Annotated in this window: 97 protein-coding genes and 2 pseudogenes (1 of these 99 only partly in view); 42 read left to right on the top strand and 57 right to left on the bottom strand. The window is 71.6% G+C overall.

The window, feature by feature from the left end; all coding sequences use genetic code 11:
• The 6 genes from AB0C96_RS16400 to AB0C96_RS16375 all read right to left on the bottom strand — a co-directional run.
• On the bottom strand, positions 1–227 hold the 5' end (the start) of the coding sequence (locus AB0C96_RS16400) for an ABC transporter ATP-binding protein (protein WP_362917891.1). Its footprint begins 811 nt before the window's first position; only the first 227 of its 1,038 coding nucleotides appear in the window; it begins with the start codon at positions 225–227; its stop codon lies beyond the left edge, outside the window.
• Positions 228–238: 11 nt separating this feature from the next.
• Positions 239–1,231 (bottom strand): ABC transporter permease, encoded by a 993-nt coding sequence (locus tag AB0C96_RS16395; RefSeq protein WP_362917889.1) that lies wholly within the window; start codon positions 1,229–1,231, stop codon positions 239–241.
• Positions 1,224–2,147, bottom strand: coding sequence for an ABC transporter permease (locus tag AB0C96_RS16390; RefSeq protein WP_362917887.1), 924 nt, complete (start codon positions 2,145–2,147; stop codon positions 1,224–1,226). Before AB0C96_RS16390 ends, AB0C96_RS16395 begins: the two co-directional genes overlap by 8 nt.
• 27 nt (positions 2,148–2,174) lie before the next feature.
• Positions 2,175–3,791: an ABC transporter substrate-binding protein gene (locus AB0C96_RS16385; protein ID WP_362917885.1), complete on the bottom strand. Its 1,617-nt coding sequence runs from the start codon at positions 3,789–3,791 to the stop codon at positions 2,175–2,177.
• A gap of 233 nt (positions 3,792–4,024) precedes the next feature.
• The gene (typA, locus tag AB0C96_RS16380) at positions 4,025–5,929 is read right to left on the bottom strand and encodes a translational GTPase TypA (protein WP_362917883.1); all 1,905 of its coding nucleotides are present in this window, start codon (positions 5,927–5,929) and stop codon (positions 4,025–4,027) included.
• A 200-nt stretch (positions 5,930–6,129) separates the two neighbouring features.
• Complete coding sequence (locus AB0C96_RS16375) at positions 6,130–8,538, bottom strand: ABC transporter family substrate-binding protein (RefSeq protein WP_362917881.1); 2,409 nt, start codon at positions 8,536–8,538, stop codon at positions 6,130–6,132.
• Positions 8,539–8,929: 391 nt separating this feature from the next.
• Between AB0C96_RS16375 and AB0C96_RS16370 the strand changes: the two genes are divergently transcribed.
• The 5 genes from AB0C96_RS16370 to AB0C96_RS16350 all read left to right on the top strand — a co-directional run bounded on the left by AB0C96_RS16370 (position 8,930) and on the right by AB0C96_RS16350 (position 14,543).
• Positions 8,930–9,235 (top strand): hypothetical protein, encoded by a 306-nt coding sequence (locus AB0C96_RS16370; protein ID WP_362917879.1) that lies wholly within the window; start codon positions 8,930–8,932, stop codon positions 9,233–9,235.
• Positions 9,236–9,402: 167 nt separating this feature from the next.
• The gene (locus tag AB0C96_RS16365) at positions 9,403–10,230 is read left to right on the top strand and encodes a hypothetical protein (protein WP_362917877.1); all 828 of its coding nucleotides are present in this window, start codon (positions 9,403–9,405) and stop codon (positions 10,228–10,230) included.
• A 33-nt stretch (positions 10,231–10,263) separates the two neighbouring features.
• Positions 10,264–12,204, top strand: a complete 1,941-nt coding sequence (locus AB0C96_RS16360; RefSeq protein WP_362917875.1) for a fumarate reductase/succinate dehydrogenase flavoprotein subunit — start codon at positions 10,264–10,266, stop codon at positions 12,202–12,204.
• Positions 12,205–12,227: 23 nt separating this feature from the next.
• Positions 12,228–13,028, top strand: coding sequence for a succinate dehydrogenase/fumarate reductase iron-sulfur subunit (locus tag AB0C96_RS16355; protein ID WP_362917987.1), 801 nt, complete (start codon positions 12,228–12,230; stop codon positions 13,026–13,028).
• Positions 13,029–13,133: 105 nt separating this feature from the next.
• Positions 13,134–14,543, top strand: a complete 1,410-nt coding sequence (locus tag AB0C96_RS16350) for an amidohydrolase family protein (protein WP_362917874.1) — start codon at positions 13,134–13,136, stop codon at positions 14,541–14,543.
• Between the two features lie 42 nt (positions 14,544–14,585).
• On the opposite strand, the gene AB0C96_RS16345 is transcribed toward AB0C96_RS16350, so the two are convergent.
• From AB0C96_RS16345 to AB0C96_RS16320, 6 genes are all read right to left on the bottom strand, one after another.
• Positions 14,586–17,249: a SpoIIE family protein phosphatase gene (locus AB0C96_RS16345; protein ID WP_362917985.1), complete on the bottom strand. Its 2,664-nt coding sequence runs from the start codon at positions 17,247–17,249 to the stop codon at positions 14,586–14,588.
• Positions 17,250–17,420: 171 nt separating this feature from the next.
• Positions 17,421–17,810, bottom strand: a complete 390-nt coding sequence (locus tag AB0C96_RS16340) for an ATP-binding protein (RefSeq protein WP_362917983.1) — start codon at positions 17,808–17,810, stop codon at positions 17,421–17,423.
• A gap of 402 nt (positions 17,811–18,212) precedes the next feature.
• The gene (locus tag AB0C96_RS16335) at positions 18,213–18,656 is read right to left on the bottom strand and encodes a (deoxy)nucleoside triphosphate pyrophosphohydrolase (RefSeq protein ID WP_362917872.1); all 444 of its coding nucleotides are present in this window, start codon (positions 18,654–18,656) and stop codon (positions 18,213–18,215) included.
• 51 nt (positions 18,657–18,707) lie between these two features.
• Positions 18,708–18,887: an SPOR domain-containing protein gene (locus AB0C96_RS16330; RefSeq protein ID WP_362917870.1), complete on the bottom strand. Its 180-nt coding sequence runs from the start codon at positions 18,885–18,887 to the stop codon at positions 18,708–18,710.
• A gap of 244 nt (positions 18,888–19,131) precedes the next feature.
• On the bottom strand, positions 19,132–20,832 hold the full coding sequence (locus AB0C96_RS16325; RefSeq protein WP_362917868.1) for an APC family permease: 1,701 nt from the start codon (positions 20,830–20,832) through the stop codon (positions 19,132–19,134).
• Positions 20,833–21,168: 336 nt separating this feature from the next.
• Entirely contained in the window at positions 21,169–21,921 is a 753-nt protein-coding gene (locus AB0C96_RS16320; RefSeq protein ID WP_362917866.1) for a GntR family transcriptional regulator, read from the bottom strand.
• Positions 21,922–22,183: 262 nt separating this feature from the next.
• Between AB0C96_RS16320 and AB0C96_RS16315 the strand changes: the two genes are divergently transcribed.
• Complete coding sequence (locus tag AB0C96_RS16315) at positions 22,184–22,933, top strand: PIG-L deacetylase family protein (protein ID WP_362917865.1); 750 nt, start codon at positions 22,184–22,186, stop codon at positions 22,931–22,933.
• A gap of 188 nt (positions 22,934–23,121) precedes the next feature.
• On the opposite strand, the gene AB0C96_RS16310 is transcribed toward AB0C96_RS16315, so the two are convergent.
• On the bottom strand, positions 23,122–24,798 hold the full coding sequence (locus tag AB0C96_RS16310; RefSeq protein WP_362917863.1) for a hypothetical protein: 1,677 nt from the start codon (positions 24,796–24,798) through the stop codon (positions 23,122–23,124).
• Between the two features lie 480 nt (positions 24,799–25,278).
• Here AB0C96_RS16310 and AB0C96_RS16305 point away from each other — a divergent pair, with 480 nt between their 5' ends.
• On the top strand, positions 25,279–25,860 hold the full coding sequence (locus tag AB0C96_RS16305) for a Uma2 family endonuclease (protein WP_362917861.1): 582 nt from the start codon (positions 25,279–25,281) through the stop codon (positions 25,858–25,860).
• 122 nt (positions 25,861–25,982) lie between these two features.
• Here AB0C96_RS16305 and ychF read toward each other — a convergent pair whose 3' ends face one another.
• Positions 25,983–27,071 (bottom strand): redox-regulated ATPase YchF, encoded by a 1,089-nt coding sequence (ychF, locus tag AB0C96_RS16300; protein ID WP_362917859.1) that lies wholly within the window; start codon positions 27,069–27,071, stop codon positions 25,983–25,985.
• A 383-nt stretch (positions 27,072–27,454) separates the two neighbouring features.
• Here ychF and AB0C96_RS16295 point away from each other — a divergent pair.
• Positions 27,455–27,979: pseudogene (locus tag AB0C96_RS16295) on the top strand (DUF6542 domain-containing protein); the annotation flags it as partial.
• 64 nt (positions 27,980–28,043) lie between these two features.
• Here the strand turns inward: AB0C96_RS16295 and ppgK are convergent.
• Together ppgK and AB0C96_RS16285 are read right to left on the bottom strand one after the other, a co-directional pair.
• On the bottom strand, positions 28,044–28,937 hold the full coding sequence (gene ppgK / locus AB0C96_RS16290; protein ID WP_362917857.1) for a polyphosphate--glucose phosphotransferase: 894 nt from the start codon (positions 28,935–28,937) through the stop codon (positions 28,044–28,046).
• A 58-nt stretch (positions 28,938–28,995) separates the two neighbouring features.
• Complete coding sequence (locus tag AB0C96_RS16285) at positions 28,996–30,036, bottom strand: 4-hydroxy-3-methylbut-2-enyl diphosphate reductase (protein WP_362917855.1); 1,041 nt, start codon at positions 30,034–30,036, stop codon at positions 28,996–28,998.
• Between the two features lie 91 nt (positions 30,037–30,127).
• On the opposite strand from AB0C96_RS16285, the gene AB0C96_RS16280 reads away from it, so the two are divergent.
• The 4 genes from AB0C96_RS16280 (at position 30,128) to AB0C96_RS16265 (ending at position 34,182) form a co-directional block, all read left to right on the top strand.
• Positions 30,128–31,468, top strand: a complete 1,341-nt coding sequence (locus AB0C96_RS16280) for an APC family permease (RefSeq protein ID WP_362917853.1) — start codon at positions 30,128–30,130, stop codon at positions 31,466–31,468.
• A 192-nt stretch (positions 31,469–31,660) separates the two neighbouring features.
• Positions 31,661–32,905: an exodeoxyribonuclease VII large subunit gene (xseA, locus tag AB0C96_RS16275; protein WP_362917851.1), complete on the top strand. Its 1,245-nt coding sequence runs from the start codon at positions 31,661–31,663 to the stop codon at positions 32,903–32,905.
• Positions 32,906–32,915: 10 nt separating this feature from the next.
• Complete coding sequence (locus AB0C96_RS16270; protein WP_362917849.1) at positions 32,916–33,215, top strand: exodeoxyribonuclease VII small subunit; 300 nt, start codon at positions 32,916–32,918, stop codon at positions 33,213–33,215.
• 373 nt (positions 33,216–33,588) lie between these two features.
• On the top strand, positions 33,589–34,182 hold the full coding sequence (locus tag AB0C96_RS16265; protein WP_362917847.1) for a malonic semialdehyde reductase: 594 nt from the start codon (positions 33,589–33,591) through the stop codon (positions 34,180–34,182).
• 140 nt (positions 34,183–34,322) lie between these two features.
• Here AB0C96_RS16265 and AB0C96_RS16260 read toward each other — a convergent pair whose 3' ends face one another.
• On the bottom strand, positions 34,323–34,859 hold the full coding sequence (locus tag AB0C96_RS16260; protein ID WP_362917981.1) for a DUF4245 domain-containing protein: 537 nt from the start codon (positions 34,857–34,859) through the stop codon (positions 34,323–34,325).
• Positions 34,860–35,064: 205 nt separating this feature from the next.
• Between AB0C96_RS16260 and glpX the strand changes: the two genes are divergently transcribed.
• Positions 35,065–36,096 carry a class II fructose-bisphosphatase gene (gene glpX, locus AB0C96_RS16255; protein ID WP_362917845.1) on the top strand — a complete coding sequence of 344 codons (1,032 nt, stop codon included), beginning with the start codon at positions 35,065–35,067 and terminating at the stop codon, positions 36,094–36,096.
• A gap of 96 nt (positions 36,097–36,192) precedes the next feature.
• Here the strand turns inward: glpX and AB0C96_RS16250 are convergent, their stop codons facing one another.
• Positions 36,193–36,552, bottom strand: coding sequence for a WhiB family transcriptional regulator (locus tag AB0C96_RS16250; RefSeq protein WP_362917843.1), 360 nt, complete (start codon positions 36,550–36,552; stop codon positions 36,193–36,195).
• A gap of 187 nt (positions 36,553–36,739) precedes the next feature.
• Positions 36,740–37,624 (bottom strand): DUF1707 domain-containing protein, encoded by an 885-nt coding sequence (locus tag AB0C96_RS16245; protein WP_362917841.1) that lies wholly within the window; start codon positions 37,622–37,624, stop codon positions 36,740–36,742.
• 168 nt (positions 37,625–37,792) lie between these two features.
• Between AB0C96_RS16245 and AB0C96_RS16240 the strand changes: the two genes are divergently transcribed.
• From AB0C96_RS16240 to AB0C96_RS16215, 6 genes are all read left to right on the top strand, one after another.
• A complete protein-coding gene (locus tag AB0C96_RS16240; protein WP_362917839.1) occupies positions 37,793–39,481 on the top strand; it encodes a fumarate hydratase in 1,689 nt (562 codons plus the stop codon).
• A 257-nt stretch (positions 39,482–39,738) separates the two neighbouring features.
• A complete protein-coding gene (locus AB0C96_RS16235) occupies positions 39,739–41,151 on the top strand; it encodes a class II fumarate hydratase (RefSeq protein ID WP_362917838.1) in 1,413 nt (470 codons plus the stop codon).
• A 115-nt stretch (positions 41,152–41,266) separates the two neighbouring features.
• Positions 41,267–42,052 (top strand): DUF402 domain-containing protein, encoded by a 786-nt coding sequence (locus AB0C96_RS16230; protein ID WP_362917837.1) that lies wholly within the window; start codon positions 41,267–41,269, stop codon positions 42,050–42,052.
• Between the two features lie 211 nt (positions 42,053–42,263).
• Complete coding sequence (locus tag AB0C96_RS16225; RefSeq protein ID WP_362917835.1) at positions 42,264–42,947, top strand: class I SAM-dependent methyltransferase; 684 nt, start codon at positions 42,264–42,266, stop codon at positions 42,945–42,947.
• Between the two features lie 90 nt (positions 42,948–43,037).
• Positions 43,038–45,497, top strand: a complete 2,460-nt coding sequence (locus tag AB0C96_RS16220) for a SpoIIE family protein phosphatase (RefSeq protein ID WP_362917833.1) — start codon at positions 43,038–43,040, stop codon at positions 45,495–45,497.
• Positions 45,498–45,662: 165 nt separating this feature from the next.
• Positions 45,663–47,126, top strand: coding sequence for a catalase (locus AB0C96_RS16215; RefSeq protein ID WP_362917831.1), 1,464 nt, complete (start codon positions 45,663–45,665; stop codon positions 47,124–47,126).
• A gap of 61 nt (positions 47,127–47,187) precedes the next feature.
• Here the strand turns inward: AB0C96_RS16215 and AB0C96_RS16210 are convergent, their stop codons facing one another.
• Positions 47,188–49,476, bottom strand: a complete 2,289-nt coding sequence (locus AB0C96_RS16210) for a transglycosylase domain-containing protein (protein ID WP_362917829.1) — start codon at positions 49,474–49,476, stop codon at positions 47,188–47,190.
• A 307-nt stretch (positions 49,477–49,783) separates the two neighbouring features.
• Between AB0C96_RS16210 and AB0C96_RS16205 the strand changes: the two genes are divergently transcribed.
• The 8 genes from AB0C96_RS16205 (at position 49,784) to AB0C96_RS16170 (ending at position 58,827) form a co-directional block, all read left to right on the top strand.
• On the top strand, positions 49,784–50,779 hold the full coding sequence (locus AB0C96_RS16205) for an SPFH domain-containing protein (RefSeq protein ID WP_362917827.1): 996 nt from the start codon (positions 49,784–49,786) through the stop codon (positions 50,777–50,779).
• A 73-nt stretch (positions 50,780–50,852) separates the two neighbouring features.
• The gene (locus tag AB0C96_RS16200) at positions 50,853–51,131 is read left to right on the top strand and encodes a hypothetical protein (RefSeq protein ID WP_362917825.1); all 279 of its coding nucleotides are present in this window, start codon (positions 50,853–50,855) and stop codon (positions 51,129–51,131) included.
• Positions 51,132–51,328: 197 nt separating this feature from the next.
• Positions 51,329–52,015 (top strand): ABC transporter ATP-binding protein, encoded by a 687-nt coding sequence (locus AB0C96_RS16195; RefSeq protein WP_362917823.1) that lies wholly within the window; start codon positions 51,329–51,331, stop codon positions 52,013–52,015.
• Positions 52,012–54,348, top strand: coding sequence for an FtsX-like permease family protein (locus AB0C96_RS16190; protein ID WP_362917821.1), 2,337 nt, complete (start codon positions 52,012–52,014; stop codon positions 54,346–54,348). Before AB0C96_RS16195 ends, AB0C96_RS16190 begins: the two co-directional genes overlap by 4 nt.
• Before the next feature lie 107 nt (positions 54,349–54,455).
• Positions 54,456–54,980, top strand: a complete 525-nt coding sequence (locus AB0C96_RS16185; protein WP_362917819.1) for a PadR family transcriptional regulator — start codon at positions 54,456–54,458, stop codon at positions 54,978–54,980.
• Positions 54,977–55,666, top strand: a complete 690-nt coding sequence (locus AB0C96_RS16180) for an ABC transporter ATP-binding protein (protein WP_362917817.1) — start codon at positions 54,977–54,979, stop codon at positions 55,664–55,666. Before AB0C96_RS16185 ends, AB0C96_RS16180 begins: the two co-directional genes overlap by 4 nt.
• Entirely contained in the window at positions 55,663–58,086 is a 2,424-nt protein-coding gene (locus AB0C96_RS16175; protein WP_362917815.1) for an FtsX-like permease family protein, read from the top strand. The genes AB0C96_RS16180 and AB0C96_RS16175 overlap by 4 nt, the downstream gene beginning before the upstream one ends.
• Positions 58,087–58,197: 111 nt before the next feature.
• On the top strand, positions 58,198–58,827 hold the full coding sequence (locus AB0C96_RS16170; RefSeq protein WP_362917813.1) for a Uma2 family endonuclease: 630 nt from the start codon (positions 58,198–58,200) through the stop codon (positions 58,825–58,827).
• Positions 58,828–58,833: 6 nt separating this feature from the next.
• On the opposite strand, the gene AB0C96_RS16165 is transcribed toward AB0C96_RS16170, so the two are convergent.
• Positions 58,834–59,790, bottom strand: coding sequence for a hydrogen peroxide-inducible genes activator (locus tag AB0C96_RS16165; protein ID WP_362917811.1), 957 nt, complete (start codon positions 59,788–59,790; stop codon positions 58,834–58,836).
• A gap of 141 nt (positions 59,791–59,931) precedes the next feature.
• Between AB0C96_RS16165 and AB0C96_RS16160 the strand changes: the two genes are divergently transcribed.
• Positions 59,932–60,486, top strand: coding sequence for a peroxiredoxin (locus AB0C96_RS16160; RefSeq protein ID WP_362917809.1), 555 nt, complete (start codon positions 59,932–59,934; stop codon positions 60,484–60,486).
• A gap of 5 nt (positions 60,487–60,491) precedes the next feature.
• Entirely contained in the window at positions 60,492–61,025 is a 534-nt protein-coding gene (locus tag AB0C96_RS16155; protein WP_362917807.1) for an alkyl hydroperoxide reductase, read from the top strand.
• Between the two features lie 78 nt (positions 61,026–61,103).
• On the opposite strand, the gene AB0C96_RS16150 is transcribed toward AB0C96_RS16155, so the two are convergent.
• The 4 genes from AB0C96_RS16150 to AB0C96_RS16135 form a co-directional block, all read right to left on the bottom strand.
• Positions 61,104–62,642 carry an AI-2E family transporter gene (locus tag AB0C96_RS16150; protein WP_362917805.1) on the bottom strand — a complete coding sequence of 513 codons (1,539 nt, stop codon included), beginning with the start codon at positions 62,640–62,642 and terminating at the stop codon, positions 61,104–61,106.
• A gap of 126 nt (positions 62,643–62,768) precedes the next feature.
• On the bottom strand, positions 62,769–63,464 hold the full coding sequence (locus AB0C96_RS16145) for a transglycosylase SLT domain-containing protein (protein ID WP_362917803.1): 696 nt from the start codon (positions 63,462–63,464) through the stop codon (positions 62,769–62,771).
• A gap of 463 nt (positions 63,465–63,927) precedes the next feature.
• A complete protein-coding gene (locus AB0C96_RS16140) occupies positions 63,928–65,250 on the bottom strand; it encodes a PhoH family protein (RefSeq protein WP_362917801.1) in 1,323 nt (440 codons plus the stop codon).
• A 512-nt stretch (positions 65,251–65,762) separates the two neighbouring features.
• Complete coding sequence (locus AB0C96_RS16135; RefSeq protein WP_362917979.1) at positions 65,763–66,542, bottom strand: isoprenyl transferase; 780 nt, start codon at positions 66,540–66,542, stop codon at positions 65,763–65,765.
• A gap of 141 nt (positions 66,543–66,683) precedes the next feature.
• Between AB0C96_RS16135 and mgrA the strand changes: the two genes are divergently transcribed.
• A complete protein-coding gene (gene mgrA, locus AB0C96_RS16130) occupies positions 66,684–67,715 on the top strand; it encodes an L-glyceraldehyde 3-phosphate reductase (RefSeq protein WP_362917799.1) in 1,032 nt (343 codons plus the stop codon).
• A gap of 238 nt (positions 67,716–67,953) precedes the next feature.
• Here mgrA and AB0C96_RS16125 read toward each other — a convergent pair whose 3' ends face one another.
• Positions 67,954–68,688: an A24 family peptidase gene (locus AB0C96_RS16125; protein ID WP_362917797.1), complete on the bottom strand. Its 735-nt coding sequence runs from the start codon at positions 68,686–68,688 to the stop codon at positions 67,954–67,956.
• A gap of 70 nt (positions 68,689–68,758) precedes the next feature.
• Between AB0C96_RS16125 and AB0C96_RS16120 the strand changes: the two genes are divergently transcribed.
• A complete protein-coding gene (locus AB0C96_RS16120) occupies positions 68,759–69,121 on the top strand; it encodes a DUF192 domain-containing protein (protein WP_362917795.1) in 363 nt (120 codons plus the stop codon).
• Between the two features lie 42 nt (positions 69,122–69,163).
• Here the strand turns inward: AB0C96_RS16120 and AB0C96_RS16115 are convergent, their stop codons facing one another.
• Positions 69,164–69,598 (bottom strand): ArsR family transcriptional regulator, encoded by a 435-nt coding sequence (locus tag AB0C96_RS16115; RefSeq protein ID WP_362917793.1) that lies wholly within the window; start codon positions 69,596–69,598, stop codon positions 69,164–69,166.
• Between the two features lie 129 nt (positions 69,599–69,727).
• Here AB0C96_RS16115 and AB0C96_RS16110 point away from each other — a divergent pair, with 129 nt between their 5' ends.
• Positions 69,728–71,050 carry an MFS transporter gene (locus tag AB0C96_RS16110; RefSeq protein WP_362917791.1) on the top strand — a complete coding sequence of 441 codons (1,323 nt, stop codon included), beginning with the start codon at positions 69,728–69,730 and terminating at the stop codon, positions 71,048–71,050.
• 79 nt (positions 71,051–71,129) lie between these two features.
• On the opposite strand, the gene AB0C96_RS16105 is transcribed toward AB0C96_RS16110, so the two are convergent.
• The 13 genes from AB0C96_RS16105 to AB0C96_RS16045 form a co-directional block, all read right to left on the bottom strand.
• Complete coding sequence (locus tag AB0C96_RS16105) at positions 71,130–71,711, bottom strand: TetR/AcrR family transcriptional regulator (protein WP_362917790.1); 582 nt, start codon at positions 71,709–71,711, stop codon at positions 71,130–71,132.
• 208 nt (positions 71,712–71,919) lie between these two features.
• Positions 71,920–72,546: an OmpA family protein gene (locus AB0C96_RS16100; protein ID WP_362917788.1), complete on the bottom strand. Its 627-nt coding sequence runs from the start codon at positions 72,544–72,546 to the stop codon at positions 71,920–71,922.
• A 12-nt stretch (positions 72,547–72,558) separates the two neighbouring features.
• Entirely contained in the window at positions 72,559–73,143 is a 585-nt protein-coding gene (locus AB0C96_RS16095) for a hypothetical protein (protein ID WP_362917786.1), read from the bottom strand.
• Positions 73,144–73,209: 66 nt separating this feature from the next.
• Positions 73,210–73,950, bottom strand: coding sequence for a pilus assembly protein TadG-related protein (locus tag AB0C96_RS16090; RefSeq protein ID WP_362917784.1), 741 nt, complete (start codon positions 73,948–73,950; stop codon positions 73,210–73,212).
• Positions 73,951–73,970: 20 nt separating this feature from the next.
• A complete protein-coding gene (locus AB0C96_RS16085; protein WP_018089307.1) occupies positions 73,971–74,135 on the bottom strand; it encodes a membrane protein in 165 nt (54 codons plus the stop codon).
• Between the two features lie 430 nt (positions 74,136–74,565).
• Positions 74,566–75,459, bottom strand: a complete 894-nt coding sequence (locus AB0C96_RS16080; protein ID WP_362917782.1) for a DUF5936 domain-containing protein — start codon at positions 75,457–75,459, stop codon at positions 74,566–74,568.
• A 68-nt stretch (positions 75,460–75,527) separates the two neighbouring features.
• Positions 75,528–76,475 carry a type II secretion system F family protein gene (locus tag AB0C96_RS16075; protein ID WP_362917780.1) on the bottom strand — a complete coding sequence of 316 codons (948 nt, stop codon included), beginning with the start codon at positions 76,473–76,475 and terminating at the stop codon, positions 75,528–75,530.
• The gene (locus AB0C96_RS16070) at positions 76,472–77,812 is read right to left on the bottom strand and encodes a CpaF family protein (RefSeq protein ID WP_362917778.1); all 1,341 of its coding nucleotides are present in this window, start codon (positions 77,810–77,812) and stop codon (positions 76,472–76,474) included. The genes AB0C96_RS16075 and AB0C96_RS16070 overlap by 4 nt, the downstream gene beginning before the upstream one ends.
• The gene (locus AB0C96_RS16065) at positions 77,809–78,330 is read right to left on the bottom strand and encodes a TadE family protein (protein ID WP_362917776.1); all 522 of its coding nucleotides are present in this window, start codon (positions 78,328–78,330) and stop codon (positions 77,809–77,811) included. The genes AB0C96_RS16070 and AB0C96_RS16065 overlap by 4 nt, the downstream gene beginning before the upstream one ends.
• Entirely contained in the window at positions 78,327–78,710 is a 384-nt protein-coding gene (locus tag AB0C96_RS16060; RefSeq protein ID WP_362917774.1) for a TadE/TadG family type IV pilus assembly protein, read from the bottom strand. Before AB0C96_RS16060 ends, AB0C96_RS16065 begins: the two co-directional genes overlap by 4 nt.
• A 3-nt stretch (positions 78,711–78,713) precedes the next feature.
• Entirely contained in the window at positions 78,714–80,168 is a 1,455-nt protein-coding gene (locus AB0C96_RS16055; protein WP_362917773.1) for an AAA family ATPase, read from the bottom strand.
• A gap of 13 nt (positions 80,169–80,181) precedes the next feature.
• Complete coding sequence (gene cpaB / locus AB0C96_RS16050) at positions 80,182–80,898, bottom strand: Flp pilus assembly protein CpaB (RefSeq protein ID WP_362917771.1); 717 nt, start codon at positions 80,896–80,898, stop codon at positions 80,182–80,184.
• 75 nt (positions 80,899–80,973) lie between these two features.
• On the bottom strand, positions 80,974–82,512 hold the full coding sequence (locus AB0C96_RS16045; RefSeq protein WP_362917769.1) for a hypothetical protein: 1,539 nt from the start codon (positions 82,510–82,512) through the stop codon (positions 80,974–80,976).
• Positions 82,513–82,789: 277 nt separating this feature from the next.
• Here AB0C96_RS16045 and AB0C96_RS16040 point away from each other — a divergent pair.
• Positions 82,790–83,035 (top strand): annotated as a pseudogene (locus tag AB0C96_RS16040) (zinc ribbon domain-containing protein); the annotation flags it as partial.
• 127 nt (positions 83,036–83,162) lie between these two features.
• Here AB0C96_RS16040 and AB0C96_RS16035 read toward each other — a convergent pair.
• Complete coding sequence (locus tag AB0C96_RS16035) at positions 83,163–84,038, bottom strand: serine protease (RefSeq protein ID WP_362917767.1); 876 nt, start codon at positions 84,036–84,038, stop codon at positions 83,163–83,165.
• Between the two features lie 247 nt (positions 84,039–84,285).
• Between AB0C96_RS16035 and AB0C96_RS16030 the strand changes: the two genes are divergently transcribed.
• Complete coding sequence (locus tag AB0C96_RS16030) at positions 84,286–85,641, top strand: M14 family metallopeptidase (RefSeq protein WP_362917765.1); 1,356 nt, start codon at positions 84,286–84,288, stop codon at positions 85,639–85,641.
• A 184-nt stretch (positions 85,642–85,825) separates the two neighbouring features.
• On the opposite strand, the gene AB0C96_RS16025 is transcribed toward AB0C96_RS16030, so the two are convergent.
• From AB0C96_RS16025 to AB0C96_RS16000, 6 genes are all read right to left on the bottom strand, one after another.
• Positions 85,826–86,545, bottom strand: coding sequence for a hypothetical protein (locus tag AB0C96_RS16025; RefSeq protein ID WP_362917763.1), 720 nt, complete (start codon positions 86,543–86,545; stop codon positions 85,826–85,828).
• A 5-nt stretch (positions 86,546–86,550) separates the two neighbouring features.
• Complete coding sequence (locus AB0C96_RS16020; protein WP_362917761.1) at positions 86,551–87,159, bottom strand: hypothetical protein; 609 nt, start codon at positions 87,157–87,159, stop codon at positions 86,551–86,553.
• A gap of 11 nt (positions 87,160–87,170) precedes the next feature.
• Positions 87,171–88,421 (bottom strand): putative T7SS-secreted protein, encoded by a 1,251-nt coding sequence (locus AB0C96_RS16015; RefSeq protein WP_362917759.1) that lies wholly within the window; start codon positions 88,419–88,421, stop codon positions 87,171–87,173.
• Between the two features lie 56 nt (positions 88,422–88,477).
• Positions 88,478–88,831, bottom strand: a complete 354-nt coding sequence (locus tag AB0C96_RS16010; RefSeq protein WP_362917757.1) for a hypothetical protein — start codon at positions 88,829–88,831, stop codon at positions 88,478–88,480.
• 194 nt (positions 88,832–89,025) lie between these two features.
• Complete coding sequence (locus tag AB0C96_RS16005) at positions 89,026–89,217, bottom strand: hypothetical protein (protein ID WP_362917755.1); 192 nt, start codon at positions 89,215–89,217, stop codon at positions 89,026–89,028.
• A 10-nt stretch (positions 89,218–89,227) separates the two neighbouring features.
• Positions 89,228–90,079 carry a helix-turn-helix transcriptional regulator gene (locus tag AB0C96_RS16000; protein WP_362917754.1) on the bottom strand — a complete coding sequence of 284 codons (852 nt, stop codon included), beginning with the start codon at positions 90,077–90,079 and terminating at the stop codon, positions 89,228–89,230.
• A 271-nt stretch (positions 90,080–90,350) separates the two neighbouring features.
• Here AB0C96_RS16000 and AB0C96_RS15995 point away from each other — a divergent pair, with 271 nt between their 5' ends.
• Complete coding sequence (locus AB0C96_RS15995) at positions 90,351–90,845, top strand: ATP-binding protein (protein WP_362917752.1); 495 nt, start codon at positions 90,351–90,353, stop codon at positions 90,843–90,845.
• Here the strand turns inward: AB0C96_RS15995 and AB0C96_RS15990 are convergent.
• The 4 genes from AB0C96_RS15990 to AB0C96_RS15975 all read right to left on the bottom strand — a co-directional run bounded on the left by AB0C96_RS15990 (position 90,842) and on the right by AB0C96_RS15975 (position 94,785).
• Complete coding sequence (locus tag AB0C96_RS15990) at positions 90,842–92,314, bottom strand: gluconate:H+ symporter (RefSeq protein ID WP_362917750.1); 1,473 nt, start codon at positions 92,312–92,314, stop codon at positions 90,842–90,844. The genes AB0C96_RS15995 and AB0C96_RS15990 overlap by 4 nt on opposite strands.
• A gap of 146 nt (positions 92,315–92,460) precedes the next feature.
• Positions 92,461–92,871 (bottom strand): RidA family protein, encoded by a 411-nt coding sequence (locus AB0C96_RS15985; RefSeq protein WP_362917749.1) that lies wholly within the window; start codon positions 92,869–92,871, stop codon positions 92,461–92,463.
• Complete coding sequence (locus tag AB0C96_RS15980; protein ID WP_362917747.1) at positions 92,868–93,629, bottom strand: IclR family transcriptional regulator; 762 nt, start codon at positions 93,627–93,629, stop codon at positions 92,868–92,870. Before AB0C96_RS15980 ends, AB0C96_RS15985 begins: the two co-directional genes overlap by 4 nt.
• 73 nt (positions 93,630–93,702) lie before the next feature.
• The gene (locus AB0C96_RS15975) at positions 93,703–94,785 is read right to left on the bottom strand and encodes a sugar kinase (protein WP_362917745.1); all 1,083 of its coding nucleotides are present in this window, start codon (positions 94,783–94,785) and stop codon (positions 93,703–93,705) included.
• A gap of 190 nt (positions 94,786–94,975) precedes the next feature.
• On the opposite strand from AB0C96_RS15975, the gene AB0C96_RS15970 reads away from it, so the two are divergent.
• Both AB0C96_RS15970 and AB0C96_RS15965 read left to right on the top strand, forming a co-directional pair.
• A complete protein-coding gene (locus AB0C96_RS15970; RefSeq protein ID WP_362917743.1) occupies positions 94,976–96,265 on the top strand; it encodes an amino acid deaminase in 1,290 nt (429 codons plus the stop codon).
• A 10-nt stretch (positions 96,266–96,275) separates the two neighbouring features.
• A complete protein-coding gene (locus AB0C96_RS15965; RefSeq protein WP_362917741.1) occupies positions 96,276–97,952 on the top strand; it encodes a D-aminoacylase in 1,677 nt (558 codons plus the stop codon).
• Here AB0C96_RS15965 and AB0C96_RS15960 read toward each other — a convergent pair.
• Positions 97,949–100,060, bottom strand: a complete 2,112-nt coding sequence (locus AB0C96_RS15960; RefSeq protein WP_362917739.1) for a P-loop NTPase fold protein — start codon at positions 100,058–100,060, stop codon at positions 97,949–97,951. The genes AB0C96_RS15965 and AB0C96_RS15960 overlap by 4 nt on opposite strands.
• Before the next feature lie 156 nt (positions 100,061–100,216).
• On the opposite strand from AB0C96_RS15960, the gene AB0C96_RS15955 reads away from it, so the two are divergent.
• Entirely contained in the window at positions 100,217–101,428 is a 1,212-nt protein-coding gene (locus tag AB0C96_RS15955) for a pyridoxal phosphate-dependent aminotransferase (RefSeq protein WP_362917737.1), read from the top strand.
• 85 nt (positions 101,429–101,513) lie between these two features.
• Complete coding sequence (locus AB0C96_RS15950) at positions 101,514–101,957, top strand: hypothetical protein (RefSeq protein ID WP_362917735.1); 444 nt, start codon at positions 101,514–101,516, stop codon at positions 101,955–101,957.
• A 136-nt stretch (positions 101,958–102,093) separates the two neighbouring features.
• On the opposite strand, the gene AB0C96_RS15945 is transcribed toward AB0C96_RS15950, so the two are convergent.
• Positions 102,094–103,914: a phosphoenolpyruvate carboxykinase (GTP) gene (locus tag AB0C96_RS15945; RefSeq protein WP_362917733.1), complete on the bottom strand. Its 1,821-nt coding sequence runs from the start codon at positions 103,912–103,914 to the stop codon at positions 102,094–102,096.
• A gap of 240 nt (positions 103,915–104,154) precedes the next feature.
• Between AB0C96_RS15945 and AB0C96_RS15940 the strand changes: the two genes are divergently transcribed.
• Both AB0C96_RS15940 and AB0C96_RS15935 read left to right on the top strand, forming a co-directional pair.
• Positions 104,155–104,871: a hemolysin III family protein gene (locus tag AB0C96_RS15940; RefSeq protein WP_362917731.1), complete on the top strand. Its 717-nt coding sequence runs from the start codon at positions 104,155–104,157 to the stop codon at positions 104,869–104,871.
• 336 nt (positions 104,872–105,207) lie between these two features.
• On the top strand, positions 105,208–105,843 hold the full coding sequence (locus AB0C96_RS15935; RefSeq protein WP_362917729.1) for a TetR family transcriptional regulator: 636 nt from the start codon (positions 105,208–105,210) through the stop codon (positions 105,841–105,843).
• Between the two features lie 10 nt (positions 105,844–105,853).
• Here the strand turns inward: AB0C96_RS15935 and AB0C96_RS15930 are convergent, their stop codons facing one another.
• From AB0C96_RS15930 to AB0C96_RS15915, 4 genes are all read right to left on the bottom strand, one after another.
• On the bottom strand, positions 105,854–106,267 hold the full coding sequence (locus AB0C96_RS15930; RefSeq protein ID WP_362917728.1) for a MerR family transcriptional regulator: 414 nt from the start codon (positions 106,265–106,267) through the stop codon (positions 105,854–105,856).
• Positions 106,268–106,293: 26 nt separating this feature from the next.
• Entirely contained in the window at positions 106,294–107,613 is a 1,320-nt protein-coding gene (locus AB0C96_RS15925) for an amidase (RefSeq protein ID WP_362917727.1), read from the bottom strand.
• A gap of 73 nt (positions 107,614–107,686) precedes the next feature.
• Complete coding sequence (locus tag AB0C96_RS15920) at positions 107,687–108,691, bottom strand: NADP-dependent oxidoreductase (RefSeq protein ID WP_362917725.1); 1,005 nt, start codon at positions 108,689–108,691, stop codon at positions 107,687–107,689.
• Between the two features lie 243 nt (positions 108,692–108,934).
• A complete protein-coding gene (locus AB0C96_RS15915) occupies positions 108,935–111,031 on the bottom strand; it encodes a thioredoxin domain-containing protein (protein ID WP_362917723.1) in 2,097 nt (698 codons plus the stop codon).
• Between the two features lie 203 nt (positions 111,032–111,234).
• Here AB0C96_RS15915 and AB0C96_RS15910 point away from each other — a divergent pair, with 203 nt between their 5' ends.
• Positions 111,235–114,552 (top strand): tetratricopeptide repeat protein, encoded by a 3,318-nt coding sequence (locus AB0C96_RS15910; RefSeq protein WP_362917721.1) that lies wholly within the window; start codon positions 111,235–111,237, stop codon positions 114,550–114,552.
• Positions 114,553–114,711: the final 159 nt, after the last annotated feature.

Below are 114,711 nucleotides of genomic sequence, written 5' to 3'. Positions count from 1 at the left end.
TCCAGGATGCCCATCACGGCCTGTGCGGTGACGGACTTGCCGGAGCCGGACTCGCCGAGCACCGCCAGCGTCTGTCCCGGCGCCACGGTGTAGCTGACGCCGTTGACGGCCTTGGCGATGCCGTCCCTGGTGCGGAACTCCACCCTGAGGTCGCGCACGTCGAGCAGGGCGGTGTCCGTGCGGACGGCCACCGCGCCGCTCCCGGGCTCGCCGGCACCGTTCGTCATCTGCCGCCTCCTCAGCGCAACTTGGGGTCGAGGGCGTCGCGCACCGCGTCGCCGAGCATGATGAACGCCAGCACCGTGATGCTCAGCGCGCCCGCCGGCCACAGCAGCATGTGGGGGGCGCTGCGGATGTAGGCGGAGGCCGTGGAGATGTCGATGCCCCAGGAGACCGTGGGCGGCTTCAGGCCGGCGCCCAGGTAGGACAGGGTGGCCTCCAGCGCGATGTACGTACCGAGCGCGATGGTGGCGACGACGATGACCGGGGCGACGGCGTTGGGGGCGATGTGCCGCAGCAGCAGCCGGCCGTTGCCGGCGCCCAGGGCCCGCGCGGCCTGGACGTAGTCGTTCTGTTTGGCGGTGACGACCGAGCCGCGGGCGATCCGGGAGATCTGCGGCCAGCCGAGCAGCACGATGAAGCCGACCACCGGCCAGACCGTGGTGCTGGTGACGACGGAGAGGAAGACCAGGCCGCCGAGGATCACCGGGATGCCGAAGAAGATGTCGGCGAGCCGGGAGAGCAGGGTGTCCGACCAGTTGCCGAAGAAGCCGGCCCATCCGCCGAGCAGACTGCCGAGCAGCGCCGCCCCGGCCGTGGCGCAGACGCCGACGGTGATGGAGGCGCGGGCTCCGTAGACCACCCGGGTGTAGACGTCCCGGCCCTGGGTGTCGAAGCCGAAGGGGTGGCCTGGCTGGGAGCCCTGCTGCGCCTTGGCCAGGTCGGCGCGGTACGGGTTGCCGGTGGCGATCAGCTGCGGCCAGATCGCGATGACCACCAGGAAGACGATGACCAGCGCGGAGAGCACGAAGACCGGGTTGCGCCGCAGATCGTGCCAGGCGTCGCTCCACAGGCTGCGCGGTTTGCCGAGCGGCACGCCGGCCGGCGGTACACCGCCGGGTGGTGCCGCACCGGGCGCCCGCTCCAGCGACTCCGCCTCGCCGATGGCCAGCGCGGCGGTACCGCCGTCGCCGTGGCCGATGGCTTCCTTGGGGACATAGGAATCAGGCATAGCGGATCCTCGGGTCGAGGACGGCGTACAGCAGGTCGACGAGCAGGTTCGCGAGCAGGAAGACCAGCACCAGGATGGTCACGAAGCCGACCACGGTCGGCGAATTCTGCCGGAGGATGCCCTGGTAGAGCTGGTATCCGACGCCATGGATGTTGAAGATGCGCTCGGTGACGATCGCGCCGCCCATCAGGGCGCCGATGTCGGTACCGATGAAGGTGACCACCGGGATCAGCGAATTGCGCAGCAGGTGGCGGCTGATGACACGGCGTCGGGGCAGGCCCTTGGCGACGGCCGTGCGGACGTAGTCGGCGCGGGCGTTCTCGGCGATCGAGGTACGGGTCAACCGGGTCACATACGCCAGCGAGACCAGCGCCAACACCAGGCCCGGCAGCAGGAGTTCGTTGAGCGGCGCCTCCGGGGCGACGGACGGCGCGGCCCACCCCCACCGCACACCGAACACGAACTGCAACAGATAGCCGCTGACGAACGTCGGGATGGACACCACGACGAGGGAGAGGATCAGCACCGTGGTGTCGATGTCCCGGCCGCGCCGGAGTCCGCTGAACACGCCCAGCACGACGCCCACCACCATCTCGATGGCGACGGCGACGATCGTGAGCCGGAGCGTGACCGGGAAGGCGGACGCCATCAGTTCGGTGACGGACTGGCCGTTGAACGCGGTGCCGAAGTCCCCTCGGAAGATCTGCCCCATGTAGTGCAGGTACTGCTTCCACAGCGGCTGGTCGAGGTAGAGGTCGCGGCGGATCTGCGCCGCGGTGGCGGGGTCCGGTGCCCGGTCGCCGAACATCGCGGAGACGGGGTCGCCCAGCGCGTACACCATGAAGAAGATCAGAAAGGTGCTGCCGATGAACACCGGGGCCATCTGTAGCAGCCGCCGGACCACATACCGCCCCATGGGCCTCCAACCTCCTTCGCGCTCGGCTCAGTTGACCTTGATCGCGTTGTAGACGGGCACGCCGAACACATTCAGCGACACATTGCCGATCCGCTCGGAGTAGCCGCCGCTGCCGTTCTGGTACCAGAGCGGAATGGCCGGCATCTGCTGGGCGAGGATCCGCTCGGCGTCCTGGAACGACCTGACGGCCGCCTTGGTGTCCGTCGCCGCGTTGGCCTGGTTCACCAACCGGTCGAAGCCGGCGTTGCTGAACTTTCCGTCGTTGGACGAGCCGTTGGTGTAGTACAGCGGCTGGAGGAAGTTCTGGATCAGCGGGTAGTCCATCTGCCAGCCGGCACGGAACGGCCCGGTCATCGTCTGGGCCGCGATCTTGTTGCGGAAGTCGGCGAAGGTGCCGACCGGGTCGCCCACGCAGGCCTTGTCGTTCCCCAGCGTCCTGTTGATGCTGTTGCAGATCGCGTCGATCCAGTCCTTGTGCGAGCCGGTGTCCGCGTTGTACGTGATCGCCATCCGCCCGCCGGGCAGCCCACCGCCCTCCTTGATCAGCCGTCGGGCCTGGGCCGCGTCGAACACACAGGCGTCCCCGCAGAGGCCCGCCAGATATCCGCCGGACGCCCCCAGCACCGGCGAGGTCCAGTCCGTCGCTGGCGTCCGCGTCTTCTGGAAGATCTCCTGAGTGATCTGCTCGCGGTCGATCGCCATCGAGATTCCGCGCCGGACCTTCTCCGTTCCCGGCCGCGACCACTGCTTGTCGTAGAAGGGGAAGGTGATGGTCTGGATGATCCCCGCCGGCTGGTTGAGGTACCGCCCGCCCAGATCGGTCTTCACATGCTTCAGCTGGGACGCCGGCACGTCGTCCACCAGATCGAGGTTCCCGGCCTGGAGATCCGTGTAGGCGGTGTTGTTGTCCGTGTAGACCCGGAGATCGATCCCCCCGTTGTGCGCCGGATCCTTCCCCGGGTACTTCGCCCACTTCCGCAACCGCAGCACGGACCCCTTGTCGTACGAGTCCACGAGGTACGGCCCGTTCCCGACGGGCCGGGACAGCCAACCGGCATGGTCCGTGTAGAACGCCCGCGGCAGCGGCATGAACGCGCTGTAGCCCAGCGTGTCCGGCCAGCTGGAGAACTTCTGGTTCAGCGTGACGGTGAAGGTCCGGTCGTTCTTCACCACCAGCCCCGACAGGGTCTTCGCGGTGGGACGGCCATGAGCCGGGTGCACCCGGTCGAACCCCTCGACGTACTGGAAGAACGGCGCGTTCTTCTGCTTGTTGTCCAGCAGCGCCCCGTAGTTCCAGGCGTCCACGAACGACCGCGCCGTGACCTTCTCGCCGTTGCTGAAGGTCCACCCGGGCCGCAACGTCACGGTGAAGTGCCGGGCATCCGTCGTCTCGATCCGGTCCGCGATCACGTTCTCCGCGGCACCGGTCCTCGGGTTGTACCGCTTCAGCCCCCGGAACACCATGTCCAGGACCTTGCCGCCCTGGACCTCGTTGGTGTTCGCCGGCTCCAGCGGGTTCTGCGGATCCCCCCACGAGGCACTCACCACCCCGGAACGCCCGGCACTCCCCCCACCGCACCCCGCCACCACCAGAGCGACACCGACCGCGCACACCCCCCACCTCACGCGTGCCGCTCCACGCATGACGCCTCCTCAGATCCGGGGCCTCATCCCTCTCCACATAAGATCGCAAACCGGGGTGTACCGCATGCGATGCTGCGCTGAATGGCCCACGTTTTCGTCTGCGGCGCCGTGCTTGTTGCTCGCCGTGGCCAGGCCACGGCGCCGCAGACGACAACGTGGGGGAAGCAAAACAGGGCGCCCCCCCGCCAAGGGAGAGGCGCCCCGTGAAGAGCCGGGCCAAGCCCAGCGCAGCGCTACCGCTTGGCGCGCGACGCCGCGCGGGCACGCTCGCGGGCGTCCAGGTTGACCTTGCGGATCCGGACGGCCTCGGGGGTGACCTCGACGCACTCGTCGTCGCGGCAGAACTCCAGGGACTGCTCCAGGGAGAGCTTCCGCGGCGGAACGATCGCCTCGAACGAGTCGGCCGAGGACGACCGCATGTTGGTGAGCTTCTTCTCCTTGGTGATGTTGACGTCCATGTCGTCGGAGCGGGAGTTCTCGCCGACGATCATGCCCTCGTACACCTCGGTGCCGGGCTCGACGAAGAGCACGCCGCGCTCCTGGAGGTTGGTCATCGCGAAGGCGGTGACCGCGCCGGAGCGGTCGGCGACCAGCGAACCGTTGTTACGGGTCTGGAGCGCGCCGAACCAGGGCTCGTGGCCCTCGTGGATGGAGTGGGCGATACCGGTGCCGCGGGTGTTCGTCAGGAACTCGGTGCGGAAGCCGATCAGACCCCGGGAGGGGACGACGAACTCCATGCGGACCCAGCCGGAGCCGTGGTTGGACATGTTGTCCATCCGGCCCTTGCGAGTGCCCATCAGCTGGGTGACGGCGCCCATGTGCTCCTCGGGCACGTCGATGGTCATGCGCTCGACGGGCTCGTGCGTCTTGCCGTCGACCTCCTTGGTGACCACCTGCGGCTTGCCGATGGTCATCTCGAAGCCCTCGCGGCGCATCTGCTCGACCAGGATGGCGAGCGCCAGCTCACCGCGGCCCTGCACCTCCCAGGCGTCGGGGCGCTCGGTCTCCAGGACGCGGAGGCTGACGTTACCGATCAGCTCGCGCTCCAGGCGGTCCTTGACCTGGCGGGCGGTGACCTTGCGGTCCTTGACCGCGGACTTGGCGTCCGCGCCCTTGCCGGTGCCGCCGCGGCCGACCAGCGGGGAGGTGTTGGTGCCGATCGTCATGGAGATCGCCGGCTCGTCGACCGTGATCAGCGGCAGCGCGATCGGGTTCTCCGGGTCGGCGAGGGTCTCACCGATCATGATCTCGGGGATGCCCGCGACGGCGCAGATGTCGCCCGGGCCGGCGACCTCGGCCGGCTTGCGGGTGAGCGCCTCGGTCATCATCAGCTCACTGATGCGGACGTTCGCGACGGAGCCGTCGCGCTTGATCCAGGCGACGGTCTGGCCCTTGCGCAGCTCGCCCTGCTCGACGCGGAGCAGCGCGATACGGCCGAGGAAGTTGTCCGCGTCGAGGTTGGTGACGTGCGCCTGGAGCGGCGCGTCCTCCTCGTACGTGGGGGCCGGGACGTGCTCCAGGATCGTGGAGAAGAACGGCTCCAGGCTGGTGGAGTCGGCCGGGACCGTACCGTCCTCGGGCTTGGTCAGCGACGCGATGCCGTCACGACCGCAGGCGTAGACGATCGGGAACTCGATCTGGTCCTCGTCCGCGTCGAGGTCGAGGAAGAGGTCGTAGGTCTCGTTGACGACCTCGTCGATGCGGGAGTCCGGGCGGTCGGTCTTGTTGATGCACAGGATGACCGGCATCCGGGCCTGGAGCGCCTTGCGCAGCACGAAGCGGGTCTGCGGCAGCGGACCCTCCGAGGCGTCGACGAGGAGGACGACCGCGTCGACCATCGACAGACCACGCTCGACCTCGCCGCCGAAGTCGGCGTGGCCGGGGGTGTCGATGATGTTGATCGTGATCGGGGCCCCGCCGTCCTTGGGGTGATACTTCACCGCCGTGTTCTTGGCGAGGATCGTGATGCCCTTCTCACGCTCCAGGTCGTTGGAGTCCATGACCCGGTCGTCGACGGAGTCGAGCTGGTGCGCGGCGAAGGCGCCGGCCTGCTTGAGCATGGCGTCGACGATGGTCGTCTTGCCGTGGTCGACGTGGGCGACGATGGCGACGTTGCGAATGTCGTGGCGCGTGGGCATACTGCGGCGCTTCTCCCGGAATCGTGGATGGCGGCGCGTACGGTCTGGCACGCGCGCCCGCCGGGCATGAAGACGCCACGGCCTCACCCCATGGTACGGGGCTGGGACGACAATGGCCGCCCCAGCCCGCGTACAACACCTCTGACCTGCGGTTTCTTACCGATTGTTGGCCTCTGCTCGACCGCCGCTTCGGGTGCCGGCTACTTCGTGTAACCGATGTCCTGGAAGCGCGGCGTGGCGAAGCCGAAGGCGCCGACGTTCGCCAGCGACTTCCGGGTGGCGACCAGCTCGGGCCGCTGGTAGAGCGGGATCGACCCGGCGGCCGCCCAGATGCGGGCGTCGGCCTGCTCCACCAGCGTGCGCGCGGAGTGCTCGTCCAGTTCCGAGGCGGCCTGGTCGAAGAGCTGGTCGATGTGGTCGCTGCCGACCCGGGTGTAGTTCTGCTCCACGGTCAGCGACCCGTCGGGCGCGGGCTGCGGCTTGGCGTAGATCGGGCGGGCGTCGGTCGCCGGGTAGGCGGTACCGGGCCAGGAGTACAGCGCCAGGTCGTAGTCACCGGAAGCGATGTGGTCCTGGAAGTAGCTGGCGTCGGAGACCCGCTGGACGGAGGTCTGCACGCCGATCTCGGCGAGCATGGTGGAGATCCGCCGGCCGACGGTGCGCAGCTGCTCGGAGGCGGCGCCGTCGGGCAGCACGAAGCGCAGCGTGAGCGGCTTGCCGTGCTTCTTGACGGTGGTCTGGGCCGCCTTGCCGTCGAACGGCGGCCGGCCGGCGTGCCCGGCGGCCGCGCCCCGGGCCCGCTCGGCGGCGGCGTGCCGGGAGCCGGGGTGGCCGCCGGATCCGGGCAGGTCCGGTGCCTGTCCGGTCTCGATCCGCTCGGCCGCGCCCAGCGCCTGTGCCGCGCGCTTCTTGTACCGGTGGTACTTCGCATACGCGGCGGACTCCGTGTCGCCGTCCGCCTCCTCCTTCACCCGGGCGGCCGCGTCCTTGTAGAACGACGCGCTCTGCCGCAGCAGGGCGGCCTGCTGGACCTCTGAGCCGACCGCGCCGGTGAAGGACAGCGGGGCCTCGGCGGCGGCGGGCCGCATACCGTCGTTCCGGCCGCCCTCGGCGGGCGCGCCGGCGTGTGCGGGGACGGGGCGTCCGGGGTTGCGGCCGTCCTTGTCGTCGGCGTCGTCGGCGTCGTGGCCGTCGCCGGAGGAGTCGCCCCCGTACCGGCCGCCGTCCGGCTCGTCGCCGTCCTCGTCCCCGAAGTCGTCGACGCCGCGCCAGGCGCCCGGCGCCGGTGCGCCGGCCTTCTCCCCGGACTTCTCCCCGGCCTGCTGGTGACCGGCGTGGTCGGGCTTCCAGCCGGCGTCCGCGAGGAGCGCCTTGGCCGCCCCGGTGTCCTGCTCGCCGAGCGCGTCGCTGTGATCCTCGTAGCCGGGCTGCCCGGCCATCAGCAGATGGCTGCCGAGGGCCTTGGAGGGCAGGTCGAGCGGTTTCAGGACGGTGTCGGCCAGGGCCTGCCGGTCGATGGCGCGGGCCACCGCCCGGCGCACCCGGTCGTCGGCGAGCGGGCCGCTGCTGCCGTTGAGGGCGAGCTGGGTGTAGGCGGGCTCCAGGGCCTTGCGGATGGTGTAGTCGTGCAGGCCGGCGTGCTCCTCGGCGGCGCCCCGGGCGTCGGCGCCCCGCGGTCCCGCGTTGCCGGAGCCGGCCTTACGGGCCGGGCCGGGCGGGCCGGCGGCGGAGTCGTCGACCCGTTTCGCGGCGGTCTGGTGGACCGCGGCGACGTCGAGGGACCCGGCGGCCAGCGCCGCGCCCCGCTTGTCGGCGGGCACCGCCTCCAGCACGACCTTGGAGAGCTTGGCGGGCGCGCCCCACCACGTCGGGTTCCGTACCAGCACGACCCGGCCCCGCTCGGCGTCCCGCTTCTGGACGAGGAACGGGCCCGCGCCGACCGCGAGGTGCTCGCGCGCGCCGTCGTTGAAGGCGTTGGCGTCGCCCATCACGCTCTTGGGGTACAGCGGGGTGAACAGGGACCGCCAGTCGGCGTAGGGCCGGGCGAAGGTCACCTTCACCTCGCGCGGGCCGGCGCCCTGCTCGACCTTGCCGATCCGGTCGTAGCCGGCGTTCCGGGCCGTCCAGAAGGCGTCGTCCCTGCCGCGCAGGGCGGTCCACTGGGCGATGAAGTCCGCGGCGGTGATCGGCGTCCCGTCGCTCCACCGCGCCTTGGGATTGATCTTGTAGGTGACGACCTGCCGGGGGTCGCGGGCGCTGGTGTCCGCGGAGTCGAGGTAGTCGGCGTTGCGCTGCGGCGTGCCGTTGGCGTCGACGACGAACATGCTGGGCAGCACCGCGCCGGCGATCCGGGTGGTGGTGGCGTCGGCGTCGGCCTGGAAGGCGTTGAGGGTGGCGGGCATCGCGTCGACGGCCCAGCGCAGCGTGCCGCCGTCACGGAGTTCGCTGCGGGGCGCCGGGGCGATGTCCTGGGACGCGGCGGCGGAGGATCCCCGGTCGTCGCCGCTGCATCCGGACAGGACCGGCAGGGGGAGCAGGACGCCGGCGGCGACCAGCACGGCGATGCGGCGTCTACGGGCCGCGCGGGCGGGGTTGTCGTGGTCGGTCATGACTGTTACCTCCGGGCTCGCCCGCGTCGTGCCGCTGGCCGGTCCCTCTCCGGCGCACCACGTTCGGCCGACTTTGCGGCTCATCACATCTATGGGCCCCTACTGAAGGCGACCGTTCGACGCCCGGCCGCCCGACACGTCGGAGGCGTCACCAAGGCCACCCGCCCGGCCCAATCCGCGGCCCCTGCGGGCGGCTTCGCGCGCTCGCAGACGTACGTACATCCGCCCGGTCCCGTACCGGCGTTCGAAGTCCGGCGTCGCGCGCCGTTGCCGAAACGCACCGGTTCGAGTCGTAATCGCGCCGGACCCCTTCCCAACGCCTACTGTGACGCGCGACACTCTCGGGCGCATGAGATCGCCCACCACCTCTTCAAAAGTGAGGGCACGTTATATGTCCCTTCAGGACGAACTGACGGCGGTTGAACGCAGCCTGGACGACCTGGTCCGGTCGGTGGGCAAGCTGGAGGCGCGGCTCGGCGCCGGCCTGGACATCCGCCGGGTGCGCACGGACGCGGACCATCTGCGCGAGGACCTCGCCCTGTTGAGGCAGAGCGCGGCCGCCGGGCCGCCGGGCCGTCCTGCGGCCGGCAAGGGGCCCGACGAGATGGTGCAGATCTCCGACGCCCCCTACGACTCCAAGCTGTGGACCGACGCCGAGGACGAGGGACTCGGCTCCCGCAACGGTCACGCGCCCTAGGGAGAGCCCCTGGGGCCCTGGGGGAAACCCCTGGTGGCGGCCCCTAGGGGGTGCCCTCGCCCCACTCAGACCCCTACCCCGCTGGCGTTCTGGCCAGCCGCTTCGGTGTGGTGTTGCTGTGCACCGGTGCGGTGTTCCGGCGTGAACGCCCTTCACGGAGACCGACGTTGGCCACTGGTACCGAACCCTCATCGCCCCCGGGCGCGACCGGTGTGCACACCGCCTCGCGCGCCGCCATCCCCGCCCGTCACCTGCGGACCGACCGCTGGTGGTTGGCGCCGGCCGGCACCGCGGCCGGACTGCTCGCATTCGTCGTCTACTCGACCTGGCGGGCGTTCGCGAACACCGACTACTACCACGCCCCCTACGTCTCGCCGTTCTACTCGCCGTGTCTGGCGGAGAACTGCCACACCATGCGCGGCGGGCCCAACTGGGAGGTCTTCGGCAGCTGGTGGGGCCTGTCCCCCGCCCTGCTGATCCTGATCTTCCCGCTGGGCTTCCGGCTGACCTGCTACTACTACCGCAAGGCCTACTACCGGGGCTTCTGGGCCTCGCCGCCGGCCTGCGCGGTCGCCGAGCCGCACAAGAAGTACACCGGTGAGACCCGCTTCCCGCTGATCCTTCAGAACATCCACCGCTACTTCTTCTACTTCGCGGTGCTGGTCGCCGGCGTGCTGACCTACGACACCGCACTCACCTTCCGCGACGAGCAGTACCACTGGGGCCACATGGGCCTGGGCACCGTGGTGTTCCTCGTCAACATCGCGCTGATCTGGGCGTACACCCTCTCCTGCCACTCCTGCCGGCACATCATCGGCGGCCGGCTGCGGAACTTCTCCAAGCACCCGGTGCGCTACCGGCTGTGGGGCTGGGTCAGCAAGCTCAACGAGCGGCACATGCTGCTCGCCTGGTCCTCGCTGATCAGCGTGGCGCTGGCGGACTTCTACGTCTTCCTGCTCTCCAGCGGGGCCTTCGACGACCCCCGTTTCTTCTGACGACAGCTTCTTCTAGGAAAGGTGTGCCCTCCGATGGCGCATGTGGACCGGCAGGCATGGGACGTGGTCGTGGTGGGCGCGGGCGGCGCGGGTCTGCGCGCCGCCATCGAGGCCCGCGAGGCCGGCATGCGGACCGCCGTGATCTGCAAGTCCCTGTTCGGCAAGGCCCATACGGTGATGGCCGAGGGCGGTATCGCGGCCAGCATGGGCAACGCCAACGAGCACGACAACTGGCAGGTGCACTTCCGGGACACCATGCGCGGCGGGAAGTTCCTCAACCACTGGCGGATGGCCGAGCTGCACGCCCGTGAAGCACCGGACCGGGTATGGGAGTTGGAGACCTGGGGCGCGCTCTTCGACCGCACCCCGGACGGCCGGATCTCCCAGCGCAACTTCGGCGGCCACGAGTACCCGCGGCTCGCGCACGTCGGCGACCGCACCGGCCTGGAGCTGATCCGCACCCTCCAGCAGAAGATCGTCTCGCTCCAGCAGGAGGACGAGCGGGAGTTCGGCGCGCACGACGCCCGGCTGAAGGTCTTCCAGGAGTGCACGGTCACCCGGGTCCTCACGGCGGACGGCGCGGTCTGTGGCGCCTTCTGCTACGAGCGGGAGTCCGGGCGGTTCTTCGTGCTGGAGGCGCCGGCGGTGGTGCTGGCCACCGGCGGCATCGGCAAGTCCTTCAAGGTGACCTCGAACTCCTGGGAGTACACCGGTGACGGCCATGCGCTGGCGCTGCTGGCCGGGGCGTCGCTGATCAACATGGAGTTCGTGCAGTTCCACCCCACCGGGATGGTCTGGCCGCCGTCGGTGAAGGGCATCCTCGTCACCGAGTCGGTACGCGGCGACGGCGGGGTGCTGCGCAACAGCGACGGCCAGCGCTTCATGTTCGACTACGTCCCGGACGTCTTCAAGGAGAAGTACGCGGAGAGCGAGGCCGAGGGCGACCGCTGGTACGAGGACCCGGACAACAACCGTCGGCCACCGGAGCTGCTGCCCCGCGACGAGGTGGCCCGCGCCATCAACGCCGAGGTCAAGGCGGGCCGCGGCTCCCCGCACGGCGGGGTGTACCTGGACGTCTCCACCCGGATGCCGGCCGAAGTGATCATCCGCCGGCTGCCGTCCATGCACCACCAGTTCAAGGAGCTGGCGGACGTGGACATCACCGCCGAGCCGATGGAGGTCGGGCCGACCTGCCACTACGTGATGGGCGGGGTGGACGTGGACCCGGACACCGCGGCGGCGAACGGCGTGCCGGGCCTGTTCGCGGCCGGTGAGGTGGCCGGCGGGATGCACGGCTCCAACCGGCTGGGCGGCAACTCCCTCTCCGACCTGCTGGTCTTCGGCCGCCGGGCGGGTCTGCACGCGGCCGAGTACGCGGCGTCGCTGACCGAGCGGCCGGCGGCCGACCCGTTGCAGATCGACGCGGCGGAGGCGGAGGCGCTGCGCCCGTTCAGCGCCGAGGTGACCGCGGGCGGCGCCGGTGACGAGGGGCCGGCCGAGAATCCGTACACCCTGCACCAGGAGCTCCAGCAGGCGATGAACGACCTGGTCGGCATCATCCGCCGGGAGAGCGAGATGTACGAGGCGCTCAAACGCCTGGCGGATCTGCGGGTGCGGGCCCGGCGGGCCGGTGTCGAGGGCCACCGCCAGTACAACCCGGGCTGGCACCTCTCCCTGGACCTGCGGAACATGCTGCTGGTCAGCGAGTGCGTGGCGCGGGCGGCGCTGGAGCGGGAGGAGAGCCGGGGCGGGCACACCCGCGACGACCATCCGGCGATGGACCGCGGCTGGCGCAACATCAATCTGGTCTGCCGGCTGGCCGACCTTCAGGGCGACTCCCGGGCCGCGGACCCGGCGCTGGGACAGATCCGGCTGGCCCGCCGGGAGACCCCGCCGATCCGGCCCGACCTGCTGGAACTGTTCGAGAAGGACGAGCTGGCGAAGTATCTGACGGACGAGGAGCTGAGCCGGTGAGCGAGGCGCAGACGGCACGCGACCTGGACGGTCGGGCCACGCAGGGCAAGCAGGCCGGGGCCTACCAGGCCCGTTTCCGGGTGTGGCGGGGTGATCCGGCGTCCGGGGGCCTTGAGGACTTCACGGTGGAGGTGCACGAGGGCGAGGTGGTGCTGGACATCATCCACCGCCTCCAGGCGACCCAGGCGCCGGATCTCGCCGTGCGGTGGAACTGCAAGGCGGGCAAGTGCGGTTCGTGCAGTGCGGAGATCAACGGGCGGCCGCGGCTGATGTGCATGACCCGGATGTCGGTGTTCGACCGGGCGGAGACGATCACGGTCACACCGATGCGGGCGTTCCCGGTCATCCGGGACCTGGTCACCGATGTGTCGTTCAACTACACCAAGGCGCGGGAGATCCCGTCGTTCGTCCCGCCGGCGGAGCTGGCGCCCGGTGAGTACCGGATGCAGCAGGAGGACGTGGGCCGCTCGCAGGAGTTCCGCAAGTGCATCGAGTGCTTCCTGTGCCAGGACACCTGCCATGTGGTGCGTGACCACGAGGAGAACAAGGCGGCGTTCGCCGGTCCGCGGTTCCTGATGCGGATCGCCGAGCTGGACATGCATCCGCTGGACGCGGCGCCGGAGTCCGGGATCGACCGCAAGGCCACCGCGCAGGACGAGCACGGGCTGGGCTACTGCAACATCACCAAGTGCTGCACGGAGGTCTGCCCCGAGCACATCAAGATCACCGACAATGCGCTGATCCCGCTGAAGGAGCGCGCCGCGGACCGGAAGTACGACCCGCTGGTGTGGCTCGGGAACAAGATCCGGCGGCGCACCGAATGACCCGGTTGGCCGCCGGGTGGGGCCGTTTCAGCGGTTTCCGACATCACCTCGGTTGACCGGAAAACGCCTCGCGGCGGGCTCTCGGGGACGCGGTATAAGAACGGAATGAATTTTCCGAAACTGAGCCGGCGCAGTGTGCTCGCGGGGATCGGCAGTGTGCCGCTGACCGCCGCCGGCGTACCCGAGGGCCGCCGCGGCCGGCCCGCCGAACCGGCCCGCGGCCCGGGCGGCAGACGGACCACCCTGCTGCGCGGCGCGGACCTGGTGCTGACCATGGACCCGGCTCTCGGCGCGGGAGAGCTGGGCACGTTGGAGGACGGCGTCGACCTCCTGCTGCGCGACGGCGCCGTCGCGGCCGTCGGCCGGCGTCTGGACGCCCCGCGCGGCGCCCGGATCGTCGACGTCGGCGGCAAGATCGTCCTGCCCGGGTTCGTGGACCTGCACAACCACCTGTGGCAGTCCAGCATCCGCGGGGGCTGCTCCGACCAGGACCTCAACGGCTGGCTGGGCGGCTGCAACCGCGTCGTCCTGCCGAAGATCGACGCCCGGGACATGTACCGCTTCGTCCACCTGGCCGCCCTCGACGCCCTCCGGACGGGCGTCACCACCGTCGTCGACTGGGTGCACCCCATCCCGTACGACACCAGCGAGCGCTACGTCCGGGCGCTGGACGACGCCGGCCTGCGGTTCGTCTACGCGGCGACCCAGAGCGCCGCCGACCTCGCCCTCGTCCCCAAGGTCAAGAAGGAGCTCCTGGACCCGCTGCCGCTGGCCTCCGCGCAGGTGTCGGTGCACGCCGGGATGTCGGTCGGCAGGGAGCTCCGGCAGTTCCACGAACTCGCCCGCGACCTGGGCGTGATGCTCAACTCCCATGTGCTCGAACACCGCGACGACCGCAAGGACGACCCGATCCGCGCGTTGCGCGAGGCCGGCGCCTTCGGACCGGAACTGCTGATGAACCACGCGATCCACCTCACCGACGAGGAGATCGCGCTGACCGGCGCACACGACGTCCGGGTCGCCCACTGCCCGCTCAGCAACATGCGGCTGGCCTCCGGCATCGCGCCGCTGCCCGCACTGCACCGGCACGGTGTACGGGCCGGGCTCGGCCACGACGGCGGGACCAACGACACCTCGGACATGTTCAACCTGATGAAGGCCGCGGTCGGGTTGCAGCGGGCCCGGCACGAGGACGCCGGTATCCACCCCACCATCCCGGCCGTGCTGCGGATGGCGACCCTGGGCGGTGCGGAGTGCATCGGGATGGCGGACCGGATCGGATCGCTGACACCGGGCAAGCGCGCCGACGTCGTCGTTCTGGACCCCGGCACGCTCAACTTCGCGCCGCGCTTCGACTGGACCAGCCAGATCGTCCTCAACGGGCAGCCGCCGAACGTCAGCGAGGTGTTCGTCGACGGCCATCTGCGCGTGTCCGGCGGCGAGCTGCTGCACGTGGACACCGCGCGGGTGGTCCGCGAGGCGGAGCGGGCCGCGGCGAACGTCCGGGCGGCCTGAGCGCGCGGGACACGGGGTGGACCTCCGTGTCCCGCCCGGCGCTCAGAACAGGCTCAGCAACGCCTCCGTGGGGTCCGCCGCCGTCGACTCCCCGTCCGGCAGGGCGAGTTCGAACCAGACGGTCTTGCCGCGCGGCGTACGGCGACTGCCCCAGCCCTGACTCAGCAGGCCGACCAGCTGGAGTCCGCGGCCGCCCTCGTCGGTGTCGCGGGCGCGGCGGCGGCGCGGCTGGGCGAGGTCGGCGTCCCAGACCTCGCAGACCAGGGTGCGGTCCAGCAGCAGCCGCAACCGGATGTCGCCGTGGCCGTGCCGGAGGGCGTTGGTGACCAACTCACTGACCAGCAGCTCCGTGGTGTCGACCAGGTCCTGAAGGCCCCAGTCCGTCAGCTGGTCGCGGGCCAGCTCACGCGCCCGGGCCACCGAACGGGCCTCCGGCGCCAGGCTCCAGTCGCCCACCGCGTCCTTGGGCAGCCCGTGCACCCGCGCCATCAGCAGGGCGATGTCGTCCTCGCCGTGCGAGGTGTCCAGGGCGCTCAGGACGTGGTCGCAGGCGTCCTCCAGCTGGCGGTCGGCGGACGAGAGGGCCGCCCGGAAGGCCTGAAGCCCCTCGTCGAGGGGGTGGTCCCGGGACTCGACCAGGCCGTCGGTGTACAGCGCGAGCAGCGCACCGTCCGGCAGGTCGACCTCGATCTCCTCGAAGGGCTCGCCGCCGACGCCCAACGGCATCCCCGGCGGTACGTCGAGCAGCAGTGCGTCCTCGCCCTCCTCGACCAGCACCGGCGGCAGGTGCCCGGCGTTGGCGAAGGTGGCGCGCCGGGTCACCGGGTCGTAGACGGCGTACACGCAGGTGGCGAGGTAGACCTCGGAGAGGTCGGCGGTGCGGGCGGAGCGGCCGGGCTCCAGCGCGCCCCGGGCGGGTCCGGACCGGGTGCGGGCGGTGGACCGGCCGTCGCCGGTGCCGCCGAGCCCGCGGGCGATCTCGTCCAGCGCCGAGAGCACCTCGGCCGGTTCCAGGTCCAGCAGCGCCAGCGTCCGCACCGCGGTGCGCAGTTCGCCCATCGCCACGGCGGCGCGCAGTCCGCGGCCCATGACGTCGCCGACGACCAACGCCGTGCGGTGGCCGGGGAGTTCGATGACGTCGAACCAGTCGCCGCCGACCTCGGTGGCGGTGGTGCCGGGCAGGTAGCGGCAGGCGATGTCCAGGCCGGCCGCCTCCGGGTCGCCGGGCGGCAGCAGGCTGCGCTGGAGGATCAGGGCGCGTTCGTGCTCGCGGCGGTAGAGGCGGGCGTTGTCGATGCAGACCGCGGCGCGGGCGGCCAGCTCCACGGCGAGGGCGGTGTCGCGTTCGCCGAACGGCTCGCTGCCCTTCGTCCGGGAGAACTGCACCAGCCCGACGACGGTGTCCCGGGCGACCATCGGGACGGCCAGGGTGGAGTGCACCACGGCGCCCAGCTCCGGCCGGTCGTCGCTCTCCCGGTTCGGGATGATCTGCGCCTGGGCGGTGCGCAGGGCGCCCGCACAGGGGGAGTTGAAGGGGTAGCGGTGGACCGCGCCGACCGCGACCGGGCCCGGTGCGCCCTCGGGGACGCAGCAGGCCGCGCTGGCGAGCGGGGCGTCGGAGACGGCGCTGGCGAAGGCGACCCGGCGCAGCTCCGCGCTGCCGTCGCTCATCCCGGGCGGGGCCTCGTCGCCGGAGAGCAGGCCCTGGTACAGGTCCACCGACGCCAGGTCGCAGAACTGCGGTACGGCGACGTCCAGGAGGGTGCGGGCGGTGGTCTCCAGGTCGAGGGAGTTGCCTATGCGGGCGCCGGCCTCGTTGAGCAGCGCCAGGTTGCGGCGGGCGTTGGCGGCCTCACGTTCGGCCCGGCGCCGGCCGGTGACGTCGGCGGCGAGCGCCGCGACGCCGATGGGGCGGCCGCTGGCGCCGTGCAGCCGGTAGAGCGACACCGACCAGCGACGGCGCTCCTCCTCGCCGGGCACCGAGCCGACCAGCTGCATCTCGGTGACCGGCTCGCCGGTCTCCAGGACGCCGGCCAGGGCGGCGGTCATCCGCTCGGCCTCGGGACGGGGCAGGAAGTCGTGCGGGGTGCAGCCGCGGTACTTGCTCGCCGGGCCGCCGAAGACCGTGGCGAAGCGTTCGTTGACGCGCAGCAGCTTCAGGTCCGTGCCGAACAGGGTGAAGCCCATGGGAGATTGACCGAAAACGGCCTGCGAGGCGGCGAGGTCGGTTTCGATACCGCGCAGCGCCCGGACGTCGACGACGACGCAGACCGCGGCGCGTTCGCCCTCCTCGTCGTGCGAGGGCATCACATAGATCTCGGCGAGGCCGTCGGCCGGTCCGCCCTCTTCCCTGCGGTAGGGCACCAGGCCGGTCCACTCCCGGCCGTCGAGGATCTCGGACACCTTGCGGCGGCCGGTCTCGCGCAACTCGCTGGGGACGAAGGCCTCTACGGGGTCCTTGCCGATGGCGTAACGGGCCGGGATGCCGAGCATCTGCTCGGCCCGCTCGCTCCACTGGTCGATGCGTCCGTCGGGGCCGAGCGAGAAGGAGGCCACCCGGATGTAGTCGTAGATCGAACCGGGGCGGCTGCTCTGCCATACCGGCGAGCCGTGCAGGACGTGCGACTGCGGACGGCCACCTGGGTCACCGGGGCCGTCCGCACCCTGACCACCGGCCTGTGCGGGTTCTGCCCCGCCAGATGACATCTCGCTCACGAGCCCCGTCCCCTCCAGCTCATCGTGCCCGGACCGGACCAGCATGAGTATCCAGCACCTCGGCTATCCGGAACACGGTCTTCACGATCACAGCACAGTCTCGATCGCAGGCCATCTACGAAATGTCGATGAAATGGCAACGATCAGGACTCCACCTGTCTCCTAACCAGCCACCGACAGCTCGAACCACACTGTCTTGCCACTCTTTCCGCGCCGGGTCCCCCAACGGCGCGAACTGCACGCGACCAGCTGCAATCCGCGACCCCCCTCGTCGTCCGGGGCGGCGGCGCGCTCCTGTGGCGGGTCGGGCAGCGGATCGGAGACCTCGACGAGCAGACCGCCGGAGCTCAGCAGCACCATGCGGACGCCGATCGGCCCACTGGCATAGCGCAGGGAGTTGGTGACGAGCTCGCTGACGAGGAGCACCGCCACGTCGGCCGCGCCGTTCAGTCCCCAGTCGTCCAGGACGCGGCGGACCGCGGTGCGCGCGGTGCGTACCGCGCCGGGATCCGCCGGGAAACTCCATTCGGCGGTCGGTGAACCGGTGGCCATGCCGCGCCTGCGGACGGTGTGGGAGCCGGACTCCGGGACCCCTGCCGCTGCGCTGTCGCTCACGCCGATCACATCCCAGCCCGAGAGCATCCCCTGACGGATTGCCCGTATTGAGGGGGTCAATCAGGACATACCCGATATCGAGGCCGAAGTACCGCCTTCAACGGTGCACTGTGGCATAAATGGCGCGCGTGTGGATAGTGGGGCGAGTGCGCGAGGAGGGCGGACATCCGTGCGCGACGGAGGGGCCGGGACACGCGGGTCCCGGCCAACGGCGCACGCCCGCCCGCGCGCCCTCGCCGGCTCTGTCGACGCGCCTCGCGGAACGGGCGGAACGGCATGCCAGCCGGGCAGAGCCGCCTACGAGCCGGGCAGGCCGGCCTACGAGCCGGGTGGAACGGCCTACGAGCCGGGTGGAACGGCCTGCGGCAGCACGCCCGGCACCCCGGCCGTGGCGGCCAGCCGGCGCATCGCCTCGGCGACCGCCGGGCGGTCCTGGTCCAGCCAGTCGACCTGATCCTCCTCACCGGGCAGCAGCCAGCGCAGCTCGTCATGGTCCTGCAACGGCTTCGGCACCCCGGACACCAGCCGGGCGGACCACACCTGGAGCACAAAGCCGGGGCGCAGGACCCACTCCCCCGGGATCCGTTCCACCACCGCCGCCTCGACGCCCAGCTCCTCGCGCAGCTCGCGCTCCAGCGCCTGTTGCGGCGTCTCGTCGTCCTCCACCTTGCCGCCGGGCAACTCCCAGCGGCCGGCCAGCGCGGGCGGCGCGCTGCGCCGGGCGGCCAGCAGCCGCCCGCCGTCGCACACCGCTCCGCCGACCACTACGCGCACGGTCGTCATGCGCGGCAGCCTACGTGCCCCGCCCTCGTCCCGCTTCTCGCCCGCCGCCTCTCAGGTCGCCGCGCGGTCGACCTTCTCGACGACGTAGAGCTGCTGGTTGCCCCGTGTATCGAGCCCGTCGGCCACCCGCTCCGCCTCCGCTCGGGTGGCGTAGCGACCGACGCGATACCGGTCGCCGCCTTCGTCCTGGCGGATGACGAGCCAGGGGAGCACCGCTCCACTGTCGGTCATTGCACCCCTCCGTCTGCCGCGCAGCGCGCCGCTGCGCGCCCCTCGTCTGCTGATGCCGAAATCGCAATCCGCATATGCCCGAGCGTACGCCCGACCTTTACGCACCGGATATGGATTTACACAAAGAGATACCAAACCGGCCACTCGCGGACCCCGGCGAACCGGAATCGACCTGCGAGTGGCCGGTGGTGCCCGACGGTCTCGGGCATGTTTACGGAATGGTCCGGGGCGACGCCGGGCTGACTCAGGCCCCTACGGGCGCCTTGGCCCCTTCGGCCTCCCCTGCCGCGTCCGCCACACGGGCCTCGTCGGCAGCGTGGAGCTCGGCCTCGACCTGGACCAGCGACGGGTTGCGCCACGCACTGCGCACGCCCCAGTAGTAGAAGGCCAGCCCGATCACCACGACCAGGGCGAGGTCCCAGCCCTCCGGCAGGTAGCCCTTGCCGCCGAACTCCTTGCCGCCCATGTACGACACCGCCGCCATGACCAGCAGGTACGCCACCATCCAGGCACCGGCCTTCAGGTGCGGGAGCAGGTCGGCCCACGGCTTGCGGCCCTGGCTCAGCGGCTTGCCGATCTCGTACCAGGCCCAGACCGGCAGTCCGACGGCCATGATCAGGATGACCTTGCCGGTCAGCGGCCAACGGCCCCAGTACAGGACCAGCGAGCCGAAGACCATCGCGATCGGCGCGATGACCGGCATCGCCCGCAGCTTGACCGGGCGCGTGAGGTCCGGCGACAGCCGACGCAGCGCCATCACCGCGACCGGGCCGGTGATGTACGAGATGACCGTGGCGACCGAGACGATCTCGGCGAGCGAGCCCCAGCCGCGGAAGACCGCGAGGAAGAGGAAGGCGATCGCCAGGTTGAGCAGCAGCGCCGGGCGCGGCACGCCGGTCTTCTTGTCCACCTTGCCGAAGACGCCGGGCAGATGGCCGTTCTCCTGCACGCCGTGGATCATGCGCGAGGTGGTGGCGGCGTAGATCATGCCGGTGCCGGACGGCGAGACGAAGGCGTCCGCGTACAGCAGCAGCGCCAGCCAGTTCAGGCCCCAGGTCACCGCGAGGTCGGCGAGCGGCGAGTTGTAGCCGAGGCCGGCCCAGCCGCTGGCACCCAGCTTGTCGCCGGGGACCGCCATCAGGAACGCGACCTGGAGCGCGACGTAGATGACCAGCGCGATGATGATCGACGAGACGACGGCCTTGGGCAGCGACTTGCCGGGGTTGCGGGCCTCGGCGGCGAGGTTCAGCGGCGACTGGAAGCCGTTGTAGGCCCAGACGATGCCGGAGACCGCGACGGCGGTGAAGACCGAGCTCCAGCCGTTGGGGGTGAAGCCACCGCGGTGGGCGATGTTGGAGGTGTCGAAGTGCGCCAGCATCAGCGCGCTGGCGGTCAGCACCGGCACCACGACCTTGAACACCGTGATCGCGGTGTTGGTCTTGGCGAACAGCGAGATCGCGAACCAGTTGAGGAAGAAGTAGAAGACCAGCAGGATGCTGGCGAGACCGACGCCGGTGCCGGTCAGCTCCTTGCCGTCGTAGAGCGCATGGGCCCAGCCGTAGTCCCAGGAGCTCATGTACTGGACCGAGGCGGTGGCCTCGCCGGGGATGACCGAGACGATCGCGATCCAGTTCGCCCAGGCCGCGAGGTAGCCGGCCAGCGAGCCGTGCGAGTACTGGCCGTAGCGGACCATGCCGCCGGCCTTCGGGAACATCGCGCCGAGCTCGGAGTAGGTGAGCGCGATGGTGAGCGCCACCAGGGCGCCGATGATCCAGGCGATGATCGCGGCCGGGCCGGCGATGGCGGCGGCCCGTTCGGCTCCGAAGAGCCAGCCGGACCCGATGATCGACCCGAGACCAGTGGCGGTCAGGGCGATGGTCCCGAGGGACCGACGGTAATTCGAATGCGAACCCTGCTCCGCACCCGGTGTTTTCGTCGTGCTCACGTGCTGGTCTCCTGGTCTTCCCCCGTGCCGTGCACAAACTTCGCCATCGTAAGAGCGAATCCGAAGATCGGCTTCCCGTAGCTGGCCAAAAATCCCTCCCATTTGAGGGTGTGTGAGGTTTCCAACACCAAGATCCGGCCAACATTTAGCTAGATATCGACACAAACCAGACATCGAGCTTGAGTCCGAAAGCGACTACGGATCTCGCACGGGGCGTCGAGACGGCGCGCACGGAGAGTCGGAGCGACGGGCCCGGGACGGCGCGGGCCCGGGACGGCGGGCCGGCGGAGTCGGGGTCCGCGGTGGTGCGGCCGGGCGGCCCCACGGGCCGCCCGTTCACTTCACGGGCAGGTGGTACGCCACGCGATGGCGGTCCGCGAGCGTGATGACGTCGGCGGTCTCCACCGGCCGGCCGCCCGCGAAGTACGTCCGCGAGATGACCAGCACGGCATGCCCCGGCACCCCGCCCAGCGCCATCGCCTCCTCGGCGAGCGCGGGCCGCGCCCCGACCTCCTCGATGACGTTGTCCACCACCACGTCGATGGCCGCCATCCGCTCGACCACCCCGCGCCCCGCCAGCGGCCCCTCCTCGGGCAGCATCACCGGCGTCCGCCCGGTCACCTCCAAAGGCTCCCAGGACGTCGAGAGCATCGCCGGCTCGCCCTCCGCCCGGAAGACGTAGCGGGTCCGCATCACCCTGCCCCCCGGCGGAATGCGCAGCCGGGCGGCGACCGCCGAACTGGCCGGCTCCTGCTCGCTGTTGGACTCCCAGGTGCCGCGCACCCGCTCGTCCGTCTGCTCCTGCCGGAAGGGCGTACAGCCGCCGACCGCATGGAACCCGACCCGGGCGATCCGGCGCGGCACCGGCCGCTCGCGCACATACGTGCCCGACCCGGACCGACCCTCGACGAGCCCCTCCGCCATCAGCACCTTGCGCGCCTCCAGGGCGACGGTGTCCGAGACGCCGTACTCCTCGCGGATACGGGCCTGGGAGGGGAGGCGGGTGTGCGGCGGCAACACCCCTTCGACGATCTTCTGGCGCAGGTCGCCGGCGACGCGGAGGTACGCGGGCTGTTCACCGAAAGGCACGTGCCCCTCCCAACAGCTTGACAGTCAGCAACAGCGTGGCAACCGCGTGTTGCCATCCGCAACCTTGGGCCAGATATTCACCTGATGTGATGAACCCAGTTCAGCCACCTGGCGAGCGCGCTCAGACCCCACCGACCCCACGTCCCCCATCCCACCCGGACCCCACACTTCCCCCGCTCCCTCTCCGCCTCCCGCGCCACACCACCCCCGCGTGTCACGATCAACAGGAAGCGGCCCGCCAGAGGAACGGAAGCCAGGCCCCATGCCCGCCGAACCCCAGCTCTCCCCCATGCCCAAGGACTGGCAGCGGGCACTCGCCGTCGTCGCCCACCCCGACGACCTCGAGTACGGCGCCGCGGCCGCCATCGCCGAGTGGACCGCCGCCGGACGGGAGGTCAGCTACCTCCTGGTGACCCGCGGCGAGGCCGGTATCGACGGGCTGGCGCCGACGGAGTGCGCCGGCATCCGCGAGGCCGAACAGCGGGCCGGTGCCGCGCTCGTCGGCGTCCGCAGCGTCGCGTTCCTCGACGGCCACCACGACGGCACCATCGAGCCCGGCACCGCGCTGCGCCGCGACCTCTCCGCGGCCATCCGCCGGCACCGCCCCGAGCTGCTGATCACCCTCAACCACCACGACACCTGGGGTGGCGTGCAGTGGAACACCCCGGACCACCGGGTGGTCGGCCGCGCCGTGCTGGACGCGGCGGGCGACGCCGGCAACCGCTGGATCTTCCCCGACCTCGTCGACGTGCACGGCCTGGCCCCCTGGAACGGCGTCCGCTGGGTGGCGGTGGCCGGTTCCCCCCACCCCACCCACGCCGCCGAGGTCGGCCCCGGCATCGACCGCGCGGTCGCCTCGTTGGCGGCCCACACCACGTACATCAGGGGCCTGCGCGGCGCCGACGCGGACCCGCACGGCTACGCCCGCGCCTTCGTCGAGCAGCACCTCCGCACCGGCGGCGAACGCTACCGGGGCCGCCCGGCCACGCTCTTCCAGCTGTTTCCCCGGTAGGCAGACCCAGGGTGGGCGAACCCTGGTAGACGGACCCCGGTGGGCGGACCCCGATCGGCGGGCTCCGGTCGGCGGGCTCCGGTAGACGTACCCCGGTGGATCACGGCGGGGACGGCTCCGCGTTGCCGTTGCTGCCATCCGGCGGCAGCGGCGTACGGCGCGGGGTGCCCTCCGAGGCGTCGCCCGGCTCACAGTTCGAGCTCGTCCATCAAGCGCATCAGGTTCCGCTTGCGTTTCTGGGCGGTGCGCAGGGCGGTGACGTACTCGGTGAACTCCTCCGGCGAGCCCAGGCGGCGGTGGCAGTCCCGGATGCTCAGCAGCAGGCTGACGAGTTGCTCGTAGACCGCGTTGCCGGTCTGCTCGGTCAGCGGCTCCACCAGGCGCAGGTAGACGCCGAGCGCGTCGCCGGGGCGGGTGGCACGGGCCTGGTCTGCGAGGGTGAGCCACTGCCGGTCATGGGCGCCGGACTCGGTGGCGGCCTGCCAGGCGGTGTCGACGTCCTTGTCGTCGAGCAGCGCGTCGACCAGGACGGGGCCGCCGTACCGGCCTTTCTGCCGCTGCTCCGCGTCGGTCCACAGCAGGACCAACGCGGCCTCGCGCTCGGTCGGCCAGCGGTCCGCGGCCCGGGCAGCGGACCGCAGCTGCTGGTATGTGAGCAGGGTGCGACGGGCGCCGAAGTGGTCACGGCGCAGGGCAACGGCATCGACGAGCCGATCGGCCTGCGCGTAGCGGTCGCAGAGGTGGTCGACGAGGGCGGTGTCGACGGCCGCGAGGTCCTGGGCCTCTTGGACGCCGCGTTCCGCCCAGCGCAGAGCCTCGTCGGGGCGCCGGGCGGCATCCAGCTCCCGGGCGATGACCAGGTGCGTGCGGCCGTCCGGTGCGAGGTCGGCGGCGTGCACCGCGATCACCGCGTCGACGTCCCCTCCCGCCTTGGCCAGCCGCTCCATCAGGTACTTCTCCGCCCAGCCGCGGCGGTTGCCCTGCCATGCCTCGACCGCCAGCTTCCGCAGGTCGGCCATGCCCGCTTCGCCGAGAACGTCCTCGTAGTCGAGTGGATCGATGTCGGTGAGGCCGTCGTCCAACTCGCCGAGCGCATGGCCGACCAGCCAGCGCGCGAGCTCGCCCGAGTCGGGGCGCGCCGCACGGCACGCGTCGAGGTGGGCGTCGGCGAGGCCGGCGCCCACCTGGCCGAGCCAGCCATCGGAGTCGTCGACGCTCTCCACCACCTGGGCCAGCAGCTTCATCGCCTCCCGCGCCAGGACGATCGCGTCGGCTGCCCGTCCTTGGCAGATGAGCGCGCCGATCGCGGACACCGCCTGCCCGGCCTGGTCCGCGTAGGCACGGGCATCGGCGTACTCGACGTACCCGTACTGTGCGAACGGGCCGATGTCGAGCAGTTCACTGATACGGGCCCGGACCGAGGCGATATCCCCACGGGCGCTCGCGGCCCGCAGCTCCAGGCGGCGCCGCAACTGCCGGTCTTCGCCGATCTGTTCCCGCACCAGAGCGTGCAACTCGTCCTTGGACAGGGCGGACAACCACCCGTCGAGGTCCTGTGCCCGGTCCCGCGCCGCCTTCCGCTGCCGCGGCAGGCCCTCCGGCTGGGCGAGCACCGTCAGGCCGAGGGCGACCAGGTGCTTGCAGAAGTTGCCCTCAAGGCCGTACGGGCAGTCGCACTCGCCGGACAGCCCGCCGGGCCCGTCCAGGGACAGCTCCACCTCGTACCGTTCCGTGCCGTGGACGCTCGCGGTGATCCATCCGTCACCGACCTCGACCCCGGACACCGCGTCCAGGTATCCACGCCCGCGCTCGAAGGAACGGGCACCGGCCAACATCTTGAGGTTCGCCTCGGTGAGGCCGCGCATGATCTCTTCCGCCCTGCCACTGGTCCTGTCCCTACAGTCGCCAGCCTATGACTGTCAGTCAGGTCGGTCAGGCGGTCCACGGAAATGCGGTCCATGGAAATTCCGCACGGATCCAGCAAGCGGCACGACGACGGGGTCGGCCCCGGATGGGGCCGACCCCGTTTGACCTGTGTGTTCGCCGGGTCACCAGGTCGATGCCGCGGCGGAGGTCAGACGTTGAAGCGGAACGTACACGACAACGTTCCCACCTGCGGAAACGTGGTTCTGAAGGGCCCAAGTCAGCACAGAATCAGCACGGGAAACCGGCCAGGTTCCTGGTCAGCCGGTGATCTGGTCGCGCTGGTCGTCGCTGATCTCCCTATTCACCCTGAGCAAGACTGTGCAGGTGTCGATCAGGTCGCCTGCGGCAAGCCGACGCGTGGAAATCGAGACACCCAAGAGCACCCCACCCGACACGGCCGTAGCCGCTACCGTGAAGCCATGACCGCACTGCCCGACTGGATGCGCCCGCCGCGCGCGGAAGGCTGGTTCGCGGAGGACCTCGACCGCCTCCCCGAGGCACCCCGCCACACCGAGCTGATCGACGGAGCACTCGTCTTCATGATGTCCCCGCAGCGGTCGTGGCACGGCCGCCTCGTCACTGGTCTCACGGTGGAACTCATGGCTCAGGCCCCCGATGGCATTGAAGTCGAGCGGGAGATGACCATCCGCCTCGATGCCCGCAACCGCCCGGAGCCAGACCTGCTTCTGGCCACCGTCCCGTACGACGCAGACCGCACATGGTTCGCCCCGGAGGACGTCCAGCTCGTCATCGAGGTCGTCTCCCCCGAGTCCGCCCACCGCGACCGGACGGTAAAGCTGCGCAAGTACGCCGAGGCGGGAATCCAGCACTACTGGTGCATCGAGGACGAGGACACCATCCCCGCCGTGCACGTCTACGAGCTCGACGAGCCGACCCACTCGTACGCGCCGGCAGGGATCTTCCGTCATGCGCTCCAACGGTCCCTGCCGTTCGAGATCAGCCTCGATCTCGACAAGCTGACGCCCGGCCGGTCGGGCTGACACGACGATTCCACGTCAGCACCAAGTCAGCACGGGAATGCAGAAGCGGCCGGACTCGCCAGAGTCCGACCCCTTCTGAACTGCGCATTTGACCAATCAGTCAACGCACAGTACGTAGGCGGCTACACATTGAACCGGAACTCCACCACGTCCCCGTCCTGCATCACATACTCCTTGCCCTCCATGCGGGCCTTGCCGGCCGCGCGGGCCTCGGTGACGGAGCCCGTCTCGACCAGGTCGTGGAAGGAGATGACCTCGGCCTTGATGAAGCCCTTCTGGAAGTCGGTGTGGATGACACCGGCGGCCTCGGGGGCGGTGGCGCCCTTCTTGATGGTCCAGGCGCGGGTCTCCTTGGGACCGGCGGTCAGGTAGGTCTGGAGGCCGAGGGTGTTGAAGCCGACGTGGGCGAGGGTGGCGAGGCCGGGCTCGTCCTGGCCCACGGACTGGAGGAGCTCCAGGGCCTCGTCCTCGTCGAGCTCGGCGAGGTCGGCCTCCAGCTTGGCGTTGAGGAAGATCGCCTCGGCGGGGGCGACCAGGGCGCGCTGCTCGTTCTTGAAGTCCTCGTCGACCAGCTCGTCCTCGTCCACGTTGAAGACGTAGAGGAACGGCTTGGTGGTGAGGAGGTGGAGGTCGTGGAGGAGCTCGGACTTCTCCGTGCCCTGGACGATGCCCTGGGAGAAGAGCGTGTCGCCGCGCTCCAGGATCTCCTTGGCCTCCTCGACGGCCTTCACCTTCGGGGCGACGTCCTTCTTGATCCGAGACTCCTTCACCAGGCGCGGCAGGACCTTCTCGATGGTCTGGAGGTCGGCGAGGATCAGCTCGGTGTTGATGGTCTCGATGTCGTTCTTGGGCGAGATCTTGCCGTCGACGTGGACGACGTTCTCGTCCTTGAAGGCGCGGATGACCTGGCAGATCGCGTCGGACTCGCGGATGTTCGCGAGGAACTTGTTGCCCAGGCCCTCGCCCTCGGAGGCGCCGCGGACGATACCGGCGATGTCGACGAAGTCGACGGTGGCGGGGAGGATCCGCTGGGAGCCGAAGATCTCGGCGAGCCTGCCGAGGCGGGGGTCGGGGACGCCGACGACGCCGACGTTCGGCTCGATGGTGGCGAACGGGTAGTTGGCCGCCAGCACGTCGTTCTTGGTCAGGGCGTTGAACAGGGTCGACTTGCCGACATTCGGCAGACCGACGATTCCGATCGTGAGCGACACGGTGGCGACTCGACTTCCGAAGCGAGGTGGTGGGTGGGCGACCGCTCCGGGACCGGGTCCGGGGAGCGGATACGGACCCTGGGAGGGCCGATCCACCAGTCTACGGGGCGGGCCGCGGCAACCGGCCGCCGCCGGGAGCGGCCGCACCCGCCCGGTGCACCGGGCGGGCCGCGCGCGGAGCCCAACCTCGGGCCAAAAGCGCGTGTCCCGCAACCGTTTAATCCCACTTAGCGGCCTACCGTTGGCGAGTGGAGCAACACGAAGCGCACACGCGTCAGCACAGTCCGCCACCGTCCGGACGTCCGGGCGCGGACACCGGAACCCGCCTCCCGCGCCCCGCGGAGGCCCCGGCCCCCGACCCCGACGACGCCTTCCTCTCCGCGATGCGGGCCTCCGGGTTCACCTCGGTACCGGCGTCCGCCCCCGCTGCCGTACGGGCCTCGGCGCCCGGCTCGGCGCAGGCGGGGGCCGCCCGCGGGCCCAACCGGGGCTCCGCCCTTCCGCCCGGGGCACCCCGGCGCGCGCCCGCTCCACCGGGCGGTGTGCAACCCCCCGCCGCCGGCCGGGGCCGCTCCCGGCGCCGCCCCGTGGCGGCCCCACCGGCCGGCCCGCCGCACCGTATGCCCGCGGCCAAGCTCACCGGACTCGGGTGCTGGCTGCTGGCGACGGTGGCGCTGCTGGCCTTCGCGTTCCTCGACCGGCTGCTGTGCGGCGGCGCGCTGCCCGTCTACGGCGGCTTCTTCCTACTGGTCAGCGTCGGTGCGGGGATCTGGGTCCGGCCGTACGACCTGATCTGTGCGCCGGTGATGCTGCCGATCGCCTTCGCCCTCGGGGCGCTGCCGATCCAGCGCGGCGGGGGCGGGTTCGGCGGGGCCGCGGTGGGTGTCTTCACCGTCCTGGCGCTGGACGCCGGCTGGCTCTACGCCGGCACGCTGGTCTGTGCGCTGATCGCGTTCGTCCGCCGGGCCTCGGTCATCGCGCGGCGTCGGGCCAGCCGACCGGCGAATCGACCGCGGAGCGGGCCGTACGGGCCGCCGGACCGGCCGGGCGCGCGGGAGACCGGACCGGAGCGAGGGCAGCCCGGGAACCGTCCGCAGCAGGTGGCTCGCCAGCCCGAGCGGCATACGCCGCCATCGCGGCCCCGACGATCCCCGCGTTGTTCTGGAGCTGAGCCGGCACGATCTCGGCCTTGACGCCCTCGATCAGCGGCAGGAACTTCTCGGCCTTGCGGCTCACCCCGCCGCCGATCACGAACAGCCTGGGCGAGAAGAGCATCTCGACATGGGCCAGGTACTTCTGGACCCGGTGCGCCCAGCGCTGCCAGCTCAGCTCCTCGTCCTCCTTGGCCTTGGTGGAGGCGCGCTTCTCGGCGTCGTGGCCGTGCAGCTCCAGATGGCCGAGCTCGGTGTTGGGGACGAGGCGGCCGTCAGTGAAGACGGCGCTGCCGATGCCGGTGCCGAAGGTGAGGACGATGACGGTGCCGGACCGTCCGCGGCCCGCGCCGTAGCGCATCTCGGCCAGGCCGGCCGCATCCGCGTCGTTGAGGAGGGTGACCGCACAGCCGCCGGCCTCGCCGCCCAGCCGGCCGGTGAGCAGCGCGCCGGCGTCGGTGCCGATCCAGCGCTTGTCGACATTGGCGGCGGTACGGGTGATGCCGCCCGTGACCACGCCGGGGAAGGTCGCGCCGACCGGACCGGACCACCCGAAGTGCTGGACGACCTGTCGGACGCAGTCCGCCACCGCGTCCGGGGTCGCCGGGTGAGGGGTCAGTACCTTGTAGCGCTCCTCCGCGAGGTCGCCGCGCTCCAGATCCACCGGGGCGCCCTTGATGCCCGATCCGCCGATGTCCACACCGAAGACCCTCATGGGGAAAGGCTAGGCGGCCCCGGGCCCGGCCGCCCGGGGGAGCGCGAAACCGGTGGGATCAGTCGTCGGTGGCCTCGGCGGCCGCCTTCGCCTCGGCGCGCAGGTCGCGGCGGAGCTCCTTGGGGAGGGAGAAGGCGATGGACTCCTCGGCGGCGGTGACGGTCTCGACGTCGTCGTAGCCGCGCTGGGCGAGCCAGTCCAGGACGCCGTGCACCAGGATCTCGGGGACCGAGGCGCCCGAGGTGACACCGACCGTGCCGACGCCCTCCAGCCAGGCCTCGTCGATCTCCTCGGCGTAGTCGACCAGGTGGGCGTCGCGGGCGCCGGCGCCCAGCGCGACCTCGACCAGCCGGACCGAGTTCGAGGAGTTCTTGGAGCCGACGACGATGACCAGATCGGCCTCGGCGCCCATCTGCTTCACCGCGGTCTGGCGGTTCTGGGTGGCGTAGCAGATGTCGTCGCTGGGCGGCGAGAGGAGGTTGGGGAAGCGGCCCTTGAGGGCGTCCACGGTCTCCATGGTCTCGTCGACCGAGAGGGTGGTCTGGGAGAGCCAGACGACCTTGTCCGGGTCGCGGACCTCGACGTTCTGCACGTCGTCGGGACCGTCGACGAGGGTGATGTGGTCGGGTGCCTCACCGCTGGTGCCGATGACCTCTTCGTGGCCCTCGTGGCCGATCAGGAGGATGTCGTAGTCCTCCTTGGCGAACCGCACGGCCTCCTTGTGCACCTTGGTGACCAGCGGGCAGGTGGCGTCGATGGTGGCGAGCTTGCCGCGCTTGGCCTCTTCGTGGACGACGGGCGCGACACCGTGGGCCGAGAAGATGACGATGTTGCCCTCGGGCACCTCTTCGGTCTCGTCGACGAAGATCGCGCCCTTCTTCTCCAGGGTCTTCACGACGTACTTGTTGTGCACGATCTCGTGGCGTACGTAGACGGGGGCGCCGTACTGCTCCAGGGCCTTCTCCACGGCGATCACGGCGCGGTCCACGCCCGCGCAGTAGCCACGGGGGGCGGCGAGCAGGACCTTGCGGCCGGCACGGCGACGCGAAGGGTCTCCGCTCGGGGCGGTGGCGGGCGACGGGCTGGGCGTAGCAGTCATGCGGTCCATCGTAAGGCCGGGCTCCCTCCCCGGAAGATCCCGCCGTTGGCCCAGACTGGGGTCCGTACATCGCACGAGGTGGGAGGCGCGGATGGGGTCGCTGCGGCGGACGCTGACGTTCCGGGACCTGATCGTCTACGGACTGCTCTTCATCGCCCCCATGGCGCCGGTCGGCATCTTCGGCACGCTTGAGGCCAGGTCGCACGGTGCGGTGACGCTGGTCTACCTCGTCGCGACGGTCGCGATGGCGTTCACCGCGTACTCGTACGCCCAGATGGTGCGGGTCGCCCCGCAGGCCGGGTCGGTCTACACCTACGCCCGGGTGGGGCTGGGCGAGGGCCCGGGGTTCGTCGCCGGCTGGATGGCGATGCTGGACTACCTGCTGATTCCGGCGGTGGCGTACCTGTTCTGCGGGATCGCGCTGCATGCGCTGGTGCCGTCGGTGCCCGCGTGGGTGTGGACGGCGCTCGCGGTGGTGGTGACGACGCTGCTGAACCTGTGGGGCGTACGGACCGCGGCCCGGGTGGGGTTCGCGGTGCTGGCGATGGAGATCGCGGTGCTGGTGGTCTTCGTCGTGGCGGCGGTGTGGGCGCTCGCCGCGCACGGGGCCGTGCGGGGCTGGGCCGAGCCGTTCACCGGTGAGGGCGGCTTCTCCATGGGCGCGGTGCTGTCGGCGGTGTCGGTCGCGGTGCTGTCGTACCTGGGCTTCGATGCGATCGCGTCGTTCGCCGAGGAGGCGGCCGGCGGGGCGCGGCGGGTGGCGCGGGCGGTGCTCGCCTGCCTGGTGGTGGCGGGGGTGCTGTTCGCCGTCCAGACGTACCTGGCGGCACTGCTCGCGCCGATGTCGGCGGCCGAGCTGGCGGTGCGGCCGGGCGAACAGGGCAACGCTTTCTACGCGACGGCGGACGCCGCGGTGGGCGGGTGGCTCCAGAAGCTGGTGGCGGCCGGCAAGGCGATCGGGGCGGCGTTCGCGGCGCTGGCGGGGCAGGCGGCGGCCGGGCGGTTGCTGTTCGCGATGGCCCGGGACCGGCGGCTGCCGGGGGCGATGGCGGAGGTGGACGAGGGCAGCGGGGTGCCGCGCCGGGCGCTGCTGGGTGCGGCGCTGGTGACGCTGGTGGCCGCGGTGTGGGCGGCGCGCCGGGACGACGGGCTCGACCAGCTGTCGTCGATCGTGAACGTGGGCGCGCTGACCGCGTTCGCACTGCTGCACGCCTCGGTGATCGGCTGGTTCCTGGTACGCCGGCGGGGAGGGAAGCCGGGTGTGCTGCGGCACGGGGTGGTGCCACTGCTGGGGCTCGTGGTGGTGGTCGCGGTGGTCGTCTCGGCGTCCCCGACGGCGCAGGTCGTGGGCGCGGTCTGGTGCGCGGTGGGCCTGGCGGTGCTGGCGGTGCAGTACGGGGCACGGGCGCGGGCCGGCGGCACTGGGGCCTGAGGAGGGCGTCCCGCAGCGGGCGGACACGGGACCGGCGGCATGGGAACGAGCGGGACTCCGGCACGGGACCGAGTCGGACCGCGGCACAGGACCGAGGGCAGGACCGCGGCACGGGACCGAGGGCAGGACCGCGGCACGGGACCGAGGGCGTAGCGGCGGCCACTGTCAGTGGCCGCCGCTACGCTCGCTCGTATGGCTGTCTCAACGTCCCCGGAAACGCCGATCCCGGTCGGCGAGGTGTCCCGGCTCATCGGCGGGTGGATCGACCGGCTCGGCGCGGTGTGGGTCGAGGGGCAGATCACCCAGCTCTCGCGGCGGCCGGGCGCGGGGGTGGTCTTCCTGACGCTGCGCGACCCGTCGTACGACATCTCGCTGAGCGTGACGTGCTTCCGCCAGGTCTTCGACAAGGTCGCCGATGTGATCAGCGAGGGCGCCCGGGTGGTGGTGCACGCCAAGCCGGAGTGGTACGCCCCGCGGGGTCAGCTGTCGCTGCGGGCCGCCGAGATCAGGCCGGTCGGGGTCGGGGAACTCCTCGCCAGGCTGGAGCAGTTGAAGAAGTCACTGGCGGCCGAGGGGCTCTTCGCGGCGGAGCGCAAGCGGCCGCTGCCGTTCCTGCCGCAGCTGATCGGACTGGTCTGCGGCCGGGCGAGCGCCGCCGAGCGGGACGTGCTGGAGAACGCCAGGCACCGCTGGCCGGCCGTCCGCTTCGAGGTGCGCAACGTACCGGTGCAGGGCGTGCACGCGGTGCCGCAGGTGATCGGGGCGGTCCAGGAGCTGGACGCGCTGCCCGAGGTGGACGTGATCATCGTGGCGCGCGGCGGCGGCAGCGTGGAGGATCTGCTGCCGTTCTCCGACGAGCAGTTGGTGCGGGCGGTGGCCGCGGCGACCACGCCGGTGGTCTCGGCGATCGGCCATGAGCCGGACACCCCGCTGCTGGACCTGGTGGCCGATCTGCGCGCCTCGACGCCCACGGACGCCGCGAAGAAGGTGGTGCCGGACGTGGGCGAGGAGCAGGCCCGGATCCGGCAGCTGCGGGAGCGCGCGCTGCGTGCCGTGGACGGCTTCCTCCAGCGGGAGGAGCGCGGGCTGGCCGCGGCGCTGCAACGGCCGTGCATACAGCGGCCGCAGCGGATGGTGGCGGAGCGCGAGGAGCAGGTCACGGCGCTGCTGGAGCGCGGCCGGCGGACGCTGGGGCATCTGCTGGACCGGGCCGACTCGGAGCTGGCGCACACCCTGGCCCGGGTGGTCGCGCTCTCGCCCAAGGCGACGCTGGAGCGCGGGTACGCGGTGCTCCAGAAGCCGGACGGGGCGGCGGTGCGGGCGCCGCAGGAGGTCCGTACGGACGAGGTGTTGCGGGCCCGGGTGGCCGAAGGCGAGTTCATGGTGCGGGTGGACGGCGCGACCGGGGCGACCGGCGCCGTCACACCCCCTGCATAGGGTGGGAGACATGGCGAAGGCGAAGACGGACGGCGTGGCGGACGCGGAGCAGGGTGCGGCGGCCGGCGCGGCGGCGCAGGTGGCGGCCGTGGACTCCACACTCGGCTACGAGCAGGCGCGGGACGAGTTGATCGAGGTCGTCCGCAGTCTGGAGGCGGGCGGCACGACGCTGGAGGAGTCGCTGGCGCTGTGGGAGCGCGGCGAGGCGCTGGCGAAGGTCTGCCGGCGCTGGTTGGACGGTGCGCGGGCCCGGCTGGATGCGGCGCTGGCGGAGTCCGACGGCCCGGAAGCGGACGCGGAGCGCGGCTAGCAGGGCACGGCCAGCGGCGCGGAGCGCGGCTAGCGGGGGCACGGCCGGCGACGGGGAGCGCGGCTAGCGGGGCAGGGCCGGCGGCGGGCAGTACAGCTGGCCCGGGGTACGGCCGGCGGGGAGTACGGCCGGCGCGAAGTGCGGCCGGCGGGGAGTACGACCGCCGGCGGGGAGCGGCCGGAGCGGCGCCCCGCGGGGACGCCCTCGCGGGGCCGACTTCTGCCCGAAAGGGCGTACAGGTTCCGAATCTCGGAAGTAGAATCCCATTTCCTTGTGAAACGCCTCACAACGAGCATCGATTTAGTTGAAAGTTAACACAACTCGCTTACAGTGGTGTCACAACCGACCCCACCCGACTCCCCGAGGTGCCTCTATGACTCTCGCCCTTGACGCCGCCGCTCAGGACCTCCTCTTCCGCGGGGCCCAGACCGCCAACACGTTCACGGACGAGCCGGTCACCGACGAGCAGGTGCAGGCGATCTACGACCTGGTGAAGTTCGCCCCGACCGCCTTCAACCAGTCCCCGCTGCGGATCACCCTGGTCCGCTCCACCGAGGCCCGCCAGCGCCTGGTCAAGTACGCCATGGGCGCCAACGGCGACAAGACGCTGACCGCCCCGCTGACCGTCATACTCTCCGTGGACCTGGACTTCCACGAGAAGCTGCCGACGCTCTTCCCGCACGCCCCGAACGTCAAGGACGCCTTCTTCTCGCAGCTCGCCGTCCGCGAGGTCGCCGGCACCCAGAACGCCACCCTTCAGGCGGGCTACTTCATCCTGGGCATCCGCGCCGCCGGCCTGGCCGCCGGCCCGATGACCGGTTTCGACTTCGACGGCATCACCAAGGAGTTCCACGCCGACGGCAAGCAGAAGGCCTTCATGGTCATCAACGTCGGCAAGCCGGGCCCGGACGCCTTCTTCCCGCGTTCGCCGCGCCTCTCCTTCGACGACGCCGCCACCACCGTCTGAGGCACCCCGTACGCACGACGAGGCCGCCGCACCCAGCCCGGGTGCGGCGGCCTCGTCGCGTCTGCCGTGCGGGCGGCCTACGGCCCCCGCCGCACCGTCGAGCGCCACACCGTCGAGCCGCTTTCGCGGCCCGTCGGTCGTCAGCCCTTCTTCGCCACCAGCGCGGCGGCCAGGTCCGCGAGCCGCCCGTAGGGCGCGGTGCCCGTGATGACCGTGGTCACCCCCGGCTCCTCACGGACCAGCGCGTTGTACTTGTCGCCCTTGTAGCGGTCCCACTTCTTGCTGCCGACGGCCTGCTTGCCCTCGGCCTTCGCGGCGCCGAGCGTGACTTCCCGGATGAACGCCTTCGCCGGGGCGTCGCTCTGCTCGATCGACGCGTACTGCTGCTCGGGGTCGAGCATGCCCAGGTGCCAGGCGCCGCCCTTGCCGTCGTCGGTCGCCTTGTACGAGACCGAGGTGGCCCGCCAGGTCTTGGGCAGCCCCTCGGGCGCGGCGACCGGGTACGGCGCCGCCCGCCGGGCCGTGATCAGCTCGACGCGGTAGTCGACCGCCTTGACCGCGCTCCGCTCTGCGTCGGCGCTGTCGTCGTGCGGAATGAAGAAGTAGATCGCCCCGACCAGGACGCCGATCACCGCCAGCGACAGGACCATGTCCCGCACCGTTTGCCTGCCTCGCATACCTGCCACGCCCCTATCGTCCCCCATGGCCGCGGCGACTCCGACAGGCCCCCTGGTGACGGCCGTCACCTGCACGGACGTCCCGTCGTCTGCCCCGCTCGGCGCCGCTCATGCGTAGGGCCCCCTGCTCATTTTGGTGGCCGCCGGATAAGGTCGTACCTACCCTCATCGTTCACGGCCGTCGCCGTACAGAAAGGTGCGCTCGATGACCGAGCATCATCTCCCGTCCCAACTCGAGGTCAGTCCGGAGGCCCCGGACCGCAACCTCGCCCTGGAACTCGTCCGGGTCACCGAGGCCGGTGCCATGGCCTCGGGCCGCTGGGTGGGGCGAGGTGACAAGAACGGTGCGGACGGCGCCGCGGTCAAGGCCATGCGCGCCCTGATCCACACCGTCTCGATGAACGGCGTCGTGGTCATCGGGGAGGGCGAGAAGGACAACGCCCCGATGCTCTACAACGGAGAACGCGTCGGAGACGGCACCGGCCCCGAGTGCGACGTGGCCGTGGACCCGGTGGACGGTACGACGCTGACCGCCAAGGGCATGGCGAACGCGGTCTCCGTGATGGCGGTCGCCGAGCGCGGCTCGATGTTCGACCCGTCCGCGGTCTTCTACATGGACAAGCTCGCCACCGGCCCGGAGGCGGCGGACTTCGTCGACATCACGGCACCGGTGGCCGTGAACATCAAGCGGATCGCCAAGGCGAAGAGGTCCGCGGTCGAGGACGTCACCGTGGTCATCCTGGACCGGCCCCGCCACGACGGCCTGGTCAAGGAGGTCCGGGAGGCCGGTGCGCGGATCAAGTTCATCTCCGACGGCGACGTCGCCGGCGCGATCATGGCGGCCCGCGAGGGCACCGGTGTCGACCTGCTGCTGGGCATCGGCGGTACGCCCGAGGGGATCATCGCGGCCTGTGCGCTGAAGTGCCTGGGCGGCACCTTCCAGGGCAAGCTGTGGCCCAAGGACGACGACGAGCGGCAGCGCGCCCTGGACGCCGGCCACGACCTCGACAAGGTCCTTCAGATCGAGGACCTGGTCAGCGGCGACAACGTCTTCTTCGTCGCCACCGGCATCACCGACGGCGACCTGCTGCGCGGCGTCCGCTACCGCGCCGAGACCGCCTACACCCAGTCCCTGGTGATGCGCTCCAAGTCCGGCACCATCCGCCAGATCGACTCCCAGCACCGGTTGTCCAAGCTGCGCGCATACAGCTCGGTCGACTTCGAGCGCCCCAGCTAGCGGTACGGCCCGCCGGCCCCCTGCACGCACTTCGCCCCCGTCGGAGAGACTCCGGCGGGGGCGAAGTGGCCCACAGGGCCGCGGGGTCAGGCGTGGTCAGCCTGCCGCGGGCATATGGGCGGCGCGCTGGAGCTCGGCCTCCCGGCGCCGTCGACGGGTCAGCACGACCCGCCGCTCGGCTGCGGTCAGGCCGCCCCAGACGCCGTACGGCTCCGGTTGGAGCAGCGCGTGCTCCCGGCACTCGACCATCACGGGGCAGCGGGCACAGACCCGCTTTGCGGCTTCCTCCCTGGCCAGCCGCGCAGCGGTCGGCTCCTTGGACGGGGCGAAGAACAGCCCGGCTTCGTCCCGGCGGCACACCGCCTCCGAATGCCAGGGGCCGGTCTCGTCGCGCGCAGGTACTCGCGGGGACGGAACGACAGCGGCATCCTTCAGGGGCTGATGCGGTAGCAGCACGGTCTACTCCTGACGACGGCTTCGGCGAGAGAAATCACCCTTGACCGTCTCGCTGCGCACGGCCTTTTTTCGCACCCCGCAGCCGTACGAGAGACGATGCACCAGCCCTACCCGCTGTGCGCACGCTTATGCACACCGTGTCGATCGTGCGGAAACGCGACATCGCGACAAGGCGAAAATCGCGCGCTCAGCCGCCCAGGTCCTTGCGGAAGCGGTCCCGGCGCTCGCGCCGGGAGGCGCGCATCCGGTCGTGCCACTCCCGCTGCTCCTCGCGCCGCCGCTGATGCCACTCCCACTGCTCCTCCCGCAGCTGCTGATGCCGCTCGCGGCGCTCCTCGCGCAGCTGGTGGCGCAGCTCCCGGTGCCCCTCGCGGAGCCGGTCGCGCAGGTCGCGGACCCAGGCGCCGCGCTTGGGCCGGGCCTCCACGCTGCCCAGTACGGCGTAGCCGTTGACCAGGATCTGCGGTGCGTCGCCGTCCTCGGCCTCGTGGGTCTCGATCTCGAAGCTGCCCAGGACGCCGGAGCCGCTGCTGCGCAGTGTGATGTTCTCCGGGACCCGGATGTCGACGCTGCCGAAGAGCGAGGTGACGTTGATCTGGACCTGTTGCTGAGGGAAGACCGCCTCGGTCAGGTCGATCTCCACGGAGCCGAAGATCGCCACGGCGTTGATCCGCGCCGGGACCTGCCAGCGGCCCTTGCGGACCGAGGCGCTGAAGACCGCGACGAGGTTCTGGTCGGGCTGCGGGGAGCCGGACCCGTACGCGTAGGCCTCCGATGCGGGGCGGCTGGCGCCGGCGACGGGCAGGTCCCGTATGACGGGCTCCAGCTCGCCCATGGTCTTGGCGCGGTAGACCGCGTCGATCCGCTCGGCGTGCTCCTCCGGGTCCAGCCGGCCCTCGGCCAGCGCCTCCCGGAGGATCTCGGCGATCCGGTCGCGGTCCGCGTCGGACGCCCGGATGTCGGCCTCGGCCACCGTCTTGGTCAGCTTCACCGCCTGCGGGGCAGGCTCCTGCTTCCGCAGCGGCCCGGGCGGGGTCTCGGGGCCCGGTCGTCCCCCGTTGTCAGCATTCACGTCCCCAGCGTACCGAAACGCGATAGATCGCGACTAGTGTCAACGGAGGTCCGTCGCCCACCCCACTGAGCCTTACCTCACAACCACGGTCGTGCGCCAGGGTTCTACGCTGTTGAGGCGCTGCCGTAGACGCCAGCCACACCCCTCCGAGTAAGGATCAGTCGACACATGCCCGCCGCTTCCCGCCCAGCATTTGCCTACACCGACCTTCTCCCCACCGGCGCGGACCACACCCCGTACCGCCTGGTCACCGCGGAGGGCGTGAGCACCTTCGAGGCCGACGGCCGGACGTTCCTCAAGGTCGAGCCGGAGGCGCTGCGCAAACTGGCCGCCGAGGCGATGCACGACATCTCGCACTACCTGCGCCCGGCCCACCTCGCCCAGCTCCGCAAGATCCTGGACGACCCCGAGGCCAGCGCCAACGACCGCTTCGTCGCGCTCGACCTGCTCAAGAACGCCAACATCGCCGCGGCGGGCGTGCTGCCCATGTGCCAGGACACCGGCACCGCGATCGTGATGGGCAAGCGCGGGCAGAACGTCCTCACCGAGGGCGGCGACGAGGAAGCGCTCTCCCGCGGCATCTTCGACGCCTACACCGAGCTGAACCTGCGCTACTCGCAGATGGCCCCGCTGACGATGTGGGAGGAGAAGAACACCGGCTCCAACCTCCCGGCGCAGATCGAGCTGTACGCGACCGACGGTGGCGCCTACAAGTTCCTCTTCATGGCCAAGGGCGGCGGCAGCGCCAACAAGTCGTTCCTCTTCCAGGAGACCAAGGCGGTCCTCAACGAGGCCTCCATGATGACGTTCCTGGAGCAGAAGATCCGCTCTCTCGGCACGGCCGCCTGTCCTCCGTACCACCTGGCCATCGTCGTCGGCGGCACCTCCGCCGAGTACGCCCTCAAGACCGCCAAGTACGCCTCCGCGCACTACCTGGACGAGCTCCCGACCGAAGGCTCCCCCACGGGCCACGGCTTCCGCGACAAGGAGCTGGAGGAGAAGGTCTTCGAGCTGACGCAGAAGATCGGCATCGGCGCCCAGTTCGGCGGCAAGTACTTCTGCCACGACGTCCGCGTGGTCCGCCTGCCCCGGCACGGCGCGTCCTGCCCGGTCGCCATCGCCGTCTCCTGCTCCGCGGACCGCCAGGCCGTCGCGAAGATCACCGCCGAGGGCGTCTTCCTGGAGCAGCTGGAGACCGACCCGGCGCGCTACCTCCCCGACACCACCGACGCCGAACTGACCGAGGGCGCCGGCCCGGACCTCGACGCCGTCGCGATCGACCTCAACCGCCCCATGGACGAGGTCCTCGCCGAGCTGACCAGGCACCCGGTCAAGACCCGCCTCTCGCTCACCGGCACGCTGGTCGTCGCCCGCGACATCGCCCACGCGAAGATCAAGGAGCGGCTGGACGCCGGCGAGGAGATGCCGGAGTACCTGAAGAACCACCCGGTCTACTACGCGGGCCCGGCCAAGACGCCCGAGGGCTACGCCTCCGGCTCCTTCGGCCCGACGACCGCGGGCCGCATGGACGCCTACGTCGAGCAGTTCCAGGCCGCCGGCGGCTCCAAGGTCATGCTCGCCAAGGGCAACCGCTCCCAGCAGGTCACCGACGCCTGCGCCGCGCACGGCGGCTTCTACCTCGGCTCCATCGGCGGCCCGGCCGCCCGCCTGGCCCAGGACTGCATCAAGAAGGTCGAGGTCCTGGAGTACGAGGAGCTGGGCATGGAAGCCGTCTGGAAGATCGAGGTCGAGGACTTCCCCGCCTTCATCGTCGTCGACGACAAGGGCAACGACTTCTTCCAGGACCCGGCCCCGGCCCCGACGTTCACCAGCATCCCGGTGCGCCGGGGCGCCTAGGGTCCGGACCGGCCCCTCCCCCCGGCACCCGGCACCCGGCACCCGCAGCGCACCGGCGCCCGGCCCGCGGCCGTCGTCCTCGCCATGAGGGCGGCGGCCGCGGGCCGTCCGCCAACTCGCCGCCCTTCCGGGCCACTCCGGGCCACTCCGGGCCACTCCGGGCCACTCCGAGCCACTTTGCCGGCCCGCCCCCGCACCCAGGTGACTTCGTCCCGCCGCCCGGGAACAGATCGGCGCTCCCGGGCACTGTCATAGACATGAGCGACAACAGCGCAGGCGGCGCCTCCGGCGGGTTCAGGACCGAGCACGACTCCATGGGGGAGGTGCGGGTCCCCGCGCACGCCAAGTGGCGGGCGCAGACGCAGCGGGCGGTGGAGAACTTCCCGATCTCCGGACAGCGGCTGGAGCGGGCGCACATCGAGGCGCTGGCCCGTATCAAGGGGGCGGCCGCCAAGGTCAACGGCGAGCTCGGGGTGCTGGACAAGGACATCGCCCGGGCCGTGCAGGAGGCGGCCGCGGAGGTGGCGGACGGGCGGTGGGACGAACACTTCCCGGTCGACGTCTTCCAGACCGGGTCCGGTACGTCGTCGAACATGAACACCAACGAGGTCATCGCCACGCTGGCCAGTGAGCGGCTGGGGCGCCCGGTGCACCCGAACGACCACGTCAACGCGAGCCAGTCGTCCAACGACGTCTTCCCCTCCTCGATCCACATCGCGGCGACGTCCGCCGTCCTCAACGACCTCGTGCCGGCACTGGAGCACCTGGCGGAGGCCTTCGAGCGGAAGGCGGAGGAGTTCGCGGACGTGGTGAAGTCGGGGCGGACGCACCTGATGGACGCCACGCCGGTGACCCTGGGCCAGGAGTTCGGGGGGTACGCCGCGCAGGTGCGGTACGGCGTCGAGCGGCTGCGGAGCTCGCTGCCGCGGCTGGCGGAACTGCCGCTGGGCGGTACGGCGGTGGGGACCGGGATCAACACCCCGCCGGGGTTCTCGGCCGCGGTGATCGCCGAGGTGGCGCGGGCGACCGGCCTGCCGCTGACGGAGGCCCGCAACCACTTCGAGGCGCAGGGGGCGCGGGACGGGATCGTCGAGACGAGTGGGCAGCTGCGCACGGTCGCGGTAGGACTGACGAAGATCGCCAACGACCTGCGGTGGATGGCGTCCGGGCCGCGGACGGGGCTGGCGGAGATCGCCCTGCCGGACCTGCAACCCGGATCGTCGATCATGCCGGGGAAGGTCAACCCGGTGATTCCGGAAGCGGTGCTGATGGTGGCGGCGCAGGTCACGGGCAACGACTCGACGGTGGCGGCAGCGGGCGCGGCGGGCAACTTCGAGCTCAACGTGATGCTGCCGGTCATCGCGCGCAACGTCCTGGAATCCGTCCGCCTGCTCGGGAACGTGGCACGGCTGCTGGCGGACCGCACGGTCGACGGGATCACGGCGAACGTCGAACGGGCCCGGGAGTACGCGGAGTCGTCGCCGTCCGTGGTGACCCCGCTCAACAGGTACCTCGGGTACGAGGAGGCCGCGAAGGTCGCGAAGAGGTCGCTGGCCGAACGGAAGACGATCCGCCAGGTGGTGATCGAGGGCGGGTACGTCGAGCGCGGACTGCTGACCGAGGCGCAGTTGGACGAGGCGTTGGACGTGCTGCGGATGACGCACCCGTAGTGCCGGTGCGTCGCACACGGCCGTAACGGCGCGCGGGGTGCGCGTTACCGCACTCGTAACGACGGGTGCGTCTCATGTCACGGCGCGCGTCATGGCACGCCTCTAAGATCTGCGCATGACAGCGGACATGGTGGACACGACGGAAGGCGAGACGGCCGACGGACGCGGAACGGCCCGTACGAGACCAGCCGCCGGGACACCGCAGGCGGCCGGACGGCAGACGGCGGCGCAGGACGCGGCCGGGCGGCCGGCGGGGCGCTGGGCCGCGGGGGACCACATCCTGTGGCGCTATCGCGACAACGCCGATCGTCGTCAGATCCACATCTGTCGGCCGATGACCGTGGTGCAGGACACCGAGGAGCTGCTGGCGGTGTGGATGGCGCCCGGCACCCCGTGCATCAGGCCGGAGCTGGCCGACGGCACGCCCGTCCACCGCGAGCCGCTGTCCACCCGCTACACCAAGCCCCGCCGGACCGCGCTCGGCCAGTGGTTCGGCACGGGTGTGCTGAAGCTGGCGCGGCCCGGCGACCCCTGGTCGGTGTGGCTGTTCTGGGAGCGCGACTGGCAGTTCAAGAACTGGTACGTCAACCTGGAGGAGCCGCGCCGTCGTTGGACCGGCGGCGTGGACTCCGAGGACCACTTCCTCGACATCTGCGTCTACCCGGACCGCCACTGGGAGTGGCGGGACGAGGACGAGTTCGCCCAGGCGCAGCGGGACGGGCTGGTGTCCCCCGCGCAGGCTGCCGAGGTCAGGTCCGCCGGCCGGGCCGCGATCGCACAGATCTCGGCGTGGCGGGGGCCGTACGCGGACGGCTGGGAGGACTGGCGGCCCGATCCGGCCTGGGGGATTCCCCAGCTGCCGGAGGACTGGGACCGCGCACCGGATCGTTTGCGGTCGTGAGGGAGCGAAGGGAACCGACAGGAGTGAAGGGGGCGAACCGTGGAAAGGCGCGCCTATGGGCAAGGCTGTTGCTCGCCGGCCGAGAAGCGGGGCCGAGCCCCCTTGCTGCGCCCCGGGTCTTCAAACGTAGGATCGTCCTCCGCAAGACTGCACAGGCGCAACTCCAGAACGGGAAAACGAACTTGACCGCGGTCGCAGGAGGGGCGAGGTCGTGAGTGCGACGAGCTACGACGCATACGAGGGCCTGAGTCGGTTAGCGCTGGACCGGGCCGGACAGGCCGAGGCGTTCGACGCGATCGGCGACCGGTACGACGACGCCTTCCCGCACAAGGAGGGCCAGCTCGCCTCCGGCGCCTGGCTGTCCGAGGCGTTGCCCGCCGGCTCGCGGATCCTGGACGTCGGCTGCGGGACGGGACTGCCGACCGCCCGTCAACTGTCGCAGGCCGGGCACCGCGTCGTCGGTATCGACCTCTCCCCCTCGATGGTCAAGCTGGCCCGGGACAACGCCCCGGGCATCGAAGCCCACCGGCTGGACATCGCCGATCTGCGCGGCGGCCGGCTCGGCGGTCCCGGCTCTTTCGACGGAATCGCCGCTTTTTTCACCCTGCTGATGTTGCCCCGTGCGGAAATCCCTTACGCACTGGGCCTGCTCCATGATCTGCTACGTCCTGAGGGGCTGCTGGCCCTGTCGATGGTCGAGGCGGATGTGGACGACTTCACGATCCCGTTCCTGGGCAACTCGATCCGGGTATCGGGTTACCTGCGGGACGACCTGCGCCGGGTCGTGCACGACGCGGGTTTCGACGTCGTCGGGGAGGACGCGTACGCATACGCCCCGGCGAGTACGGACGTACCACCCGAAATCCAGCTCTTTCTGCACCTGCGACGCGCCTGAGACGCAGCGCGTTGAGCGCGTCCCACACGGGCGACGCGCTCGGAACGCGGCGCGTCGGGCGCACAGCCCCGGACGGATGGAATCCCACGCGTGACGGAGCACCCCACCTCCCACGAATCGCGGCGGTCGGCCTCGACCGCCGCGCCCTCGGCGTCCCCTGCGCGGGGGCCGGGCGGGACGGCGCCGCTCGGCGCGGTCCCCGACCCGCGCAGCGCCCTGCATCAGCCTGCCGCGACCGGGTTCGCCCCGGCGCCCGGCGGCGGTTTCGCGGTGCGCGGCGGCGACGGCCTCGACCTGGCCGGTGCCGCCGTCACGGCCTCGGCGGGTCCGCCGGCCGGCCATGCCGGGCACGCCGCCGACGAGCCGGCCGCGGACCACGGAGCGGCACGGGACGACGCCGCCATCCCGTACGGGGAGGCCTACGGAGACGCCTACGGCGGTGACGCACACGGGGAGGTGGCCATGCCGGCAAGCGGGCGGCCGGGCGGCACGCCGAATGCGGGACGGGAGTCGGCCCGGTCCGGGCGGCGGATGGCGCAGGGAGGTGCGGTGAACCGCGTCGAGGCGCCCGAGCCGGGCGACGAGCCGCACCGCGGGCAGCGTCCGCGGCACGGCGGCGGTGGCTCCGGTCGGCCCCGGGAGGAGGGCATCGGGCGGCCACGGTCGCACGGTGGCGAGCCGGGGCGGGCGGCGGCCGGCGAGGCCGCCGGGGCCCAGATTCCGGCGCCGGCCGGTCCGCCGGAGAGCCTGCCGCCGGCTCCGCTGCCGTCGCCTCCTCCGGCGCGTTCGGCGCACCCGGGCGAGAGCGGCGAGGTGGCGGCGGCCCGGCAGGCGGGCGGGGACCGGCTGCGATTCATCGGTGCGGCCACACGGCGGATCGCCCGCGGTATCGACCTGGACGAGATCGTGCTGGGCCTGTGCCGGGCCACGGTGCCGACGTTCGCCGACGCGATCCTGGTCTACCTGCGCGATCCGCTGCCGGTGGGCGACGAGCGGCCGACCGGCCCGGTGGTGCTGCGGCTGCGGCGTACCGACCGGATCCCGGAGGAGCCGGACACCAACGGCGCCCGGCTGCCCGTACTGCCCGCGCAGCCGGACCTCGGGCCCGCGATGGGCGGCAGCGCCGCGGAGCTGGCCGAGGTACGGCCGGGCGGTCCGCTGGCCGAGGTGCTGCGGGGCGTCCGGCCGCTGTTCGGCGAGGCACAGGCCGCGCGCACCGCGCTGCCCGAGCTGCTCGGGCCGGATCCACTGCTGCCCAGCGGCCATCGGGTGATCCTGGCGCCGCTGCGCGGGCGGCGTCGGGTCATCGGCGCCGCGGTGTTCCTGCGCCGGCCGGACCGGCCGGCGTTCGAGCCGGACGATCTGCTGGTGGCGGCGCAGCTGGCGACGCACACCGCGCTGGGCGTGGACAAGGCGGTGCTGTACGGCCGCGAGGCCTACATCGCCGATGCGCTGCAACGCACGATGCTGCCCGACTCGCTGCCGCAGCCGACCGGGGTCCGGCTGGCCAGCCGCTACCTGCCGGCCGCCGAGACGGCCCGGGTGGGCGGTGACTGGTACGACGCGATCCCGCTGCCGGGCAGCCGGGTGGCGCTGGTCGTCGGCGACGTCATGGGGCACTCGATGACCTCGGCCGCGATCATGGGCCAGCTGCGGACCACCGCGCAGACCCTGGCGGGGCTCGACCTGCCGCCGCAGGAGGTGCTGCACCACCTCGACGAGCAGGCCCAGCGGCTGGGCACGGACCGGATGGCGACCTGCATGTACGCCGTCTACGACCCGGTGGCGCACCGGATCACCATCGCCAACGCGGGGCACCCGCCTCCGGTGATGCTGCACCGCGGCGGGCGCGCCGAGGTGCTGCGGGTGCCGTCGGGCGCGCCGATCGGCGTCGGCGGCGTGGACTTCGAGGCGGTCGAGCTGGACGCCCCGGCCGGCGCCACGCTGGTCCTCTACACCGACGGCCTGGTCGAGTCGCGGATCCGGGACGTGTGGACCGGCATCGAGCAGCTGCGGGAGCGGCTGGCGGAGACGGCCCGGCTGACCGGGCCCAATCCGCCGCCGTTGGAGCCGCTGTGCGACGAGGTGCTGGACATGCTGGGCCCCGGCGACCGCGATGACGACATCGCGCTGCTGGCGGCCCGGTTCGACGGGATCGCGCCGAGCGACGTCGCGTACTGGTACCTGGACCCGAAGGCGCAGACGGCCGGGCAGGCGCGTCGGCTGGCCCGGCGGGCACTGGCCCGCTGGGGGCTCGACGAGCTGACCGACCAGCTGGAGCTGCTGGTCAGCGAGGTGGTGACCAATGCGGTGCGGTATGCGGAGCGGCCGATCACGCTGCGGTTGCTGCGAACGGACGTACTGCGCTGCGAGGTCGGGGACGACGTTCCGCAGCTGCCGCGGCTGCGCCAGGCGCGGCCGTCGGACGAGGGCGGGCGGGGCCTGTACCTCGTCAACCGGATGGCCCGGCGCTGGGGCGCGACCCGTCTGAGCATGGGGAAAGTGGTCTGGTTCGAGCTGAGCATGCCGTCCGGGGCACAGCGCCGCTGACGCCGTGCGGGCCGACCGCCCGCCGTCCCGCATAGTGGACCCCGTCCGAGATCGGACGGGGTCCCTTACTTGCCGACGTGCCGGCGGAGGCGTTGACTGCTTGGGTGGACAAAAGGGACTTATTACCCACACCTCCACCCCAGTCGAATGGGAGGAACTCCTCCGATGACCAGCACCGCTCGCGACGTCCCGCGCACGACAACCAACGCCGGGGTCCCGGCGGAGAGCGACGAGCACTCGCTCACCGTCGGGCGCGACGGCCCGATCCTCCTGCACGACCATTACCTGATCGAGAAGATGGCCCAGTTCAACCGCGAGCGGGTCCCCGAGCGGGTGGTGCACGCGAAGGGAGCGGGCGCCTACGGCACCTTCGAAGTCACCAACGACGTCAGCCAGTTCACCAAGGCTGTGGTGTTCCAGCCGGGCAAGAAGACCGAGATGCTGGCCCGGTTCTCGACCGTGGCCGGTGAGCAGGGCAGCCCGGACACCTGGCGCGACCCGCGTGGCTTCGCGCTCAAGTTCTACACGGAGGTCGGCAACTACGACCTGGTCGGCAACAACACCCCGATCTTCTTCGTCCGCGACACGATCAAGTTCCAGGACTTCATCCGCTCCCAGAAGCGCCGGCCGGACAACGGCCTGCGCGACAACGACATGCAGTGGGACTTCTGGACCCTCTCCCCGGAGTCCGCGCACATGGTCACCTGGCTGATGGGCGACCGCGGCATCCCCAAGACGTACCGCAACATGAACGGCTACGGCTCCCACACCTACATGTGGATCAACGGGGGCGGCGAGCGGTTCTGGATCAAGTACCACTTCAAGACCGACCAGGGGATCGACTTCCTCACCCAGGAGGAGGCCGACCACCTCGCCGGGACGGACCCCGACGTCCACCGGCGCGATCTGTACGAGGCGATCGAGGGCGGCAACCACCCCTCGTGGACGCTGTACGTGCAGGTCATGCCGTTCGACGACGCCCCGGACTACCGCTTCAACCCGTTCGACCTGACCAAGGTGTGGCCGCACGGCGACTACCCGCTGATCGAGGTCGGCCGGATGACCCTCGACAAGAACCCGGAGGACTACTTCATCCACATCGAGCAGGCCGCGTTCGAGCCCAGCAACCTGATCCCGGGCGTCAGCGTGTCGCCCGACAAGATGCTGCTCGGCCGGATCTTCTCCTACCCGGACACCCACCGGTACCGGATCGGCCCCAACTACGCCCAGCTGCCGCCGAACCGGCCGCATGTGTCGGTGCACTCGTACGCCAAGGACGGCTCGATGCGGTACGAGCCGGCCCGGGTGGGCGCGCCGTACGCGCCGAACTCCAAGGGCGGGCCGGCCGCCGACCCCGAGCGGTTCGACCCGGCCGCCGGCTGGGAGACCACGGGCGAGATGGTCCGCGACGCCTACACCCTGCGCCGGGACGACGACGACTGGGGCCAGCCGGGCACGATGGTCCGCGACGTGCTCGACGACGCAGCCCGCGACCGCCTGGTCGGCAACGTCTCCGGGCACCTCCTCAACGGCGTCAGCCGCCCGGTGCTGGACCGCGCGCTCCAGTACTGGCGCAACATCGACAAGAACCTGGGCGACCGGATCGCCAACAAGGTGAACGGGGGCTGACCGCCCGCCGCCGGACACGGCGAAGGCGCCCGGAGCTCATGCTCCGGGCGCCTTCGTCCGCTCAGTTGAAGCGCGACAGGCTGTTGCCGCCGGGTCCGCCGGTGTCGCCGGCGTCGCCACCGCTTCCGGTGGTGGTGCCACCGGAGTCCACGCCGCCCGCGTCGGTGCCGCCGGTCGGCGGGCCGGAGGTGGGGTCGGTGGGCGTGGGCCGGCCGGTCGGGCGGCCGGTCTCGGACTGGCTCGGCCTACCGGTCGGCGTCCGGGTCGGCGTCGGCGTACCGCTCGGGGTGCCGGACGGCGTCGGGGTCGTCGACGGGGTGGCGCTCGGCGTCGGCGTGCTGGTCGGGGGGACCCCGGCGCCCATGTCCGTCTCCAGGTCGAAGTCGGCGCCGATGTTCCCGTTCAGCGCGGTCTCCGTGTAGTCCGCCCACACCCGGGCCGGGTAGGTGCCGCCGTTGACCCGGCCGCCGCCACCGGTGCCCCGCAGCGTCACCTGGGCGCCGCCCTTGGGGGACTCGCCGAACATGCCGACCGCGGTGACCAGCTTGGGCGTGTAGCCCACGAACCAGGCCGACTTGTTGTCGTCGGAGGTGCCGGTCTTGCCGACCGCGTGGTAGGCGGTGTTCTTCACGGCCTCCGAGGCGGTGCCGTCGTTGACCACGCCCGCCAGAACGGAGGTGACGGTGTCGGCGGTCCTCCGGCTGAGGATCTTCTCGCCGATCGGGTCCTTGAGCTTCAGCTCGGTGTCGACGCCGTCGACGGGGTGCACGGCCTTGGTCACCAGCGTCGGCGTGACCTGCTCGCCGTGGTTGTCGAGCGTGGCGTACGCGCCGGCCATCTGGAGCGGGCTGGCGCCCATGGTGCCCAGGGTCATGGCGGGCTGGGCGTCCATCTTCGGGTCCAGGCCCAGGCTGACCGCGGTCTTCTTGACCCGGTCGATGCCGACGTCCGCGCCCATCTGGGCGAAGACGGAGTTGACGGAGTTGTTCGTCGCCGTCTGGACGGTGATCTTGCCGTAGCTGCGCTGGTCCTCGTTGGGCGGCGCGAAGTAGCCGTTGCCGCCGACGACCGGACGGCGGTTGGTGCCGTCGTAGACGGTGTTCGGGGTGATCGGCAGGCTGTCCTGGGTCATGGAGTTGTTCTCCAGGGCGGACGCCAGGATCAGCGGCTTGAAGGTGGAGGCCGGCTGGTAGTCGGTGCGGGTGGCGTTGTTGCGGTAGTGCTTCGGGTAGCCGGCGCCGCCGTACATCGCGACGATGTGGCCGTTCTCGGGGTTCACCGAGGTGGCGCCGAGCTGGGCGTCGCCGTCCACGCTGCGGTGCTTGGGGTCGAGGTCGTCGGTGAGCTTGCGCTTGACGGCCTGCTCCAGCGCCTTCTGCTTGTCCTTCTGGATGCCGAGGGTGATCGTCCAGCCGCCGCGCTCGAACTCCTTCTCGTCGACGCCCTGGGCGAAGAGCTCGCGCTTGGCCTCCTCGACGATGTAGCTGGTCTGGCCGGTCAAACCGGGCAGCGGCTTGGGCGCCTTGGGGATCTGGAACTTCTGCTTGGCGCGCTTCTCCGGCGAGAGCCAGTGCATCTCGACCATGTTGTTCAGGGTGTACGCCCAGCGCTCCTTGACCCGCTCCTGACCCGCCTTGGAGGCGATGGCCCAGTCGTACTGGTTCGGGGCCTGGAGCAGCGAGGCGAGGTAGGCGCCCTGCGAGACGGTGAGCTTGTCGACGTCCACGCCGTAGTAGGCCTGTGCGGCGGCCTGGATGCCGTAGGCGCCGCGGCCGTAGTAGCTGGTGTTGATGTAGCCGGCGAGGATCTCGTCCTTGCCGTACTTGTTGTCCACCTTGAGGGAGATGATGATCTCCTGGAGCTTGCGGCTGACCGTCTGCTCCTGGCTCAGGTAGTAGTTCTTGACGTACTGCTGGGTGATCGTCGAGCCGCCCTGCTTGCCCTTCCCCATCACGGTGTTGAAGATGCCGCGCAGGGTGCCCTTCAGGTCGACGCCGGAGTCCTGGTAGAAGGTCTTGTTCTCGGCGGCGACGAAGGTGCGCTGGACGTCCAGGGGTATGCGGTTGATCGGGACGTTCTCACGGTTGAGCTGACCGACCCGCGCCAGGACCTTGCCGTCGGCGTACTTGTAGACGTTGCTCTGGAGCTTGGCCTCGTCGTTGCCGTTCTTGGGGATGTCCACGTACAGGTACAGCCCGACGAAGCCGAGGATGCCCAGCAGGCACACCCCGAGGAAGGCTCCGAGGAGCTTCTTCCAGGTGAAGAAGCGGCGTATGCCGGATTTCTTCGCGGCCTGTTTGGCCCGGCGGGCGCTCCCCTGCTGCGCCCGTCTCGCGTCCGCTCGGCCCATCGCTTCAGCAACTCCAGTCGTTCCGCCCCCAGCTAACTCAGCTGTTGAAGCTAACACCGCATCTGTCAACAAATACTCATCGATCCAGGCTTTCTACGACGTGACAAAGAGCACCCGGAGCAGGGGAAACCTGGGGCGGGTGTTCTGCGTCGCAACGGCCCCACCTGCGCACTTGTCGCGATTCGGACGCGGTGCGACGACTGGACGGCCGACCGGCAGAGGGTTAAAGTGATATCACTTTGCTAGAGCAGTGAAAGCATGGAATGCGGCGGACATCACGCGCCGCACCGGGACGAACGGGGACCTCATGACCGACCAGACACCTGCCGAACGCACCGCCGACCCCGGCGACGCCCTCCCTGCGGCCCACACCGCGGATCTCACCGTGGACGCCCCCGAGATGCCGCGCCCTCAGGTCCGGGAGACGCCGGCGCACAGCATCCCGGGCGGCCTCGCCCTGCTACTGACCGTGCTCGGCGTGGCACTGGGCATCGCCGTGATCGTCGTCGGCGGAGTGCTCGGCGACGCCGGCCACAACACGGTGGCCGTGCCGATGGTGATCGCCGGCGCCCTGCTGCTGCTCGGCTCCCTCTTCTGCATGACCGGCGTGAAGATGGTCGAGCCCGGCCAGGCCCGGGTCATCCAGCTCTTCGGGCGGTACGCCGGCACCATCCGCACCGACGGCCTGCGCTGGGTCAACCCGCTCACCTCGGCCCGGCGGATCTCCACCCGGGTGCGCAACCACGAGACCGCGGTCCTGAAGGTCAACGACGCCTACGGCAACCCGATCGAACTGGCCGCGATCGTCGTCTGGAAGGTCGAGGACACCGCCCAGGCGCTCTTCGAGGTCGACGACTTCCTGGAGTTCGTCGCCACCCAGACCGAGGCTGCCGTCCGGCACATCGCGATCGAGTACCCCTACGACGCGCACGACGAGGACGGCCTGTCGCTGCGCGGCAACGCCGAGGAGATCACCGAGAAGCTCGCCGTGGAGCTGACCGCACGGGTCCAGGCCGCCGGCGTACAGATCATCGAGACCCGCTTCAGCCACCTCGCCTACGCGCCCGAGATCGCCTCCGCGATGCTCCAGCGCCAGCAGGCCGGCGCGGTGGTCGCGGCCCGGCAGCACATCGTCGAGGGCGCGGTGGGCATGGTCGAGATGGCGCTGGACCGGATCAGCGAACAGGGCATCGTCGAGCTGGACGAGGAGCGCAAGGCGGCCATGGTCAGCAATCTGATGGTGGTGCTGTGCGGCGACCGGGCCGCCCAGCCGGTCCTCAACACGGGCTCGCTGTACCAGTGAGCGAGCGGAGCGAGCGCCCCATCGAGGAGCCCATGACGAGCACCGACGAGACCGGGCGAAGCGGGGTGTCGGCATGAGCGCCGACACCCCCGAGGGGGCCGGCGCCGAGAGCGAACGGCCCCCCGCGCGCCGGCCGCAGCAGCGCAAGCAGGTGCTGCTGCGGCTGGACCCGTTCATCCACGACGCCCTGGCGCGCTGGGCCGACGACGAACTGCGCAGCGCCAATGCGCAGATCGAGTTCCTGCTGCGCAAGGCACTGGCGGATGCCGGGCGGCTGCCGCGGGGGGCGGGGGCGATGCCGCGACGGGGCCGGCCGCCCAAGGCGCCGAGACCGGACGAGGACCGCCCCTGACCCGACGGGGTCTCGGCGGCCCGGTGGCGTCGGCGGCCACCGCGGCACCCGCAGCACCCGCGGCGGCACCCTCGCCCGCCTCCCCCTACTAGACACCGCATCTATACATCACGCGTATACACCTCATGTAGGGTGCCCGGTATGCCCATAGGCTCCGCAGGGCGATGCCCCCTGCCCGCACTCCCGGAGGCCCGCCGATGACCCCGGCCGGTTCCCTGCTCGAAGCCGGCGCACTGTGCAAGGCGTACGGCCCCACGCCGGCGTTGGACGGCGCGGACTTCTCCATCCACCCCGGCGAGGTGGTCGCCGTCATGGGCCCCTCCGGCTCCGGCAAATCGACCCTGCTGCACTGCCTGGCCGGCATCATCACCCCCGACTCCGGCACCGTCCGCTACGGCCCGCACGAACTGACCGCGATGAACGACGCCCGACGCAGCGCCCTGCGCCGCACCGACTTCGGCTTCGTCTTCCAATTCGGCCAACTCGTACCGGAGTTGACCGCCCTGGAAAACGTCGCCCTCCCCCTCCGCCTCAACGGCACCCCCCGCAAGGACGCCGAAGCCCAGGCCCACCAATGGCTACAACGCCTCGAAGTCGACGACGTACAGACCCAACGCCCCGGCGAACTCTCCGGCGGCCAAGGCCAACGCATCGCCGTCGCCCGCGCCCTCGCCACCCGACCCCGCGTCCTCTTCGCCGACGAACCCACCGGCGCACTCGACTCCCTCAACGGCGAACGGGTGATGACGCTGCTGACGGAGGCCGCCCGGCAGTCCAACGCCGCGGTCGTCCTGGTCACCCACGAAGCCCGCGTCGCCGCCTACTCCGACCGCGAGATCGTCGTCCGCGACGGCAAGGCGACCGAGATGGCGGGCACGGTATGAGGGCCCGCGATCTCGCCATGGGCGTGCGGTTCGCGGCCGCCGGCGGCCGCGAGGGCTGGGCCCGGACGGTGCTGACCGCCATCGGGGTGGGGCTCGGCGTGGTGCTGCTGCTCGGCGCCGCGTCCATCCCGCACATCCTCGACGCCCGGCAGCAGCGGGGCGACGCACGGATGGCCGTCAACGGGGAGAAGCCGGTGGCGCGCTCCGCCGCGACGCTGCTCTACGCCGATGCCACGACCTCCTTCCACGGTGCCCCGATCCGGGGCGCTCTGCTGCGCCCCGACGGGCCGAAGGCCCCGGCCCCGCCCGGGGTGCGCCACCTGCCGCGCAACGGGGAGATGGTGGTCTCCCCCGCCCTCAAGGAGCTGCTCGCCTCGCCGGACGGCGCGTTGCTGCGCGAACGGCTGCGCTTCAGGATCGTCGACACCATCGGCGAGCCGGGCCTGGTCGGGCCGGGCGAGCTGACGTACTACGCGGTCAGCGATGCGCTCGCCTCGGCGGACGGCGCCGTGCGCACCACCGGCTTCGGCAGTCGGACGGAGCAGCAGGAGCTGGACCCGCTGCTGCTCGTCCTGATCATCGTGGCCTGCGTCGTCCTGCTGATGCCGGTGGCCATCTTCATCGGCACCGCGGTCCGCTTCGGCGGCGAACGCCGCGACCGGCGGATGGCCGCGCTGCGCCTGGTCGGCGCGGACGCCCGGACGGTGCGCTGGATGGCCGCCGGGGAGGCGCTGGTCGGCGCGGTCGGCGGACTGCTGCTGGGCGGTGTGCTGTTCCTGGCGGTCCGGCAGTTGATCGGCGCGGTCACGGTCTGGGACGTCAACGCCTTCCCCGACGACGTCACCCCCGTTCCGGCGCTGGCGGCCCTGGTCGTCCTCGCCGTACCGCTGTGCGCCATCGGCGTCACCCTCGTCGCGCTGCGCGGGGTGGCCATCGAGCCGCTGGGGGTGGTGCGGAACACCGCCGGACGGCGGCGCCGCCTGTGGTGGCGGCTGCCGCTCCCGGTCGTGGGCATGGCCCTGTTGGTGGTCAACGGGCGGGTGGGCGCCGATCCCGGCACGGTCGATCCGTACCTGATCGCGGGCGGTGCGGTGCTGGTCCTGTTCGGCCTCACCCTGCTGCTGCCCTGGGTCGTCGAGGCGGTCGTGGCGCGGCTGCGCGGCGGGTCGGTGCCCTGGCAACTGGCCACCCGCCGGCTCCAGCTGAGCAGCGGTGCGGCGGCCCGCGCGGTCAGCGGGATCACGGTCGCGGTCGCCGGGGCCATCGCCCTACAGCTGTTCTTCTCAGCGATCCAGAGCGAGTTCCTGAAGGTCACCGGGGCGGACTCCCGGCGGGCGCAGATGAGCGTCTCGCTGTCGTCCCATGACGTCGGCACGATCCGGACGATGATCGACCGGTTCCGCCGCACCGAGGGCGTGCGCGGGGTGATCGCGACGGTCGAGGCCTCCGCCTCCCGCCCCGGCCCGATCCGCAAGGGCGAGGAATTCGCCCCGACCACCCGGCTCACGGTCGGCGACTGCGCCACCCTGAGCGAGCTGGCGCACACCGGCTCCTGCAAGGACGGCGACGTCTTCGTCGTCAGGGACAGCAGTGGTCTGGTCGACGACGACTACCTCTTCAAGACCGCGCGCCCCGGTGCCCAGGTGCTCCTCAACCGGGACGTGGCGACCGAGAAACCGGACAGCCCCCCGCGGCTGTGGACCATCCCGAAGAACGCCCGCACGGTCGACTCCCGCAAGGACCCCTCGGGGCAGATGGCGTTCGGCATCTTCGCGACCCCGGGCGCCGTGGACACCGCCACCCTGGCCGACCCGGTGGCCCGCGCCCTGCTGAAGACCGATCCGCAGGTCGTCGATGCCGCCGAGTACGTCCGCAACACGGCTGCCCGGATCGATCCGCTGATGCGCGTCAGCACCCTCCATGACCTGGAGCGGGACAAGCAGTTCAGCAGCGTGCGCACCGGGCTGCTGATCGCGGCCACCGCGACCCTGGTGCTGATCGCCGCCAGCCTGCTGGTCACGACGCTGGAGCAGCTGCGCGAGCGGCGGCGGCTGCTGTCGGTGCTGGTGGCCTTCGGCACCCGGCGGGCCACGCTCGGCTGGTCGGTGCTGTGGCAGACGGCGGTACCGGTCGCCCTGGGGCTGGCCCTCGCGGTGGCGGGCGGCGCCGGGCTGGGCACGGCGCTGCTGAACATGGCGGGCAAGAGCACCTTCGACTGGTCGGTGGTCTGGCCGCTCCCCGCGGCCGGCGCCGTCCTGGTGGTGCTGGTCACCGTCCTCAGCCTGCCGCCGCTGTGGCGGATGATGCGCCCGGACGGACTGCGGACGGAGTGATCCACGCGCTCCGGGGCCCGGCCGGCCCGGGCTCCGGAGTGCCGCCCCCAGCCCGCTATACATCGCGCGTATACACCAGCGATACACCCCCGAGTAAGGTGGTCGGCATGTCAATCGGTCATACGCTGCTGGGCCTCCTGGAGTCCGGACCCCGCCATGGCTACGACCTCAAGCGGGCCTTCGACGAACACTTCGGCCACGACCGCCCGCTGCACTACGGGCAGGTCTACTCCACGATGTCCCGACTGCTGAAGAACGGGCTCGTCGAGGTGGACGGCGTGGAGGCCGGTGCCGGCCCCGAGCGCAAGCGGTACGCGATCACCGACGCCGGGATCACCGACGTCGCCCAGTGGCTGGCCCGCCCGGAGAAGCCCGAGCCGTACCTCCAGTCGACGCTCTACACCAAGGTCGTGCTGGCCCTGATGACCGACCGCAACGCCGCCGAGCTGCTGGACACCCAGCGCGCCGAGCACCTGCGGCTGATGCGCGGACTGACCGAACGCAAGCGCTCCGGCGACCTCGCCGACCAGCTGATCTGCGACCACGCGCTGTTCCACCTCGAAGCCGATCTGCGCTGGCTGGAGCTGACCGCGGCCCGCCTGGGCAAACTCGCCGAAGCGGTCCGCACATGACGCCGGAAGGATCCCTGCTCGCCGCCGAGGGGCTGTGCAAGGCGTACGGCCCCACGCCGGCGTTGGACGGCGCGGACTTCTCCATCCACCCCGGCGAGGTGGTCGCCGTCATGGGCCCCTCCGGCTCCGGCAAATCGACCCTGCTGCACTGCCTGGCCGGCATCATCACCCCCGACTCCGGCACCGTCCGCTACGGCCCGCACGAACTGACCGCGATGAACGACGCCCGACGCAGCGCCCTGCGCCGCACCGACTTCGGCTTCGTCTTCCAATTCGGCCAACTCGTACCGGAGTTGACCGCCCTGGAAAACGTCGCCCTCCCCCTCCGCCTCAACGGCACCCCCCGCAAGGACGCCGAAGCCCAGGCCCACCAATGGCTACAACGCCTCGAAGTCGACGACGTACAGACCCAACGCCCCGGCGAACTCTCCGGCGGCCAAGGCCAACGCATCGCCGTCGCCCGCGCCCTCGCCACCCGACCCCGCGTCCTCTTCGCCGACGAACCCACCGGCGCACTCGACTCCCTCAACGGCGAACGCGTCCTCACCCTCCTCACCGACGCCGCCCGCGACACCCACGCCGCGGTCGTCCTGGTCACCCACGAAGCCCGCGTCGCCGCCTACTCCGACCGCGAGATCGTCGTCCGCGACGGCAAGGTGAAGGACATGACGGCGGGCTTGATATGACCCTGCTCCGCCCGCACGCCGGTGCCGACGGCGGGCGCGGCGGCCCCCGCACCGCCACCCCGCCCGCACCGCGGGCCCCACGCACCGGCCCCGCCGTCTGGGCCCGCGACCTCGCGATGGGCATACGGTTCGCGGCCGGCGGCGGCCGCGAGGGCTGGATCCGTACGGCGCTGACCGCCGTCGGGGTCGCCCTGGGCGTGGCCGTGCTGCTGCTCGGCGCGTCCGTGCCGACGCTGATGGACGCCTGGCACGGCCGGGAGAAGGCCCGCGAGAACCTCGGCCAGCGGCACGCCCCCCGGCCGTCCGACACCACCCTGCGCTACGCCTCGACCGATACCACCTACCACGGCGACCGGATCCGCGGCCGACTGGTGCGCCCGGACGGCGCGCGCCCGCCGCTGCCACCCGGCGTCCGCCACCTCCCGGGCCCGGGAAGGATGCTGGTCTCACCGGCCCTCAAGGAACTCCTCGACTCCCCCGAAGGCGCCCTGCTCCGCGAGCGGTTGCACTACCCGATCGCCGGCGCCATCGGCGACGCCGGCCTGCTCGGCCCGCGGGAACTGACCTACCTCGCGCAGAGCGCCACCCTGACCGCGTCCGACGGCTACCGCATCGGCCACTTCGGCAAGAGCTGGGAGCCGCGGCCGATGAGTACGCCGGCCACACTGTTGGTGATCATGGTGTGCGTGGCGCTGATGACACCGGTGATGGTCTTCATCGGGACGTCCGTGCGCTTCGGCAACGAGCGCCGCGAGCGTCGGCTGGCCGCGCTGCGTCTGGTCGGCGCCGACGTCCGGACCACTCGCCGGATCGCCTCCGGAGAAGCGCTGTTCGGCTCGCTGCTGGGGCTCGTCGGCGGTGGCCTGCTGTTCCTCGTCGGCCGGCAGCTCGCCCCGCTGATCACCCTGTGGGACATCAACGTCTTCACCGCCGACGTGGCACCGGGCCCGCTCGCCGCGGCGCTGATCGTGCTGCTCGTCCCGGCCGCGGCCGTGCTGGTGACGCTGTTCGCGCAGCGCGGGATCACCGTCGAGCCGCTGGGCATCGTCCGCAACCGCCCGGCCGTCCGCCGCCGGCTGTGGTGGCGGGTCGCGCTGCCGACCGTGGGCACCCTGCTGCTGGTGCCGCTGGCCTGGGAGCGGCCCTGGACCGACACCCCGCTGAACACCGTCCGGCTCGCGGCCGGGTCGATGCTGCTGCTCCTCGGTGTCACCGCGCTGCTCCCCTGGCTGGTGGACGCGGTGGTCGGACGGCTCCGCGGCGGCCCCGTCCCCTGGCAACTGGCTGTCCGCCGCCTCCAGTTGAACAGTGGCTCGGCCACCCGCGCGGTCAGCGGCATCACCGTCGCGGTGGCCGGCGCCATCGCGATCCATGTGCTGATGACCGGTGGGCAGGCCGGCTTCGCCCACGCGTACGCGGAGTCCGGCAAGCTCCCGCGGCTCGGCCTGTGGGGCAACGCCAAGGGCTGGCCGCAGACCCAGCGGGCGCTCGACGAGCTGCGCGCCACCCCCGGGGTGACCGCGGCCCGCGGCGCCGTCCACTCCCTCGCCGGACGGATGCCGACCACCGGCCGGGCCCCGACCGACCTACCGCACACCACCCTCGCCGTCGGCAGCTGCGCCGAACTGCGCCGCCTCGCCGATCTCCCCTCCTGCCGCGACGGCGACGTCTTCCTCAGCGCCAACGCCCCGCGCCGCGACCCCGCCCTGGCACACGGCACGACCCTGGACCTCAACGCCCCGATCACCGAGGAGGACCCGGTGGCGCCGCGCCCCTGGACGATCCCGGCGGCGGCCCGGGACGCCCGGCTGCACACGCCCGGCATCGGCCCCGGCCACCTCTCGTACGACCTGCTGGTCACCCCGTCGGCGATCGACATCGCCCGGCTCAACGGCCCCACCATGGAGCTCCAGGTCGACTTCGACCGGGCCACGCCCGACGCGGTCGAGCGCATCCGCAACACCGCGGCCGCCATCGACCCGACGATGAACGAGTTCTCCTCGGTCGACAACCCCCACGACGGGCAGTACACCAGCGTCCGCAACGGCCTGTTCATCGGCGCCGTGATCACCCTGCTGCTGATCGGCGCGGGCCTGATCATCTCCACCGTCGAGCAGCTCCACGAGCGCCGCCGCCTGCTGTCCGTCCTCGACGCGTACGGCACCCGCCGCTCCACGCTCGGCTGGTCGGTGCTCTGGCAGACCGCCATCCCGGTCGTCCTCGGGCTGGCCCTGGCGCTGGTCTGCGGCCTCACGCTGGGTTCCCTGCTGCTGTCCACGATCGACAGCCGGGTGATCGTGGACTGGCCGGCGGTCGCGGCGATGACCGGGATCGGCGGTGGCGTGATCCTCTTCGTCACGGCCCTGAGCCTGCCTCCGCTGTGGCGGATGATGCGGCCGGAGGGGCTCCGGACGGAGTGAGCCGTCCCGAACGGGTGCGCTCCACGGACGGGTGAACGCTGTCATACGAGTCGTCTGCGGACGCCCCGGCCTACGATGATGGCCTCGGCACCAGCCAACGGGAGGCATGCAATGTCCGCAGCAGCTGTCGAGGGTCCTTACGCGCATGGTCGCGGGCCACTGACGCTCCTCGAACAGGCCGACCAGCTCGCGAAGCAGCTCCCCGGCCACCGCGTCGAGATCCTCGGAGGCGTCCTCACCGTGACCCCACCCCCGGACCCCGGCCACGCGTTCGGATTGTCCTCCCTGAGGCGCCCCTTCGTCGCGGCAGGCCTGGACGACGGCAACGCGCGAGTCGTCGAAGGGCTCGGCCTATGGCTGCCCGACGGACCGGAGAACTTCGCAGTTCCGGACCTCTCAGTCGTGGACGCCGATGCTCCCGACCACGTCGTCACGTACAACTGCTGCGACCCTGCATGCTTCCGTATGGTTCTGGAGGTCACGTCCGGGAACCACGCCAACGACCTGCGAACGAAGGTCACCGCCTACGGCGCAGCGCGAATCCCGCTGTACGTGATCGTCGACCGCAAGCACGAGCGCCTGCACGTCCTCATCGACCCCATGGAAGACGGCTACGCCGTACACCGCATCCACGTGGCTGGGGAAAAGGTCACACTCCCGGAGACGATCGGCGCTACCGTCACGCTCGACGTCACGCAGGTCCTGGACGCTGCGCGAAACCGCACCCCGCACCGCCCCTGACGCTCCTCACCCCTCCACCATCCGCACCGGCAACCCCCGAAGCGCCCCCCGCAGCGCCGCCGCGAACTCCTCGAACTCCGCCTGGCGGGCGGCGCCCGAGCGCATGGCGAGGGCGATCCTCCGCGAGGGGGCCGGGTCGGCGAAGTAGCCGGTGGTGAGCTGGTCGTTGCGGCCGGTTTCGACGCGCAGGGCGGTGCGCGGGAGCAGGGTCACACCGAGGCCGCCGGCCACCAGCTGGACGAGCGTGGACAGGCCCGCCGCGCTCGTCGTCACGGGGGTGTTCTCGTCCCTGCCCACCTCGCGGCAGATGTCCAGGGCCTGGTCGCGCAGGCAGTGCCCCTCGTCCAGCAGCAGCAGGTCCAGCTCCTGTAGCGCCTCGCGGGGGATGTCGCCGCGGCCGCCGAGCCAGTGGTCCTTGGGGGCGACCAGGACGAAGTCCTCGTCGAAGAGCGGGAGTTCGGTGACCTGGGGGGCGCCGAGCGGGACGGCCAGGAGGAGCAGGTCGAGGCGGCCGTGCGCCAGGCCGTCGAGGAGCGAGGCGGTCTGCTCCTCGTGCACCTGGAGGTCCAGATCGGGGTAGGCGTCGTGGACCAGGCGCAGCACGGCCGGCAGCAGATACGGCGCGACGGTCGGGATGACGCCCAGGCGCAGCACGCCCGTGAAGGGGGCCCGGGCCGCCTCCGCCTCCTCCATCAGATCGCCGACGGCCTCCAGGACCGTACGGGCGCGGGCCGCCACCCGCTCCCCCGCGGGCGAGAGCAGCACCTTGCGCGTCGTACGCTCCAGGAGCTGCACGCCGAGCGTCTCCTCCAGCGCGGAGACCGCGCCGGACAGCGCGGGCTGGCTCATGCCGATCTCGGCCGCCGCCTCGCGGAAGTGCAGGTGCTCGGCCACCGCGGCGAAGGCACGCAGCTGGGCGAGGCTGGGCTGGCGGGGTCGGCCGCCACTCACGGGTGAAGCCACTGATAACCACCTCCGATCAACATCCACCAGTCTAGCTATTTCCCTGATCAATGGCTCGTATGGCACGGTGTGACTCGTCCAAGCCTCAGAGAAAGACCGAGAAGCCCTCAAAAGGGGCTCTCTGCGCAACAAGGAGAGTTTGTGCTCACTGTCGGTGACAAGTTCCCCGAGTTCGACCTGACTGCCTGTGTCTCCCTGGAGAAGGGCAAGGAGTTCGAGCAGATCAACCACAAGACCTACGAGGGCAAGTGGAAGGTCGTCTTCGCATGGCCCAAGGACTTCACCTTCGTGTGCCCGACCGAGATCGCGGCCTTCGGCAAGCTGAACGACGAGTTCGCCGACCGTGACGCCCAGGTCCTCGGCTTCTCCGGCGACTCCGAGTTCGTGCACCACGCCTGGCGCAAGGACCACCCGGACCTGACCGACCTGCCCTTCCCGATGCTCGCCGACTCGAAGCACGAGCTCATGCGCGACCTGGGCATCGAGGGCGAGGACGGCTTCGCGCAGCGCGCGGTCTTCATCGTCGACCAGAACAACGAGATCCAGTTCACGATGGTGACCGCCGGCTCCGTCGGCCGTAACCCCAAGGAGGTCCTCCGGGTCCTCGACGCGCTCCAGACCGACGAGCTGTGCCCCTGCAACTGGAGCAAGGGCGAGGACACCCTCGACCCGGTCGCCCTGCTGGCTGGTGAGTGACACTCATGGCTCTCGATGACCTGAAGTCCGCGGTTCCGGACTACGCCAAGGACCTGAAGCTGAACCTCGGTTCGGTGATCGGCAACAGCGACCTGCCGCAGCAGCAGCTGTGGGGCACGGTGCTCGCCTGCGCGATCGCCTCGCGCTCGCCGAAGGTGCTGCGCGAGCTGGAGCCCGAGGCGAAGGCGAACCTCTCCGCCGAGGCCTACGCCGCCGCCAAGTCGGCCGCCGCCATCATGGCGATGAACAACGTCTTCTACCGGACCCGCCACCTGCTGTCGGACCCGGAGTACGGCAACCTGCGCGCCGGTCTGCGGATGAACGTCATCGGCAACCCGGGCGTGGACAAGGTCGACTTCGAACTGTGGTCGCTGGCCGTCTCGGCCATCAACGGCTGCGGCATGTGCCTGGACTCGCACGAGCAGGTGCTCCGCAAGGCCGGTGTGGACCGCGAGACGATCCAGGAGGCCGTCAAGATCGCGTCGGTCCTCCAGGCCGTCGGCGCCACGCTGGACGCCGAGGCCGCCCTCTCGGAGTAGAGCTCCGAGGCAACGCTCATACGGAACCCCGCAGACACCGTCTGCGGGGTTCCGTGCGTCACGGGTCGGGCCGCGCCGCTACTGCCGGGGTTCCTCCGTCGACCGGGCCGACGGGGGCAGGGTCGGCGCCACCCCGATGGCGGTGGCACCGCGGGGCGCCACGGACATCCGGAGCGCCTGTTCCCTGGAGTAGGACCGCAGATAGCCGACGACGGTGTTGGTCACCGCGACCAGCGGGACCGCGACGACCGCGCCGCCGATGCCCGCCATCAGACCGCCCGCGGCGACCGACAGGATCACCGCCAGCGGGTGCACGCGGACCGCCCGGCCCAGGATGAACGGCTGGAGGACGTGGCCCTCGATCTGCTGGACGGCCAGCACCACCGCCAGCACCATCAGCGCCGGGAACACGCCCTGGGTGACCAGCGCGACGACGCACGCCAGCGCACCGGAGACCACCGCGCCGATCAGCGGGATGAAGGCGAAGAGGAAGATGAACACGGCGAGCGGGACGGCCAGCGGCACATTGAGGAAGTAGAGGCCGATGCCGATGAAGATGGCGTCGATCAGCGCCACGAGGACCGTGCCGCGCACATAGGCCGTCAGGGTCCGCCAGGCCCGCGGACCGGCACCCGCCACGCCCTCGCGGGCCGCGCCCGGCACCAGCTTGAGCAGCCACTCCCAGATCCGGCGGCCGTCGTAGAGCAGGAAGAGCGTGGTGAACATCGCCAGCAGGATGCCGGTGAAGACCTCCAGGACGACGGTGACGCCCTCCAGTCCGGCCGAGGTGATCGCCTCGGTGTTGGCGCTGATGGCGTCCTGGAGGTTCTTGGCGATGCTGTTGATCTGACCCTCGGTCACATGGAACGGGCTCTGGAGCAGCCAACCCTTGAGCTCGCCGATGCCCTCCTGGACACTGCTGGAGACCGAGTCGATGTTGTCCTGAACCTGCCATACGACGAACCAGCCGACCAGACCCATCACGACGAAACCGCCGATGAAGGTCAGCGCGGTGGCCGGCCCGCGCGGCAGCCCGCGGCGGCGCAGCCAACCCACGGTGGGCTGGAGCAGCGCGGTGATCAGCGTCGCCGCGGTGAACGACAGCACCACCAACTGGATGGTGGTGATGACCTTCGCCAGCACCCAGAGCGTCGCGGCCAGCACCAGCAGCCGCCAGCCCGCCTCCGCGGCGACCCGCACCCCCCACGGCACGGCGTCGACCGGATCGGGGCGGGCCGCAACGGCCGGGGCGTACGCGGGCGGTGCGGGTACCGACTCCGGAGCCCGGGCGGCGGCGGACGGCTCCACCTGCTCCGTGCCCGCCCCGGGGTGCGGCACGCCGTCCCCCGCCTCCGGCAGCCGGTACGCCATACGCGTCGCGGTGAGCGTGCCCACCGCGGAACCGGCCACCGAGCCGTCGACCACCGGCGCCTCGGCGCGCTCGGCACGCCTCAGCTCCTCCGGGTCGCCGCCGGCCTCCCCCAAGGAGTCCGACAGGCTCCCTCCAGGGGGGACCTCCGCCGCGGCCTCCGCGCGGCGGCGCTGTTCCTCCAGCCGCTGCGAGAGACGCGTCAGACCGGCGCCGAGGCCACCGACCCACTGAGGCAATCTGGACATGTCCCTTCCTCTTCCCCTCCCACGCGCCACATTCCGACGGCACGACGTTACCTGTGCCGGACGCGCGAAACCCCCGACGCTGACGCGTTCGGGGGTTTCGGGAGTGCTGTGGTGCGGCCGGCGGGCCTAGTACCAGCTGTTGGCCTGCCAGAACGACCAGGCGCCACAGGGGCTGCCGTACCGGTCGTTCATGTAGTTCAGGCCCCACTTGATCTGGGTCGCCGGGTTCGTCTGCCAGTCGGAGCCGGCCGAGGCCATCTTGGAGCCGGGCAGCGCCTGGACGAGCCCGTAGGCGCCCGAGGAGGCGTTGGTGGCCTGATAGTTCCAGCCGGACTCGTGGTCCACTATGTTGCTGAAGCACTGGAACTGGTCGCTCGCCATCATCTGGCGTGCCAGGGCCTGCGTCTCGGCAATCGTGTACGAGCTCTTGCCCACCAGGTTGCCGACGTCGCGCGCGGCGGAGCGGGACGCGACCTGCTCCTTCTTGCGCGCCTCGGCGTCCTTCTTGGCCTTGGCCTCGTCCGCGGCGTCCTTCTTGCTCTGCGCGGTCTCCGCGGCGGCCCTGCGGGCGGCTTCCTGCGCGGACTTGAGGGCCGCTGCGTCCGCCTGGGTGGACTGGTCGTCCGCCTGCTGCGTCAGCGAAGCAGTCTGCACCTGGGCCTGAGCGCCCGCGGGGATGTCGGCGATCGTCGCGTCGGCAGCGGTGGCCTCAGCGTTGCCGACCGAGGCGGGCTGTCCTGCGGCGACGCCGACGACGGCGCCGACGGTGGTGACCGCGGTGGCGGATGCCACGGCGAATCCCCGGACCGAGATCCGGCTCACACGATTTCCTTCCAGCATCGCCCGCTTAGGTGACCTCGCGGACGCAATCGTGCCCCTGGCGCTGGTCTCCCCTTGTTCCGGGCCCTGTTGAGCGGGTGGGCCCGGCTGGTCACGGGAGGCACTGGCCCGGTACGTCCCCCTCGGGGTCCGCGTGGTGCTCGGGCGGCATACGGCGACTCGCTATGAAGTTTCAGGGGTCGTACTACACCTCCCCCAGTCTCGACTTCGCTCGACCGGGGGCACCCCCACGGGGTGTGGTGTTGCCGTATGCGGGGCCTGACAGGACCCAGACTCTGCCCGACCGACACACCGGGAATCAATTCCGAGCCGGGTGTGAAAGCTCACACCTTGTTTGCCCCGGGGGAATTTCGGATATCGCCCCACAGCAGAACGCCGCCCGGCTAAGCTCCTTCGCTTCACCGGGCGGCGGGGGCCCGATCTGGTACATCAGGCCGACAAACGGTCAGATCCGGCCGTCCTCCAGCATTTCGGTCACCAGGGCCGCAATCGGCGAACGCTCCGAGCGGTTCAGCGTGACGTGCGCGAAGAGCGGATGCCCCTTCAGCTTCTCCACGACCGCGACCACGCCGTCGTACCGCCCGACCCGCAGGTTGTCGCGCTGGGCGACGTCATGCGTCAGGACGACCCTGGAGTTGGCCCCGATACGGGACAGAACCGTCAAAAGGACGTTCCGCTCCAGTGACTGGGCCTCGTCCACGATGACGAACGCGTCGTGCAGCGACCGCCCGCGGATATGGGTCAGCGGCAGCACCTCCAACATGCCCCGCCCGACCACCTCTTCGATGACGTCCTTGGTGGTCACCGCGGACAGCGTGTCGAAGACGGCCTGCGCCCAGGGGCTCATCTTCTCCGCCTCGCTGCCCGGCAGATAGCCCAGCTCCTGCCCGCCCACGGCGTACAACGGGCGGAACACCATCACCTTGCGGTGCTGCCGGCGCTCCATTACGGCCTCCAGACCCGCACACAGCGCCAGCGCCGACTTGCCCGTACCGGCTCGTCCGCCCATCGAGACGATGCCGACGTCCGGGTCGAGCAGCAGGTCCAGCGCGATCCGCTGTTCGGCGCTGCGGCCGTGGATCCCGAAGGCCTCCCGGTCGCCGCGCACCAGCCGGACCGTGCCCTCGGCCGTGACCCGGCCGAGCGCCCTACCCCGCTCGGACTGCAACACAAGTCCGGTATGCACCGGAAGTTCGGAGGCTCCCGGTACGTACACGGTCTCGGCGGCGAAGAGGTCGTCGACCTGATCGGCGGGGACGGCCAGTTCGGCCATGCCCGTCCAGCCGGAGTCGGTGATCGCCAGCTCGGCCCGGTACTCCTCGGCCAGCAGGCCGACCGAGGACGCCTTGATGCGCAGCGGCAGGTCCTTGGAGACGACCGTGACGTCGTACCCCTCGGCCTGGAGGTTGCGGGCCACCGCGAGGATCCGTGAGTCGTTGTCACCGAGGCGGAAGCCCGCCGGCAGGACTCCCGGGTCGGAATGGTTGAGTTCGACCCGGAGCGTCCCGCCGAGTTCCCCGATGGGAATGGGCGCGTCCAGCCGCCCGAACTGCACCCGGTACTCGTCCAGGAGGCGCAGCGCCTGCCGGGCGAAGTAGCCGAGCTCGGGATGGTGCCTCTTGGCCTCCAACTCCGTGACCACCACGACCGGCAGCACGACCTCGTGCTCGTCGAAGCGGGCCATGGCGCCTGGATCGGCCAGAAGCACACTGGTGTCGAGGACATACGTACGCCGGTCGTTGTCACGGCGCTGCTTGCTGTTCACCACGGGTGGACGAACCCCCTCGGATGAGGTTGGGGTGCGACGGCGTCGCGGGGCGGTGTGCTCCCGGGGGGCACGACCCCCGGGACCCCCGGCCATCTATTGACCGGACCGGGCTCGGACCCCGATGCACGGGCCGAGCACCGGCCCCTCGCGTCGCCCGTGCGGTGCGCACGGATGTCCGTGATGTGCAAAGGGCCTCCCGGGCGGACGGCCCCATGCCGTCCGCTGAGATACGGCGCCCGATGGCTTGTTCCGGACGCCGACCTGCAAGGGATATTCCCTCGAACCCCCGCCCCCATGCCACGGCATATGACGCACGATCGATGAACCTTGGGTTACGTGTGATCGCCGGGCACCGGGGCCCATCCGGGCGGCCAGGGAGAAGGGGGCGTCAGAAAAGCCCCCGCCGGGGGTTCGTGACGAACCGGCGGGGGCTCGGGGAGGGTGGTTCCCGGTCCCCCGGACGGGGCCTGCCGAGCGCTTCGGGGCCCGGCGCCGGTCCGGGGGACCGGGAACTAGAAGCCGTAACGGCGGTGGCGGGCCGCGTAGTCGCGCAGGGCGCGCAGGAAGTCGACCTTCCGGAACGCCGGCCAGAAGACCTCGCAGAAGTAGTACTCCGAATGGGCGCTCTGCCACAGCATGAAGCCCGACAGCCGCTGCTCGCCGCTGGTACGGATCACCAGGTCCGGGTCCGGCTGGCCACGGGTGTAGAGGTGCTCCGAGATCAGGTCGATGTCGACGGTCTCGGCCAGCTCCTCGAAGGAGGTGCCGCGCTCGGCGTGGTCCAGCAGCAGCGAGCGCACCGCGTCCGCGATCTCCTGTCGGCCGCCGTAGCCCACCGCCACGTTCACCAGAACGCCGCTGTTGTCGAGGGTGGTCTGTTCGGCCTCCTTGAGCACCCGCTGGGTGGCCTCGGGGAGGAGGTCGCGGTTGCCGACGTGGTGCACGCGCCAGCGGCCGTCGGCGGCCAGGTTCCGCACCGTGTTCTCGATGATGCCCAGCAGCGGGGTCAGCTCTTCCGCGGGCCGGTCGAGGTTGTCCGTCGACAGCAGCCAGAGCGTGACGACCTCGACGTCGGTCTCCTCGCACCAGCCCAGCAGCTCGTCGATCTTGGCCGCGCCCGCCAGGTGGCCCTGCTCGGTGGACAGCCCGTCAGCACGGGCCCAGCGGCGGTTTCCGTCCAGGATGACGCCGATGTGCTTGGGCACCTGGGCATGATCCAGGCGACCCTCCACCCGGCGCGCGTACAGCCGGTAGACGAATTTGCGCAGTGCAGGCGGATACGGGATGCGCATCCCGGAAGATCGCAGCATGTGTGGTCCAGCCCCTCCGTGCCAAATGGCGGTCGCCCCGTCGCCTCAAGTGGGCAACTTTACTTCTCGGCTGCCGTGACAGCCCAATCAGGTCTGTCACAAGTACGTGATAGGGAGATGAGCATGACTGGCACCGACTACCGCGCAGCGGATTCCCGCTACGACTCGATGAAGTACCGGCGAACGGGCCGCAGCGGACTCAAACTCCCCGCCATCTCCCTCGGACTCTGGCACAACTTCGGGGACGACCGCACCCTGAGCTCCCAGCGGGCCATCCTGCGCCGCGCCTTCGACCTGGGTGTCACCCACTTCGATCTGGCCAACAACTACGGCCCGCCGCCCGGGTCCGCCGAGCTCAACTTCGGGAAGATCTTCGCGCAGGACTTCCGCGGCTACCGCGACGAGATGATTCTCTCGACGAAGGCCGGATATCTGATGCATCCGGGTCCCTACGGCGAATGGGGTTCTCGGAAATATCTCCTCTCGTCGTTGGATGCCTCACTGAAGCGGATGGGCGTCGATTACGTCGATATCTTCTACTCGCACCGCTTCGATCCGGACACTCCGCTGGAGGAGACCATGGGCGCCCTGGCGTCCGCGGTCCAGCAGGGCAAGGCCCTCTACGCCGGCGTCTCCTCCTACACCGCCGAGCAGACCCGTGAAGCGGCCGGCATCCTGCGCGACATGGGCGTACCGGCGCTGATCCACCAGCCGTCGTACTCGATGATCAACCGCTGGACCGAGGACGACCTCCTGCTGGACACGCTGGAGGACGAGGGCATGGGCTGCATCTCCTTCGCGCCGCTGGCGCAGGGCCTGCTCACGGACAAGTACCTGCACGGCGTCCCCGAGGGCTCGCGCGCCTCGCAGGGCAAGTCGCTGGACCCGAACCTGCTCTCCGACGAGGTCGTCCGCCGCCTGCGCGGTCTGAACGACATCGCCGCCCGCCGCGGCCAGTCCCTGGCGCAGCTCGCCCTGGGCTGGGTCCTCCGCGACGACCGCATGACCTCCGCGCTCATCGGCGCCAGCAGCGTCACCCAGCTGGAGGCCAATGTCGCGGCCCTCGACGCCCCGCCGCTCACGGATGCGGAACTGACCGAAATCGATGCGTTCGCCAAGACGACGGACGGCGTGAACATCTGGGCCCGTCGGTAGGCCCGGAAGGGGGGCACGGCACCAGGGCGTGACGGGCGCGGTGGCCCCGGGCGGACGTGGCACGGGGCGGAAAAAGAAAGCGGGCCGGTCCGTGGGGGGGGATACGGACCGGCCCGAGGGGGGGTTTCCACCATAACCCCGCGGGAGGGGTGCTCGGTGCACCGGCGCGCGCCTCGGCGTGGCTCGGGCGACCGGGGGCGCGCGGTCCGGCGCCCTGTGGGTGCATCCCAGCCACGGTTCAGGGGGCCGCGGCGGCGCCCAGCAGCAGCCCGCAGAACGCCCCAATGATCATGAATGGCCCAAGTGGCATGGCCGTTTTCCGGGCCTCGCGGCGGACGATCACCAACCCCGCGCCGTAGAGCGCACCGATCAACACCCCCGCCGCGCCCCCGGTGATCAGGGTGCGCCAGCCGTACCACCCAAGGGCGACCCCCAGCCCGGCCGCCAGCTTGACGTCCCCCAGGCCGAGGCCCGACGGGTTGACGAGGTGCAGCAGGAGGTAGCCGGCGGCGAGGGCCAGGCCTCCCAGGAGCGCCCGCCCCCACGCCCCGGTCTCCCCCGTGAGCAGGCCGACCGTGCCGAGCATCGCCGCGCCGAGCACGGCGAGCGGCAGGGTCAGCACGTCCGGCAGGCGCCGGGCCCGCCAGTCGACGGCCGCCAGCAGGACCGCGACCGGTGCCGCCGCCAGCCAGACCGCGAGTTCCGGCCGTGGCCCGGTGGCCGCCGCCAGGGCCGCGCAGACCAGTGCGGTGACCGTCGCCGTCGGCAGCGCCCCGGGCCCGTACCTCCCGCACTCGGCGCAGCGCCCCGGGCCCAGCCAGCCCCGCGCCGGCCCGGTGATCGGATGCCCACCGGGGCAGACCGAGCGCCAGTCCTCCTCGGGTGCGACGGCCATCCGGTGGGCGGGCCGCGGTATCAGCAGGCCGGCCGCGGCCCCGTAGGCGGCGGCGAGAGCGATCAGCATCGGTGCCACCCGTCGACCCTAGAGGGAGACGCCCGCTCGGGGGGTGTCGTGGCGGGCGGGAGCTGGTAGAACGCTGGGCATGGCGCGTTGGGAGAACGGTCCGGGGGTGCTGTGCGGCGCGGACGCCGCCGTTCCGGTGGAGATCGCGGCGTCCTATCGGGCCCGCACCCGCGGTCTGCTGGGCCGCGACGGCATCGAGGGGGCGCTGCTGCTGACCCCGGCGAGCGGGGTGCACACCTTCCGGATGCGGTTCGCGATCGACGTCGCCTATCTGCGGCGGGACTTGACCGTGCTGGCCGTGCGGACCATGCGCCCCGGCCGGCTCGGCCTGCCCCGCCTGCGCGCCCGGCACGTGCTGGAGGCGGAGGCGGGGGCGATGGCGGGGTGGGGCCTGCGCCCGGGCCTGCGGCTCACTGTGGAGCCGGCCGGCCCGGTCCGGTGACGGCGGCGCCGCACCTCCGGCCGGGCGTCGGCGAACCCGCCGTCACTCCTGCCAGTCGGCCACCAGGGCCAGCAGTCCGGGGAACCGGGCCTCCACATCGTCGATCCTGACGTGGCTGCGCCGCTCCAGCCCGTACTGCCGCTGCCGGATCAGCCCGGCCTCCCGCAGGGTCCGGAAGTGGTGGGTGAGCGAGGACTTGGGGCGGTCGAGGCCGAACCAGCCGCAGGTGTGGTCGAAGGCCTCCGACTCCAGCAGCAGGGTGCGCACGATCCGCATCCGCAGCGGATCACTCAGCGCGCCCATGACGACCTCCAGTCGCAGGGCGTCCCGCTCGGGCTCCGGCAGCGGCTCGGGCGCGTCGGCCGGTACCGGCCGCCGGAGTGCGGCGACGTCCAGCGGTGGTGCGCCGGCCCGGCCTGCCCCGTCGGACCGTGGCCCGGTCCGTGCCGCTGTCGTGGACGAGGTCCCTGCGCTCATCCCGGTGCTCCTCCCGTTCGGCGATCCCACTCCTAGTACGACTTGCATCGTACTGCAATTGCCTGTACGAATCTTCTCGTACCGCTTGTACGAATCATCTCGTACTGGCTGGATGAGGAGGGGACCCCCATGCCCGAGACCCGTACCGCGCCCGTGCCCGGAACCCGTGTGCCACACCCGACCGAGGCCCGTGCGGTGCCGGCGGCCCGACCCGCGCCCCGGTCGGCGGCGCACCGACCCGCCGACCGGAGCGGGCCGCCGCCGACCCGGGAGATCTGGTTCGCCGCCTGGCCGGTGGTCGCCCTCTTCGTGCTGTCGAACGCGGCGATGCCGCTGTACGCCGTCTGGCAGCGCCAACTCGCCTTCAGCTCGGGCACCCTGACGCTGATCTATGCGGCCTACGTGGTCGGGTTGCTCGGCGCGCTGCCGGTGGCCGGGGTGGCCTCGGACCGCCTCGGCCGGAAGCCGGTACTGGTCCCGGCGCTGCTCCTGGGCATCGTCGCCTGCCTCGTCTACGCCACCGCGCCCTCGGTCACCGCCCTGGTCGTCGCCCGCCTGCTGACCGGTGTGGCCACCGGCGCCGCGGTATCGGCCGGTATGGCGGCGGTGACGGACGTCGCCGCCGGACGGCGGATCGGCCCGCTGCTGGCGTCCACCGGGATGGTCCTGGGGGCCGGGATCGGCCCGCTGCTGGCCGGGGTGCTGTCCCAGACCGTGCCCGGACCGACCGTGACCGTCTTCGTCGTGGAAGCCGCCCTGCTGGTCACGGCGTTGGCGGTGGTGGTCAGGATGCCGCTGCCCCGACGGGAACGTGGCACCGGTGACACCGGATCCGGCCCCTGGGTGCGGCTGCCGGCCGTCCCCCGGGCCAACCGGCGCCATCTCGCCCTCGGGCTGGCCGCGTTCGCCCCGGGCATCAGCGCCACGGCCTTCGTACTGTCGCTCGGGCCGTCGCTGCTGGCCGGTCTGCTCGGCACCGCCAACCGGGCGCTGGCGGGCGGGATGGCGCTGGCGATGTTCCTGTCGGCCACCGGTGTGCAGTTCGCGCTGCGGCGGATGCCCGTCCGCACCGTCCTGCTGACCTCCGGCGCGGCCACCGTCGCCGGCACCCTGACCCTGGTCGTCGCCGTCCACACCGTCACGCTCGCCCCGCTGGTCGCCGCGGTGCTGCTGGCCGGCGCGGGGCAGGGCGCCGGCCAGTTGGGCGGGCTCACGCTGCTCAGCCGCGAGGTTCCGGCCACCCGCCGTGCGGAGGCCAACGCGGCCCTGAACGCCGGGGGTTACCTCCTCGCCGGTGCCCTCCCGGTCGCCGACGGCTACCTCAGCGATGCCATCGGCCTGCCGGCGGCGGCCACCACCTTCGGTCTCGCGGTCGCCGCCCTCGCCGCGGCCGGCGCGGCACTGGTGGCGCTGCGGGGCGGGGAGCCGTCCGGCACCCCGGACGCGCGGTAGCGGCCCTCCGGACCCGCGGTACGGGGCTGCTCCCCGGACACCGGCGCCGCGGCCCGCCCAACACCACGGGGGACGGACCTCAGAACGCCGACAACGCCGCGTCCGCCACACCCTCCAGCGCCGCGCGGTCGACACCGGCGCGCGCCGAGACGCGCAGCCCGCACACCGTGGCGATGACGAGGTGCGCGAGGGTGTGGGAGTCCTTGTCCGGTGTGACGTCGCCGGCGCGCTGACCGGACTCGATCACGGCGCGGATCGCCTCCAGCCGTACGCCGTAGTCCCGCTCCAACGAGGCCGCCACCGAGGGGTCGTGGGCCGACACCTCGACGCAGGTGTTGACGACCAGACAGCCGCGGCCGTCCGCGCCGCCGCCGAACTCCTCGTCGACGACCCGCTGGAACAGCGCACGGATCTTCTGCCGCGCCGGCAGCGCACCCTCCAGCAGCTCGGCGAGCTCGCCGTTCCTGCGCTCCATGTAGCGGGCCAGCGCCCGCTCGAAGAGGTCGTGCTTGCTCTTGAAGGTGTTGTAGATGCTGCTGCGCCCCAGGCCCGTGGCGTCACAGAGGTCCTGGGTGGAGGTGGCTTCGTAGCCGGCGACCCAGAACGCCTCCATCGCGGCGTCGACCGCTCGCCCCTCGTCGAACTTCCGTGGCCGTGCCATGGCAGCCACGCTAGCACTTATTGGATCAAACGGTCCAATATGACATTGGACCCTGTGCGCACTCCCACCGGCCCAGCACCTGCGGCCGCTCGCCGTCGTCATCGACGTCGTGGTCACCGTCGTCGCGCTGTCCGTCGTCTCGGCGCTCATCGATGGCCCCGCGACCCGGCGGCGCACCGGAAGCCGCCCCGCGCTCCGACCCGTCGGGCTACGACGTGCGGGGGAAGCTGACCTCGACCCGGCGGTTCTTCTTACGGCCTTCCTCGGTGCTGTTGTCGGCGATCGGGTACTGCTCCCCGTAGCCGCGGATCTGGAAGCCCACGGACGAGCCGAGGTCCTTGGCCAGCTCCTGTTGGACGGCGTTGGCGCGCTGCTTGGACAGGACCAGCCCGTGGCTCGCCGACCCCAGGTTGTCGGTGAAGCCGAACACCCGCAGGCTGGTGGCGTTCTGCTTCCTGACCTCCGTGGCGATGGTGGAGATCCGGGACAGTGCGTCCGGCGTCAGCTTGGCGCTGTCCTTGCCGAAGAGCACCTCGGCCTGGAGCGAGAAGGTCACGTTGTCGTTGGTGTCCTGGCGCCGCTCCGACCCGTCGTCGGTCTCGACGATCGACTTGATGTTCAGCACCTTGGACGGGGCGAGCTTGGCGCCCTGGACCATCCGCAGATCGGGGTCGTTGGGATCGATCCTGACCGGGGGGTTGGAGTCCTCGGTCACGCCGGGCGGGTCGGCGTGCGCGGTGGGCACCGTCAGCGCCACGGCCAGCAGCAGGGCGACGGCGGCGGTGACGGCCGTGCGGGGCGCGCGCGGGGTGCGGGGGATCTGGGTCGCGGTCATCGAACGCCCCGCTCAGTCCGTGATCTGCACGCTGGCCGGCGGCATGGTGGGCAGCTGGAAGTCCACCTCGGTCACCTTGGCCGGTGGCGCCGGGAACTGCGCGAATATCGGCCGGCTGGCGCCCGGCATCAGACCGCTGAGCCCGGTCGTACAGAGGCATTCGCCGTTGGTGTCGCGCAGCACCAGGTACCGCTTCTTGCCCGCCTTGTCGATGAGGGTGGCCCCGGAGATCGACGAACGGGAGCGCAGTTCGGTCTCGTTGGAACGCCAGTTGATGGCGTTGAAGGGGCGGGTGCCGTGGTTGGTCACGGTGCCGTTGACGGTGACGAAGCCGCCGGAGTCGCGGACGACCGAGTTCAGGGTGACCACGATGTCATCGGGGCCCTTCATCTCGGCGATCACCTTGCTGGAGTCGGCCGCCGGGGCGCCGGCGCCGTCGTCCTTGGGGGCGGTACTGCGAGCCGGCGGCTTGGAGCCCTTCGCCTGCGCACCGCCGTCACCACCGCTCCCGCAGCCGGCCACGACGAGAGCCAGGCCGACAGCGCTCGCCATGGCGACCACTCCCCTGGCGGCCTTCGTGGTGCGCCGAATGCTCATGGATGCGATTCCTTCGATCGTCGTGTGCTCGGTGGTCGGTGGTGGTCGGGGCCGGTAGGCGGCCGGTCAGTGGGCGAGGCGTACGGAGAACAGGTCGGAGGCGTCGGGGAGGTGCTGGAGGTGGTCGGGGTCGAGCGTGACGACCTTGCCGTCGCAGGTGAGCCTGACGGGGCCGGGCCCGGGGGCGTCCTTGCCCGTGCCGCCCGTGCCGCCCGTGCCGCCCTTGCCGCCGGTGCCGCCCGGCCCGCCTGCACCACCGGCGCCGCCCGTGCCGCCGTGGTCGCCCGGACCGCTCCCGCCGTCCCCGGCGGGAGCGAGGGTGCAGCGCGGGCCGACGACGGACTTCGCCTCGGCCGACGCACGGGTGCTTCCGGTCATCGGGATGACCGAACGGCCCACGGTGTGCCGGGTCTTGACGGTGACCGCGAACGAGGTGGGCCAGGAGTCCGGGGTGCAGGAGGAGACCTCGGCGTCGTTGCGGCCGGCGAACCAGTCGGCGCTCGTGCAGGCCGTCCCGGACGGGGCGCCGCGCCCGTTCAACAGGTCCTCCCAGCCGGCCGGGTCGCTCTCGTACCGTCCGTCGCGCAGACCGTCGAGCACTCCCTTGGTCAGCAGATCGCGGTACTTCTGGCCGGCGGCGAGCGCGGCCGCGTCGGCGGCGGTCTGCGCGCCGTTGCGGGTGGCCGCCGCCTGCCCCACGGCGAAGAACGCGAGGGCGAGGAAGAGCAGGCCCCCGACCACAACGATGTAGAGCGGAAAGGCCTGTCCGGCGTCGCGCCTGCTGCGGCGCGTGGTGGTGGCCGACACGGCGCTGGCTACGGCGGGACCTAGATCCCGACGACGTCGGAGATCTTGTTGGCGATGGCGTTGGCGATCTGGCTGCCGAAGTCCGTCGTCGACAGGACCAGGACGATGGCCACGACCACCGCGATGATGCCGAGGTACTCGATCGAGGTCTGTCCCCGGTCGTTCCCCAAAATCCGCTTCGCCATCGTCTTCCCCTCCATGGGCCGCCGTACCGCTCTGGTCCGGCTGGTCTGTCCCCGTGGTGTCGGCGCGGTCGGCCGCGCTCGCGACACCAGAAACGTACGCCGGAACAGGGTTCCCGGAACAGGGCTTCCGAACCCCCTCCTCTTTCGGGGACACGGACGGATGGCGCAACGGCGCGTTTCGGCCACTCGGTCGCACGCTGTCCACCCCCGCTCCCCCTCCGGGACGATGCCCCGCTCCGATGCCCATGCGGACCGGCGGGTCGTCCCGCACTGTAGTGCGCGCGCGACCGTCGGCCCACACACTGTGACACAACTCGTTGCGGCTGCGAAGGTGTTGACGAGAAGCGAACGGTGGAACGTCGGCATCCGGCCGGGACGGCGGCCGAGGCGGGCCCCGACCGCGGACCGGACCGTTTGCGGGTGCGGGGCGTCAGCGCCCCATCAGGGAGCCGAAGTTGGTCCCCGAGCCCAGGAAGAAACCGGCGATGAGCAGGATCATCGTGGCCGGGACCATGAACGTGGTGACGACCATGGTCGCCTTGGGGACCGCGCGGGCGGCCCGCCGACGGGCGTTCTGGGCGTCCGTGCGGCGCATGTCGTTGGCGATCTGGATCAGGGTCTCGACGATCGGGGAGCCGAGTTCCTCGCCCTGCTGGAGGGCGGTGACGAACTGGGCCACCTGTTCCGAGTCGTTGCGTTTGCGCAGTTCGTCGAAGGCGGCGCGGCGGCTGACACCCATGTCCATCTGCCGGAGGGTGATGCGGAGTTCATCGGCCCAGGGGCCCTCGTACTTCTCGGCGACACGGTCGAGTGCCTGGCGGAAGCTGAGGCCGGCGCTGACCACGACGGCCAGCACGTCCAGAAAGTCCGGAAGGGTGCGCTCGATGGTGTCCTTGCGCTGACGGATCGCGGCCCAGATGCCGACCTCGGTCCAGAAGAGGCCGAAGAGCACCATCAGGACGCCGAGAACCGGCTGGCCGCGCAGGAACATCACCAGCGCGCCGAAGAAGCCGAGGGCGCCGTAGACGGCGCGGCGGGCGGCGTAGCGGTCGACGGTCAGCCCGCCCGGGTTGCCGGCGAGGTCGATGCGGCGACGGATGCGGGCGGTCCGCTTCTCGCCCATGAGGCGGAGGACGAGCGGGGCGTAGCGCATCCCGGCCCGGTCCACCGCCGACCCGACGGCCGTCGTCCGGGTCGAGCCGACCTCCAACGACAGCGCCAGGTCGGGCGGCAGCCGGGCCTCGCGGCGGTAGAGGGCGATACCGCAGCAGATGCCGCCGACCGAGAGGGCGAAGACCGCGGCCAGCAGAATTCCGATTCCCATTCCCACCATTCCCGTTGCCGTTCCGCCGTCCGTTCCGATCCCGTTGCCCGTTCCGCCGCCCGTTCCGGTCACACGTCGATCTTGGACAGGCGGCGGATGAAGAAGAAGCCGAGGCCGTAGAGGGCGAAGGCCACCACCACCGCGAGCTGACCGAGGAAGGAGGAGGTCATCCGGTCGATGGCACCGGGCGCGATCCGGTTCATCAGCAGCAGGGTGCCGATGCCGAGCAGGGGGACGACGTAGGCGGTGACGACGACCTGGGAGAGCTGGGTGCGGACCTCGCGGCGGGTCTCCTTGCGCTCCTCCAGGGTCTTGGTGAGGTTGCGCAGCGAGCCGACGACGGTGCCGCCGGCGCGGTTGGCGAGCACCAACGTGGTGACCAGGACGACGAGTTCGCGGGAGGGCAGGCGTTCGGCCAGCTCGCCGAGGGCCTCGTCGATGGAGTGGCCGACCGCGAGCTTGTCGGAGACCTTGGCCAGCTCCTCGCCCGCCGGGGCCTCCAGCTCCTCGGCCGCCATGCCCAGGGCGGTGCGCAGGGCCAGGCCGGCCTGGGTGGCGTTGGCGAGGATCCGGGAGAGTTCGGGGAGCTGGTTGATGAACTTCTCGATGCGCTTCTGACGCTGCCAGTTGAGGAAGGCGAACGCCGCCCAGACGGCGACCAGCGCGGCGATCGGGCCGAAGAACGGGGCGAGGGTGGCCTGGGCGACCAGCCACAGCGCGAGGACCGTGCCGAGCATGGCGACGAAGAACTCGCCCGGGGTGACGTCCAGTCCGGTGGCGGCCAGCCGCAGTTCGAGGCGGCGGCCGAAGCGGGTGCCGCGCAGCGTGCGGTCGACGGAGGGGAAGCGGCGGCGCCGTCCCACCACCGGCAGCCCGTGCTCGTCGGCGAGCCGGTCGACGATGGCCTGGCGCTGGGCCCGCCCGGCGGCGTAGCTGCGGGCGCCGGCGATGGCGAGCACCCCGCACAGCAGCGTGGCCCCGACGGTGAGCAGGGCGAGGTGGTTCCCGCCGGTCATGACGTGGCCTTCCGGGTGGCGAGTTGGTCGTCGGTGGCCGCCACCCCGAACGCGGGCGGGGTGGGCTCGCTCGCCATGACGAGGCGTTCGGCCACCCGGCGGGGCAGCGGGAAGTAGCGGAAGGCGCCGTGCACGATGCGGTCGGCGCCCATCGGGCGGGCCTCGAAGCGGCAGACCGTCGCGATCCGGTAGTCCTCGTGACCGCGCGAGTCGAGGATGGCGATCTCGCTGATCCGGCGGGAGCCGTCGGCGTGCCGAGTGAGCTGCACGATGCAGTCGACGGCGCTGTTGATCTGGTCCCGCAGCGCCTCGAAGGGGATCTTCACATCCGACATGGAGGCCAGCGTCTGGAGCCGCATCAGGGCGTCCTCGGCGCTGTTGGCGTGGACGGTGGCCAGCGAGCCGTCGTGGCCGGTGGACATCGCCTGGAGCATGTCGAGCGTCTCCCCGCCGCGCACCTCGCCGACGATGATGCGGTCGGGGCGCATGCGCAGGGAGTTGCGGACCAGGTCGCGGATGGTGATCCGGCCCTTGCCCTCCACGTTGGGCGGCCGGGCCTCCAGCCGGATGACGTGGGACTGCTGGAGCTGGAGCTCGGCGGCGTCCTCGACCGTGATGATCCGCTCCCCGTCCGGGATCAGGCCGGAGAGCGCGTTGAGGAGGGTGGTCTTGCCGGCGCCGGTGGCCCCGGAGACCACGACGTTGAACTTGGCGCGCACCAGCCCGGCCAGCAGCATCAGCATCTGCTCGTCGAGGGTGCCCATGCCGATCAGCTCGGCGAGGGTGTAGGCGCGCGGGAAGCGGCGGATGGTGAGGGTGGCGCCGTTCAGGGCGAGCGGCGGGATGATGACGTTGACCCGCTCACCGGACGGCAGCCGGGCGTCGACCATCGGATTCGACTCGTCCACCCGGCGGTTGACGGTGGAGACGATCCGTTCGATGGTCTGCATCAGCTGCTCGTGCGAGGCGAAGCGGACGGGCACCAGCTCGACCCGGCCGGCGCGCTCGACGTACACCTGGTCGGGGCCGTTGACCATGATCTCGGTGATCGAGGCGTCCTCCAGCAGCGGTTCCAGCACACCGAGGCCGAGCGCCTCGTCCACCACCCGGCGGATGAGCTGGGCGCGTTCGGCCGTGGACAGGACCGGGCCCTCACGGCTGATGATGTGGCCCAGCACCCGCTCCAGCCGCGAGCGGCGCTCGGCCGCGGCGAGCGAGGACATCTCGGCGAGGTCGATCTCCTCCAGCAGCTTGGCGCGGTAGGCCGCGACCATATGGCTGTCGTGGCGCGCCTCACCGGCCGGTTCGGGCGCGACGATCCGGGCTTTCAGGCTCATCGCGGGGGTGCTCCTTCGACGGTGCGCACCGCGGGGCCCAGGGCGTCGGAGGGCGTGGGCGGGCGGGGCATGGTGGCGCTGCGGCTGGCGGAGCCGAAGTCGACGCCGGGGATCAGGGAGGGGATCCGTACCCGGGCCGTCGCGCGGACCGTGTCGCCCCCGCCGCCGACGACGATCGTGGCGCGCTCCGCGACCCAGCCGCTGATCGCCTCCCGGCCGGCGGTCTGCGGGTCGGTCTCGCGGTCGGCCCGGTCCATCGAGGCGGTACGGGCGGCGGCGCGCGCTGCCGTGCCGGCCTGCTGGACCGTGTAGGCGGCCAGGCCGAGCTGGACCACGGCCAACGCGACGACGAGCAGGATCGGCAGGAAGCCGAGGAACTCGATGGACGCCTGGCCGCGGTCGTCACCGCGGCCGCGCCACCGGGCGGGCGGGCGCGGCCCGGATCGCCCGCGCACCGGGGAGGGTCGGCGCAGCCGGGCGGGGGTGCGGGGTCGGGCGGGCGTGCGTACGGGGATCATCCGCGCTCCTCCTTCGCCGCGCCGGCCGAGCCGGTGACCGTCCAGGGGAAGCTGCCCGCCCCCGGGAACAGCACCGGGACCTTGATCCGGACCGTGGCCTTCCACAGGCCGGCCTCCGTCCCGCAGGACGTCGCGGCGCCGCCCCGCCAGGCGGACGGCAGCTGGTCCTCGGCGGCGGTGCGGCAGGCGCCCGCGCCGCCGCCCTCGGTGGCAGTGGCCGCCCGCGCGCCCCGGTCGGCGGAGTGGGCGGCGAGCGAGTAGGTGTAGCCGACCAGCACGCACTGCCAGAGCAGCACGAGGACCAGCAGGATCAGCGGGAGCAGCCCCAGGAACTCCACGGAGACCTGCCCCCGGTCGTCGCCGCCCAGCGGGCGTCGCACCGCTCAGCCCTCCTCGTACGGGCCGGCCGGATCGAACGCCCCCGGTCCGCCGGTCGCCGTGGCGGGGCCCCGCCGGGCACCGAAGCGGACGCCGGTCCCGGAGGCCGGCCCCGGTGCCGCGCCCGGCCCCGTCCCGGTACCGGGAGCCGCGCCCGCGGTGAGGGCCTTGCGCTTGCGCCCGGTCAGGGACGGCCGCGCCCGGTGGCTGCCCCGGCCCTGCCGCACGGCCGGCGACTCGACCAGGCCGAGCTCGCCGGCCAGCGCCCACAGCGCCTGTTTGACCGTCGACCGGCCGTCCAGGTCCTGCATCCGGCCCGCGTCGACGCAGGGCTGCAACTCCTTGAAGGCGGCCGGCACATGGGTCCGGGCCACCTGGGTGCCGGTGGCCTTGGCGACCAGCGGGGGCTGGATCTCGGTGTTGCGGGTGAGCCGGTTGACGACCGTGGTGGTGTCCTCCGCCTTGCGGATCTGGAGCCGGTCCCACAGCCGCACCTGCCGCTTGGCGGCCCGTACGGACACCACGTCCGGGGTGGTCACCAGCAGGGCGACGTCGGCGAGTTCCACGGCCGCGGCGTTCGCGGACTGCATCTGGGAGCCGCAGTCGACCAGCACCACCTCGTAGCGGGAGCGCAGCGCGCCGATGATCTGGCGGGCCGCCCGGTCGTCCACCTCCTCGCCGCGCTCGCCCTCCTCCGGCGCGAGCAGCAGCCCGAGGCCGGTGTGGTGGTCGTGCACCGCGTCCTGCAACACCCGTACGGAGATGTCCTGGATGCCGGCGAGGTCGACGACCGAGCGGCGGAACTGGACGTCGAGGTAGGAGGCGACGTCGCCGGACTGGAGGTCCAGGTCCACCAGTGCCACGCTCCGGCCCGCGGCGCGGGCGGCCAGCGCCAGGTGGACCGCGGCGACGGTGGTGCCGACTCCGCCCTTGGCGCCGGTCACGGTCACCAGCGTGCCGCTCGGACCGGGCGGCGCGTCCGAGGCGCCCCCCAGGTGGACCCGTACGCCCGCCGCCCACTGGGCGGCGGCCTGCACCCGGGCGGCCAACTCGTCGTACACCAGGGGCAGTCCGACGATGCCGCGGGCGCCGGCGTCCATCGCGGCGGAGAACAGCGCGGGCCCGGCGTCGGTCGTGATCAGCACCACGCCGACCGCGGGGAAGCGCAGCGCCACCTCGCGGATCAGCTCCAGCGCGGGCGTCGGGCCGATCCGCTCGTGGACCAGGACGACCTCGGGGAGCGCCTCGACGGCATACGACGCGCCGGCGGCGGGCGGGGCGGGCGCCGGGTGGCCCGGAGGGGCGCCGGCTCCCTGGGCGGCGGCGGCCAGCGCGTCGAGCAGCGCGGTGGAGTCGGCCACCACGGGCGCCGGTTCGGCGTCCGGGAGCTGGTTGAGCAGGGAGGTCACCGCGCGCGCGGCGTCCGGGTCGCCGATCGCCGGGAGGATGCGGATGGTCACCTGGGCCTCCGGGTCACTTGTCGCCGTCGAGGGTGTAGGTGCGCTGGCCGGGCGGGATGGTGGCCTCGCTGCCGGGGGCGAGCAGGGCGAGCCGCACGTGGGAGGCGAAGGACTCGGCGTAGGCGACCCGTTGGGCGTCCTGGGTGTTCAGCGCGAAGGTGATCGGGACCGCCTCGCCGGCCTGCCGTCCGGTGGTGGTGTCCCCGGGGTCCTTGGCCTCCAGGGGCCTCAGCCTGCCGACGTCGATGACCTGGGCGCCGGCGACGATGACCTTGGAGACCGGCTTGTCCTCGGCGCGCTTGCCCTCGAACGTGGCGTAGATGTTCACCCGGGCACCCGGGTTGATCTTGCCGGCCACACCGGTGGCGGCGTCGATCATGATGGCGATCTCCTGCTGTCCGGCCTTGAGAGCCGGCCGGTCGACGATCATGTCGTCCTGGAGCAGCGACCCCTTCTTCAACGGGGTCACCGCGATCTTGCCGTTGACCTGGTCCAGGTCGGTCACGGCGGTGGGCGGCAGCCAGCGCTGCGGCATCATCACCCTTTCGAACTGCCCCGGATCCAGCGCTTTATAGGCGGCGACGTCCGTCTTGAGCCGGTAGGCGGTCTTCTCGGGTCCGACCTTGGACTCGACGTTCTTGATCACCGACAGCACGCCGACGAACGCGCCGACCGCACAGAGGACCGACAGGAGCAGCAGGATCACTCCGCGGCGCTGGCGTGAGTTCATGGGGGAGGAACCTCGATCGGGACGGGGGACGGGGCGGGGCGGCCGGCGGGGGGGGCAGGCGTTCGGGGACGGTTCTCAGCGCACGCGGGCCACCGTGCGCGGCACACCGGGAGCGTCCGGCTCACCGGCGAAGTCGGGGTGGCCGGGCAGGTCCCAGCGGCCGGGGACGCGGGGCGCGTCCGCCGCATAGGGGTTGCCCGGTACGGGGCAGCCGGTCCCGTACCGGGTCCCCAGGGCGCCCGGACCGGAGCCGGGCGCGAGGGCCGGTCCGCGGACGTCCACCTGCCCCGGGGTGCCGCGGTCGACGGTGCCGCCGCCGCGCACGCCGTTCACCCCGGCGGCACCGGCAACACCCGTCGCGCCCGGGGCTCCCGGCACGCCCGACGGTGCCACCGGCGCCAGCCCCCGCTCGGCCCACGGCCCGGACGGCGGCGGCCCGGGTGCCGGGGGCGGGGCCGCCGGCGGGGCGGTGGTCGGAAACGCGGGCGGGGCGGTGGGAGCAGGCACGGCCGGGGCGGTGGGAGCAGGCACAGCCGGGGCGGTGGGAGCAGGCACAGCCGGGGCGGTGGGAGCAGGCACAGCCGGGGCGGTGGGAGCAGGCACAGCCGGGGTCGCGGGAGCAGGCACAGCCGGGGTCGCGGGAGCGGGGACAGCCGGGGCGATGGGAGCGGGCACAGCCGGCGTGGCGGGAGCGGGCACGGCCGGGGTCGCGGCGTCCTCCGCCGCCCGCCCCGGCCCTTCTATGGCCGCGGGGCCGCGCGCGGACGCGCCGCCGCCCGTCGCACGGTTGCGCGCCAGCGGTGCCGCGCAGAACGCGCAGCGGTCGCCGAGCACCTCCAGCCCGCACCAGCCGCACTGCTCGCGCCGTACCGACGCCACCAACTGGTAGAGCACGGACAGGTCGGGAATGGCCGCAGCGAATTCGATCAGCTTCTGGGTCCCCCACCACCGTGCGGACTCGGCGGGCAGCCGGGCCTCGTACGCCCCCTGCACCTGCCAGGCCGGTGCCAGCGACCCCGTCACCCACTCCGCGGTGAGCTGGCCCCGGGCGACGGCCAGTTGGGTGGCGAAGCCGGGCGCGCGCAGACCGGCCTGGGTACCGTGCCGGTCCAGGTGCAGCAGCTGCGGCTCGGGGTTGGCCAGCACCGCGAAGTGCGCGCCGGGCAGCCAGGACTTCATGTGGGAGCGCAGATCGACCTCGACCCGGTCCAGGCCGCTGACGCTGCCGAGCAGGGCGCCCGCGTGGATGTAGTGCGCCAGCAGCCGCGCCGCGCTGGCCAGCACGCCGGGGCTGAAGTCGCACAACGACAACTGCCGCAGCTGGCGGGCGAGCAGGGCCACACCCAGCGGTGGCAGGGACATCGGCAGGATCGCGATCCGGTCGCTCTCCAGGACGGCGCGCAGGGTGTGCAGCCGGCGGATGTGTTCGGGCGGGCAGGCGGAGGAGTACAGCACGACAAGATGGCCGTGGTGCTCCAGCACCGCGCTGAGCTCCGTCAGGGCCTCGTCTAGCGGCTGGCGGTGCGGCGCCTGGAGGACGACCGCGGCGGGGGTCTGCCGGTCGGTCGCGGGCAGCGCGAGGTCAGGGCTGGTGACTGCAATCGCGGTCGGCACGTCGCTCCCCCACTCCCTTTGGCCGCCGGGGTTCCCGGGACCGCGGATCGGCACAGCTCTGCGCCATCGGCGCCATACGCTCAGCACTTTATCCAGATTCCCCGCCAATACCCCAGGCTTCAGCCCGGAAGGAAACGGACCCCTGCGGTACCAGCGGGGGAAGCCGAGTTGCCATGAGGACGGATCGCCATGCACGATCAACCACGCCCAGAAGATCACAAGTTGGCGCGGTAGCTCGCGAGTCGTGGCAATGCCCGTGAAACGGGCATTCAAGTATCGCTTCCGCCCCAGCTCGAAGCTGTGCTCCCACTGCGGCGCCCTCGCCACGGAGATGCCCCTGCACGTCCGTACCTGGACGTGCGAAGGCTGTGGCACGACCCACGACCGGGACGTGAACGCGGCCAAGACCCTTCTGGCCGCCGGGCTGGCGGCGTCTGTCTGTGGAGCCGGTTTAAGACCTCAACGGGGTTCCCCGAAGGGGCAGTCGGCGGCGAAGCAGAAACCCTCACAGCGTGAGCCGTGAGATCCCTTCAGCCAAGAGGGGAAAGAGGTCAACCAGAGAGATACGCCCCACCACCAACCAGGTCCCGGGCACGCCGTGCCCGGGACCTGGCGTCCCGTGGGGGGAAGTCACCTACGGAGGAGTGAGGTCACCTACGGGTGGCCGCCGGCTTCGGCAGCGCACACCCCTCCGCGCTCAGGTCCAGCTTGTTGCCGACCCCGAAGCACTTGGGGATCCCGTACGTCTCCTCTGCGTAGTTGATTCCCTGATGCACCGTCACATTGCCGTTCTCGTCGACCTCGCACGGGTTGTTGACGGTGCACTTCTCGCCGTCCTCGTTGCCCGTGTTGTTGATCGCCGTAACCTTGCCGGTGGTGGTGTCGACGACCGGCGAGCCGGACGTGCCACCTATGGTCTTGCACTCGGGGGTGTAGCGGACCGAGTCCTTCCAGGCCCAGTCGCCCTCCTTGAGGGTGGGCACGAACCCGTCGATGTTGCAGGAGTAGATCTTCTTCCAGTAGCCGGAGACCACGCTGATCGCCGCACCCTTGGTCGGGTGCTCGGTGGCCAGCTCCAGCGGCTTGATCCCGTACTTCTGCTCGATCTCCGCGTACGTCGAGCCGGTCTGGTAGATCGAGACGTCGGTGTCGGTCATCGTGGCGTAGGCGACCTTGGTGGCCTTGATCCTGCCCAGCTCCTTGGCCGACTTGTCCAGCAGCGTGAAGCTGCGGCTGGACGGCTGGTCGACGACGACCTCGCCCGCGCCGGGCATACCGCTTTCCAGACAGTGGCCGTTGGACATCACCAGGGCCGGGTCGTTCTCCTGCGAGGTGGGCATCTTCACCACCGAGCCGGAGCAGTTGCTCAGCGCCACGGTGCCGGCGAAGTCCACCGCCTTGGTCTTGTGGTGGGCCTGAGGGTGCGCCGCCCGCTGGGGCGTCGCCTGGGCCGTTCCGACGGTGCCCACCAGGGCTGCGGCTCCCAGCACGGCCGTGGCCAGGGTGCCGACGAGAGGTCGATTCATGTGGGGGTCCTCTCAGATTCCGTACCGAAGGCCCTTCCGGAACCCTCGGCGTTGTCGTGCGCATTGTCAGCGGCACGCCACGCCGGAGCAATCAAATTCCGCAAAAGGATGGCCTGTTGGCGGTTTCCCCTGGTGACCCCGCTCACCACCCCGACCCCGGATCTGGCCGTCGAACGCCTTGACCCGGCCATGCCAATGCCCGAAAACTGACGTCGTCGCTTCGACTCACACCCCCACAGGAGACCGCATGCGACCACGGATACCCGGCGGACGCACCACCGTCCTCGCCGCACTCCTCTCCCTCTCGCTCGCCGCCCCGATCGCCGCCGCCCAGGCACAGGGCGCCCCGCCCCACCGGCCCACCTCCGCGGCGGCGGACACCGAACTCCCCCATCAGTACGAGGTCACCGGCCCCACCACCGCCGCGGCCCGCACCGCCCTCGCGGCGACCGGCGCCAGCATCGACGAGGTGCACGCCCGCGCCGTCGTCGTCACCGCGAGCCGGGCCCAGGCCGCGGCGGCCCGCCAACTCGGTTACGTGCTGCGCAGGTTGCCCGACCCGCCGGCCGCGAAGCCGGCCGCCCCGGGCGCCAAGGTCAAGGACTTCCCGCCGGGCTACACCGGCTACCACACCTACGCCGAGGAGACCAAGGAGATCGACACCCTGGTCGCCAAGTACCCGGCCATCCTCTCCAAGCAGGTCATCGGCACCTCCCACGAGGGCCGCGACATCCTGGCCCTCAAACTCAGCAAGAACGTCACCAAGGACGAGAACGAACCCGAGGTCCTCTTCACCGCCCACCAGCACGCCCGGGAACACCTCACCGTCGAGATGGCGCTCTACCTCCTCAACGAGCTCACCTCGAAGTACGGCTCCGACGACCGGGTCACCAAGCTGCTGGACTCCCGCGAGATCTGGATCGTCCCGGACCTCAACCCGGACGGCGGCGAGTACGACATCTCCAGCGGCAACTTCCGCATGTGGCGCAAGAACCGCCAGCCCAACGCCGGCAGCAACGAGGTCGGCACCGACCTCAACCGCAACTGGGACTTCAAGTGGGGCTGCTGCAACGGCTCCTCGGACGACCCCGGCGACGAGACCTATCGCGGCCCCTCCGCCGCCTCCGCCCCCGAGGTCCAGGTCGTCTCCAAGTTCGTGCGCAGCCGCATCGTCAACGGCACGCAGCAGATCAAGACCGCCATCGACTTCCACACCTACAGCGAGCTCGTCCTATGGCCCTTCGGCTTCACCAACGACGAGACCGGCCCCGGCATGACCCAGGACGAGCACGACACCTTCGCCACCCTCGGCAAGAAGATGGCCGCCAGCAACGGCTACACGCCCGAGCAGTCCAGCGAGCTGTACATCACCGACGGGGCGATCGACGACTGGCTCTGGGGCGACCAGCGGATCTTCGCCTACACCTTTGAGATGTACCCGTCCTCCTCCGGCTCCGGCGGCTTCTACCCGAAGGACTCGGTGATCCCGAAGGAGACCGCACGCAACCGGGACGCGGTGCTGCAACTGGCCGAGATCGCCGACTGCCCCTACCGCGCCATCGGGAAACAGGACCAGTACTGCAAGGGCAAGGGCAAGGGCTGACGCCTCACCCCCTTACACCGAGGGCACCCGGCCCGGAAACCCTTCCGGCGCCGGGCGCCCTCAAGGGACTGCGGGCTGTAGCTGGTCGTGTGCAAGGAACGGCTGCACCCCGGTGCCGTGAGGCCACCTGGCTCCGGGTGCTCTCAACCACCCGGCGGTACTTGCCGGGAACGGCATCAGAGCATCAGCCGAACGCTCCCTCGGGGCCCCCGCTGACCGAAGGCAGCGACTGCCGGACGGGCGTCCGGCAGTCCGTGGCGGCATCGGTGTCCTCCCCGGCTTCCTGGTCCGGCAGGAAGCTCAGGCTGTCGAGGAAGGGCACCAGCAGCTCGCAGTAGTCCGCCCAGTGGTCCGTGCTCGGCGTACTGAACACCACCGTGACCAGCGTCTGCGCCCCGGGCACTGCGTCCGGCGGCACAGGTATGAATGCCTGCAACTGGGCGACGTCGATCGGGATGTCCTCGCCGGATTCGGTGAACTCGGCGGGCAGACGCAGGTCCGGCGATTGCCGGATGACCAGGGTGGCCTGGCCGCAGGGCAGGGCAATGGCGCTGACCTCGGCGCTCGGACCGTGCTCGGCGGCGAGGATCTTGGCCATACCGGCAACGGCGATCTCCGGGTCCCGATAGGACAACGGCTGGAGTCCGATCACCAGGGATCCCATGGACCAGTCGCCATCGAACCGGCCGAAGCAGGAAGCAGCGTAGAGGACTCCGGACTCCGCGAGCATGGCGGAGATCCTCTGGTACTCCACCGTGATGTCGTCGATTCGTTCGTCGGGAAATGCTGCGCCCTGCCCTTGGGTGCGAGCCACGACCTCGGCCCTTGCCTGCTCCAGGTCCAGGCCGGGGGTGGTCCTCTGGAAGAGGGACGAGATCTCGAAGGCGACGTGTACGGCACTCAATGCGTTCACCATTTCTGCTGGCCCGGCGCGGGCGGGGATTGCCTTCGCCGGTTAGCTCGCCGCGTGTACCACGTGAGAGCTACAGCGCCGGCGAAGAATAGGGGCGCGGCAATGGCGGGCAGGAGGTACGAGTCGCCGGACCGGTAGTTGCTGACGGCCGCCACCACTGCACCGATGCCGAAAATCAGCAGGGCCATGATCTGGTTGCGGCGGGCGGGAGGGTCGGGGGCCCGGTGAAGCTCGTTCCGTATCTGCTCCGTCGAGATGTCGGAGGGCGGCGCATTCCAGGCCGCGGGGCCGTAGCCGGTGTTGGCCGGCGGGTACGGGGCGGTTCTGTGCATCACGAGGTACCGGGGCTGATGCCGGTCGGTCTTCCACTGCCGAACGGAGTATCCGTACTGATGGCCCAGCCAAGCCGTCTGTTCCGCCGACAACCCTGTCCCGCTCACTCGTACCTTGACCTCGGGGCGGCCGTCGAAGGAGCGCACAATTTCTTCGTACCGCCGTCTGCGCTGCGCCTTCGTGCCGACCAGGTCGGAATATCCGAGGAAGAGGGCGAAGACCGCTCCGCCCAGTGCGCACAGCGATACGAGAACCCAGCCGGCGGATTCCAACGGAGCCCCTCTCAGCCTGCGGTCTGGTGTGCCGCGGCCGCATCTTTCTCGCTGCCCTTGTTCCAGGCATGCTTGAACGCCAGCCCGAGGCCAACGACCGGTCCCATCGGGCCGCCCAGCAACATCGATCCGCCCATTGTGGCGGCTTCCTCCTTGGTGTCGGGGAGAAAGTACCCGAGTCCCGTCTGGTCCTTTGTCCAGTCCCAGAGCGTCATACCGCTGCTGCCCAGACCCGAGGCCTTTCCGACATCATTGATCTTTTCCCCGATGACGGCTGCTTCGGCGAATTTCTCCACCCGTCCGGCGACCTTCCCCAGACCGAAGGAAACCGCCCCCAAGCCGTCCTCGGTCAGCGTTCTGTCACTGACGACGCCCTCACCACCAGCAGACCGTGCCGCTCCATGCAGACCAAGTGCGACGAGCGAAGTAACGCCGGACACCGGCCCCATCACCAATTCGGCCGGCGGAAAGCAGAAGCCGATCAGGCCCGTGAAGGTACTGATGGCGGCGAAAACATCACCGATGGCGGCAACGGCATTGGCATGGTCTTTGACCCACTGACCGATGTCGCGCCCGAGGTCCTGGATTCCCTTCGCCAGATCCTTCAGGCCGTTCAGCAGACCGTCGAAGAGCCCCGGTTCGTCCGGGGCCTGCTCCGCGGCGTCCGACAGTGCCGCGGCGGCCTTTCCGGCCATCTCCTCATGGTGTGAACGGAGCTGTCCTGCATGGCTGATGATGCTCGCCAGCTGCGAGCGTGCCGCATCCAACTCATGGACGGCCCGTTCGCAGCGCTCGGAGGCCGCTTCGGCTTCGGCATCGGTCATCCCCAGACCGCCGTCGCGGAAGAGCTGTAGATCGGGATTGCTCTCGGCCCGTTCGGCGCGCCCGCGGGCGGCCTTGGCCTCACTCTCGTACGAATGCGCCTTGGTCTGCATCGCGGCCAGGTCCGCATGCCAGCCGTGCAGCGCAAGACGAGCCTTGTCGAAACTCTTGCCGGCAGTGTCCAGCATCTTCGGCAGAGGGCCGCTCCTGGCGCGGAACCCTTCCGCCGCATCACCGGCCCAGCAGGCACCGTCGTGGATGCCGCGCAGGGTATCCGCGGCGCTGGTGAGGTTCTTGTGCGCGCGGTTCAGGTCCTCGACAAGATCGTTGACCGCCTGGAGGACTCCGGGCGCCGGATTGAATTGCAGACCCGAGAAGTTGCCGTTGTCCTCGTACGGGTCTCCGCCGCCGTAACCCCATAACTGTTCAGCGAGCGACACTATTCATTTCCCCCAGTGCGGTCATGCCAAGTCTCGGTCTTGTTCGAACCGTTGCCCTATCCGAAGGGGCTTGCCTGCGCGCTGCCGCCGCTCGCTGTGCTGCCGCTTTGGTGGTGCCCCTTGGCGAACGCCTGCTGGAGCGCGCTGTCGGTCTCGTGGTAAGCGCGCGCGGTGACCTGCAAGCCTTCCCGGATCGCATCGGTGACCGCGGCGATCTGCGAAATGCCGAATTCCCATGCGCTCTTGAAGTCCGCCCCGGCCTCGTCGATCTGGCCGTTGCCGAGGTCGCCGACTGTCGCACTGCGCAGATCGCCACTGGCATACCTCATCGACTCCGTGCAGCGGTCCAGGCGCGTGGACAGCGAGGCTAATTCCTCGACATCAACTGTGAATTCCCCCGAACCGGACACCGGAGCCCTCCCGCCACAAGCCCTCCGTGATCATTAAGCCCATTCACGCTAGCACGGCACCGCTTCCCCTTGCGAACATCTTTACGAAAGATTAATCTCGCGCTGTCACATGGGCTGCCGTTCAAGGCGCGCAGAGCTGACCAAAGCGAAACAGCCCGCCAGACGAACTGGCGAGCTGTCACGAAAGTTCGAGGCTAAAGCAGGTGATCCGCCTTGCCGGCCTTGATGTCGAGGATGAGGGAACGGAGCGCCTCGCGGGTATCGGCCACGTAGGCACCTTCGGCGCCGGCCACGGCGATGTAGGCGTTGCCCTGATCGTCGGTACCTATGCGGAAGCAGTTGTTGCCTTCACCGCAGTAGGGCTCTTCCCAGTTGATGTCCTGCATGGTGGCCTTCCTAGAGTGAGCGGGCGATCGTCCGGATGAAGTCGCGCGACGCCGAAGTCGAGAGGGACGCATCGTCCATCCAGTCCAGGTGGGCGCGGTACTTCGCAAGCTGAGCCTCTGCGTGCGTGAACTCCGGGCCATGGGCGGAATCCAGCTGCACGGTGTCGAGCTGGGGTACGGCGCCGTAGGCATACAGGAGCGCGTGCCCCGCCCCAGGGAACACACCCGCCTCGACCGGGAGTATCCGAATGTCGACGCCGTCGCGGTCCGACGCAGCGCACAGACGTTCCAGCTGGAGCCGCATCACATCGGATCCCCCGAATCGCATACGCAGAGCCGCCTCGTGAACGTACGCAACATACTCGGGCGGCTCGGACCGATCCAAGACGCGCTGGCGCTCCATGCGGTGGGCGACGCGCAACTCAACCTCCAGCCGCGTCGGCGGCGGCAGCACGGCGGCAAAGACGGCCCGCGCGTAGTCCTCGGTCTGGAACAGGCCCGGAACGTGGACGGTCTGCGTCGTACTGATGCGAGCGGCATGCCACTCCAGCTCCGCGATGTCCAGTAGTCCTGCGGCGAGCGTGCCCCGATCCCGCTCCCACCAGCCACGCTCCCCGGGCGCCGCCATGGCGACGAGAGACTCGACGTACTCCTCGTCAGCGCACGCGTAGTTGCAAGCAAGTGTGCGCACACGCTCAGGGGAGATCGGCCTGATGCCGCTCTCCATGTTGGAGACCCGTGTCCGGTCGATGCCCAACAGCCCTGCGGCGTACTCCGTCGTGGCACCGGCAGCCAGACGCATCTTGCGCAGCTCGGCGCCAAGCCGCCGTTGCCGCACCGTTGGCGTGGTTCTGGTCGACATGCAGCCCCTTCATGTGCCGTGGTTGTGGGCCAGTCTGCCTCCGGCATGCCCTCAAGTCCACCAAGCGAAGGGGTATTTACCCCTTCGAACGATGGACAACGTGACCCTCGCCACCTACAGTCAGTAACGCAACGCTTACGCACACCGCAGCCGGAAGCGCATCGCGCGAGCCTGCCCGCAGCCTCCTTCCCTGGGAGGGGCGGGTGCGCGCCAGGGAGACAGGCCACCGGCTGCCGCACCGTCAACCACCCGTGGACAACAGGGAGTTGCCATGTCCGCAGCCGTGACCGTCTGCCCGCACCCCGTGGAGACGCGCACACCCCGCGTACCGGAGAACCTGGCCTACCGCCTCACCCTCCCCGCCGCCCTCGCCAGCCCCTCCGTCGCACGCATCGCCGCTCGTACGATCCTGGAAGCCCACGGCCTCGACGACGTGACCGTCGCGGCCGTCCAGGTGGTCGGTGAACTCGCCGCCTGCGCCTGCCTGTTCACGCCGTCCGACGACGTCTACCTGTCGCTGCGCTATCGCGGCGACGCGCTGCGCATCAGCCTCGACGACGGGCACCCGCGCCATGCGCACCGTCGCCTCGCGGCGGCCTGCGATGCGCGGCGGCGGTCCGTGCTCCTGCTGCTGGCCTGCGTAATGCACGCCTGCGAGGGCGAGTGGGGATTCGGGGCGTCGGCGGCGAACGGGGAGGGGACGCGGATGTGGGCCGTACTGCCGCGCGAAGGGGCACGGGAGTACGTACGTACGCCGCAGCGTTAGAGGACCAGGCTCAGCAGTGCCGCCACTGCGAAGCCGGCGACCGAGAGCACGGACTCCAGGACCGTCCAGGACTTCAGGGTGTCCCGCTCGGAGATCCCGAAGTACTTCGCCACCATCCAGAAGCCCCCGTCGTTCACATGCGAGGCGAAGATCGACCCCGCCGAGATCGCCGTGATGATCAGGGCCAGGTGGGCCTGGGACAGGTTCTGGCCGTCGATGAGGGGGACGACGATTCCCGCGGTCGTCACGATGGCGACCGTTGCCGAGCCCTGGGCCACGCGGAGGACCAGGGAGAGCAGGTAGGCCAGGACGATCACCGGGAGGCCGACGTCGTGGAAGGTGTCGGAGAGGGCGGTGGCCACGCCGCTGCCCTTGAGGACGGCGCCGAAGACGCCGCCGGCACCGACGACCAGGAGGATGTTGCCGACCGGCTTGAGCGACGACGTCGACACCTTCTCCAGGGACGTGCGGGACCAGCCGCGGCGCACGCCCAGCAGGTAGTACGCCATCAGCAGGGCGAGGGTCAGGGCGACGAAAGGGTGGCCGAGGAACTCGATGACCGAGCGGAGGGTGGAGGGGGCCAGTGCGACCGAGGAGAAGGTGGCCAGGAGGATCAGTACCAGCGGCGTGCCGATGACGGTGAGGACGACGGCCAGGCCGACCGGCTGCTCCTGCGGCCGGGCGCCGGCCCCGGACTTCTCGGCCGCCACCGCCGCCCTGGCCTCCTCCGCGGCCTCGACCATGTCCTGCGGTACCGGCACGAAGAGCCGCTTGCCGATCCAGGCCGCGTAGCCCCAGGCGGCGAGCACGGCGGGGAGGCCGCAGACGAGGCCCATGAGGATGACCCAGCCCAGGTCGACGTGGAACAGTCCGGCCGCCGCCACCGGGCCCGGGTGCGGCGGCAGGAAGGCGTGGGTCATGGACAGGCCGGCGAGCAGCGGCATGCAGTAGAGGAGGATCGACCTGCCCGACCTTTTGGCGGCCGCGTAGACGATCGGTGCCAGGACGAAGATGCCCACGTCGAAGAAGACCGGTATGCCGAAGACCAGGCCGGTCAGGCCCATGGCGAGCGGGGCCCGCCGTTCGCCGAAGAGGTGGAGCAGCCGGGCGCTCAACACCTCGGCGCCGCCGGAGACTTCGAGGATCGCGCCGAGCATGGTGCCCAGGCCGATGATGACGGCGACATGGCCGAGGATGCCGCCCATACCGGTCTCGATCAGCGAGACGGCGTCGGACTTCTGGACCGTGCCGAAGAGTTCGGTGACGGAGAGGCCGGCGGCCAGACCGACGGCGAGGGAGACGGCCAGCAGCGCCACGAAGGGCTGGAGGCGGACCTTGATGATGAGGACGAGGAGGAGGGCGATGCCGAGGGCGGCGACCGTCAACAGGCCCGCGGTGCCGGGTATCAGGGCGGGCAGGCCGCCGGTGTGCGGGGGCGTTGCCGGTGTGGGTGCCGCGACGAGAACCATGCGGTGACTCCGTGGTCGGTCCGTGGTCAGGCAGATGCTTCCGAGCAGGGGGGAGCGCGGCGCGGCGCCCCTTCGGTGCGGAGCGCGGCGCCGGGCGGCAGGCGGTGCGGGTGGTGCGGCGTGGTCTGCGGTAAGTGCAAGGGTGCTCAGCCCAGGACGGCGAGGGCGTCGATCTCGATGAGGAGGCCGGCCGGGAGACCGACGTAGACCGTCGTCCGGGCGGCGGGGGCCTGGGTGAGGCCCTGCTCCTCGAAGTAGGCGTTGTAGATCTCGTTCATCTCGGCGAAGTGGTCCACGTCCGTGAGGTAGACGCGGATCATCATCACGTCGTCCCAGGTGGCGCCGCCCTCTTCGAGGACGGACCGGACGTTGGCGAGGGTCTGGAGGGTCTGCTCGCGCAGGGTGGGGCCGGCGGGCGTCGGGGGCCGGCCCGGAGCGGCGGGGAGGAAACCGACCTGACCGGCGACCTGGAGGAGGTTGCCCTTCCTGACGCCGTGGGAGAACGCCGCGGGCGGGGTGGTGTGGGTCTTCGGGGTGAGCGCGATCTTGTCCGTCATTCGGTGTCCTTTGCTGGGGTCTTGCCGGAGTACTCCCGGCTGATGGCGTCGGCGGTGCGGCGTACCAGCGGGAGCAGCTTGAGGAGTTCCTCGGCGCTGACGACGACGGCGGGCGCGGAGACCGACATGGCGGCGACCGCCCGGCCGTCCGCACCGCGGATCGGTGCCGCGACGCAGTTGATGGACTCCTCGTGGCCGCCGAGGTCGGCGGCCCAGCCCTGTTCGCGGACCTTGGCCAACTCGGCGAGGAAGGCCGTGGCGTCGGGCGTCGAACGGGAGGTGTAGCGGGGGTAGTCGAGCCGCTCGGCGAGGGCGCGGCGCTCGGGTTCGGGGAGGTCGGCGAGGAGGAGTTTGGCGACCGCGGCGACGGTGATCGCCACCGGCTTGCCGATCCGGGAGTACATCCGGACCGGGTAGCGGCTCTCGACCTTGTCGATGTAGAGGACCTCGTTCTCCTCGTGGACCGCGAGGTGGACGGTGTGGCCGCACTTCTCGTTGAGCTCGACGAGGTGGGGGTGGGCGATCTCGCGCACGTCGAGGTTCTCCACGGCCTCCTGGGCGAGGGCGAAGAGCCGGGCGCCGAGGCGGTAGCGCTGGTCGGGCTGGCGGTGGACGAGCCCGTGCTCGTGGAGGGTGCGCAGCAGCCGCAGCGCGGTGGACTTGTGGACGCCGAGGCGGTCCGCGACCTGTCCCAGGTCGGCGGGCCCCTCGGCGAGCAGCGGCAGGATGCTCAGCGCCCGGTCGACGGTCTGACTCATGCCGAAACCTCGCTCCGCTCGGCCCTGCCGTCGCCGGGGGCGCGCCTGTCGATGGCTCTCTCGCTTCGCCCGTTCACGGCGTACGTACCTCCTCGTCGGCCCGTCCGTCGGCTGCTGCGGGGTTCGTCCAGCCGGGGCCGAGGTGCAGTGTCCCCCAGGCCGTGTCGTCGAGACCGGCCAGGCAGTCGGCGACGGCCCGGCGCGGTGGTGCGGCGAGGTCGCCGGGAGCGGTGAGGACGGCGGCGGCCCAGAGGTGGCCGTGCCGGATGCGGGTGCGGACGGGCAGGTCGCGGAGGGTGGCGGAGAGGAAGCCGGCGGCGAAGGCGTCACCCGCCCCCACCGCGGCGACGACGTCGACGAGCGGGGCGGGCTCGGCGTGTCGACCGCCGTGGCGGTCGTAGGCGACCGCACCGGCGCCGCCGCGCTTGACGACCAGCGTGCCGGGCTCGGGCAGCGCCGTGCGGACCGGGTCCGGGCCGCCGGTGATCCCCCAGGCCGCCTCCGCCTCGTCCTCGCCGACGAAGACGAGGTCGGCCCGGCGCGCCAGTTCGAGCAGTACCCGGGCGTCGTCGGGGTCGCGCCACAGGCCCGGCCGGTAGTTGACGTCGAAGGAGATCAGGGGGCGGCCGGGGTACCGCGCCGTCAGGTCGCGCATCAGGTCCCGGCAGTCGGCGGACAGCGCGGCCGTGATGCCGGAGAGGTGCAGTATCCGGCCGGAGCGGATCGCGTCGAGGTCCATGGTGGCGGCGGACATGGCGGAGGCGGCGGACCCGGCGCGGTAGTAGGCGACTTCGTGGGCCCCGGTGCCGCGGTCGCCGGCGGTGCGGAAGTAGACGCCGGTGGGCCGCCGGGGGTCGCGCCGGACGTGGGCGACGTCGACGCCGGTGTCGGCGATGGTGGCGAGGAGGTGGTCACCGAAGCCGTCGGCGCCGACCCGGGAGATCCAGCGGGCGGTATGACCGGTGCGGGCGAGGGTGCATGCGACGTTGGATTCGGCGCCGCCGATGGCGCGGTCGAAGGAGGGCACATCGGCGAGCCGCCCGGGGCGGCTGGGCAGGAAGGTGACCATGGACTCGCCGAGACAGACGACGTCGACGGCGGGGACGGGAGCGCCGCCCGGTGCCGGGGGGTCGCCGGCGTTCGAGGACCTGGTCACGATCGGGTGCGCTCCTTCGCTGGGCGGCTGGTCCGGGCCGGTTTCCGCGGGGTGTCCGGGCGCTTCCGCGGCACCGATTTCCGCCGGGTTTCCCACCGTTGACCGTGCGATGGCTCGGATGTTAGACAGCTGTAAGCGATATGCGCAATGACTGTTGCAGAGGATGCAATCCGATCTTTGAGGAGGCCCCATGTCGGGGGAGCGGCTCGCGCAGGGACTCAAGGGACTCGCCGAGGAACGGGTCGATCACCGCTTCAAGGCACTCCCTCCGGACGCCGACGGGCTGACCCTCGGCGAGCTGGCCGCCGAGCGCCGCAACCTCTTCGACGGCGGCTTCCTCACCCCCGTCCTGGCGCTCTCCGCCGAGTCCGTCGAGCACAACCTGGCCCTGATGGAGACGTACGCCACCCGGCACGGCCTCGCCTTCGCCCCGCACGGCAAGACCTCCATGGCCCCGCAGCTCTTCGCCCGCCAGCTGGCGCACGGCGCCTGGGGCATCACCGCCGCCGTCCCCCACCAGGTCCGGGTCTACCGCAGCTACGGCATCCAGCGGATCTTCCTGGCCAACGAGGTGGTGGACGCGGCCGCACTGCGCTGGCTCGCCGGCGAGCTGGCCGACGACCCCGACTTCCGCTTCGTCTGCTACGTCGACTCGCTGCGCGGCATCGAGCTGATGGACATGGCGCTGCGGGCGGCCGGGGCCACCCGCCCGGTGGACGTGGTCGTCGAGCTGGGCGCCGGCGAGGGCGCCCGCACCGGCGTCCGTACGGAGACCGAGTGCCTGGAACTCGCCGATGCCATCGCGGGCGTGGACACCCTCCGCCTGGTGGGCGTCGCGGGCTACGAGGGCGAGGTGCCGGACGCCGACGTGCAGCGGGTGACCGCCTGGCTGCGCCGTCTGGTCGCCGTGGCCGTGGAGTTCGACCGGGAGGGCCGGTTCGCCGACCTCGACCAGATCGTCGTCAGCGCCGGCGGCAGCGCCTGGTTCGACGCGGTCGCCGAGGAGTTCGCCCAGATTCCCGAGCTGTCCGCCCCGGTCCTCAAGCTGCTGCGCTCGGGCGCGTACGTCTCGCACGACAGCGACCACTACCGGCGTCTGACCCCCTTCAACCGTGTCCCGGAGGAGGGCGCCCTGGAGCCCGCCTTCCGGCTGTGGGCGCAGGTCGTCTCCCGCCCCACGACCGAGCAGGCGTTCCTCAACGCGGGCAAGCGCGACGCGCCCTACGACCTGGGTCTGCCGCAGGCGCAGGTCGTACGGTCCGGCCGGGACGGCACCGAGCGGCCGGCCGACGGCATCACCGTCACCGGGCTGTCCGACCAGCACGCCTGGGTCACCACCGAGCGCGCCGGCGACCTGGAGGTCGGCGACTGGGTGGGGCTCGGCCTGTCCCACCCCTGCACGTCGTTCGACAAGTGGCAGCTCATCCCCGTGGTCGAACGGGACGGCACGGTCACGGAGTTCATCCGCACGTTCTTCTAGGAGGCCGGTGGTGGCAGACCTCGTCATCCGTGACGCGGAGGTGGTGGACGGCACCGGTGGGCCCGCCTACCGCGCCGATGTGGTCGTCGACGGCGGGCGGATCGTCTCGCTCGTCAAGGAGGCCGCGGCGGCGGGCCGTCCCCGCCCCGCCGGCCGGCGCACCCTGGACGCCGGGGGCCTGGTCCTCTCCCCCGGCTTCATCGACATGCACGCGCACAGCGACCTGGCGCTGCTGCGCGACCCCGACCACAGCGCCAAGGCCGCGCAGGGCGTGACCCTCGAAGTCCTCGGCCAGGACGGGCTGTCGTACGCGCCGGTCGACGACCGCACGCTCGCCGAGGTGCGCCGCGTGATCACCGGCTGGAACGGAGACGGTGGGGGTACCTCCCGGTCGGGCGAAGGCGGGAGTGGGGGAGACATCGACTTCGACTGGCGGTCGGTCGGCGGCTACCTGGACCGGCTCGACCGCGGCGTCGACGGCCACGGCATCGCGGTCAACGCCGCCTACCTCGTCCCGCAGGGCACGGTCCGGATGCTCGCCGTCGGCTGGGAGGACCGCGCGGCGACCCCCGAAGAGCTGGACCGGATGCGGCAGTTGGTCGCGGAGGGGATGGCGCAGGGCGCGGTCGGGATGTCGTCCGGCCTCACCTACACGCCCGGCATGTACGCCGAGGACGCCGAACTCACCGAACTGTGCCGGGTGGTGGCCGCGTACGACGGCTACTACTGCCCCCACCACCGCTCCTACGGCGCCGGGGCGCTGGAGGCGTACCAGGAGATGATCGCCCTCACCCGTGCGGCCGGCTGTGCCCTGCACCTCGCCCACGCCACCATGAACTTCCGCGTCAACGAGGGTCGCGCGCCGGAACTGCTGTCCCTCCTGGACCGCGCGCTGGCGGCCGGAGCCGACATCAGCCTCGACACCTACCCCTACACCGCCGGCTGCACCACCCTCGTGGCGATGCTGCCGAGCTGGGCGAGCGAGGGCGGCCCGGAGGCGGTCCTCAGGCGGCTCGCCGACGAGAAGACCGCCGGGCGCATCCGCCACGCCCTGGAGGTCGAGGGCGCCGACGGCTGCCACGGCGTGCCCGTCGACTGGGACACCATCGAGATCTCGGGCGTGACGGACCCGGCGCTGGCCGACTTCGTCGGCCGTACCGTCCAGGAGTCCGCGGCCCTGCGCGGCGAGGCCCCCTGGGACACCGCCCGCCGCCTGCTGCTCGACGACCGCCTCGGGTCGACGATCCTCCAGCACGTCGGCCACGAGGAGAACGTGCGGGCCATCATGCGGCACCGGGTCCACACCGGCGGCTCGGACGGCATCCTCCAGGGCACCAAGCCGCATCCGCGGGCGTACGGCACCTTTCCGCACTACCTCGGGCGGTACGTCCGGGAGTTGGGCGTGCTCTCCCTGGAGGAGTGCATCGCCCACCTCACCTCGCGCCCGGCGGCCCGGCTGCGCCTGCCGGACCGGGGCCTGGTCCGCGAGGGGTACCGCGCCGACCTGGTCCTCTTCGACCCCGCGACGGTCGCCGCGGGCGCCACGTACGCCAACCCGCGCACCCTTCCGACCGGCATCCCGCACGTCCTGATCGACGGCCGCTTCGTGATCGAGGACGGCCGGCGCACGGACGTCCTGGCGGGGCGGGCGGTGCGGCGGACGGGCCGGCAGGCGGCTTCCCGCTAGGGCAGCAGCTCCCAGGGATGATGGCCCACCCCGGGCTCGGCGCGCTGCGAGGGCGGGGCCTGGGGTGGTGCCGAGAAGCGTTCCCGGGCCTGGTCCCGTACCGCGGCCACCACGAGGTCGTGCAGTTCCTGCTCGTTGTTGGTGAGCGAGGCGCCCAGAGCGGCCGCCCGCTCCTCTCGTTCGGTGGTCCGTCGGATGGTGAAGAAGACCGCCGGTCCGGTGTAGCTCCCGTCCTCCTTGAGCTGCTCCAGCATCCGGAAGCCCTCGGCGTGCCGCGAGCCCCGGCTGATGTCGGAGATCAGCAGGTCGGGGGTGCGGTGGCGGAGGTCCTGGGCGGCCTCGGCGGTCCCGGACGCATGCGTCACCGCCACCCCTAGCCCCTCCAGCACCTCGCGCACCACGGCCTTGCGCTCCGGCTGGTCGTCGACCCACAGGACGTGGAACGACGGGACCGCGTACGGGCTCCGCGACTGGGGGCCGGGGCCTCCCTGCGGCGTCGGCTGCGGTACGTGCCGCGGCATCGGCTGCTGCGGCACGGCCTGCTGCGGCATCGGCTGCGGCGCAGGCGGCGCTCCGTACCCGCCGCTCCCCAGGGGCTCGTTCCCCGGCCACGCCAGCGGCGGCCCGAATCCCGTGGCGTAACCGTCCACCCGGGCCCCCTGCATCTCCTGCCAGAGCGGTGCCCACTCCTGGGACATCCGGGTCGGCTCCCCGCCGGCGCCCTGCGGGCCCTCGCGCAGCCGCAGCAGCAGCCGGTCCGCGTCCGGAAGGGCGGTCAGCTCGTCCACCAGCGACGTGAAGGCCGGGTTGGACACCAAGTCCAGGAATTCACCGGGCAGTTGGCGTTCGAGTGTGGCCAGCACCGCCTCACCGCCGGCCTCCGACCGCTCCGGCAGCACCAGGTCGTACTGTGCGAGGAAGTCCCGCACCGCCGTCAGCTGCTCGGGAGAGGGCCCGGCCCCGACGGACAGCAGCGTCCGCCGCGCCCCGCGGTATCGGCGGAACTCCTCCACCACATCGCCGTCGACCGTGCCGGAGGGCCCGGTCATCATCCGGTAGAAGTCGGGGTAGAAGTACTGCAACAGCAGCGTCCTGATCACCGCGCCGGGGCCGAAGTCGCGCCAGACGGGGTTGAGGGTGGCCTCCAGGACGAAGCCGTTGACCAGGCGTTTGATGCGGCGCGGGTTGCGGTCCGAGCGCTGCGCCAGCAGGTCCACGAGGGCCTCGTCGAGCAGCGGCTCCACACCGGCGGTGCGGGCGCACCAGCGGATGTACTCCCGGACGCCGTGGTGGTCGGCGGCCGGGATCCGGTAGCTCGTCTGGAAGATCTTCTCCAGGAACGCCGAGCCGGCCGGCGACAGGTCGCGCAGCAGTCCGTTGGGCCCCAGCGCCGAGCGGTCGCAGCCGATCACGAACGCCAGCCCGGGGACGTCCAGATAGACCTTCACCGCCTCGCAGACCGCGAGCACCGTCTCCTCCGAGCAACGGTCCAGGTCGTCGATGAAGACCACCAGGAGCCGGCGGGGCCGGAGTTCGGTGGTCTCGGACCACTCCTTGACCAGGTCGCCGATGGCGGCGCGCATCTCGTTGCGGGCCTGGGAGTTGACGGAGAGGCTCTTCCACAACTCGTCGACCAGGCCCGCCAGTCCGAGCGGCCCGGCGACGACGGCGCTCAGCGCCCGTACCGCCCGCAGCAGCGCGCGCCGTTCGGTGACCCGCTGAAGGCCGCGGCGGAGCACCCGCCGGTCGAAGCGCATCAGGACGGACTTGATCAGCCCTTCCAGCGCGTCGGCGCCGGTCGAGGTCCAGGCGTTGTACCAGACCGTGTGCACCTCGGGGGCGTGCGCCAGCTCCGCGTCGACCAGCCGCATCAGGCTGCTCTTGCCCATGCCCCAGCCGGCGTCGACGGCGAGGGTGAAGGGGGTGGAGGCGCGGGAGGCGACCAGCAGCCCGGCGAGCTGGCGGGCGGCCCGGCCGGCGCCGAGCAGATCCGCGCCGGGCTCGGCGACCGGTTCGTCGTTGAGCAACGCGAACGGGCCGTGCGGCGGGGGCGCCGACGGCGGTAAGCCGGTCGGGGCGGGCGGGGGCAGCGGAGCCGAGGTGGGCATGCGCCCGGAGCGTACCGGGGCCGCGCCCCCGCCAGGTGCGGTCCGCGGAATCAGCACCCCGGCCGTCACGGCGCGTGAGGAATCCCACACCGTCCGCTGATCGACGTGGGGAAAAACACCGGGCGGCCGCCGAAATGCGGCCGTAAGGTGGCGGACATGCAGGTGATCCAGTCAACGAAGCTCGCCAACGTCTGCTACGAAATCCGTGGCCCGGTGCTTGAGGAGGCCATGCGGCTGGAGGCGGCAGGTCACCGCATCCTCAAGCTCAACACCGGCAACCCGGCGGCGTTCGGCTTCGACTGCCCGCCGGAGATCCTGGAGGACATCCTCCGCACGGTCGGGACGGCGCACGGCTACGGGGACGCCAAGGGCCTGCTCTCCGCCCGCCGCGCGGTGATGCAGCACTACCAGACCATGGGCATCGAGCTCTCCGTCGAGGACATCTACCTGGGCAACGGCGTCTCCGAACTGATCCAGATGTCGATGCAGGCGCTGCTGGACGACGGCGACGAGGTGCTGGTGCCGGCCCCGGACTACCCGCTGTGGACGGCGTCGGTCTCACTGTCCGGCGGTACGGCCGTGCACTACCGCTGCGACGAGCAGGCGGACTGGATGCCGGACCTGGCCGACATCGAGCGGAAGGTCACCGACCGCACCAAGGCCATCGTCGTGATCAACCCCAACAACCCCACGGGCGCGGTGTACGACGACGAGCTGCTGCGGGGCATCGCGGAGATCGCCCGCCGGCACAACCTGATCGTCTGCGCCGACGAGATCTACGACAAGATCCTCTACGACGGCGTCACCCACACCCCGTTCGCCTCGCTCGCCCCCGACCTGCTGACCCTGACGTTCAACGGGCTGTCCAAGGCCTATCGGGTGGCCGGCTACCGCAGCGGCTGGATGGCGGTCTGCGGCCCGAAGGCGCACGCCGCCTCGTACATCGAGGGGCTGACGATCCTCGCCAACATGCGGCTGTGCGCCAACATGCCGGCCCAGCACGCGGTCGCCACGGCCCTCGGCGGCCGGCAGTCGATCAACGACCTGGTGCTGCCCGGCGGCCGGCTGCTGGAGCAGCGGGACGCGGCGTACAAGCTGCTGACCCAGATCCCCGGCGTCAGCTGCGTCAAGCCCAAGGGTGCGCTGTATGCGTTCCCGCGGCTGGACCCCGCGGTCTACAAGATCAAGGACGACCGGCAGATGGTGCTCGACCTGCTGCGCGCCGAGAAGATCATGATCGTGCACGGCACCGGCTTCAACTGGCCGGAGCCGGACCACTTCCGGCTGGTCACACTGCCCGGCGCGGACGACCTGACGGACGCGGTCACCCGGATCGGCTCCTTCCTCGACGGTTACGGACAGTACTGAGACACCGCGATTTCTATACGCACCACAACTTTAGACAGAGTCCAAGCTAGGATGGCCTCCTGGACGTATTTCAGGAGGCCATCCCATGTACGAACCGATCCGCACCAAGTCGGTCCACACCATGGCCGCCACCCCGGAGATCCCGCACCGCTCCCGCGGGGAGGAGCTGGACATCCGGCTCGCCGGACAGCTGACCGCGCTGCTCACCGTCACCGACGAGCTGCACGCCCTCGCGGTGCACTCCGACGCCCCGGAGGCCCGGGAGCTGGACGCCGCCGCCCTGGAGGCCGCGGCCGACCGGATCGCCGAGCAGGTCGCCCGGCTGAGCGGCGGCCACCACCCGCTGCGCGCCGAGCCCACCGACGGCGGCACCCCGGCCCGCGTCGCGGCGTTGCAGCAGCGCGCCCACACCCTCGCGGGGAACGCCCTGGCGGTCGCCACCTCCCGCGCCGACGCCGCGGCGATGGCCCTGGCCGCGGAGCGGATGGAGGCGCACTCGGGGCCGATGCGGGACCTCGCCTCGGCCTGAGCCTCACTCCACCGGCCCAGCCGGGGCGCCGTCGTCCGGCGGCGCCCGCCGCCACCGAGCGCGCCACACGGGCCGGGGCCCCGCACCAGTGGGTACTGGATGCGGGGCCCCGGCCTGCGGTGCGGGTGCGGGAGCGTCAGCCCAGTCGCTGGACCAGCGCGCGGTACTCGTCCCACAGCTCCTTGGGCGTGTGGTCGCCGAAGGTGTTGAGGTGCTCGGGGATCAGCGACGCCTCCTCGCGCCACACGTCCTTGTCGACGGTGAGCAGGAAGTCCAGGTCGGTGTCGGCCAGTTCGAGGCCCGCGGTGTCCAGGGACCCCTTGGCCGGCAGGATGCCGATCGGGCTCTCGACGCCCTCGGCCCGGCCGTCGAGGCGGTCCACGATCCACTTCAGGACGCGGCTGTTCTCACCGAAGCCCGGCCACACGAAGCGGCCGTTGTCGTCCTTGCGGAACCAGTTGACGTAGTAGATCTTCGGCAGCTTGGACTGGTCCTTGTCCTTGGCCACGTCGATCCAGTGGGCCATGTAGTCGCCCATGTTGTAGCCGCAGAACGGCAGCATGGCGAACGGGTCGCGGCGCAGCTCGCCGACCTTGCCCTCGGCCGCGGCGGTCTTCTCGGACGCCACGTTCGCGCCGAGGAAGACGCCGTGGTTCCAGTCGAAGGACTCGGTCACCAGCGGCACCGCGCTGGCGCGGCGGCCGCCGAAGAGGATCGCCGAGATCGGCACGCCCTTGGGGTCCTCCCACTCGGGCGCGATGATCGGGCACTGCGAGGCGGGGACGGTGAAACGGGCGTTGGGGTGGGCGGCCGGGGTCGCCGAGTCCGGCGTCCAGTCGTTGCCCTTCCAGTCGGTCAGGTGGGCCGGCTCGTCCTCCGTCATGCCCTCCCACCACACGTCGCCGTCGTCGGTGAGGGCCACGTTGGTGAAGACGGAGTTGCCCCACAGCGTCTTCATGGCGTTGGCGTTGGTGTGCTCGCCGGTGCCCGGCGCGACGCCGAAGAAGCCGGCCTCGGGGTTGATGGCGTAGAGGCGGCCGTCCTCGCCGAACCGCATCCAGGCGATGTCGTCACCGATGGTCTCGACCGTCCAGCCGGAGATCGTGGGCTCCAGCATGGCCAGGTTCGTCTTGCCGCAGGCGGACGGGAACGCGGCGGCCACGTACTTCGACTCGCCCTGCGGCGGGGTCAGCTTGAGGATCAGCATGTGCTCGGCCAGCCAGCCCTCGTCGCGCGCCATCACGGAGGCGATGCGCAGCGCGTAGCACTTCTTGCCGAGCAGGGCGTTGCCGCCGTAGCCGGAGCCGTAGGACCAGATCTCGCGGGTCTCCGGGAAGTGCGAGATGTACTTGGTGGAGTTGCACGGCCACGGTACGTCAGCCTCGCCCTCGGCGAGCGGGGCGCCGAGGGTGTGGACGGCCTTGACGAAGAAGCCGTCCTCGCCGAGCTCGTCGAGCACCGGCCGCCCCATCCGCGTCATGGTGCGCATCGAGACCGCGACGTAGGCGGAGTCGGTGATCTCCACGCCGATCGCGGAGAGCGAGGAGCCGAGCGGCCCCATGCAGAACGGGACGACGTACATCGTCCGGCCCTTCATCGACCCGCGGAAGATGCCCTGCTCACCGGCGAAGATCTCCCGCATCTCGGCGGGGGCCTTCCAGTGGTTGGTCGGGCCGGCGTCCTCCTCCTTCTCGGAGCAGATGAACGTGCGGTCCTCGACCCGGGCCACGTCGGTGGGGTCGGAGGCGGCGTAGTACGAGTTGGGGCGCTTGATCGGGTCGAGCTTCTTGAACGTTCCCTTGTCGACGAGCTCCTCGCACAGACGCTCGTACTCCGCCTCCGAGCCGTCACACCAGACGACCCGGTCGGGCTGGGTGATCGCTGCGATCTCGTCAACCCAGGCGATGAGGCCCTGGTGCCGAGTCGGAATGGTGGGAGCCGCGTTGTCGCGCGCCACGATCGCTCCTAGATGAGGGTGTGGACGGATTCCTTCCCGTTGTGACGGGAAGATCCGCTTCTTTTGGTTTGTCTGCCCCTTGGGGGCTGCGACCCGGATGCTTCGTGACCGCTCATCCGGTGCCGTCCGCACTCATTTGATCATCCGACCCGGATAGAGTTCTGTCCAGAGGGCGACTTCGTGACCGTCACCACTTCCGGGAGAATCCGTAACTTACGGTCGCGTAGGTAGCATTGCGCCATGACTTCCGCGCCCGACGCCGCCGAGAGCCGCCCCTCCTCCGCGCCGCCCGCGATCGCGGCGGTCACCGCCGCCGCCGCGCCCCTCAAGCCGAAACTCCGTGGCTGGCTGCACGCCGGAATGTTCCCCGCCGTCCTGCTGTCCGGCGTCATCCTCACCGCCCTCGCCGACAGCACCCGCGGCCGGCTGGCCTGCGCCATCTACACGCTGACCGCGTGCCTGCTCTTCGGTGTCAGCGCCCTGTACCACCGCGGCAATTGGAGTCCGCGGATGGACGGCGTGCTGCGCCGCCTCGACCACGCCAACATCTTCCTGATCATCGCCGGCACCTACACGCCGGTGACGGTGCTGCTGGTGCCCGGGTCCCGGGGGCAGGTGCTGCTCTGGGCGATCTGGGCGGCCGCACTGGCGGGCATCGCCTTCCGCGTCTTCTGGGTCGGCGCACCGCGCTGGCTCTACACGCCCTGTTACCTCGCCATGGGCTGGGCCGCCGTCTTCTTCCTCCCCGACTTCCTGCGCACCGGCGGTATCGCCGTCCTCGTCCTGGTCGTCGTCGGCGGCCTGCTCTACAGCGCCGGCGGCGTCATCTACGGCATCAAGCGCCCCAACCCGTCCCCCCGCTGGTTCGGCTTCCACGAGGTCTTCCACTCGCTGACCCTGGCCGCCTTCGTCGTCCACTACGTCGGCATCTCGCTGGTGGCCTACACGCACGCCTGAGAGCGCCGCACCCACCCGCACGACCATGGCCGCGGCCCTGAGGCCGCGGCCATCCGTATGCGCCTGAGGGGGCGCACGGGGCCGCTCGGGCGGGACCGATCGGGCGGGACCGATCGGCGGGAGGCGTGCGGGAAGTCGTGGGGCATCACGCTCCGCGGACCTCACGCTCCGCGGGCGGCCAGCGCCGCGGCGTGGCCGGCACCGTGGCCGTGGCCGGCGCCGTCGCCGTGGCACCGGGATTGGCCGTTCTGGCCACCGGGATGGCCGTCGTGGCCACCGGGATGCCCGTGGCCACCGGGATGCCGCCGTGGCCACCGGCATGACTGATCCCTGACAATGCTGGGCATGGTCTCCGCACGTGCAGCCGCCGCAGCACCGCCCGCACCCACGAAGCCGGGGCTGCGTGAGCGGAAGAAGCTCCAGACCCGGCAGGCGATCCGGCGGGCGGCCCACCGGCTCTTCGAGGAGCACGGGTACGACGCCACGCCCGTCGACCGGATCGCCGAGGCCGCCGAGGTCTCACCGAGCACGGTCTTCCGCTACTTCCCCACCAAGGAAGACATCGTGCTCACGGACGAGTACGACGCCTTGCTGGAGGCCCGGCTGCGGGCCCGGGCCGCGGACGAGCCGGTGGTCGAGTCGATGCGACAGGTCACCCTCGACACGCTGCGCGGGATCGCCGAGGAGGACCGGGCCGCACTCGTCCAGCGGATCCGGCTGATCCGCGAGGTACCCGCCATCCGGGGCCGCACGGCGGAGCGCACCGCTCGCTATGCGGCGCTGATCTGCACCGTGCTCGCCGAACGCACCGGGCGCCCGGCCGACGACCTGGAGCTACGGACCATCAGCGGCGCGATCCTGGCCGCACTCCAGGAGGCGATGCTGAGCTGGGCCCAGCAGGGCCGGACCGCCGACCCGGAGCCGCTGGTCCACCAGGCGATGGACGTACTGGCCCGCGGCCTCACCTTGTGACGGCGAGGCCTCAGGGGGCCTCCGGCCGCCCCTCGCCGGGCCCGACCGCCGGTTCGCCCAGACGGGCCGCCAGCCGCGCCCGCAGGTGCAGCAGCCCCGCGATGCGGGCGTCCAGGTCGGCGAGCCGGCGCCGGGCCACTGCTTCGGCCGCCGAACACCGCCCCGCGCCGGAGTCCTTGGGTATGAGCTCCGGTACGCCGCTGGGCGGCATGGTGTGCAGGAGGTGCGCGAAGGCCCGCACGTCCCCGACCGTCAGCCCCGCCTCGCGCAGTTCGCGCACCGCCCGCAGCCGGCGGACGTCCTCCGCGTCGTACGTGCGGTGTCCGGCGGGTGTCCTGCGGGCCGTCAGCAACCCCTGCTGCTCGTAGTAGCGCAGCGCCCGCGGCGTCATTCCGGCCGCGGCGGCGGCCTCCCCGATGCGCATCGGTGCCCCTTCCTCCCCGTGCCCCCTCACGGCTCGCGGACCTGCCGCAGCGCGCGTTCGACGCCCGCCGCCGCATCCAGCAGGGCCTCGTCCGCACCGTGGCCGCCGATCAGTTGAAGCCCCAGCGGCAGCCCGTCCGCGGCGTGGCCGGCGGGCAGGCTGAGGGACGGCAGGCCGGCGTTGCTCCAGGGGAGGCACATGATCGAGGTGCCGGTGGTGGTGAGGTCGCGGGGCGCCGGACCGGTGGCCGCGGGCGCGATCCACAGGTCGATGCCGGCGGCCGTCGCGTCCGCCGCGAGCCGGGCGCGGAACGCGGTGCGGCGGGCCCGAGCCGCTGTGTAGTCGGCGGTGCGGATCGCCTGCCCCTGCCGGATGGCCGTGGCGGTCTGCTCCCGGTAGCGGTCGCCGAAGCGCGCGAACCAGTCGGCGTGGGCCTGCGCGACCTCGTAGCGGTTCATCGCGAAGAGCTCGTCGACGACCTGCTCGAAGTCGTCCATCACGGGGACCTCGCGGACCTCGTGGCCGGCGGCGCGCAACAGCTCCCGCTGTTCTGCGAAGGCGCGCAGCGCCTCGCCGTCGGCGCGCTCCAGATAGGGGCCGGTCGGGACGCCCAGCACCGGGCGCGCCGGTCCGGCCGGCGGCTCCCGCCACCCGTCGAGGAGCACCGACGCCGCGAGGACCACCCCTGCCACGTCCGTCGCGTAGCACCCGAGGGTGTCGAAGCTGAGGGCGTTCGGGATCACCCCGTCGACGGGTATCCGGCCGTAGGTGGGCTTGAAGCCGACCACGCCGCAGTACGCCGCGGGGCGGATCATCGAGCCGACCGTCTGCGTCCCGATCGCCAGCGGCACCATGCCGGCGGCTACCGCGGCCGCCGAGCCGCTGCTGGAACCCCCGGGCGTATGGGCCGGGTCGTGCGGATTGCGAGTCGGGCCGGGCGCCGTCACCGCGAACTCCGCGGTGACGGTTTTGCCGGCGATCAGCGCCCCGGCGGCGCACAGCCGGTCGACGACGGTGGCCTGTGCACCGCCCAGCGCCTCCGGCGGCAGCGCCGAGCCGGCGCGGGTGGGCAACCCGTCGACGTGCACGATGTCCTTGATGCCGACCGGGACGCCGTAGAGGGCGGGCCGGCGGGCCGGGTCCGACGGGCCGGCCGCCGCCAGCGCTCCGGCCGCCTCCAGGAGCCGGGCGCGCCTGCCCGGCTCGGGCACGAAGGCGTGCACCTGCGGGTCGACGGCGTCGATGCGGTCGCAGGTGCGCCGCGCCGCGGCGACGGGGTCGTCCGCACCACCCCGTAACGCCGCGGCCTCCTGGACCAGGGGTCGCTGTCCGAGCAAGGTCATCACGCCTGAAGGCTACAACCGGCCACTGACAGCGGCCGGTTGACGTCCCCTACCGCCCCTCGCCCGCCGTCCGGTCTCACAACTCCACGACGACGGCGCCCAGATGGCGTCCTTCGGTCAGCTCCCGCAGGGCCCGCGGCGCCTGCTCGATGCCGTGCAGCCGGGCGTGCGGGAAGGTCAGGGTGCCCTCCCGCAGCCCCTGTCCGAACATCCGGTTCCACTCGGGGATCAGGTCCAGGTGGTCGTAGAGGGCGACGCCCCGGAGCGTGATGCTGCGGGAGAGCAGGGAGAGGGTGTCGATCTCGGTGGTGGTCCGGCCGTCCTGGGACAGCTGGCTGGCCAGTGCGCCCACGATGGCGAGCCGGGCGCCCCGGTTGGCGCAGGCGAGCGCGGCGACCAGCTGCTCGCCGCCGACGTTGTCGAAGAGCGCGTCGATGCCCTCCGGGGCGGCCCGGCGCAGCTGCTCCTCGATCGGGCCGGCGCCGCGGATCACCACCGCGTCATAGCCGAACTCCTTGATCAACCGGTCGCCCTTCTCCTGCGAACCCGTGCTGCCGATCACCCGGGTGGCGCCGTACAGCCGGGCGATCTGACCGGCCAGGGAGCCCACGCCGCCGGCCGCCCCGGTGACGAACACGGTGTCCCCCGGGCGCACTTCGGCACCGCGGGCGATGCCCATCAGGGCCGTCGGGCCCTGGGAGAGGTAGGCGGCCGGGTCGGGCAGCAGGCCCGGGTCCAGGCGGTGTGCCTCGGCGGCGTCCAGCAGCGCGTACTCGCGCCAACCGAGTCGGTGTTCCACCAGGTCACCGGGGTTGAGATCGGTACCGGGGGCGGCGACCACCGAGCCGACCGCGGAGCCGTGCAGCGGCTCGCCGACCTGGTAGGAGGGCATCGGGACGACGCTCTGCTCGTCCATCAGGGTGCGCATCACGGCGGCGACGCCCATGTGGGTGTTGCGTACGAGCACCTGGCCGGGCCCCGGTTCGGGTACCGGCACCTCCACGATCTCGAAGAGGTCGTCGGTGACCGGCCCCTGGGGGCGGGCGGCCAGGCGGACTTCACGGTGCGTGCGGTTCGTCATGCCCCGAGGCTAGGACTTGACGCGCGCGTCAAGGTCAATCCGGTCGCTGGTCCTAGGACTTGGGTCCCGGTACGCACAGGGCGCACCGGGGTCTCCGGGGTCACCGTTCTCACGGGACCCATGGAGCGCACGGTGCCCACGGAACTCGCAGACCCCACACGGCGCACAGGGCCCACGGAACTCGCGGAACCCACACGGCGCACGGACCCAACGAACCCAACGAACCCATGGAGCCCGCATGGCTCACGGGCGGAGCCGTTCCGTCAGCTCCCCGGGGTCCGTCGTCGGCCGCTCACAGGTGAAGTGGCGGCAGACGTACGCGGCCGGTCGGCCGTCGACCAGGGGACGGTCCACCAGGAGCGGCACCGCGCCGACGTCGTCGGACCCGGGGACGCCCAGCGCGACGACCGCTCCCGGGGCGCTCGCCAGCAGCGCGGCACGGTGCAGCGCCCGGGTGGCCGGGTCGCCCGGCTCGCCGACGACCGCGACCTCCCGCGGCCCGTCCAGCGCGGCCTCGGCGACCGCAAGCCCCCATCCGATGAAGCGCGGCGCCCGGCCGCCGAGCGCGGTGACGACGCCCAGGGCCCGCTCCGCGGCACCGCGGTGCAGATCGCTGCCGGTCAGCGCGGCGTACGACAGGAGAGCGCCGGCCGCCGCGGTCCAGCCGGACGGCGTCGCGTTGTCGGTCGGATCCTGGGGACGGCGGATCAGCGTCTCGGCGTCGGCGGCGGTGTCGTAGAGCGCGCCGTCCTCGCCGGTGAACTGGAGCAGCACGGTGTCCAGGAAGAAGCCCGCGAACTCCACCCAGACGCCCTCGCCGGTGACCGAGGCCAGGGTCAGGAAGCCCTCGGCGACGTCGGCGTAGTCCTCCAGGACACCGGTGTTGGCGCCGGGCGCGCCGTCGCGGGAGGTGCGGTGCAGCCGGGCCTGCCCGTCCATGTGGGCGCGGACCAGCAGGTCGGCCGCGTCCGTGGCGGCCTGGATCAGGTCCGGGCGGTCGAAGTAGGCGCCGGTCTCGGCGAGCGCGGCGATGACCAGCCCGTTCCAGGAGGCGACGATCTTGTCGTCCCGGCCGGGGCGCGGCCGCTGTGCACGCGCCGCCAGCAGCCGCTCCTTGACGGAGAGCAGCCGATCGACGTCCACCAGGACGTCGGTGTCGGGGAGTTGGAGGACCGAAGCGCCCTCCTCGAAGGTGCCCTCTTCCGTGACGCCGAAGTAGGTGGCGGCGAACTCGGCGTCCTTCTCCCCCAGGACGGCGCGCAGCTGCTCCGGCGTCCATACGTAGTAAACGCCCTCCCGTCGCCCACCGCCACCCTTCGCCGGATGCGCTTCGCGCGCCCCTTCCGTTTCGTGCTTCCCGGAGCCGTCATCGCTGTCCGCATCCAGCGCGGAGGCGAAACCGCCCTGGTCGGTGCGGAGTTCGCGGACCATGAAGTCGGCGGTCTCCACGGCGATCCGGCGGGCCAGGTCCGAGCCGGTGGAGCGCCACAGGTGGGCGTAGGTCCGGCACAACAGGGCGTTGTCGTAGAGCATCTTCTCGAAGTGCGGGACCAAAGGCCCACCAGGGCGGGCCCGCAGTACGTACCGGTGGAACCCGCCTCCCAACTGGTCGTACAGGCTCGAACACGCCATGGCGTCGCACAGCCCCTCAGCCATCTCCCGCGCCGCTACCGAATCGGTGCGCGCGTGGTGACGCAACAGGAACTCGACCACCATGGACGGCGGGAACTTGGTGTCGCCCTTGAACCAGCCGCTCGCAGGGTCCACGTCCCGCGTCAGTTGGAGGAGCGCAAGGGCCTGGGTCTCCTCGGTGGGCAGCCCGGCGGACCCGGTGCCCAGCGCCCGCCCGGCGAGGTCGCGCGTGATCCTCTCCGCGACTTCCCCCACCTCGTCGCGTCGGCTCGTCCACGCGGTGTGGACACCTTCGAGCACCTGCCGGAACGACGGCATGCCGTGACGGGCCTCGGGCGGGAAGTAGGTCCCGAAATAGAACGGCTCCCCGTCCGCCGTCATGAAGACGGTCATCGGCCAGCCGCCCTGCCCTGTGGCGGCCTGCACCGCCTCCATGTACACGGCGTCGACGTCCGGGCGCTCCTCGCGGTCGACCTTGACCGCCACGAAGTGCTCGTTGAGCAGCGCCGCGGTGGCGGGGTCCTCGAAGCTCTCGTGGGCCATCACGTGGCACCAGTGGCAGGAGCTGTAGCCGACGCTGAGCAGCACCGGCACCCCGCGTCGCCGGGCCTCCTCGAACGCCTCGGCGGACCAGGGCCACCAGTCGACGGGGTTGTCGGCGTGTTGGAGCAGATACGGGGAAGTCTCATGAGCCAGGCGGTTCGGCATGTCTCCATCCTCTCCCACTGCGACGCGGTGGGGCGGGAACGGAGGGCGGTGGTCCGGCCGGGGTCGGGGGACGTCCCGCGGGGAGTTTTCCACAGGCCTGCCGGAATGCGTGCGAACGCGGAACACTGTGCGTACGGCGAAGATCACCGCCGGAGACTGCGGGGGCTGCCGGACACTGCTGGGACTGCTGAAGGGGGATGGCCATGCCAGGCTCACCGGCCGTGCTGCGCGACGACCACCGGGGCGCTGCGGAAGCGCTGTTGACCAGGGCCGTCGAGGAGGAGGTACGGCGCTCGGGCGGGCGGCTCGACGGGGACACGCTGCTCGGCAGAGGACGGGCGGCGCTGGAGGAGTTGGCGGGCAGCGCCGCCGAGGAGTACGCCGCGTACGTCCGGGCGCTGGACGAGGCGGCCGCCGGCCGGCCTTCGCTGGCCCGGCGGCTGTCCCGCAAGGAGTTGGGCACGCCGGCGGTGGCGACGGCGGTCGCGGCGGTGGCGGCGTTCGGCACGGACCTCGCCTACGGAACGGGCGGCGGCCCGGCGGTGGGGGCCGGAGCCGCCGTGGTGGTGGCGGGCGCGGCGGCCACGGTCCTGAAGCTGACCGCGGGCCACTGGCCGGCGGCGCACCGTGCGGCGGGCGTACAGGGCCAGCCCGGCGGCTCGGAGCAGCTACGGCTGGAGTGGCTGACGGCGCTGGAGGTGCGGGGGGTGCGGCCGTTCCTCGACCAGCAGCGGATGCTGTCCGCCGCGGCGCGGAGCGGTGGGGCGGCGACCGTGGGCGGCTCCCCCGGTCGGACGGACCTGGGCGCTCGGGGTGCTGCCGCCTCGAAGACCGCCCGGGGCCCGCAGCTGCGCGGCGCGGACCGGAGCGCGGCCGCCCGACAGCGGTCCGTCCTGGAGCACTCCTTCGCCCAACTTCCGCGCCCGGACGGCCCGTTCGCGGGACGGCGGGCCGAGCTGACGCAGATCGCCCAGTGGGTGCATGCGGCCCGTGCGAGCACGGAGACCAGGCCGACGGTGGTGGTGCTGCACGGCGAGCCGGGCTCGGGGCGCACGGCGCTGGCGGTGCGGGCCACGCACCAGCTGCGCGATCAGTTCCGCGGCGCCTGTGTGGTGGATCTGCGCGGTGACACCCCCGGTGAGACGCCGCTGCCGACCCGGGACGCGCTGCTGCACCTGCTCAACCGTCTGGGCGCGCCGCGCGAGCAGCTGCTCTTCCGGGAGCGCCCGTCGCAGGAGCAGCATGTCAAGCGGCTCACCGAGCTGTACCACCAGCATCTGACGGGCCTGCCGGTGACGGTGCTGCTGGACGACGTCTCGGACCCGGAGCAGGTGGCCACGCTGGTGCCGGAGCGGTCCGACAGCCTGGTGCTGGTGACCTCCCGGGCACCCCTGGAGCTGCCCGCCGACCTGCCGGCGTGGGTGCACCAGCTGCCGGTGGGGCCGTTGGACGCGGCGGGCACCGAAGAGCTGCTGCGCGCCGCGACGGCCGGCGAGGAGGCCGCGGGCGCATCGGGCCCGTACGACTCCCGGGCGATCGACGAGATCTCCACGCTGTGCGGAGGCCTGCCGCTGGCGCTGCGGGTGGCGGGCTCCTCGCTGGGGGCGCGCTCCGCCGGTGCGCTCGCCGGCGACCTGGCGGCCGTCGGCCCGGTGCCACCGGTGGCGCGGGCGCTGTCGCTGCGCTACGCCGACCAGCCGGAGGCGGCCCGGCGGCTGTTGCGCCGGCTGGCCCTGGTGGGCCGGGCGAGCCTGGGGGCGGCGGCCGCGGCGGCGCTGCTGGGCGTCGCGAACGCGGAGGCGGAGCGGCAGCTGACGACGCTGGCCCGAGCCGGGCTGATCGAGCACGTACGGGGCGAGCGCTACCGCATGCACGCCCTGGTGCACAGCTTCGCGCACGACCGCCTGGTGGACGAGGAGGATCCCGCCGAGCGCGGTGCCGCACAGGAGCGGCTGATCCGCGGGTACGCGGAGCTGGCCGACTCGGTGATCAGGCTGGTCGACGGCCGGACGTCCACCCGCGCCGACCGCTTCGGCTCGCACGGCTTCACATCCCTGGACGCCGCCCTTCAGTGGCTGGACGACGAGACCAGCTTCATCACGGCCGCGCTGCGCCACGCCGATCAGGGCGTGGACCAGGCGGCGGTCTCGCACCTGCTGGGCGCGCTGGCCGACTACTGCCTGCTGCGCGGCGACCTCTACCGCCTGGGCGAGCTGAGCGAGCTGACCCGGGCCGTCGGCCAGGGGCTGCTGTCCCGCTCGGTGCAGTGGCGCACCGGTGTCGCGGCCCGGCAGCTCGGCGAGCTGGACAAGGCGCGGACGACCCTGTCGTCGGTGGTCGACCTCTACTTCGAGGCGCAGCATCCGGTGGGCGCGGCGCGCGCACTGCGCGATCTGGGCATCACCCTCCAGCAGCAGGGCCACCTCACCGAGGCCACCGTCAAGCTGCGCGAGGCGCTGGAGCTCCAGTCCGGCCCGGACATGCACGGCGACCGGGCCTGGACGCTGCACGCCCTGGCGGCGGTGGAGCGGGACCGCGCGCAGCCCGCCGACGCCCTCGCCATGCTGCGCGAGGCGCTGGAGCTGCACGAGGAGAGCGAGAGCATCCACGGCCAGGCGTGGGCGCACTTCCAGCTCGGCCAGGTGTACCTGCGGCTGGGCGAGGTGCCGCGGGCGGAGGAGGCCCTGCGGTCGGCGCTGGAGCTCTACGGCCGTACGCACGACGAGCGCGGCGCGGCCTGGGCGATGACGCAGCTGGCGCGCGCTCGGCTGGTGGACGGCGATGCCGGGCCCGCGACGGACCAGCTGCGGCAGGCGCTGCCGCTGCACCGCCAGCACGAGGACGCACGGGGCGAGGCCTGGACGATGTACTACCTGGGCCAGGCGCTGGAGGAGCGCGGCGAACACGACGCGGCGCTGCGGCAGCTGGAGCGCTCGCGGACGATGTTCAGCCGGATGCAGGACGGCTACGGCCTGGCCTGCGCCCGGCACCACTCGGGCCGGGTGACCAGGGACCTGCGGGCGGAGCAGACCGGCTCGCTGCGCAACAGCGGGTTCGCCCGGCAGCTGTTGCAGGACGCCCGTAAGGACTTCCAGCGGATCGGGGTGCCGCACGGGGAAGCCTGGTCGTGCCTGGAGCTGGTGATCATCGACGCCGGCAACGGCCGGGTGGCGCAGGCACTGGAGCTGGCCGACGAGGCGGCGCGGCTCTTCGCCGGCTACGGCGACCGGCGCGGTGAGGACTGGGCCCGCTTCCTGCGGTGCACGCTGCTGCCGTTCGCCTCACCGGGCGGTTCCGTGGTGGGCACGGCCGTCGCCCAGGAGGAGCTGGCGCAGCTGGTCCGGGAGAAGCATCCGGCCCGGGACTCCAAGCTGGCGGACTGCGCGGAGGCGTTCGGGCTGCTGCTGGAGCGCGGCGTGGAGCCGGAGACGGGCTGGCAGGCCTGGCGACTGGGCATGGTGCCGAACCGCCATGCCCGGGAGGTCATGGGCGTGCTGACAGCACCGAGCGCCGTGGAGTGACGCCGCGGCGTCCGTGGCACTCGGCCCCGGCTCGCTGACCGCTCGGGTCAGCGCGCCGGCGGGCCGGGCGGCCGGGCGGTGGCCATCGGGCGGCCCCGCCCCCGGTAGCCGGGGGGGGGGGGGCCCGGGCCCGGCGGCGGGGGCCCGGCCGGGCCCCCC

This window comes from Streptomyces sp. NPDC048506 (assembly GCF_040651315.1).
Classification (GTDB): domain Bacteria; phylum Actinomycetota; class Actinomycetes; order Streptomycetales; family Streptomycetaceae; genus Streptomyces.
The sequence above is the reverse complement of the archived record's forward strand: the minus strand, read 5'-3'. Positions and strand labels throughout refer to the sequence as shown.

What these genes read in the sequence shown, in the direction of transcription:
- AB0C96_RS16200 (WP_362917825.1), top strand. Translation starts at nt 50,853, where the DNA reads ATGAGCGCCGACACCCCCGAGGGGGCCGGCGCCGAGAGCGAACGGCCC.
- AB0C96_RS16230 (WP_362917837.1), top strand. Translation starts at nt 41,267, where the DNA reads ATGACAGCGGACATGGTGGACACGACGGAAGGCGAGACGGCCGACGGA.
- AB0C96_RS16215 (WP_362917831.1), top strand. Translation starts at nt 45,663, where the DNA reads ATGACCAGCACCGCTCGCGACGTCCCGCGCACGACAACCAACGCCGGG.
- glpX (WP_362917845.1), top strand. Translation starts at nt 35,065, where the DNA reads ATGACCGAGCATCATCTCCCGTCCCAACTCGAGGTCAGTCCGGAGGCC.
- AB0C96_RS16075 (WP_362917780.1), bottom strand. Translation starts at nt 76,475, where the DNA reads ATGACCGGCGGGAACCACCTCGCCCTGCTCACCGTCGGGGCCACGCTG.
- AB0C96_RS16070 (WP_362917778.1), bottom strand. Translation starts at nt 77,812, where the DNA reads ATGAGCCTGAAAGCCCGGATCGTCGCGCCCGAACCGGCCGGTGAGGCG.
- AB0C96_RS15915 (WP_362917723.1), bottom strand. Translation starts at nt 111,031, where the DNA reads ATGCCGAACCGCCTGGCTCATGAGACTTCCCCGTATCTGCTCCAACAC.
- AB0C96_RS16030 (WP_362917765.1), top strand. Translation starts at nt 84,286, where the DNA reads ATGCGACCACGGATACCCGGCGGACGCACCACCGTCCTCGCCGCACTC.
- typA (WP_362917883.1), bottom strand. Translation starts at nt 5,929, where the DNA reads ATGCCCACGCGCCACGACATTCGCAACGTCGCCATCGTCGCCCACGTC.
- AB0C96_RS16205 (WP_362917827.1), top strand. Translation starts at nt 49,784, where the DNA reads ATGACCGACCAGACACCTGCCGAACGCACCGCCGACCCCGGCGACGCC.
- AB0C96_RS15920 (WP_362917725.1), bottom strand. Translation starts at nt 108,691, where the DNA reads ATGACGAACCGCACGCACCGTGAAGTCCGCCTGGCCGCCCGCCCCCAG.
- AB0C96_RS16350 (WP_362917874.1), top strand. Translation starts at nt 13,134, where the DNA reads ATGAATTTTCCGAAACTGAGCCGGCGCAGTGTGCTCGCGGGGATCGGC.
- AB0C96_RS16170 (WP_362917813.1), top strand. Translation starts at nt 58,198, where the DNA reads ATGTCCGCAGCAGCTGTCGAGGGTCCTTACGCGCATGGTCGCGGGCCA.
- AB0C96_RS16195 (WP_362917823.1), top strand. Translation starts at nt 51,329, where the DNA reads ATGACCCCGGCCGGTTCCCTGCTCGAAGCCGGCGCACTGTGCAAGGCG.
- AB0C96_RS15990 (WP_362917750.1), bottom strand. Translation starts at nt 92,314, where the DNA reads ATGGTTCTCGTCGCGGCACCCACACCGGCAACGCCCCCGCACACCGGC.
- AB0C96_RS16190 (WP_362917821.1), top strand. Translation starts at nt 52,012, where the DNA reads ATGAGGGCCCGCGATCTCGCCATGGGCGTGCGGTTCGCGGCCGCCGGC.
- AB0C96_RS15930 (WP_362917728.1), bottom strand. Translation starts at nt 106,267, where the DNA reads ATGCGCATCGGGGAGGCCGCCGCCGCGGCCGGAATGACGCCGCGGGCG.
- AB0C96_RS16260 (WP_362917981.1), bottom strand. Translation starts at nt 34,859, where the DNA reads ATGCGAGGCAGGCAAACGGTGCGGGACATGGTCCTGTCGCTGGCGGTG.
- AB0C96_RS16135 (WP_362917979.1), bottom strand. Translation starts at nt 66,542, where the DNA reads ATGCGCATCCCGTATCCGCCTGCACTGCGCAAATTCGTCTACCGGCTG.
- AB0C96_RS16210 (WP_362917829.1), bottom strand. Translation starts at nt 49,476, where the DNA reads ATGGGCCGAGCGGACGCGAGACGGGCGCAGCAGGGGAGCGCCCGCCGG.
- AB0C96_RS16110 (WP_362917791.1), top strand. Translation starts at nt 69,728, where the DNA reads ATGCCCGAGACCCGTACCGCGCCCGTGCCCGGAACCCGTGTGCCACAC.
- AB0C96_RS16065 (WP_362917776.1), bottom strand. Translation starts at nt 78,330, where the DNA reads ATGATCCCCGTACGCACGCCCGCCCGACCCCGCACCCCCGCCCGGCTG.
- AB0C96_RS16315 (WP_362917865.1), top strand. Translation starts at nt 22,184, where the DNA reads ATGCCCGCCGAACCCCAGCTCTCCCCCATGCCCAAGGACTGGCAGCGG.
- AB0C96_RS15970 (WP_362917743.1), top strand. Translation starts at nt 94,976, where the DNA reads ATGTCGGGGGAGCGGCTCGCGCAGGGACTCAAGGGACTCGCCGAGGAA.
- xseA (WP_362917851.1), top strand. Translation starts at nt 31,661, where the DNA reads ATGGCTGTCTCAACGTCCCCGGAAACGCCGATCCCGGTCGGCGAGGTG.
- AB0C96_RS15985 (WP_362917749.1), bottom strand. Translation starts at nt 92,871, where the DNA reads ATGACGGACAAGATCGCGCTCACCCCGAAGACCCACACCACCCCGCCC.
- AB0C96_RS16340 (WP_362917983.1), bottom strand. Translation starts at nt 17,810, where the DNA reads ATGGCCACCGGTTCACCGACCGCCGAATGGAGTTTCCCGGCGGATCCC.
- AB0C96_RS15910 (WP_362917721.1), top strand. Translation starts at nt 111,235, where the DNA reads ATGCCAGGCTCACCGGCCGTGCTGCGCGACGACCACCGGGGCGCTGCG.
- AB0C96_RS15950 (WP_362917735.1), top strand. Translation starts at nt 101,514, where the DNA reads ATGTACGAACCGATCCGCACCAAGTCGGTCCACACCATGGCCGCCACC.
- AB0C96_RS16120 (WP_362917795.1), top strand. Translation starts at nt 68,759, where the DNA reads ATGGCGCGTTGGGAGAACGGTCCGGGGGTGCTGTGCGGCGCGGACGCC.
- AB0C96_RS16180 (WP_362917817.1), top strand. Translation starts at nt 54,977, where the DNA reads ATGACGCCGGAAGGATCCCTGCTCGCCGCCGAGGGGCTGTGCAAGGCG.
- AB0C96_RS15960 (WP_362917739.1), bottom strand. Translation starts at nt 100,060, where the DNA reads ATGCCCACCTCGGCTCCGCTGCCCCCGCCCGCCCCGACCGGCTTACCG.
- ppgK (WP_362917857.1), bottom strand. Translation starts at nt 28,937, where the DNA reads ATGAGGGTCTTCGGTGTGGACATCGGCGGATCGGGCATCAAGGGCGCC.
- AB0C96_RS16395 (WP_362917889.1), bottom strand. Translation starts at nt 1,231, where the DNA reads ATGCCTGATTCCTATGTCCCCAAGGAAGCCATCGGCCACGGCGACGGC.
- AB0C96_RS16000 (WP_362917754.1), bottom strand. Translation starts at nt 90,079, where the DNA reads ATGTCGACCAGAACCACGCCAACGGTGCGGCAACGGCGGCTTGGCGCC.
- AB0C96_RS16155 (WP_362917807.1), top strand. Translation starts at nt 60,492, where the DNA reads ATGGCTCTCGATGACCTGAAGTCCGCGGTTCCGGACTACGCCAAGGAC.
- AB0C96_RS15995 (WP_362917752.1), top strand. Translation starts at nt 90,351, where the DNA reads ATGTCCGCAGCCGTGACCGTCTGCCCGCACCCCGTGGAGACGCGCACA.
- AB0C96_RS16360 (WP_362917875.1), top strand. Translation starts at nt 10,264, where the DNA reads ATGGCGCATGTGGACCGGCAGGCATGGGACGTGGTCGTGGTGGGCGCG.
- AB0C96_RS16080 (WP_362917782.1), bottom strand. Translation starts at nt 75,459, where the DNA reads ATGGGAATCGGAATTCTGCTGGCCGCGGTCTTCGCCCTCTCGGTCGGC.
- AB0C96_RS16265 (WP_362917847.1), top strand. Translation starts at nt 33,589, where the DNA reads ATGACTCTCGCCCTTGACGCCGCCGCTCAGGACCTCCTCTTCCGCGGG.
- AB0C96_RS16305 (WP_362917861.1), top strand. Translation starts at nt 25,279, where the DNA reads ATGACCGCACTGCCCGACTGGATGCGCCCGCCGCGCGCGGAAGGCTGG.
- AB0C96_RS16375 (WP_362917881.1), bottom strand. Translation starts at nt 8,538, where the DNA reads ATGACCGACCACGACAACCCCGCCCGCGCGGCCCGTAGACGCCGCATC.
- AB0C96_RS16270 (WP_362917849.1), top strand. Translation starts at nt 32,916, where the DNA reads ATGGCGAAGGCGAAGACGGACGGCGTGGCGGACGCGGAGCAGGGTGCG.
- AB0C96_RS16035 (WP_362917767.1), bottom strand. Translation starts at nt 84,038, where the DNA reads ATGAATCGACCTCTCGTCGGCACCCTGGCCACGGCCGTGCTGGGAGCC.
- AB0C96_RS16385 (WP_362917885.1), bottom strand. Translation starts at nt 3,791, where the DNA reads ATGCGTGGAGCGGCACGCGTGAGGTGGGGGGTGTGCGCGGTCGGTGTC.
- AB0C96_RS16175 (WP_362917815.1), top strand. Translation starts at nt 55,663, where the DNA reads ATGACCCTGCTCCGCCCGCACGCCGGTGCCGACGGCGGGCGCGGCGGC.
- AB0C96_RS16115 (WP_362917793.1), bottom strand. Translation starts at nt 69,598, where the DNA reads ATGAGCGCAGGGACCTCGTCCACGACAGCGGCACGGACCGGGCCACGG.
- AB0C96_RS16280 (WP_362917853.1), top strand. Translation starts at nt 30,128, where the DNA reads ATGGGGTCGCTGCGGCGGACGCTGACGTTCCGGGACCTGATCGTCTAC.
- AB0C96_RS16100 (WP_362917788.1), bottom strand. Translation starts at nt 72,546, where the DNA reads ATGACCGCGACCCAGATCCCCCGCACCCCGCGCGCGCCCCGCACGGCC.
- AB0C96_RS16370 (WP_362917879.1), top strand. Translation starts at nt 8,930, where the DNA reads ATGTCCCTTCAGGACGAACTGACGGCGGTTGAACGCAGCCTGGACGAC.
- AB0C96_RS16095 (WP_362917786.1), bottom strand. Translation starts at nt 73,143, where the DNA reads ATGAGCATTCGGCGCACCACGAAGGCCGCCAGGGGAGTGGTCGCCATG.
- AB0C96_RS16345 (WP_362917985.1), bottom strand. Translation starts at nt 17,249, where the DNA reads ATGTCATCTGGCGGGGCAGAACCCGCACAGGCCGGTGGTCAGGGTGCG.
- AB0C96_RS16390 (WP_362917887.1), bottom strand. Translation starts at nt 2,147, where the DNA reads ATGGGGCGGTATGTGGTCCGGCGGCTGCTACAGATGGCCCCGGTGTTC.
- AB0C96_RS16310 (WP_362917863.1), bottom strand. Translation starts at nt 24,798, where the DNA reads ATGCGCGGCCTCACCGAGGCGAACCTCAAGATGTTGGCCGGTGCCCGT.
- AB0C96_RS15935 (WP_362917729.1), top strand. Translation starts at nt 105,208, where the DNA reads ATGCTGGGCATGGTCTCCGCACGTGCAGCCGCCGCAGCACCGCCCGCA.
- AB0C96_RS16335 (WP_362917872.1), bottom strand. Translation starts at nt 18,656, where the DNA reads ATGACGACCGTGCGCGTAGTGGTCGGCGGAGCGGTGTGCGACGGCGGG.
- AB0C96_RS16185 (WP_362917819.1), top strand. Translation starts at nt 54,456, where the DNA reads ATGTCAATCGGTCATACGCTGCTGGGCCTCCTGGAGTCCGGACCCCGC.
- AB0C96_RS15955 (WP_362917737.1), top strand. Translation starts at nt 100,217, where the DNA reads ATGCAGGTGATCCAGTCAACGAAGCTCGCCAACGTCTGCTACGAAATC.
- AB0C96_RS15940 (WP_362917731.1), top strand. Translation starts at nt 104,155, where the DNA reads ATGACTTCCGCGCCCGACGCCGCCGAGAGCCGCCCCTCCTCCGCGCCG.
- AB0C96_RS16005 (WP_362917755.1), bottom strand. Translation starts at nt 89,217, where the DNA reads ATGCAGGACATCAACTGGGAAGAGCCCTACTGCGGTGAAGGCAACAAC.
- AB0C96_RS16330 (WP_362917870.1), bottom strand. Translation starts at nt 18,887, where the DNA reads ATGACCGACAGTGGAGCGGTGCTCCCCTGGCTCGTCATCCGCCAGGAC.
- mgrA (WP_362917799.1), top strand. Translation starts at nt 66,684, where the DNA reads ATGACTGGCACCGACTACCGCGCAGCGGATTCCCGCTACGACTCGATG.
- AB0C96_RS16285 (WP_362917855.1), bottom strand. Translation starts at nt 30,036, where the DNA reads ATGACTGCTACGCCCAGCCCGTCGCCCGCCACCGCCCCGAGCGGAGAC.
- AB0C96_RS16235 (WP_362917838.1), top strand. Translation starts at nt 39,739, where the DNA reads ATGAGCGACAACAGCGCAGGCGGCGCCTCCGGCGGGTTCAGGACCGAG.
- cpaB (WP_362917771.1), bottom strand. Translation starts at nt 80,898, where the DNA reads ATGAACTCACGCCAGCGCCGCGGAGTGATCCTGCTGCTCCTGTCGGTC.
- AB0C96_RS15980 (WP_362917747.1), bottom strand. Translation starts at nt 93,629, where the DNA reads ATGAGTCAGACCGTCGACCGGGCGCTGAGCATCCTGCCGCTGCTCGCC.
- AB0C96_RS16085 (WP_018089307.1), bottom strand. Translation starts at nt 74,135, where the DNA reads ATGGCGAAGCGGATTTTGGGGAACGACCGGGGACAGACCTCGATCGAG.
- AB0C96_RS16105 (WP_362917790.1), bottom strand. Translation starts at nt 71,711, where the DNA reads ATGGCACGGCCACGGAAGTTCGACGAGGGGCGAGCGGTCGACGCCGCG.
- AB0C96_RS16150 (WP_362917805.1), bottom strand. Translation starts at nt 62,642, where the DNA reads ATGTCCAGATTGCCTCAGTGGGTCGGTGGCCTCGGCGCCGGTCTGACG.
- AB0C96_RS16240 (WP_362917839.1), top strand. Translation starts at nt 37,793, where the DNA reads ATGCCCGCCGCTTCCCGCCCAGCATTTGCCTACACCGACCTTCTCCCC.